At 55.8% G+C, this 115,343-nt stretch carries 107 protein-coding genes, 3 tRNA genes, 1 pseudogene, 1 riboswitch and 1 other annotated feature (2 of these 113 cut by a window edge); of the genes and pseudogenes, 63 read left to right on the forward strand and 48 right to left on the reverse strand.

Annotation, left to right across the window (positions count from 1 at the left end):
- The 6 genes from dnaT to ACB496_RS02975 all read right to left on the reverse strand — a co-directional run.
- A protein-coding gene (gene dnaT, locus ACB496_RS02950; RefSeq protein ID WP_100777756.1) for a primosomal protein DnaT crosses the window boundary here: on the reverse strand, positions 1-163 show its start. 377 nt of this gene lie to the left of the window's left edge; 163 of the gene's 540 nt are visible here — the first part of the coding sequence; its start codon is at positions 161-163; its stop codon lies beyond the left edge, outside the window.
- 124 nt (positions 164-287) lie between these two features.
- The gene (locus tag ACB496_RS02955; RefSeq protein WP_100777755.1) at positions 288-716 is read right to left on the reverse strand and encodes an organic hydroperoxide resistance protein; all 429 of its coding nucleotides are present in this window, start codon (positions 714-716) and stop codon (positions 288-290) included.
- Between the two features lie 84 nt (positions 717-800).
- Positions 801-1,253 (reverse strand): MarR family transcriptional regulator, encoded by a 453-nt coding sequence (locus ACB496_RS02960; RefSeq protein WP_312069877.1) that lies wholly within the window; start codon positions 1,251-1,253, stop codon positions 801-803.
- 41 nt (positions 1,254-1,294) lie between these two features.
- A complete protein-coding gene (locus ACB496_RS02965; RefSeq protein WP_107702312.1) occupies positions 1,295-1,936 on the reverse strand; it encodes a TetR family transcriptional regulator in 642 nt (213 codons plus the stop codon).
- Positions 1,937-2,001: 65 nt separating this feature from the next.
- Positions 2,002-2,475 carry a threonine/serine exporter gene (locus ACB496_RS02970; RefSeq protein WP_100777752.1) on the reverse strand — a complete coding sequence of 158 codons (474 nt, stop codon included), beginning with the start codon at positions 2,473-2,475 and terminating at the stop codon, positions 2,002-2,004.
- Complete coding sequence (locus tag ACB496_RS02975) at positions 2,466-3,242, reverse strand: threonine/serine exporter ThrE family protein (RefSeq protein ID WP_100777751.1); 777 nt, start codon at positions 3,240-3,242, stop codon at positions 2,466-2,468. The genes ACB496_RS02970 and ACB496_RS02975 overlap by 10 nt, the downstream gene beginning before the upstream one ends.
- A gap of 400 nt (positions 3,243-3,642) precedes the next feature.
- Here ACB496_RS02975 and ACB496_RS02980 point away from each other — a divergent pair, with 400 nt between their 5' ends.
- Both ACB496_RS02980 and bglJ read left to right on the forward strand, forming a co-directional pair.
- Entirely contained in the window at positions 3,643-4,365 is a 723-nt protein-coding gene (locus ACB496_RS02980) for a response regulator transcription factor (RefSeq protein WP_100777750.1), read from the forward strand.
- A gap of 11 nt (positions 4,366-4,376) precedes the next feature.
- Positions 4,377-5,000, forward strand: coding sequence for a DNA-binding transcriptional activator BglJ (gene bglJ / locus ACB496_RS02985; RefSeq protein WP_102104536.1), 624 nt, complete (start codon positions 4,377-4,379; stop codon positions 4,998-5,000).
- A 46-nt stretch (positions 5,001-5,046) separates the two neighbouring features.
- On the opposite strand, the gene ACB496_RS02990 is transcribed toward bglJ, so the two are convergent.
- Positions 5,047-5,505, reverse strand: a complete 459-nt coding sequence (locus ACB496_RS02990; protein ID WP_100777748.1) for a YbaK/EbsC family protein — start codon at positions 5,503-5,505, stop codon at positions 5,047-5,049.
- A 328-nt stretch (positions 5,506-5,833) separates the two neighbouring features.
- Here ACB496_RS02990 and ACB496_RS02995 point away from each other — a divergent pair, with 328 nt between their 5' ends.
- Positions 5,834-7,177: a PTS sugar transporter subunit IIC gene (locus tag ACB496_RS02995; RefSeq protein WP_100777747.1), complete on the forward strand. Its 1,344-nt coding sequence runs from the start codon at positions 5,834-5,836 to the stop codon at positions 7,175-7,177.
- Between the two features lie 82 nt (positions 7,178-7,259).
- Here the strand turns inward: ACB496_RS02995 and fhuF are convergent, their stop codons facing one another.
- Positions 7,260-8,048 carry a siderophore-iron reductase FhuF gene (fhuF, locus tag ACB496_RS03000; protein ID WP_371974309.1) on the reverse strand — a complete coding sequence of 263 codons (789 nt, stop codon included), beginning with the start codon at positions 8,046-8,048 and terminating at the stop codon, positions 7,260-7,262.
- A gap of 98 nt (positions 8,049-8,146) precedes the next feature.
- Entirely contained in the window at positions 8,147-9,211 is a 1,065-nt protein-coding gene (locus ACB496_RS03005) for a GGDEF domain-containing protein (RefSeq protein WP_102104538.1), read from the reverse strand.
- A gap of 216 nt (positions 9,212-9,427) precedes the next feature.
- Between ACB496_RS03005 and ACB496_RS03010 the strand changes: the two genes are divergently transcribed.
- Positions 9,428-9,697 carry a DUF1435 domain-containing protein gene (locus ACB496_RS03010; RefSeq protein WP_100780767.1) on the forward strand — a complete coding sequence of 90 codons (270 nt, stop codon included), beginning with the start codon at positions 9,428-9,430 and terminating at the stop codon, positions 9,695-9,697.
- Between the two features lie 42 nt (positions 9,698-9,739).
- On the opposite strand, the gene ACB496_RS03015 is transcribed toward ACB496_RS03010, so the two are convergent.
- The 4 genes from ACB496_RS03015 to rsmC form a co-directional block, all read right to left on the reverse strand.
- Positions 9,740-9,826 (reverse strand) — tRNA-Leu (locus tag ACB496_RS03015).
- 33 nt (positions 9,827-9,859) lie between these two features.
- Positions 9,860-9,946, reverse strand: a tRNA-Leu gene (locus ACB496_RS03020).
- Positions 9,947-9,975: 29 nt separating this feature from the next.
- Positions 9,976-10,062 (reverse strand) — tRNA-Leu (locus tag ACB496_RS03025).
- Between the two features lie 156 nt (positions 10,063-10,218).
- A complete protein-coding gene (gene rsmC / locus ACB496_RS03030; protein WP_100777744.1) occupies positions 10,219-11,247 on the reverse strand; it encodes a 16S rRNA (guanine(1207)-N(2))-methyltransferase RsmC in 1,029 nt (342 codons plus the stop codon).
- A gap of 102 nt (positions 11,248-11,349) precedes the next feature.
- Here rsmC and ACB496_RS03035 point away from each other — a divergent pair, with 102 nt between their 5' ends.
- From ACB496_RS03035 to ACB496_RS03070, 8 genes are all read left to right on the forward strand, one after another.
- Entirely contained in the window at positions 11,350-11,763 is a 414-nt protein-coding gene (locus tag ACB496_RS03035) for a DNA polymerase III subunit psi (RefSeq protein ID WP_100777743.1), read from the forward strand.
- Positions 11,732-12,175, forward strand: coding sequence for a ribosomal protein S18-alanine N-acetyltransferase (gene rimI / locus ACB496_RS03040; protein ID WP_314521896.1), 444 nt, complete (start codon positions 11,732-11,734; stop codon positions 12,173-12,175). Before ACB496_RS03035 ends, rimI begins: the two co-directional genes overlap by 32 nt.
- Positions 12,176-12,192: 17 nt before the next feature.
- Positions 12,193-12,870: a pyrimidine 5'-nucleotidase gene (yjjG, locus tag ACB496_RS03045; RefSeq protein ID WP_371974310.1), complete on the forward strand. Its 678-nt coding sequence runs from the start codon at positions 12,193-12,195 to the stop codon at positions 12,868-12,870.
- A gap of 91 nt (positions 12,871-12,961) precedes the next feature.
- Positions 12,962-14,551: a peptide chain release factor 3 gene (gene prfC, locus ACB496_RS03050; protein ID WP_102104542.1), complete on the forward strand. Its 1,590-nt coding sequence runs from the start codon at positions 12,962-12,964 to the stop codon at positions 14,549-14,551.
- 305 nt (positions 14,552-14,856) lie between these two features.
- On the forward strand, positions 14,857-15,474 hold the full coding sequence (gene osmY, locus ACB496_RS03055; RefSeq protein WP_102104543.1) for a molecular chaperone OsmY: 618 nt from the start codon (positions 14,857-14,859) through the stop codon (positions 15,472-15,474).
- An 83-nt stretch (positions 15,475-15,557) separates the two neighbouring features.
- Positions 15,558-15,719: a DUF1328 domain-containing protein gene (locus tag ACB496_RS03060; protein WP_002887716.1), complete on the forward strand. Its 162-nt coding sequence runs from the start codon at positions 15,558-15,560 to the stop codon at positions 15,717-15,719.
- A 143-nt stretch (positions 15,720-15,862) separates the two neighbouring features.
- Positions 15,863-16,915, forward strand: a complete 1,053-nt coding sequence (locus tag ACB496_RS03065; protein WP_100777737.1) for a patatin family protein — start codon at positions 15,863-15,865, stop codon at positions 16,913-16,915.
- Positions 16,912-17,694: a TatD family hydrolase gene (locus tag ACB496_RS03070; RefSeq protein ID WP_371974393.1), complete on the forward strand. Its 783-nt coding sequence runs from the start codon at positions 16,912-16,914 to the stop codon at positions 17,692-17,694. Before ACB496_RS03065 ends, ACB496_RS03070 begins: the two co-directional genes overlap by 4 nt.
- On the opposite strand, the gene ACB496_RS03075 is transcribed toward ACB496_RS03070, so the two are convergent.
- Positions 17,689-18,549: a YjjW family glycine radical enzyme activase gene (locus ACB496_RS03075; RefSeq protein ID WP_371974394.1), complete on the reverse strand. Its 861-nt coding sequence runs from the start codon at positions 18,547-18,549 to the stop codon at positions 17,689-17,691. The genes ACB496_RS03070 and ACB496_RS03075 overlap by 6 nt on opposite strands.
- Positions 18,524-20,071 (reverse strand): YjjI family glycine radical enzyme, encoded by a 1,548-nt coding sequence (locus tag ACB496_RS03080; RefSeq protein WP_371974395.1) that lies wholly within the window; start codon positions 20,069-20,071, stop codon positions 18,524-18,526. The genes ACB496_RS03075 and ACB496_RS03080 overlap by 26 nt, the downstream gene beginning before the upstream one ends.
- A gap of 261 nt (positions 20,072-20,332) precedes the next feature.
- On the opposite strand from ACB496_RS03080, the gene deoC reads away from it, so the two are divergent.
- The 4 genes from deoC (at position 20,333) to deoD (ending at position 24,707) form a co-directional block, all read left to right on the forward strand.
- Positions 20,333-21,112 carry a deoxyribose-phosphate aldolase gene (gene deoC, locus ACB496_RS03085; protein WP_103947176.1) on the forward strand — a complete coding sequence of 260 codons (780 nt, stop codon included), beginning with the start codon at positions 20,333-20,335 and terminating at the stop codon, positions 21,110-21,112.
- 162 nt (positions 21,113-21,274) lie between these two features.
- Positions 21,275-22,597, forward strand: coding sequence for a thymidine phosphorylase (deoA, locus tag ACB496_RS03090; RefSeq protein WP_102104548.1), 1,323 nt, complete (start codon positions 21,275-21,277; stop codon positions 22,595-22,597).
- Positions 22,598-22,657: 60 nt separating this feature from the next.
- Positions 22,658-23,881 (forward strand): phosphopentomutase, encoded by a 1,224-nt coding sequence (gene deoB, locus ACB496_RS03095; RefSeq protein WP_100777731.1) that lies wholly within the window; start codon positions 22,658-22,660, stop codon positions 23,879-23,881.
- Between the two features lie 103 nt (positions 23,882-23,984).
- Positions 23,985-24,707, forward strand: a complete 723-nt coding sequence (gene deoD / locus ACB496_RS03100) for a purine-nucleoside phosphorylase (protein ID WP_100777730.1) — start codon at positions 23,985-23,987, stop codon at positions 24,705-24,707.
- Positions 24,708-24,777: 70 nt separating this feature from the next.
- Here deoD and lplA read toward each other — a convergent pair whose 3' ends face one another.
- On the reverse strand, positions 24,778-25,794 hold the full coding sequence (lplA, locus tag ACB496_RS03105; protein WP_100777729.1) for a lipoate--protein ligase LplA: 1,017 nt from the start codon (positions 25,792-25,794) through the stop codon (positions 24,778-24,780).
- Between the two features lie 38 nt (positions 25,795-25,832).
- On the reverse strand, positions 25,833-26,477 hold the full coding sequence (locus ACB496_RS03110) for a YtjB family periplasmic protein (RefSeq protein WP_100777728.1): 645 nt from the start codon (positions 26,475-26,477) through the stop codon (positions 25,833-25,835).
- 117 nt (positions 26,478-26,594) lie between these two features.
- Here ACB496_RS03110 and serB point away from each other — a divergent pair, with 117 nt between their 5' ends.
- The 3 genes from serB (at position 26,595) to nadR (ending at position 30,257) form a co-directional block, all read left to right on the forward strand.
- Entirely contained in the window at positions 26,595-27,563 is a 969-nt protein-coding gene (gene serB / locus ACB496_RS03115) for a phosphoserine phosphatase (protein WP_371974398.1), read from the forward strand.
- An 11-nt stretch (positions 27,564-27,574) separates the two neighbouring features.
- Complete coding sequence (gene radA / locus ACB496_RS03120) at positions 27,575-28,957, forward strand: DNA repair protein RadA (protein WP_100777726.1); 1,383 nt, start codon at positions 27,575-27,577, stop codon at positions 28,955-28,957.
- Between the two features lie 67 nt (positions 28,958-29,024).
- Positions 29,025-30,257 (forward strand): multifunctional transcriptional regulator/nicotinamide-nucleotide adenylyltransferase/ribosylnicotinamide kinase NadR, encoded by a 1,233-nt coding sequence (nadR, locus tag ACB496_RS03125; protein WP_100777725.1) that lies wholly within the window; start codon positions 29,025-29,027, stop codon positions 30,255-30,257.
- Positions 30,258-30,318: 61 nt separating this feature from the next.
- On the opposite strand, the gene ACB496_RS03130 is transcribed toward nadR, so the two are convergent.
- Positions 30,319-31,320, reverse strand: a complete 1,002-nt coding sequence (locus tag ACB496_RS03130; RefSeq protein ID WP_371974400.1) for a zinc-binding alcohol dehydrogenase family protein — start codon at positions 31,318-31,320, stop codon at positions 30,319-30,321.
- A gap of 106 nt (positions 31,321-31,426) precedes the next feature.
- Here ACB496_RS03130 and ACB496_RS03135 point away from each other — a divergent pair, with 106 nt between their 5' ends.
- Positions 31,427-32,326 carry a LysR family transcriptional regulator gene (locus tag ACB496_RS03135; protein WP_194512674.1) on the forward strand — a complete coding sequence of 300 codons (900 nt, stop codon included), beginning with the start codon at positions 31,427-31,429 and terminating at the stop codon, positions 32,324-32,326.
- 83 nt (positions 32,327-32,409) lie between these two features.
- Here the strand turns inward: ACB496_RS03135 and ettA are convergent, their stop codons facing one another.
- Positions 32,410-34,077 carry an energy-dependent translational throttle protein EttA gene (ettA, locus tag ACB496_RS03140; RefSeq protein WP_100777722.1) on the reverse strand — a complete coding sequence of 556 codons (1,668 nt, stop codon included), beginning with the start codon at positions 34,075-34,077 and terminating at the stop codon, positions 32,410-32,412.
- 226 nt (positions 34,078-34,303) lie between these two features.
- On the opposite strand from ettA, the gene sltY reads away from it, so the two are divergent.
- Both sltY and trpR read left to right on the forward strand, forming a co-directional pair.
- Positions 34,304-36,241, forward strand: coding sequence for a murein transglycosylase (gene sltY, locus ACB496_RS03145; protein WP_102104552.1), 1,938 nt, complete (start codon positions 34,304-34,306; stop codon positions 36,239-36,241).
- Positions 36,242-36,297: 56 nt separating this feature from the next.
- Complete coding sequence (gene trpR / locus ACB496_RS03150; protein ID WP_371974403.1) at positions 36,298-36,624, forward strand: trp operon repressor; 327 nt, start codon at positions 36,298-36,300, stop codon at positions 36,622-36,624.
- Positions 36,625-36,709: 85 nt separating this feature from the next.
- Here the strand turns inward: trpR and yjjX are convergent, their stop codons facing one another.
- Complete coding sequence (gene yjjX / locus ACB496_RS03155) at positions 36,710-37,225, reverse strand: inosine/xanthosine triphosphatase (protein ID WP_100777719.1); 516 nt, start codon at positions 37,223-37,225, stop codon at positions 36,710-36,712.
- A gap of 50 nt (positions 37,226-37,275) precedes the next feature.
- Here yjjX and gpmB point away from each other — a divergent pair, with 50 nt between their 5' ends.
- Positions 37,276-37,923: a 2,3-diphosphoglycerate-dependent phosphoglycerate mutase GpmB gene (gpmB, locus tag ACB496_RS03160; protein ID WP_100777718.1), complete on the forward strand. Its 648-nt coding sequence runs from the start codon at positions 37,276-37,278 to the stop codon at positions 37,921-37,923.
- Here gpmB and robA read toward each other — a convergent pair.
- Positions 37,920-38,789 carry an MDR efflux pump AcrAB transcriptional activator RobA gene (robA, locus tag ACB496_RS03165; RefSeq protein ID WP_100777717.1) on the reverse strand — a complete coding sequence of 290 codons (870 nt, stop codon included), beginning with the start codon at positions 38,787-38,789 and terminating at the stop codon, positions 37,920-37,922. The two genes, gpmB and robA, sit on opposite strands and share 4 nt — an antisense overlap.
- 211 nt (positions 38,790-39,000) lie before the next feature.
- Here robA and creA point away from each other — a divergent pair, with 211 nt between their 5' ends.
- The 4 genes from creA to creD are packed head-to-tail and all read left to right on the forward strand — an operon-like array spanning position 39,001 to position 43,009.
- On the forward strand, positions 39,001-39,471 hold the full coding sequence (creA, locus tag ACB496_RS03170; RefSeq protein ID WP_100777716.1) for a protein CreA: 471 nt from the start codon (positions 39,001-39,003) through the stop codon (positions 39,469-39,471).
- A 14-nt stretch (positions 39,472-39,485) separates the two neighbouring features.
- Positions 39,486-40,175 carry a two-component system response regulator CreB gene (gene creB / locus ACB496_RS03175; protein WP_231276743.1) on the forward strand — a complete coding sequence of 230 codons (690 nt, stop codon included), beginning with the start codon at positions 39,486-39,488 and terminating at the stop codon, positions 40,173-40,175.
- Entirely contained in the window at positions 40,175-41,599 is a 1,425-nt protein-coding gene (gene creC / locus ACB496_RS03180; protein ID WP_371974407.1) for a two-component system sensor histidine kinase CreC, read from the forward strand. Before creB ends, creC begins: the two co-directional genes overlap by 1 nt.
- Before the next feature lie 57 nt (positions 41,600-41,656).
- Positions 41,657-43,009, forward strand: a complete 1,353-nt coding sequence (gene creD, locus ACB496_RS03185) for a cell envelope integrity protein CreD (protein WP_371974409.1) — start codon at positions 41,657-41,659, stop codon at positions 43,007-43,009.
- 45 nt (positions 43,010-43,054) lie between these two features.
- Here creD and arcA read toward each other — a convergent pair whose 3' ends face one another.
- Positions 43,055-43,771 carry a two-component system response regulator ArcA gene (arcA, locus tag ACB496_RS03190; RefSeq protein ID WP_006174002.1) on the reverse strand — a complete coding sequence of 239 codons (717 nt, stop codon included), beginning with the start codon at positions 43,769-43,771 and terminating at the stop codon, positions 43,055-43,057.
- Between the two features lie 95 nt (positions 43,772-43,866).
- Here arcA and yjjY point away from each other — a divergent pair, with 95 nt between their 5' ends.
- From yjjY to ACB496_RS03225, 7 genes are all read left to right on the forward strand, one after another.
- Positions 43,867-44,007, forward strand: coding sequence for a protein YjjY (yjjY, locus tag ACB496_RS03195; protein WP_001303782.1), 141 nt, complete (start codon positions 43,867-43,869; stop codon positions 44,005-44,007).
- Between the two features lie 399 nt (positions 44,008-44,406).
- Complete coding sequence (locus tag ACB496_RS03200) at positions 44,407-45,093, forward strand: tRNA/rRNA methyltransferase (protein ID WP_371974412.1); 687 nt, start codon at positions 44,407-44,409, stop codon at positions 45,091-45,093.
- 211 nt (positions 45,094-45,304) lie between these two features.
- Positions 45,305-45,373: a thr operon leader peptide gene (gene thrL, locus ACB496_RS03205; RefSeq protein ID WP_107704209.1), complete on the forward strand. Its 69-nt coding sequence runs from the start codon at positions 45,305-45,307 to the stop codon at positions 45,371-45,373.
- Positions 45,312-45,430, forward strand: a sequence feature (Thr leader region). (Overlaps the previous gene by 62 nt.)
- A gap of 23 nt (positions 45,431-45,453) precedes the next feature.
- Positions 45,454-47,916, forward strand: coding sequence for a bifunctional aspartate kinase/homoserine dehydrogenase I (thrA, locus tag ACB496_RS03210; RefSeq protein WP_102104556.1), 2,463 nt, complete (start codon positions 45,454-45,456; stop codon positions 47,914-47,916).
- A gap of 1 nt (position 47,917) precedes the next feature.
- Entirely contained in the window at positions 47,918-48,847 is a 930-nt protein-coding gene (gene thrB / locus ACB496_RS03215) for a homoserine kinase (RefSeq protein ID WP_100777710.1), read from the forward strand.
- Between the two features lie 3 nt (positions 48,848-48,850).
- Positions 48,851-50,137 (forward strand): threonine synthase, encoded by a 1,287-nt coding sequence (thrC, locus tag ACB496_RS03220; RefSeq protein ID WP_371974415.1) that lies wholly within the window; start codon positions 48,851-48,853, stop codon positions 50,135-50,137.
- A 239-nt stretch (positions 50,138-50,376) separates the two neighbouring features.
- Positions 50,377-50,673, forward strand: coding sequence for a DUF2502 domain-containing protein (locus tag ACB496_RS03225; RefSeq protein WP_100777708.1), 297 nt, complete (start codon positions 50,377-50,379; stop codon positions 50,671-50,673).
- 67 nt (positions 50,674-50,740) lie between these two features.
- On the opposite strand, the gene yaaA is transcribed toward ACB496_RS03225, so the two are convergent.
- Positions 50,741-51,514: a peroxide stress protein YaaA gene (yaaA, locus tag ACB496_RS03230; RefSeq protein ID WP_371974417.1), complete on the reverse strand. Its 774-nt coding sequence runs from the start codon at positions 51,512-51,514 to the stop codon at positions 50,741-50,743.
- A gap of 66 nt (positions 51,515-51,580) precedes the next feature.
- Positions 51,581-53,011, reverse strand: coding sequence for a sodium:alanine symporter family protein (locus tag ACB496_RS03235; protein WP_102104561.1), 1,431 nt, complete (start codon positions 53,009-53,011; stop codon positions 51,581-51,583).
- Positions 53,012-53,387: 376 nt separating this feature from the next.
- Between ACB496_RS03235 and tal the strand changes: the two genes are divergently transcribed.
- The 3 genes from tal to ACB496_RS03250 all read left to right on the forward strand — a co-directional run bounded on the left by tal (position 53,388) and on the right by ACB496_RS03250 (position 56,467).
- The gene (gene tal / locus ACB496_RS03240; RefSeq protein ID WP_100777705.1) at positions 53,388-54,341 is read left to right on the forward strand and encodes a transaldolase; all 954 of its coding nucleotides are present in this window, start codon (positions 53,388-53,390) and stop codon (positions 54,339-54,341) included.
- A gap of 116 nt (positions 54,342-54,457) precedes the next feature.
- Entirely contained in the window at positions 54,458-55,045 is a 588-nt protein-coding gene (mog, locus tag ACB496_RS03245) for a molybdopterin adenylyltransferase (protein WP_100777704.1), read from the forward strand.
- Positions 55,046-55,165: 120 nt separating this feature from the next.
- Positions 55,166-56,467: an MFS transporter gene (locus tag ACB496_RS03250; RefSeq protein WP_100777703.1), complete on the forward strand. Its 1,302-nt coding sequence runs from the start codon at positions 55,166-55,168 to the stop codon at positions 56,465-56,467.
- Here ACB496_RS03250 and ACB496_RS03255 read toward each other — a convergent pair.
- From ACB496_RS03255 to satP, 5 genes are all read right to left on the reverse strand, one after another.
- Complete coding sequence (locus ACB496_RS03255; RefSeq protein ID WP_371974420.1) at positions 56,454-57,572, reverse strand: ABC transporter substrate-binding protein; 1,119 nt, start codon at positions 57,570-57,572, stop codon at positions 56,454-56,456. The genes ACB496_RS03250 and ACB496_RS03255 overlap by 14 nt on opposite strands.
- Positions 57,573-57,601: 29 nt before the next feature.
- The gene (locus ACB496_RS03260) at positions 57,602-58,375 is read right to left on the reverse strand and encodes an ABC transporter ATP-binding protein (RefSeq protein ID WP_102104562.1); all 774 of its coding nucleotides are present in this window, start codon (positions 58,373-58,375) and stop codon (positions 57,602-57,604) included.
- Positions 58,375-59,376 (reverse strand): FecCD family ABC transporter permease, encoded by a 1,002-nt coding sequence (locus tag ACB496_RS03265; protein ID WP_369804796.1) that lies wholly within the window; start codon positions 59,374-59,376, stop codon positions 58,375-58,377. Before ACB496_RS03265 ends, ACB496_RS03260 begins: the two co-directional genes overlap by 1 nt.
- Positions 59,377-59,632: 256 nt before the next feature.
- A complete protein-coding gene (locus tag ACB496_RS03270; RefSeq protein WP_371974422.1) occupies positions 59,633-60,883 on the reverse strand; it encodes a chloride channel protein in 1,251 nt (416 codons plus the stop codon).
- Between the two features lie 117 nt (positions 60,884-61,000).
- Entirely contained in the window at positions 61,001-61,564 is a 564-nt protein-coding gene (gene satP, locus ACB496_RS03275) for an acetate uptake transporter (protein ID WP_100777698.1), read from the reverse strand.
- A 294-nt stretch (positions 61,565-61,858) separates the two neighbouring features.
- Here satP and dnaK point away from each other — a divergent pair, with 294 nt between their 5' ends.
- From dnaK to nhaR, 4 genes are all read left to right on the forward strand, one after another.
- Positions 61,859-63,778 (forward strand): molecular chaperone DnaK, encoded by a 1,920-nt coding sequence (gene dnaK, locus ACB496_RS03280; RefSeq protein WP_107702285.1) that lies wholly within the window; start codon positions 61,859-61,861, stop codon positions 63,776-63,778.
- Positions 63,779-63,864: 86 nt separating this feature from the next.
- On the forward strand, positions 63,865-65,010 hold the full coding sequence (dnaJ, locus tag ACB496_RS03285; protein ID WP_102104565.1) for a molecular chaperone DnaJ: 1,146 nt from the start codon (positions 63,865-63,867) through the stop codon (positions 65,008-65,010).
- Between the two features lie 172 nt (positions 65,011-65,182).
- Positions 65,183-66,361, forward strand: coding sequence for a Na+/H+ antiporter NhaA (gene nhaA, locus ACB496_RS03290; protein WP_371974423.1), 1,179 nt, complete (start codon positions 65,183-65,185; stop codon positions 66,359-66,361).
- A gap of 60 nt (positions 66,362-66,421) precedes the next feature.
- Positions 66,422-67,324: a transcriptional activator NhaR gene (gene nhaR / locus ACB496_RS03295; RefSeq protein WP_371974425.1), complete on the forward strand. Its 903-nt coding sequence runs from the start codon at positions 66,422-66,424 to the stop codon at positions 67,322-67,324.
- A 58-nt stretch (positions 67,325-67,382) separates the two neighbouring features.
- Here nhaR and rpsT read toward each other — a convergent pair whose 3' ends face one another.
- On the reverse strand, positions 67,383-67,646 hold the full coding sequence (gene rpsT, locus ACB496_RS03300) for a 30S ribosomal protein S20 (RefSeq protein ID WP_100777693.1): 264 nt from the start codon (positions 67,644-67,646) through the stop codon (positions 67,383-67,385).
- Positions 67,647-67,744: 98 nt separating this feature from the next.
- Between rpsT and ACB496_RS03305 the strand changes: the two are divergent.
- The 17 genes and pseudogenes from ACB496_RS03305 (at position 67,745) to folA (ending at position 88,010) form a co-directional block, all read left to right on the forward strand.
- Positions 67,745-67,966: pseudogene (locus tag ACB496_RS03305) on the forward strand (DUF2575 domain-containing protein).
- A 7-nt stretch (positions 67,967-67,973) separates the two neighbouring features.
- Complete coding sequence (ribF, locus tag ACB496_RS03310; protein WP_102104566.1) at positions 67,974-68,912, forward strand: bifunctional riboflavin kinase/FAD synthetase; 939 nt, start codon at positions 67,974-67,976, stop codon at positions 68,910-68,912.
- A 37-nt stretch (positions 68,913-68,949) separates the two neighbouring features.
- Positions 68,950-71,766, forward strand: coding sequence for an isoleucine--tRNA ligase (gene ileS / locus ACB496_RS03315; protein WP_371974426.1), 2,817 nt, complete (start codon positions 68,950-68,952; stop codon positions 71,764-71,766).
- Positions 71,766-72,266: a signal peptidase II gene (gene lspA / locus ACB496_RS03320; protein WP_371974427.1), complete on the forward strand. Its 501-nt coding sequence runs from the start codon at positions 71,766-71,768 to the stop codon at positions 72,264-72,266. The genes ileS and lspA overlap by 1 nt, the downstream gene beginning before the upstream one ends.
- A gap of 108 nt (positions 72,267-72,374) precedes the next feature.
- On the forward strand, positions 72,375-72,845 hold the full coding sequence (gene fkpB / locus ACB496_RS03325; RefSeq protein WP_095280714.1) for an FKBP-type peptidyl-prolyl cis-trans isomerase: 471 nt from the start codon (positions 72,375-72,377) through the stop codon (positions 72,843-72,845).
- Positions 72,826-73,776 (forward strand): 4-hydroxy-3-methylbut-2-enyl diphosphate reductase, encoded by a 951-nt coding sequence (ispH, locus tag ACB496_RS03330; protein WP_100777688.1) that lies wholly within the window; start codon positions 72,826-72,828, stop codon positions 73,774-73,776. The genes fkpB and ispH overlap by 20 nt, the downstream gene beginning before the upstream one ends.
- Positions 73,777-74,021: 245 nt before the next feature.
- Positions 74,022-74,843, forward strand: a complete 822-nt coding sequence (gene dapB / locus ACB496_RS03335) for a 4-hydroxy-tetrahydrodipicolinate reductase (RefSeq protein WP_107702281.1) — start codon at positions 74,022-74,024, stop codon at positions 74,841-74,843.
- Between the two features lie 454 nt (positions 74,844-75,297).
- Entirely contained in the window at positions 75,298-76,446 is a 1,149-nt protein-coding gene (gene carA / locus ACB496_RS03340; RefSeq protein ID WP_371974428.1) for a glutamine-hydrolyzing carbamoyl-phosphate synthase small subunit, read from the forward strand.
- A gap of 18 nt (positions 76,447-76,464) precedes the next feature.
- Positions 76,465-79,689, forward strand: coding sequence for a carbamoyl-phosphate synthase large subunit (gene carB, locus ACB496_RS03345; protein WP_371974429.1), 3,225 nt, complete (start codon positions 76,465-76,467; stop codon positions 79,687-79,689).
- A 208-nt stretch (positions 79,690-79,897) separates the two neighbouring features.
- Positions 79,898-80,131, forward strand: a complete 234-nt coding sequence (locus tag ACB496_RS03350) for a YgdI/YgdR family lipoprotein (protein ID WP_100777684.1) — start codon at positions 79,898-79,900, stop codon at positions 80,129-80,131.
- A gap of 119 nt (positions 80,132-80,250) precedes the next feature.
- Positions 80,251-82,647 carry a DMSO/selenate family reductase complex A subunit gene (locus tag ACB496_RS03355; protein WP_371974431.1) on the forward strand — a complete coding sequence of 799 codons (2,397 nt, stop codon included), beginning with the start codon at positions 80,251-80,253 and terminating at the stop codon, positions 82,645-82,647.
- Positions 82,634-83,263, forward strand: coding sequence for a DMSO/selenate family reductase complex B subunit (locus tag ACB496_RS03360; protein ID WP_371974432.1), 630 nt, complete (start codon positions 82,634-82,636; stop codon positions 83,261-83,263). The genes ACB496_RS03355 and ACB496_RS03360 overlap by 14 nt, the downstream gene beginning before the upstream one ends.
- A complete protein-coding gene (locus ACB496_RS03365; protein WP_371974433.1) occupies positions 83,256-84,080 on the forward strand; it encodes a dimethyl sulfoxide reductase anchor subunit family protein in 825 nt (274 codons plus the stop codon). The genes ACB496_RS03360 and ACB496_RS03365 overlap by 8 nt, the downstream gene beginning before the upstream one ends.
- Positions 84,080-84,931: a 4Fe-4S binding protein gene (locus ACB496_RS03370; RefSeq protein ID WP_371974435.1), complete on the forward strand. Its 852-nt coding sequence runs from the start codon at positions 84,080-84,082 to the stop codon at positions 84,929-84,931. The genes ACB496_RS03365 and ACB496_RS03370 overlap by 1 nt, the downstream gene beginning before the upstream one ends.
- A 96-nt stretch (positions 84,932-85,027) precedes the next feature.
- Entirely contained in the window at positions 85,028-85,558 is a 531-nt protein-coding gene (gene kefF / locus ACB496_RS03375; RefSeq protein ID WP_100777679.1) for a glutathione-regulated potassium-efflux system oxidoreductase KefF, read from the forward strand.
- Positions 85,551-87,416 carry a glutathione-regulated potassium-efflux system protein KefC gene (kefC, locus tag ACB496_RS03380; RefSeq protein ID WP_100777678.1) on the forward strand — a complete coding sequence of 622 codons (1,866 nt, stop codon included), beginning with the start codon at positions 85,551-85,553 and terminating at the stop codon, positions 87,414-87,416. The genes kefF and kefC overlap by 8 nt, the downstream gene beginning before the upstream one ends.
- Before the next feature lie 114 nt (positions 87,417-87,530).
- Positions 87,531-88,010 (forward strand): type 3 dihydrofolate reductase, encoded by a 480-nt coding sequence (gene folA / locus ACB496_RS03385; RefSeq protein ID WP_100777676.1) that lies wholly within the window; start codon positions 87,531-87,533, stop codon positions 88,008-88,010.
- A gap of 91 nt (positions 88,011-88,101) precedes the next feature.
- Here the strand turns inward: folA and apaH are convergent, their stop codons facing one another.
- From apaH to lptD, 6 genes are read right to left on the reverse strand one after another with little or no spacing between them, the layout of a single operon-like run.
- Positions 88,102-88,950 (reverse strand): bis(5'-nucleosyl)-tetraphosphatase (symmetrical) ApaH, encoded by an 849-nt coding sequence (apaH, locus tag ACB496_RS03390; protein ID WP_100777675.1) that lies wholly within the window; start codon positions 88,948-88,950, stop codon positions 88,102-88,104.
- A gap of 4 nt (positions 88,951-88,954) precedes the next feature.
- A complete protein-coding gene (gene apaG, locus ACB496_RS03395) occupies positions 88,955-89,332 on the reverse strand; it encodes a Co2+/Mg2+ efflux protein ApaG (protein WP_100777674.1) in 378 nt (125 codons plus the stop codon).
- A 3-nt stretch (positions 89,333-89,335) separates the two neighbouring features.
- Positions 89,336-90,157, reverse strand: a complete 822-nt coding sequence (gene rsmA, locus ACB496_RS03400) for a 16S rRNA (adenine(1518)-N(6)/adenine(1519)-N(6))-dimethyltransferase RsmA (RefSeq protein WP_100777673.1) — start codon at positions 90,155-90,157, stop codon at positions 89,336-89,338.
- Positions 90,154-91,140 carry a 4-hydroxythreonine-4-phosphate dehydrogenase PdxA gene (gene pdxA / locus ACB496_RS03405; protein WP_107702273.1) on the reverse strand — a complete coding sequence of 329 codons (987 nt, stop codon included), beginning with the start codon at positions 91,138-91,140 and terminating at the stop codon, positions 90,154-90,156. The genes rsmA and pdxA overlap by 4 nt, the downstream gene beginning before the upstream one ends.
- Positions 91,140-92,426: a peptidylprolyl isomerase SurA gene (surA, locus tag ACB496_RS03410; protein WP_371974438.1), complete on the reverse strand. Its 1,287-nt coding sequence runs from the start codon at positions 92,424-92,426 to the stop codon at positions 91,140-91,142. Before surA ends, pdxA begins: the two co-directional genes overlap by 1 nt.
- A gap of 53 nt (positions 92,427-92,479) precedes the next feature.
- Positions 92,480-94,828, reverse strand: coding sequence for an LPS assembly protein LptD (lptD, locus tag ACB496_RS03415; RefSeq protein ID WP_231276725.1), 2,349 nt, complete (start codon positions 94,826-94,828; stop codon positions 92,480-92,482).
- Positions 94,829-95,067: 239 nt separating this feature from the next.
- Here lptD and djlA point away from each other — a divergent pair, with 239 nt between their 5' ends.
- On the forward strand, positions 95,068-95,889 hold the full coding sequence (gene djlA, locus ACB496_RS03420; protein WP_100777669.1) for a co-chaperone DjlA: 822 nt from the start codon (positions 95,068-95,070) through the stop codon (positions 95,887-95,889).
- 30 nt (positions 95,890-95,919) lie between these two features.
- On the opposite strand, the gene rluA is transcribed toward djlA, so the two are convergent.
- The 8 genes from rluA to araB all read right to left on the reverse strand — a co-directional run bounded on the left by rluA (position 95,920) and on the right by araB (position 107,477).
- Positions 95,920-96,579 (reverse strand): bifunctional tRNA pseudouridine(32) synthase/23S rRNA pseudouridine(746) synthase RluA, encoded by a 660-nt coding sequence (gene rluA, locus ACB496_RS03425; RefSeq protein WP_371974440.1) that lies wholly within the window; start codon positions 96,577-96,579, stop codon positions 95,920-95,922.
- A 12-nt stretch (positions 96,580-96,591) separates the two neighbouring features.
- Positions 96,592-99,498 carry an RNA polymerase-associated protein RapA gene (rapA, locus tag ACB496_RS03430; RefSeq protein WP_107702271.1) on the reverse strand — a complete coding sequence of 969 codons (2,907 nt, stop codon included), beginning with the start codon at positions 99,496-99,498 and terminating at the stop codon, positions 96,592-96,594.
- A gap of 129 nt (positions 99,499-99,627) precedes the next feature.
- Positions 99,628-101,985 carry a DNA polymerase II gene (gene polB, locus ACB496_RS03435; RefSeq protein WP_371974442.1) on the reverse strand — a complete coding sequence of 786 codons (2,358 nt, stop codon included), beginning with the start codon at positions 101,983-101,985 and terminating at the stop codon, positions 99,628-99,630.
- An 80-nt stretch (positions 101,986-102,065) separates the two neighbouring features.
- On the reverse strand, positions 102,066-102,488 hold the full coding sequence (locus tag ACB496_RS03440) for a hypothetical protein (protein WP_371974444.1): 423 nt from the start codon (positions 102,486-102,488) through the stop codon (positions 102,066-102,068).
- Positions 102,485-103,342 (reverse strand): hypothetical protein, encoded by an 858-nt coding sequence (locus ACB496_RS03445; protein WP_371974446.1) that lies wholly within the window; start codon positions 103,340-103,342, stop codon positions 102,485-102,487. Before ACB496_RS03445 ends, ACB496_RS03440 begins: the two co-directional genes overlap by 4 nt.
- 134 nt (positions 103,343-103,476) lie before the next feature.
- A complete protein-coding gene (gene araD, locus ACB496_RS03450) occupies positions 103,477-104,172 on the reverse strand; it encodes an L-ribulose-5-phosphate 4-epimerase (RefSeq protein WP_371974448.1) in 696 nt (231 codons plus the stop codon).
- A gap of 82 nt (positions 104,173-104,254) precedes the next feature.
- Positions 104,255-105,757 (reverse strand): L-arabinose isomerase, encoded by a 1,503-nt coding sequence (gene araA / locus ACB496_RS03455; protein WP_100777664.1) that lies wholly within the window; start codon positions 105,755-105,757, stop codon positions 104,255-104,257.
- A gap of 10 nt (positions 105,758-105,767) precedes the next feature.
- Positions 105,768-107,477 (reverse strand): ribulokinase, encoded by a 1,710-nt coding sequence (gene araB, locus ACB496_RS03460; protein ID WP_371974450.1) that lies wholly within the window; start codon positions 107,475-107,477, stop codon positions 105,768-105,770.
- A gap of 337 nt (positions 107,478-107,814) precedes the next feature.
- On the opposite strand from araB, the gene araC reads away from it, so the two are divergent.
- Together araC and ACB496_RS03470 are read left to right on the forward strand one after the other, a co-directional pair.
- Positions 107,815-108,657, forward strand: a complete 843-nt coding sequence (gene araC / locus ACB496_RS03465) for an arabinose operon transcriptional regulator AraC (RefSeq protein WP_100777662.1) — start codon at positions 107,815-107,817, stop codon at positions 108,655-108,657.
- 128 nt (positions 108,658-108,785) lie between these two features.
- Positions 108,786-109,553, forward strand: a complete 768-nt coding sequence (locus ACB496_RS03470; protein ID WP_102104584.1) for a DedA family protein — start codon at positions 108,786-108,788, stop codon at positions 109,551-109,553.
- 57 nt (positions 109,554-109,610) lie between these two features.
- Here ACB496_RS03470 and thiQ read toward each other — a convergent pair whose 3' ends face one another.
- The 4 genes from thiQ to sgrR all read right to left on the reverse strand — a co-directional run bounded on the left by thiQ (position 109,611) and on the right by sgrR (position 114,692).
- Positions 109,611-110,315, reverse strand: a complete 705-nt coding sequence (thiQ, locus tag ACB496_RS03475) for a thiamine ABC transporter ATP-binding protein ThiQ (protein WP_371974453.1) — start codon at positions 110,313-110,315, stop codon at positions 109,611-109,613.
- Positions 110,299-111,909: a thiamine/thiamine pyrophosphate ABC transporter permease ThiP gene (gene thiP, locus ACB496_RS03480; RefSeq protein WP_371974455.1), complete on the reverse strand. Its 1,611-nt coding sequence runs from the start codon at positions 111,907-111,909 to the stop codon at positions 110,299-110,301. Before thiP ends, thiQ begins: the two co-directional genes overlap by 17 nt.
- Positions 111,885-112,868, reverse strand: a complete 984-nt coding sequence (gene thiB, locus ACB496_RS03485) for a thiamine ABC transporter substrate binding subunit (RefSeq protein WP_371974457.1) — start codon at positions 112,866-112,868, stop codon at positions 111,885-111,887. Before thiB ends, thiP begins: the two co-directional genes overlap by 25 nt.
- Before the next feature lie 31 nt (positions 112,869-112,899).
- Positions 112,900-113,000, reverse strand: a riboswitch (TPP riboswitch).
- Positions 113,001-113,036: 36 nt separating this feature from the next.
- Positions 113,037-114,692 (reverse strand): HTH-type transcriptional regulator SgrR, encoded by a 1,656-nt coding sequence (gene sgrR / locus ACB496_RS03490; RefSeq protein ID WP_129035432.1) that lies wholly within the window; start codon positions 114,690-114,692, stop codon positions 113,037-113,039.
- Between the two features lie 87 nt (positions 114,693-114,779).
- On the opposite strand from sgrR, the gene sgrT reads away from it, so the two are divergent.
- Both sgrT and ACB496_RS03500 read left to right on the forward strand, forming a co-directional pair.
- Positions 114,780-114,932 carry a glucose uptake inhibitor SgrT gene (sgrT, locus tag ACB496_RS03495; RefSeq protein ID WP_100777656.1) on the forward strand — a complete coding sequence of 51 codons (153 nt, stop codon included), beginning with the start codon at positions 114,780-114,782 and terminating at the stop codon, positions 114,930-114,932.
- A 120-nt stretch (positions 114,933-115,052) separates the two neighbouring features.
- Positions 115,053-115,343, forward strand: the 5' portion of a protein-coding gene (locus tag ACB496_RS03500; RefSeq protein WP_102104589.1) for a sugar efflux transporter. The gene runs 888 nt beyond the window's last position; only the first 291 of its 1,179 coding nucleotides appear in the window; its start codon is at positions 115,053-115,055; its stop codon lies beyond the right edge, outside the window.

Raw genomic sequence — 115,343 nt, forward strand, 5'->3', positions numbered from 1 at the left:
CCAAAAGCTGTGCCAGGCGTTCAGGCGTGATGGCGTAAAACGCGGGCGCGTTGTCGGCAAACACGGCGAGAGTACCGCCATCGGCTTTGGTTAAGATGCCACGGGGATCGCGCACAAAGGCATCGATTCCGGCGACGCTGGTGGTCAGAAGTCTGGATGACATAACACTTTCTCTACTGGGATACGACGTCGTGATATGGGGTCATAGTAGCACAGAGAGAAGGGGGGACGGAGGGGGATTTCCCCGGTGGCACTGCGCGCACCGGGGCTGCATACGACGGGGCTTATCAGGCGATGATATTCAGCGTCACATCAATATTGCCGCGGGTTGCGTTAGAGTACGGGCAAACGATATGCGCCGCGTCGACCAGCTTTTTGGCTTCGGCTTCGTCCATACCTGGCACGTGGATATTCAGTTTGGCTTCGATACCAAAACCGGTTGGCAGTGGACCAATGCCAACTTCGCCTTCGATAAACGCATCTTTCGGCAGCGCGATTTTGTCACGGGCAGAGACAAATTTCATCGCGCCCAGGAAGCAGGCAGAGTAGCCCGCCGCAAACAGCTGCTCTGGGTTGGTGACTTCGCCGCCCATACCGCCCATCTCTTTCGGTACGCCCAGTTTGACATCCAGAACGCCATCGGAAGAGGTCGCACGGCCATCACGGCCTCCGGTGGCTTTGGCTTTGGCGGTATAAACAACTTTTTCTAAAGACATGGCAGGTTCCTCATCTTACGGTTATGTGCGCTATTAAATAGTGCGCGATATATATGGGTAAACAAAATCTTATTAACTATAGCCTCAGGCGCGATGAAGCTGCTGGCGCAGTTGCTCAAGCTGCTGCTTGAGAGCGAGCATGGAATCCGCATCGCATTGTGCGGCACAGCCCACGGCCTGGGGAATACTTTTCGCCTGCTGCTGGAGGGCGCGGCCTTTATCACTTAAGGTGACGGCGACCTGGCGTTCGTCCTGGCGCGAGCGCTGACGGACAAGCAGACCAGCGCTTTCCAGACGCTTCAGCAGCGGGGTGAGGGTGGCGGAATCCAGGAACAGACGTTCGCCAATCTCTGACACCGTAATGTCATCCTGCTCCCACAAAATCAGCATCACCAGATACTGTGGGTAGGTCAGGTTAAGCGGTGCCAGCAGTTGCCGGTACAGCTTATTGAGCGCCAGATTTGCCGAGTAGAGGGCAAAACAGAGCTGGTTATCCAGCATCAGCGCAGCGGTGGTGTCGTTCGTTTTCGCGTTCATGAAATAAATATAGATAGTGCGCGATTTAATTGCAAGCGATTTTATGGGCAGGTATAGCGAAGGGCCACCTGAACGGCCATTTTGCGATAGTGCTGGCGCTGGGCCTGCTCATCGGCGCCGTCTTCAAACAGCAGCGTGAAGGTATAGCTGTTGGCGACGTAATGAAAACTGAAGCTGCTGATCAAACGGTGCAGGTCGCGCGCATCAACGGTCTGATTAAACAGCTGCTTCTCTTTGCCACGCTGCAGGATCGCTTCCAGCAGTTCGAGCGCGCTGCGATTAACCTGACGCAGATAGCTGGACTGCTGCATAAAGCGGCCACGCTGCATGTTCTCCATGCAGATAATGCGAATGTAATCCGGGTGATCGGCGTGGTAATCAAAGGTCGCTTCCACCAGATGGACCAGCGCTTCAACGGGCGGCAGTCCTGACAGGCTGAGCTGTTTTTCGCTGGCGCGGATCTCGGTGTAAACGTACTCCAGCGCCTGAAGATAGAGGTTCTCTTTGTTTTTATAGTGATAAACCACCATGCGTTTGGTGGTGCCGGCTTTTTCGGCAATCTGCTCCATTCGCGCGCCGTTCAGACCGTATTCGGCAAACAGGGTAATCGCGCTCTGAAAAATTTTGTCCTTCAGGCTGGAATCATCATGGTGGTCGGGGAATTCGCTGCCAGGGTTAGCCACTTCCACTCCTTACATCGCCAAACAGAATGCAGGGATTATCGCCATGGCAGAGGGAGAACACAAATTCAAACGCGTGGGCGCTTTCTGTAGAGCCACAAACCGGGAATCGACAGACCGATGGAGAGCGCGCCGACGATGGACGAGGCTTTGAGGAAATTGCTCAACAGCAGGATCATTTGCGGCTCGCTGTAGCCGAAGTGGCTGATCTTCACCGCCGAGATCATTGCTGTGTAGGCAGATATGCCGGGGAACATCGGGATTACCGCCGCCACGGTGAACACTTTCGGGTGCGCCAGATACCAGCGCGACCACTGAATGCCGATACAGCCGACCAGCATCGAGGCCATAAACGTTGACCATTCGATGTTAAACCCGGCGGTCATCATCACCATTCGCGAACCATGACCGATAGCACCTAACAGGGCGCACCAGGGCAGGGCGCGCTGCGGCACGTTAAAGACCATCGCAAAGCCCACGGCAGGAATGGCAGCCAACGCCATGTCTTGTGCCAGAGCGAATAAAAAGTCGATTATGCCCATCCGCGCAGCCCCCAGAGTGTCATGGCCATGACCACGCCGATGCAGGTCGCGAGGGTTAACAGGCTCGCAATCGCCCAGCGTGCCAGACCCGTATTGATGTGCCCTTTAAACATATCAGCGACGGCGTTGATCAGCGGAAAACCCGGTACCAGCAGCAGGACGCTGGCCGCCATGGCGACGCTCGGTGTGCTGACAAACACAGGCAGGCGCAGCAGCAGACCGGAGACGGTTGTTGCGACAAACGCGGTGAGACAAAAGTTAATCTGCGGATGCATATGGCGCTGCGTCAGGAGCTGGCGCACGTACATGGCGATGGCGCTGGCGAAAAAGGTCACCACCGCGCCGTCCCATCCGCCGTTATTCAGTTTGCAGAAGCAGGCGCAGGACAGCCCCACCATCAGCACCACTAACCAGCGCGGATAGCGCAGCGGCTTAATCTGGTTGAACCGTTTTTCAACGCCGGGCAAGTCCAGAAGCTTGTGTTCAGCCATGATGACGATGTGCTGCACTTCGGTGACCACGTGCATATTGATGCCGCGATCCTGGTTTTTGCGCGTTGACGTCAGACACTGGCCCTCTTTTATGGTGGTCAGCACGATGGCGTTAGATGAGATAGAGCTTTCTACGCTGTCCATCCCCAGCGCCAGACCCAGGCGGGTCGACAGCTCTTCGACCAATGCGCTCTCTGCGCCGTGTTGTAATAAGAAAAGACCGCACTGTATGCATAGTCGCGTGGCGGCGCGTTGTGACGACTGATCTGCCTGCATTGGTTGCCCTGAAAATGAGAACTGCCAGAGTGTCTGGAATGTTTACTTTTAGCACAAACGGCAGCCTGTCTGGCTCTGGGTCAGATCAACATTTGTGCAATCAGTGACAGGATGCAACGGCAGGCGCAGAGCGGACTGGGGTGTTTGTTATTTATTTCGTGAATACTAATTGATGATATATATAATTTATTAATTTAGTTTGATGCGTTTAATATTTTGTGCAAGGACTATTATGTTATTCTGATTTTTGTATTATATTATCCTCGGATTTAACAATGTCAGGATTATATTTGTTATCGTTAATATAACCTGTACTAATAACTTAGGGTCAGGATAATGCCCATGTCTGAGCCGTGATTTTAATATCATTAATTAGATGAAGAAAGGATTCGGAGAATCTATGTCACCAGTGAAGGGAAAATCAGTAATCGTTATCAGTAAAATCCCGGTGATGCAAACCGGTCTGGGCGGCATCATGGCCAGCCATTTTCCAGAATATGACGTGTCTTTTTGCCGCACACATGACGATCTGACTTTACAGAATTTAAATCGTGCATCTGTCGTGGTTGCTGATATTTCAGGTGATTACGTCAACCCTCGCGGCGCGCTTGAACACTATTATCTGTTATTAAGTCAATACCGGGATATCCACTGGATTTTTCTGGTCTCACGTCCTCTTTACCCTCTCGCTGTTGAGTTGCTCATACGCCCCGAAAGCACACTGCTTTCGGATATGGAACCTATCGAAGGCGTCATCAACGCGATCCGCGCGGGGAGCGAGTATTCTGATCGGATAAGTCAGACGCTGTTATCACCTGAGCCGCGAGTTGATGATAATGAGTATAAAGTCCCTGTAATACTGACCCTCTCAGAACGTAAAGTATTACGTCTGCTTGGAAAAGGCTGGGGAATAAACCAAATCGCCACGTTACTGAAAAAAAGCAATAAAACCGTCAGTGCGCAAAAAAATAGTGCGATGCGTCGTTTATCTCTGCACGGAAATGCAGAAATGTACGCATGGATCAATAGTACACAGGGAATGAGAGAGCTGAACTTAATCTCAGCCTATGGAGAGCAAAAGGAATGGAAACAAATGCCTCAGGAAGAGATATTGCTGTCATAGACCAATGCACGATGAGTGCCGTGGGGCTTGAACATCTCTTTGCCATCGCGCCATTTAGCGAATATCGCCTTCATCTGTTTAAAAACTTTAGCAGTTTCAAGGCCGCGCTTTCACAGACTCCTTTTTTCTCGGTGATCTATTCGCTTTCAGATGTGCGAGAAGAACGAAGAAATTGTCTGGTGTCACTGCGAGAACTGGCCCTAACCCACAGTGGTATACAGCGCATTATTCTGGCGGCAGACGACGTTGAGGCAAGATTGATCGGTCAACTGACGCCTTCCCGTCTTCACGGAATAATCAGTAAGTCGGCCTCACTGGCTGAGCTGCAAAAACTGCTGATCATTCTGTTAAGCGAAACCGAGCGAGTCAATAACAACGCCTTTGCCCACTGGCAAGGAAGCTTGTCCAGAATGTTAAGCCCAATGGAGCGGGCGATTATGCGCCATCTTTCGGCGGGCCTTTCCATTCCCGAAATTGCGGAGCAGCTTAAACGCAATATCAAAACCGTTCGCGCGCATAAATATAATGTGATGGTGAAGCTGGGGGTGAGTTCCGATGTGGGGCTGCTGCATGCGGCAGATATTCTGGGGCAGTTGCCCATACGTGAGCTGAAACTGACTGTTAAGGCGGCGTAGTGCTTTTCATTGTGCATCATTGCGCCAGAGGAACCTGGCGCAGCGATCAGATGCAGACATCAATCCATTTAGCCGAAGTAAGCTCAGCCATTCGCTCAGGCGCGATACGCACTGCGCTGTGAATTGACCCGGCCGCAGGAAGCACTTCCTCATATTGTTTAAGGGAAACGTCGCAGTAAACGGCCAGCGGAGTCTCCAGGCCAAAGGGGCAAACTCCACCAACGGGATGCCCGGTTAGCGTCACCACTTCATCACTGCACAGCATTCGCGCTTTCGCGCCAAATGCATTTTTCAGTTTTTTGTTATCCAGGCGTGCATCGCCTTTTGCGACCACCAGAATCACCTCGTTTTTAACCTTCAGTGATAAGGTTTTCGCTATCTGTCCCGGCTCGACATGATGGGCGGCTGCGGCCAGTGCAACCGTTGCGGTGCTTTGGCTAAGCTCGATGACATCAATATCCGGGGCATTGTCAGCAAAAAATTGCCGTACGGACTGCAAACTCATTGTTATCTCCTGACAAATATCCTGCGTAATCTGTCATAAGAAATTATGCTCTGTAAATATCTCTTAGGTAACAAATATTCTGTTCACTCGTTTTCTGGATCGCCTTCACATTCACGGAAACCGGTTACAGTAACCGGTTGCAGAGTGTGATGGAGAGATTAATACTGACGATGTAACTTCCCCTGTATCCAATAATAAGAGTCGAATATGAAACCAATTTGTCCGAGCGGTACCGCTGGTACACGAACCAGCAAGGTGGTGACAATGATGTATGGATCACCGTGTGGCGCGTCTGCGTCCAAACTGAACGTCTGACAGGAGCCTCACTATGTCTGCCAACCATGCTGCGTTTAATCTTATTTTCCGGTTCGTTGAAAACTATGTCAGCCCCGTCGCCGGGCGTATCTCCTCCCAGCGCCACGTGATGGCGATTCGTGACGGATTTATTTCCGCGATGCCCTTTATGATTGTCGGCTCCTTCTTGCTGGTGTTTGCTTACCCGCCTTTCTCACCGGACACCACATGGGGCTTTGCCCGTGCGTGGCTGGATATGGCGAAACAGTTCGAAGGGCAGATCCTGACTCCGTTCGATATGACCATGGGAATCATGTCGATCTACATCTGTGCGGCTATCGCCTACAACCTGGGTAAGCACTATGTTAAGTCGCATCAGCTCGACCCGTTCATGTGCGCGATGCTGTCGCTGATGGCATTTTTACTGGTTGCTGCACCGAAAACCAAAGGGGCGATGCCGGTCGATAGCCTGGGCGGGACCGGGATCTTTACTGCGATTCTGGTGGCCGTGTACTGCGTGGAAATGATGCGTTTCCTGAAGGCACACAATATTGGCATTCGTCTGCCGGACCAGGTGCCACCGATGATCAAAAACTCATTTGATCTGCTGATCCCGGTGCTGGTCGTGGTACTTACGCTTTATCCCCTGAGCCTGTTTATTCAGTCTCAGTTCGACATGCTGATCCCTCAGGCGATTATGTCGATCTTTAAACCGCTGGTGTCGGCGGCGGATTCTCTGCCTGCAATTCTGCTGGCTGTGTTAATTGGTCACCTGCTGTGGTTTGCCGGGATCCACGGCGCTGCGATTGTGTCAGGCATGCTGCAGATGTTCTGGCTGACCAACCTGGGCATGAACCAGACCGCGCTGGCTCAGGGTGCGCCACTGCCGCATATCTTTATGGAAGCCTTCTGGACCTTCTTTATCGTCATCGGTGGCTCGGGCGCCACGATGGGGCTGGTGATCTGCTATCTGCGCAGCCGTTCCGCACACCTGCGCTCCATTGGCCGTTTAAGCGTTGTACCAAGCTTCTTTAACATTAACGAACCGGTGATTTTCGGTACGCCAATCGTGATGAACCCTGTGTTCTTCATTCCATTCCTGCTGGCACCGATGGTGAACGCGGTGCTCGCATGGGCCGCCATGAAGCTGGATCTGATTGGACGTGTGATTTCTGTGGTGCCATGGACCGCTCCGGCCCCGGTGGGTGCTGCGTGGGCTTTGGGCTGGGACTTCCGTGCGGCGGTGCTGGTCATCCTGCTGGCGCTGGTCTCTGCCATCATCTACTACCCGTTCTTTAAAGTGTACGAGAAGCAGTTGCTGGAGCAGGAAGCCGAAGAAGCACAGCGTGCTGAAGAGGATAGCCAGCAGGTGGCTTAATCAAAAAGCAAAACGGCAACTCCGGTTGCCGTTTTTGTATTTGCATTTTCCCCTCGCTGAAAGAGGGCAGCCTGTATAGGTATTATTTCAGCGTACAATCACCACACTGCTGAACATCCGGCAGGCGATAGCGCTGGCAGCAGGTCCGACGAACCAGTAATCCGTCACGCGGCACCACGGTGCGGAATAACGGATTATCCTGGCCATCTGAAAGCTGTTTGGCAAAAAAACAGGACTGACGCAGCGCCTCGACGGTCTCATCGCCCAGCACCGCTTTCATCTCTGTCAGATACCAGTGAATGAGATACCCGGTATTACTCCAGATAAGCTTCCCGTTGATATCGCCAGTCTCTTCCAGCGCATTTACCACTGGAATGAGCGCCTGTTTCACTAACGTTTCCATACGCTCCTGCGCGGACAGCATCGTCGTATTCCGATCCTCATGGACGTCAATCCAGAAGCAGGCGGCGCGGCCGGTTTCATGAAACTCGACGAAGAAATGCTCTGGGGAAAGGTCCAGCGCGGCGTCCTGCGTTAACAGGGCTATCATCAGCGGAGGCACCATCAGCCCGATGTACCATTGCGCCCACAGGGAGAGTAACGGTTTATTTTCTCGCGCAAGATTAGGCTGGTTTCGATAGATATGATCGGAGTAGACCGCGAGCAAAGAGTGCATCTCTGCCGGGCGACACCACTGCGCCAGCGTCATGGCCTGGTGCGGATGGGGTTCATCCAGCTTGATGAAATCGAGCAGGTAAGCGCGATGCTCGGCGATGGTTTCCCGTACGGAATCCGCAAGCGTTGAACGCCCGGCGCCAGGAGGGGCTAGCCAGATGACAGGATCAACGATTTGTGCGGAACGAGTAGCCATAGGAGAATAGGATACAAATCTAAATGATAATGATTGCCAATCCTAGCTATAGAGCAAACCGATCGCAAGCCTTTTGTCGGTAAAGCGGGAGGTGGGGCTTATCCTGCCTGGAGTTCAGGGCTTAAGAGGATGTTGTTGCGGCCCATGTGCTTGGCTTCGTAGAGCGCTTTATCCGCTTTTTCGAGCGCCGCTTCGATATCCTCTGACTCATAAATCGCAATGCCAATACTGATGGTGACGTTGGTCGCCACGCTCTCATTAAACATATGCGGGATCTTCAGGTCGTAGACCTTCTGGCGAATACGTTCGGCGGTCTGGCGCGCCTGATCGAGCGTGACGCTGGTCAGCAGCACCATAAACTCTTCCCCGCCAAAACGGGCGACGATATCGCGTGAGCGCACGGCGTCACGGATTGCAGCCGAAACCCGAATCAGCGCCTGATCGCCCATCATATGGCCGTAGTGGTCGTTATAGGCTTTGAAATGATCGATATCCAGCAGCAGAACGAAATGCTCTCCCTGCTCAAGCGTAGGCAGATTCTCCAGGCGGCTTTGCAGGCCACGGCGGTTATACAGGCCGGTCAGCGGATCCATCATGCTCAGATCGTTAAGCGTTTCCCGCTCCTCAAGCAGTCGGTACAGCAAGTCCTGAGCAAAACGGTCGTTACGTCTTTGAATTACGTGATGGATTGCAATCCCAATCATCGGCAGCGCGAGGGAGTAAACGATGCGTGGCCAGTACTCGGGAGGGCAAAACCACAGACAGACCAGAAATGTCGGCAGCGAGTGGATAGTAAACGCTTTGATATCACTGGCAAACGCCAGCGAGCCGATAAACAGGACGCTTAACAGGGCCAGCAGCAGGAAGGTATAAGGATCCTGCGTGACCAGCATAAACTTCCAGGCGATGTGCCAGGCCCAAATTCCACCAAAGATGAATGAAATCAGCGGAATATTGATCTGCCGGGTTTTATTCTTCCAGTGCCAGACCAGCAGCGACAGGCTGAGCGTGAAAATAAGCGCGACAGGCAGGGTCAGCGTATGCACGCTGTACAAGGGATTGAACACAGTAAAAAGTGCTGACACGGCGTTCAGGAATAAAAATAAACGTAAAGATAACTGATATTTCTTGTGACGTAATGAACGCCAGGATTGTGCTGTCATGTCGGTATGTTTTTAGTAATTCTGAATTAAATCAAACTAATGGCTGCCGATGTGAATGAAATACTGCGCAATAATCAGGGACTAAAATATCAGAAATTTATTATAAATAGTTAACAGGTGTGCAATTTATCACCTTACTCATTTCCTGTCATTACGGGAAAGGTAAAGGTTGCCGGATTGTATCGGCCAGTGCTGACAAATGAGAAAACCTATCATATGATATTGGTTATCATTATCGCATTGAGAGAGAAAAACATGTTGAGCAAGGCGCTGGGAAGTGGATGGGGTGTGTTGCTGCCGGGGATCGTCATCGCTGGGCTGACATTTGCCGATCTCTCATTGGACGTCTGGAAAGCGATTATCGTGTCGGGTCTGCTGGTGACATCAGGAATGATTTGGCATAAGCAGTTGCGTCATTTCGTTCTGCTGCCGTCTTGCGTCGCGCTGATCAGTGGAATGCTGGTAATAATGATGAGTTTGAAATAAAGGGAAATGACAGGGAGTTAATCAGGGAGGAGATAAGATAAGTGGTGCGAAGAGGGGGACTTGAACCCCCACGTCCGTAAGAACACTAACACCTGAAGCTAGCGCGTCTACCAATTCCGCCACCTTCGCACTGTTATCTTATTCTTTTTGATATTGCCTCGTTGGTGCGAGGGGGGGGACTTGAACCCCCACGTCCGTTAAGACACTAACACCTGAAGCTAGCGCGTCTACCAATTCCGCCACCGTCGCCCGGTGAGAACAATATCAAACATGGTTTGTGGTGCGAGGGGAGGGACTTGAACCCTCACGTCCGTAAAGACACTAACACCTGAAGCTAGCGCGTCTACCAATTCCGCCACCGTCGCATACCATCAATACTTAAAAAGTATCGCAACCACGGAGGCGCATTCTAGATGTTTTCAGCTTTCCGTCAACAGATAATTGCCCAGGATGTTTTGATTGCTGCAAAAATCGGCATTTGTATAGCCCGGAGCGCGATGCGCAGCCGGGCTGGCGGCAAATTACTTCTTCGCCTGACGTGTCATAACCGTACGGTAAACTTTAAAGCGACCGGTCTGCGCCAGCACTTCATGGAAGCCGAAAATCTCATCCAGAAGGTTAGGATAAGGCAGGAAGGCGTTGGCCACGATGCGCAGCTCACCGCCGCTGTTGAGGTGACGTACCGCACCGCGAATCAGCGTTTGTGCCGCTTCAAGGCTGGTTTCCATGCCGTCGTGGAATGGCGGGTTGGAGATAATCATATCGAAACGCCCTGTCACCTCTGAGAACACGTTGCTGGCGAAAACGTCGCCTTCGAGTTCATTGGCGGCAAGGGTGGCACGGCTGGCTTCGACGGCCGGCGCGCTCACGTCGCACAGGGTAAGACGCACTTTTGGGGAGTGGGTGGCGAGCACGGCAGACAACACGCCTGCGCCACAGCCAACATCCAGCACTTTGCCTTTGGTGTGCGGCGTAAAGGTGGAGAGCAGCAGCTGGCTGCCCACGTCCAGACCGTCGCGGCTAAAGACGCCCGGCAGCGTTTTGATTGTCAGCCCTTCGAGCTGATATTCGCCCCAGGCTTTTTCGGCATCAAACTCAGGCTGTTTTTCCAGACGACCGTGGTACAAACCGCAGCGACGCGCGCTGTCGATTTTGTTCAGCGTCGCGTATTCCGCCAGCATCTGCTCGGCGCTACGCACGCCGCTGCGGTTCTCGCCAACGACGAAAATGTCGCTGCCAACCGGCAGCATGGAGAGCAGGTTCATCAGCTGGAACTGCGCTTCAGGTTTGTTCTTTGGCCAGTAGTAGATCAGCGTATCGCAGTCGGCGATATCGCTTTGCTCCGCCACCAGGCTGAAGCGCACGCGATCTTCCATCTGACGGCTTAACACCTGCCAGTGATGGAATTGCTGGGTATGGGCGCGGCTTTCGGCGCATTCGAAACGGGCAGGCAGATCGTCCTGCATATCTCCGGCAAACAGAATACGGCTTTCTTCGAAATCATCACTGTGACGCAGCAAGACTTCACTTGCCGGGGTAAATGCAGACATGAATTGTTCCTCAATAAACTCAGCCGGGGATTATAGTAGTTTGTTGGCGGATATACGACGAATTTGCTATATTTGCGCGCCTGACAGACAGGAGTTTTCCCTATGACATCCCGACGTGACTGGCAGTTACAGCAACTGGGCATCACCCAGTGGTCTCTGCGTCGCCCGACGGCGTTGCAGGGTGAAATCGCTATCTCCATTCCGGCACACGTTCGTCTGGTCATGGTGGCTGAAGAGCTGCCCTCGCTCACTGAGACGCTGGTCAGCGACGTTCTGCGTACGCTGAAAGTGAGCGCCGATCAGGTGTTACAGCTGACGCCCGAGCGCGTGGCGATGCTTCCGCCGGAGAGCCGCTGCAACAGCTGGCGGCTTGGCGTTGCGGATGAGACTCCCCTTGAGGGCGGTCAGCTGCTTACGCCGCCACTGGAAGAATTGAAAGCAAACCCAAAGGCGCGAAGCGCGCTATGGCAACAAATCTGTGAATATGAACACGATTTCTTCCCTCACGACGTCTGATCTGGCATCAGCGTTCGCGATCGAGACGCGCGCCCATGCCTTTCCGTGGAGCGAAAAAACATTCGCCAGCAATCAGGGCGAGCGCTATCTGAATTTCCATCTGGATGTCGATGGCGAAATGGCGGCATTTGCTATTACGCAGGTCGTGCTGGATGAAGCGACGCTGTTTAATATTGCCGTCGATCCTGCATACCAGCGCCGTGGCCTGGCCCGGGAACTGCTGGAATATGTAATACGCGAGCTGGAGACACGTGATGTCTTCACGCTGTGGCTGGAGGTTCGCGCCTCCAATGCGGCCGCTATCGCACTCTACGAAAGCTTAGGCTTTAACGAGGCGACGATTCGCCGTAATTATTACCCGACTGCCGAGGGACGCGAAGACGCCATCATCATGGCGCTGCCGCTTGGATAACAAATAAGGTTGTAACGATGAAATGGGACTGGATTTTCTTTGACGCCGACGAAACGCTGTTTACGTTTGATTCGTTTGGCGGCCTACAGCGGATGTTTTTAGACTATAGCGTCACCTTTACCGCAGAAGATTTTCAGGACTATCAGGCGGTGAACAAACCGCTTTGGGTGGATTACCAGAACGGTGCCATCTCGGCGTTACAGCTCCAGCATCAGCGTTTTCAGGGCTGGTCCGAGCGTTTGAATGTCTCTCCCGGCGCGCTGAACGAGGCTTTTCTCAACGCGATGGCGGAGATTTGCGCACCGCTGCCTGGGGCGATTTCCCTGCTTAATGCCCTTAAAAGCAAAGTGAAGCTCGGGATCATCACCAATGGCTTTACCGCCCTGCAGCAGATCCGCCTTGAACGCACAGGCCTGCGCGATCATTTCGACGCGCTGGTGATCTCTGAACAGGTGGGCGTGCCAAAACCCGATCCGCGTATTTTTGACTATGCGCTGGAAAAAGCCGGCCATCCCGCACGTGAGCGCGTGTTGATGGTCGGAGACACCGCCGAGTCGGATATTCTGGGCGGGATGAAGTCCGGGCTGGCAACCTGCTGGCTGAACGCACACGGTCGCGCGCTGCCTGAAGGTATCGAACCGACCTGGACCGTATCGTCATTGAACGAACTGGAGCAACTCCTGTGTAAACAATGATTGCCTGCCCCCCATTGATGGGTAAAATAGCCGCAATTTCGTATTCCATGATGCGTGGCCTGCTGCCGCGCTTATATAAGAAGATTTGATTATGACGTTGTCTCCTTATCTGCAAGAGGTGGCGAAGCGCCGTACTTTTGCCATTATTTCTCACCCGGATGCCGGTAAAACGACCATCACCGAAAAGGTACTGCTGTTCGGACAGGCGATTCAGACCGCCGGTACGGTAAAAGGCCGTGGCTCCAGCCAGCACGCCAAATCGGACTGGATGGAGATGGAAAAGCAGCGTGGTATTTCCATTACCACCTCCGTAATGCAGTTCCCGTATCACGACTGCCTGGTGAATCTGCTCGACACCCCAGGCCACGAAGACTTCTCCGAAGATACCTACCGTACGCTGACGGCGGTGGACTGCTGTCTGATGGTCATCGACGCTGCGAAAGGGGTAGAAGATCGTACCCGTAAGCTGATGGAAGTCACCCGTCTGCGCGATACGCCGATCCTGACCTTCATGAACAAACTCGACCGTGACATCCGCGATCCGATGGAAGTGATGGACGAAGTGGAGCGCGAGCTGAAAATCGCCTGCGCGCCAATTACCTGGCCGATCGGCTGCGGTAAGCTGTTCAAGGGCGTTTACCACCTCTATAAAGATGAAGTGTATCTGTACCAGACCGGTAAAGGTCACACCATCCAGGACGTGCGTATCGTAAAAGGTCTGGATAACCCGGATCTGGACGTCGCCGTGGGCGAAGAGCTGGCCTCTCAGCTGCGCGATGAGCTGGAGCTGGTCAAAGGCGCTTCTCACGAGTTTGACAAAGAGCTGTTCCTGGCCGGGGAAATCACGCCAGTGTTCTTCGGTACCGCACTGGGTAACTTTGGTGTGGACCATATGCTCGACGGTCTGGTGGAGTGGGCGCCGCAGCCGATGCCGCGCAAAACTGACTCCCGTCTGGTCGAAGCCGCAGAAGAGAAATTCACCGGCTTCGTCTTTAAGATTCAGGCCAACATGGACCCGAAACACCGCGACCGCGTGGCTTTCCTGCGTGTGGTTTCCGGTAAGTATGAAAAGGGCATGAAGCTGCGCCAGGTACGTATCGGGAAAGACGTTGTGATTTCCGACGCGCTGACCTTTATGGCGGGCGATCGTTCACACGTTGAAGAAGCCTATCCGGGCGACATCATCGGCCTGCATAACCACGGCACCATTCAGATCGGCGACACCTTCACCCAGGGTGAAATGATGAAGTTCACCGGTATCCCGAACTTCGCGCCGGAACTGTTCCGTCGTATCCGTCTGAAAGATCCGCTGAAGCAAAAGCAGCTGCTCAAAGGTCTGGTCCAGCTCTCCGAAGAGGGCGCGGTGCAGGTCTTCCGTCCAATTGCCAACAACGATCTGATCGTGGGCGCGGTCGGTGTGCTGCAGTTCGACGTGGTCGTTGCGCGTCTGAAGAGCGAGTACAACGTGGAAGCGATCTACGAATCGGTGAACGTGGCGACGGCGCGCTGGGTCGAATGTGCTGACGTGAAGAAATTCGAAGAGTTCAAACGTAAGAACGAAATCCAGCTGGCACTGGATGGCGGCGATAACCTGACGTACATCGCTCCAACCATGGTTAACCTGAATCTGACCCAGGAACGCTATCCTGACGTTCAGTTCCGCAAAACCCGCGAGCACTAATCCTTTCTCAGAGCACGGCGCCCGCCGTGCTCTTCTTAAACTCCAGCCTTATTAATCCCTTGCGGAATGTTCTTAATTCAACGCAATTTTAGCGTTATTGCTCGTTTTTTGCCCGATTCTGAAAGCGGCTTTGTCAATGTGATCTATATTTAACTCAGTGTTTAACACCGGGCGCGGATGATAGTCCTGTTCAATGCGTGTTCATGAGTCTCTCATCCCGGCCGTGTGTTTATTCGCAAGATTAAAAACTAGTATGAAGGGATGTTTTGACGCTCAACTTCCGAGCAAACTACAGGAATACATCGATGAATATGACAAGACTTAAGATTTCTAAAACTCTGCTGGCAGTCACTCTGGGTGGCCTCCTGGTAAGTGGTTCTGCCCTGGCAGAAAGCACTACTACGGATAAGGCGCAATCCACCGCGGACAGCGCAGGGCAAAAAATCGATAGCTCTATGAATAAAGTCGGTAATTTCATGGATGACAGCTCTATCACAGCAAAAGTGAAAGCGGCTCTGGTGGATGATGAAAACATCAAGAGCACCGACATTTCCGTAAAAACTGACAAAAAAGTGGTCACCCTGAGTGGCTTCGTGGAAAGCCAGGCGCAGGCTGAACAAGCCGTCACCGTGGCGAAAGGCGTTGAAGGCGTCACCTCCGTCAGCGACAAACTGCACGTGCGTGATGCTAAAGACGCGTCTGTGAAAGGCTATGCAGGCGACACCGCAACCACCAGCGAAATCAAAGCTAAACTATTAGCAGATGACATCGTACCGTCTCGTAAAGTGAAAGTTGAAACCACCGACGGTGTGGTCCAGCTCTCCGGTACGGTTGATTCCCAGGCGCAGGTGGAACGCGCCGAAACTATCGCTAAAGCCGTCGATGGCGTTAAAAGCGTCAAAAACGATCTGAAAGCGAAATAAGAACGACTTTTGGACACAACGCTTGTGAGCACCTGAGCGCTCACATATAGCGGCTGATATTAACTATGGTAAAGGAGAGTTTTATGTTTCGTTGGGGCATTATATTTCTGGTTATCGCGTTAATTGCCGCCGCTCTGGGCTTTGGTGGTCTGGCGGGTACAGCGGCCGGCGCGGCGAAAATTGTTTTCGTTGTCGGTATTATCCTGTTCCTGGTCAGCCTGTTTACCGGACGCCGTCGTCCCTAGATAAGCGTAATCAGCCCGTCGGAAAACACAGCCGACAACACCACACTAAAAGCCAGTCCTTGCGACTGGCTTTTTCTGGTTTGAGTCATAGGGCCAGTTTGCGCTACTGTGTAATAACAGAAGAATGAAAAACAGGTGTAGCAGTGGGGCAGAGAATTCCGGTTACGCTCGGCAATATCGCGCCGTTGGCGTTAAAACCCTTTCGCGTCGGCCGGCTGGCGCTGGTATGCGAAGGCGGTGGGCAGCGAGGCATCTTCACGGCCGGGGTGCTGGATGAATTCATGCGCGCGCAATTTAACCCCTTCGATCTCTTCTTTGGCACGTCCGCCGGGGCGCAAAACCTTTCTGCCTACGTCTGTAACCAGCCCGGTTACGCCCGCAAAGTGATTATGCGCTACACCACTTCTCGCGATTTCTTCAATCCGCTGCGCTTTGTACGCGGCGGAAATCTCATCGATCTGGACTGGCTCTTAGACTCCACTTCCAGCCAAATGCCGCTGGCGATGGACACCGCTTCTCGCCTTTTTGATACGGGAAAAGAGTTCTGGATGTGCGCCAGCCGGGGCGATGACTACACGCCGGGCTACTTCTCACCGCAAAAAGAGAACTGGCTGGATATTCTGCGTGCATCCAGCGCGATTCCTGGCTTCTACCGGACCGCAGCGGCCCTCGACGGCATCAACTATCTGGATGGTGGAATCAGCGACGCCGTCCCCGTTCAGGAAGCTGCCCGCCGTGGCGCGCAAACTATCGTGGTGATCCGCACCGTGCCGTCGCAAATGTACTACACCCCGCAGTGGTTTAAGCGCATGGAAAAATGGCTGGGGGACAGTAGCCTGCAGCCGCTGGTGAACATCGCCCATCAGCATGAAGCCAGCTACAGCGCAATGCAGCGGTTTATCGAAAAGCCGCCGGGCAAGCTGAAAATCTTTGAAATCTACCCGCCGAAACCCCTTAACAGCATGGCGCTGGGCAGTCGCATACCTGCGCTGCGCGATGACTACAAAACCGGGCGTCTGTGCGCTCGCTATTTCCTGGCAACGGTGGGGAAACTGCTGGCCGAAAGTCCGCCTATTTATCGGCATAAGCGTATCATCACGCCACCGGCGATTGTGGCAAACGACGCCCTGACGATGCCGCTGGTGGATGCCCCGCAGGCGAACGATACGACCTTTGATAACGAGGATCTGGCGTGACTTTTCGCTTTGTCGACACCCATTGCCACTTTGATTTTCCGCCATTTACTGGCAACGAAGCGCAAAGTATCGCGCAGGCCGCGAAGGCGGGTGTGCAGGCGATTATCGTCCCTGCCATTGAAGCGGCAAATTTTGAACGGGTGCTCGATTTGGCCCGCAGCCACACGGCACTCTACGCCGCGCTGGGCCTGCATCCCATTGTGGTGGAAACGCATCAGGATGCGCATCTTGACCAGCTGGAAGCCTCTATTCTCACCGCCGGAAACAAGCTGGTGGCGATCGGTGAGATCGGTCTCGATCTCTATCGTGACGATCCGCAATTCGAACGCCAGCAGGCGCTTTTGGATGCGCAGCTAAAACTGGCTAAACGCCACGAACTGCCGGTGATCCTCCACTCGAGACGCACTCACGACAAACTGGCGATGCACCTCAAACGCGCCGATCTGCCGCGAACCGGCGTGGTGCACGGTTTTTCCGGAAGCCTTCAACAGGCGCAACGTTTTATCGAGCTGGGCTACAAAATTGGCGTCGGCGGCACGATTACCTATCCGCGCGCCAATAAAACCCGCGACGTGATGGCGCAGTTGCCCCTGTCATCCCTGCTGCTGGAAACTGACGCGCCGGACATGCCACTGAACGGTTTTCAGGGCCAGCCGAATCGCCCGGAGCAGGCGGCACGCGTCTTTACGACGCTGTGTGAATTACGTGCTGAGCCGGCAGAAACCCTCGCCGATGCGCTGCTGCAAAACACGGAAGATCTGTTTGGCATCACCCTATAAATAGAGCGCCGGGCGGATCACCGCGATCCTCTGTTTCTCCAGCGCGCAGGCCAGAGGTTCTACATCCTCCGCCGTGGCGCTGCGCCAGCTGGCCGCCTCGCCGTACACCCCGTGGGCGTGAAAAGCGTTGATCCTGACAGGCACATCGCCGAGAGCGTGAATAAAGGCGATCAGCGACTCCAGATGTTTCAGATAATCACAATGATCCGGGATCACCAGCAGCCTCAGTTCCGTTAAACGCTGATGGTGCGCCAGCCAGCGAATGCTGTCTTTAATCTGCGGGTTTTCGCGCCCGGTCAGGAAACGGTGATGCTCGTTGTTCCAGGCTTTCAGATCCAGCATGGCGCCATCAAAAAACGGCAGCAGCTTTTGCCAGCCGGTTTCACTCAGCAGCCCGTTGCTGTCTACCAGACAGGTTAAATGTTTCAGGGAGGCGTCCGCTTTGATGGCGCGAAACAGCGCCACCACAAACGGCAGCTGGGTAGTGGCTTCGCCGCCGCTGACGGTTATCCCTTCAATAAAAGGCGCGACGGTGCGAATCTGCCCGAGGATTTCCTCTACGCTGAAACGCTGTGCCATCGGGGTGGCCTGTTGCGGGCAGACGTGCAAGCAGGTGTCGCATTTTTGACAGATACTCTCCTGCCACCAGACACGCCCGGCCTGAATGTTCAGGGCATCGTGCGGGCAGTGAAGCACGCAGTCGCCGCAATCGTTGCAGCGGCCAATGGTCCACGGATTGTGGCAGGTTTTGCAGCGCAGGTTACACCCCTGCAGGAACAGCGCCAGGCGGCTGCCCGGCCCGTCCACGCAGGAGAAGGGGATAACCTGACTAACTAAAGCGCATCTGCTGTTCATGGCTTATCACGCGCGGCTGACGTTCAAGGATACGTGTATTGCGTGCGGCCTCTTCGCCAAGCCAGGTGGTGTTGGTACGAGAGCCTTCCGCGCGGTATTTCTCCAGGTCCGACAGGCGCACCATGTACCCGGTCACACGCACCAGATCGTTCCCGGCCACGTTGGCCGTGAATTCGCGCATCCCGGCGTTAAACGCCCCAAGACACAGCTGAACCACGGCCTGCGGGTTACGCTTGATGGTTTCGTCCAGCGTCAGAATGTCACTGATGCCCGAATGATAATGTTTGTGATGCGGCGCGACGGCCAGCAGATGGCTAATCGGATCCGGCTCATCGCCATACGGCAGACGCGCACCCGGCGTAGTACCCGCGTCAGAGCTGATTCCGGACTGGGCATGCAGCATGGCGCGCTGCTTCCAGCCGTGTTTCACCGGCGTATTTTCGACAAATTCCGCAAGCTGTTCGCTAATGCGGTAGCCCAGCGCATTGGCCTGCTCATCCTTGCCGTAACGCGCGTTCAGCCCGGCTTTCTCGCACAGGGTATTGACCGCTTCGGCCAGACCGTACATGCCAAACATCGGCACAAAACGATCCGCATCAATCAGCCCCTCTTTTACCAGGAAGCTATTCTCAAAGAAGCCGGATTGCTCATACAGGAAATCACAGCGTGCATCGATAATCGCGATCTGCTGCTGGCAGTAGTGCGGTAGCGTGCGGGTAAAGAAATCGTCCACTGATTCACTGCTCTCGGCAATAGCCTTGAGATTGAGGCGAACCAGGGTGCTGCCACCGCCCGCCAGCGGCAGGGAGTTGTAACAACTCACCACGCCATAACGGCCTTTTGTGAAAATTTTATCATTCACCGGACCGTTGGAAATATGCGGTTTACTGCATTCGCAAATATTTTTTGCCACGCTTAGCAGCAAATCATCAGGGGTAATTTCCGGGTCGTAAATAAAGGTGAGATTCGGTGAGACCTGCATCAGCTCTGCGTCAGCGCGTAAAATTGCGCGGGTGACTGGGGTATCCGCAGGGCCGATGTTGGCGTGCATAAACGCGTCTGGCAGGGTTCTGTCGAGATAACGCCAGAAACGTTTTATTCGGCTATCAATTTCTTCTTGTGTTAGAATTCTAACATAGGGTTGCAGCAACGCGTCGAGATGGCCGAGAAACACCGGCATCGATGTAACGGATGGAACATGGTGGTAGAGGATGGTGAGTAACGACAGGGCGTCATCGAGATCTTTCGCCCCTTCCAGCTCTAACCACTCTGAGCCGTTTGCCAGGAATTTAGCGTAGTCCGGCAGAACGTAGCGCGGTTTGAAGGGCGCATGGCCTTCAAACATATCGCAGATGAAACCCTCGTCCAGTGCCGCTCGCGCGGCCCGTGGCAGCGCGGGGTAGGGCAGATTGTTTTCCGCTTCCAGCGCCAGGAAATGACGTTTTTGCTCGGCTGTCAGTACCGGGCTTGTCACAATTTGCTGGCAACGTTGTTGCAAAGCATCGAGACCAGAGGTGGACATGTTCGCTTCCTTTTATTCTGCGGTTGATGGGCAGATTGTAGGAACTCATCATGCGAAGCCATTTGATCCGACGCGGGTGATTGCTGTTTTAGCCAGCAGCCTGAGGACTAAAGTTTGAAGTTGATCTCATTACAGTAATGCAAATTTGTACGCAGTTTTCATTAACTGTGATGAATGTCGAAGTGTGAATGCGGGTGAATGTTAGAATACTCACAGACCCGCACGGTGAAAATTTATACGGCGAAGCCGTTGGAGAATGTTATGACCGATTTAACCGCAAGCAGCCTGCGCGCGTTGAAACTGATGGACCTGACCACCTTGAACGATGACGACACCAATGAAAAAGTGATCGCATTGTGCCATCAGGCGAAAACGCCAGTGGGCAATACCGCTGCCATCTGCATCTATCCGCGTTTTATCCCGATTGCACGTAAGACGCTGAACGCGCAGGGCACGCCTGACGTGCGTATCGCTACCGTCACCAACTTCCCGCACGGCAATGACGACATCGACATTGCGCTGGCTGAAACCCGCGCGGCGATTGCCTACGGTGCTGATGAAGTTGACGTGGTGTTCCCGTACCGTGCGCTGATCGCCGGCAACGAGCAGGTCGGTTTTGACCTGGTGAAAGCCTGTAAAGACGCTTGTGCGGCGGCTAACGTGCTGCTGAAAGTGATTATCGAAACGGGCGAGCTGAAAGAAGAAGCGCTGATTCGTAAAGCATCTGAAATCTCCATCAAAGCGGGTGCAGATTTCATTAAAACCTCTACCGGTAAAGTGCCGGTCAATGCAACGCCAGAAAGCGCTCGCATCATGATGGAAGTGATTCGCGACATGGGCGTGTCTAAAACCGTTGGTTTCAAACCTGCGGGCGGCGTGCGTACTGCAGAGGACGCGCAGCAGTTCCTGGCCATCGCTGACGACCTGTTTGGTGCCGACTGGGCGGATTCCCGTCACTACCGCTTCGGCGCATCCAGCCTGCTGGCAAGCCTGCTGAAAGCGCTGGGTCACGGTGACGGTAAGAGCGCCAGCAGCTACTAATTACTCGTCATAGTCAGGCTGCACTTTCACCCCAGTCTCTTACTTGTGTAGGCGCCTGGGGGGCACTTTCTTGCCGCCCTCCGGCAGCTCGAATTATGTAGAGTAATATTATTATCGCGGCGGGTTTACCGCCGCATTTAACCTGATTCCCCGGGGGTTACCGTGTTTCTCGCACAAGAAATTATTCGTAAAAAACGTGATGGTCATGCATTAAGCGACGAAGAGATCCGCTTCTTTATCAACGGTATTCGTGACAACACCATCTCTGAAGGGCAGATTGCCGCCCTGGCGATGACCATTTTCTTCCACGATATGGCGATGCCGGAACGTGTCTCGCTGACCATGGCGATGCGGGATTCAGGAACCGTTCTGGACTGGAAAAGCCTTAACCTCAACGGCCCGATTGTGGATAAACACTCCACGGGCGGCGTGGGCGATGTCACTTCCCTGATGCTTGGCCCAATGGTCGCCGCATGTGGGGGTTATATCCCGATGATCTCCGGGCGCGGCCTGGGGCATACGGGCGGTACGCTCGACAAACTGGAAGCCATTCCGGGCTTCGATATCTTCCCGGATGACCAGCGCTTCCGCGAAATTATTAAAGACGTTGGTGTGGCGATTATCGGCCAGACCAGCTCACTCGCGCCGGCGGATAAACGTTTTTACGCCACCCGCGATATCACCGCGACAGTGGATTCCATTCCGCTGATCACCGCCTCGATCCTCGCCAAAAAGCTGGCTGAAGGTCTGGATGCCCTGGTGATGGATGTGAAAGTGGGTAGCGGCGCGTTTATGCCGACCTATGAACTCTCTGCGGCATTGGCCGAAGCGATCGTTGGCGTCTCCAACGGTGCGGGCGTGCGCACGACAGCGCTGCTCACCGACATGAACCAGGTGCTGGCCTCCAGCGCGGGTAACGCCGTCGAAGTGCGCGAAGCCGTGCAGTTCCTGACCGGCGAATACCGCAATCCGCGTCTGTTCGACGTCACGATGGCGCTGTGCGTTGAGATGCTGATCTCCGGTAAGCTCGCCAAAGACGACGCCGACGCGCGCGCGAAACTGCAGGCAGTGCTGGATAACGGCAAAGCGGCAGAGATCTTCGGTCGCATGGTGGCTGCGCAAAAAGGCCCAACCGATTTCGTCGAAAACTACGCGAAATACCTGCCGACCGCGACGCTCAGCAAGGCGGTTTACGCCGACGCGGAAGGTTTTGTCTCCGCCATGGACACTCGTGCGCTGGGCATGGCCGTGGTATCGATGGGCGGCGGACGCCGTCAGGCATCGGACACGATTGATTACAGCGTCGGCTTTACCGATATGACCCGTCTGGGTGACAGCGTTGACGGGCAGCGTCCGCTGGCGGTCATCCATGCCAAAGACGAAGCCAGCTGGCAGGAAGCGGCGAAAGCGGTGAAAGCGGCCATTAAACTTGACGACACAGCTCCCGAAACCACACCAACCGTCTATCGTCGTATCACCGAATAGCGGTATACTGATCTGATCGGTTTTTTATGAATTTTTGAAGCACATAAGTACGGAGAACATATGAAACGTGCATTTATTATGGTGCTGGACTCATTCGGCATCGGCGCTACAGAAGATGCAGACCGCTTTGGTGATGTCGGTTCCGACACCATGGGCCATATCGCAGAAGCGTGTGCGAAAGGCGAAGCGAACAATGGCCGTCAGGGCCCACTGACTCTGCCAAACCTGACCCGCCTGGGTCTGGTGAAAGCGCATGAAGGTTCGACTGGTAAAGTGGCGGCCGGTATGGACGCTAACGCAGAAGTGATCGGCGCATATGCATGGGCGCACGAGCTTTCCTCGGGTAAAGATACCCCGTCTGGTCACTGGGAAATTGCCGGTGTACCGGTTCTGTTCGACTGGGGCTACTTCTCCGATCACGAAAACAGCTTCCCGCAGAAGCTGCTGGACAAGCTGGTTGAGCGCGGCAATCTGCCGGGTTACCTCGGTAACTGCCACTCCTCTGGTACGGTGATTCTGGATCAGCTCGGCGAAGAGCACATGAAAACCGGCAAGCCGATTTTCTACACCTCCGCTGACTCCGTGTTCCAGATTGCCTGCCACGAAGAGACCTTCGGCCTGGATCGTCTGTACGAGCTGTGCGAAATCGCGCGTGAAGAGCTGACCGAAGGCGGCTACAACATTGGCCGCGTAATTGCTCGTCCGTTTATCGGCGACAAACCGGGCAACTTCCAGCGTACCGGCAACCGTCACGATCTGGCCGTAGAACCGCCAGCACCGACCGTGTTGCAGAAACTGGTTGATGAGAAAGCGGGCGAAGTGGTTTCTGTCGGTAAAATCGCAGACATCTACGCCAACTGCGGCATCACCAAAAAAGTGAAAGCCACCGGTCTGGACGCGCTGTTCGACGCCACCATCAAAGAGATGAAAGAAGCGGGCGACAAGACTATCGTCTTCACCAACTTCGTAGACTTCGACTCCTCCTGGGGCCACCGTCGCGACGTCGCCGGTTATGCTGCCGGTCTGGAACTGTTTGACCGCCGTCTGCCGGAGCTGCTGGAGCTGGTGGGGGAAGATGACATTATCATCCTCACCGCTGACCACGGCTGCGACCCAACCTGGACCGGTACCGACCACACCCGCGAGCACATTCCTGTGCTGGTGTACGGACCGAAAGTGAAACCAGGATCGCTGGGCCACCGCGAAACCTTCGCGGATATCGGCCAGACCATTGCGAGCTACTTCGGTACGTCGCCAATGGACTACGGCAAAAACATGCTGTGATGCGCATGCCCGGCAGCACTGCGCTCGCCGGGCCTACGATTTAGTAGGTCGGGTCAGGCGCAGCCGCCACCCGACAAAACGACAATTTTAAAAGGATCTGAAGATGGCTACCCCACACATTAATGCAGAAATGGGCGATTTCGCGGACGTAGTGTTGATGCCGGGTGACCCGCTGCGCGCGAAGCACATTGCGGAAACCTTCCTCGAAGACGTGCGTGAAGTGAACAACGTGCGCGGCATGCTGGGCTTCACAGGTACTTACAAAGGCCGCAAAATCTCTGTGATGGGTCACGGTATGGGTATCCCGTCCTGCTCCATCTACACCAAAGAGCTGATCACCGATTTCGGCGTGAAGAAAATCATCCGCGTAGGCTCTTGCGGTGCAGTGCGTATGGACGTGAAACTGCGTGACGTCGTCATCGGTATGGGTGCTTGCACCGATTCCAAAGTCAACCGTATGCGTTTCAAAGACCACGACTTTGCAGCCATCGCTGACTTCGGCATGGTGCGTAACGCGGTTGACGCGGCGAAAGCGCTGGGCGTTGATGCGCGCGTCGGTAACATCTTCTCTGCTGACCTGTTCTATGCACCGGACGGCGGCGAAATGTTCGACGTGATGGAAAAATACGGCATCCTGGGCGTGGAAATGGAAGCGGCGGGCATCTACGGCGTAGCGGCTGAGTTTGGTGCGAAAGCGCTGACCATCTGCACCGTGTCTGACCACATCCGTACGCACGAGCAGACCACTGCCGCTGAGCGTCAGACCACCTTCAACGACATGATCAAAATCGCGCTGGAATCCGTTCTGCTGGGCGATAAAGAGTAAGTCTGTTTGCCGGGTGGCTTCTCTGCCTTACCCGGCCTGCAATGTTAAAGCCCGCTTGCGGGCTTTTCTGTCACCGCACCGCTTTCGCTATCCACGCCGACAGCTCCCGCAACTCTTTTTCCTGCTCCGGGAACTCGCCTAACAGCGCGTCACACGCTTGCTGCAGACTCTCCGCGCGATACAAACATCCCTGCAAACGGGCCGCCAGCGCTTCCAGCGGGGCCGGATTGAGGCTATCGGTAAACACCTGCGTGCGCGTGATAATGCCCCGTTCAACGTCGAAATGCAGCTCTACGCCGCCCCAGGTGAAACGCTCGTCCAGCAGATGCGAAAACGCCGGTGCCTGACCGAAATTCCACTCCCAGCTGCTTTGCCGGGCAAAGGTTTCGGCGAAGTTGGGCAAATCGGGCGTTTTGTCCGGGGAGATCACTTCCGCCTCGACGCGCTCGCCATAATGTTCGAAAAACGCCTCACGAATTGCCGCGCAGACTTGCTCATGGGTAATGCCTGGCAGCAGCTCCACCAGATTCGCCACGCGACCGCGCACCGAGGTAATCCCCTTGGCCTGCAGCTTTTTCTTGTCGGGATTGAGATAGTTCGCCAGACGGCTCAAGTCAGCGTTAAGCAGTAAAGTGCCGTGGTGAAAACCGCGATCTTTGGTTTCGCGATAGGCCGAGCCGGAAACTTTACGGTCGCCTTCTGGGGTTTTGACCACCAGATCGTTTCGCCCGGAGGCTTCTGCCGTCACGCCGAGGGCGTTCAGGGCATTGAGCACAATCGCGGTGGAGATGGTTTTATCGTACTCCGGTTTCCCGGCCATAAAGGTGAAGCAGGTATTGCCGAGGTCATGGAATACCGCGCCGCCGCCGCTGCTGCGACGGGCCAGACGCACGTTATCCTCTTCCATGCGCCGGGTGTTGCACTCTTTCCACGGGTTCTGCGCGCGGCCAATGACCACCGTATCGGCGTTGCGCCAGAGAAACAGGACGCGCTGTGTGGCAGGCATCTGGCGGAAGATGCACTCTTCCACCGCTAGGTTGAACCAGGGATCGTAAGAGTCAGAGATAAGCAGGCGTAGTGTCGTCATGGCAGATTTCCTTTCCGAATCGTCCACCCACTTTACCATTAATCCTTCTTCTCGCTCTCTTCCTCTTCCGGCACCGATTTACTGGCCGTCAGCAGGAAAGGCGACTGCTGCCAGCGCGTGCGTTTGCCCTGCAAAAGCGTGCGCGTTAACACGACGCCAATCGCCAGCGAAAGGAGTAACATCAGGCGTAGAATATTGGTGGTGTTATCCACCTGTTTGGCTTCGGTCGGCAGGGTGTGGGTGTCGAGGGTCAGACGCAGGTAGCCCAGCGGGCCATTCTTGCCCTGAATCGGCTCGATAATTTGCTGATTGAAATAGCCGCCAGCCTTTTTGCCGTCGAGCGCCAGACGGTCGCGCACGTCAACGTGCTCACCGGCGCGGGCAATCAGATCGCCCTGTTCGTCGTAGACCCCTGCATCCAGAATACGGCTGTTTTCCGTAATCTGACGCAGTATTTGGGCGATGCGTTTATCGTCCGGCGTCTCGGTGCGCATTGCGGGCGCAACGCTCAGGGTGACCTGACGCGCCAGGGTTCGCGCCAGCTCTTCGAACTGCGGATTACGTTGTCGTTGATGATTCTGGCTAAACCAGGATGCCCCTTGCATCAGCGCCACCAGAAGCGCGAGGCAGGACAGGACAATCACTGCACGATGAAGCCGGAATTTCAGTTTTGCGCGAGCCATATTCCACCTGCTGAAAATTTACGGCTTAATGTTGCCAGAAGTGATGGTTACAGGGTAGCCTCATGCGTTATTTTCCCCCTGGAACCTTCCGGCGCGAACCAATTTACAGGAGCTTCAATGCCGAACATTACCTGGTGCGACCTGACCGATGACGTCTCTTTATGGCCAGGATTGCCGCTCTCATTAAGTGGCGACGAGGTCATGCCTCTGGACTACCATGCGGGGCGTAGCGGCTGGCTGCTGTATGGCCGTGGCCTGGATAAGCAACGCCTGACGCAATACCAAACCAAGCTCGGCGCGGCGATGGTGATTGTGGCGGCCTGGTGCGTGGAAGATTATCAGGTGCTGCGTCTGGCCGGATCTCTGACACAACGCGCAACCCGCCTGGCCCACGAAGCCGGGCTGGATGTGGCGCCACTGGGTAAAATCCCGCATCTGAAAACGCCAGGACTACTGGTGATGGATATGGATTCGACCGCCATTCAGATCGAGTGCATCGACGAACTCGCGAAACTGGCCGGTAGCGGCGAGATGGTGGCGGAAGTAACCGAACGCGCCATGCGCGGCGAACTCGATTTTGCCGCCAGCCTGAAGCAGCGCGTCGCCACGTTGAAAGGGGCCGATGCCAACATCCTGCGTCAGGTGCGTGATGAACTCCCGTTGATGCCGGGCCTCACTCAACTGGTACTGAAGCTGGAAACCCTCGGCTGGAAAGTGGCGATTGCCTCCGGCGGCTTCACCTTCTTCGCGGACTACCTGCGCGACAAACTGCGACTGACCACCGTTGTGGCGAACGAACTGGAGATCCGCGACGGTAAACTGACCGGCGAAGTGATCGGCGATATCGTGGATGCCCAGTACAAAGCCAACACCCTGACGCGTCTGGCGGAAAAATATGAAATTCCGGTCACGCAGACCGTCGCCATCGGTGACGGCGCGAACGATCTGCCAATGATCAAAGTGGCCGGGCTGGGCATTGCCTATCATGCCAAGCCAAAAGTAAACGAAAAGACGGAAGTCATCATTCGTCACGCCGATCTGATGGGGGTGTTCTGTATCCTCTCCGGTAGCGTGAATCAGAAATAAAGAGGTAAACCGTGGCGAAAGCTCCAAAACGCGCATTTGTCTGTAATGAATGTGGTGCGGATTATCCGCGCTGGCAGGGGCAGTGCAGCGCCTGTCATGCCTGGAACACCATCACCGAAGTGCGTGTGGCCGCTTCGCCAACCGTGGCCCGTAACGAGCGTCTGAGCGGCTATGCGGGTAACGCTGGCGTCTCGAAGGTACAAAAACTTTCCGAGATCAGCCTCGATGAAGTGCCGCGTTTTTCCACCGGTTTTAAAGAGTTTGACCGCGTACTGGGCGGCGGCGTGGTGCCGGGCAGCGCGATTCTGATCGGCGGTAACCCCGGCGCCGGTAAATCGACGCTGCTGCTGCAAACGCTGTGCAAACTCGCCGAACAGATGAAAACCCTGTACGTGACCGGTGAAGAGTCTTTGCAGCAGGTCGCGATGCGCGCGCACCGTCTCGGTCTGCCGACCGGCAATCTGAATATGCTGTCGGAAACCAGCATCGAGCAAATCTGTATGATTGCTGACGAAGAGCAGCCGAAGCTGATGGTCATCGACTCCATCCAGGTCATGCACATGGCGGATATTCAGTCTTCGCCGGGCAGCGTGGCGCAGGTGCGTGAAACCGCCGCCTATCTGACGCGCTTTGCTAAGACGCGCGGCGTGGCTATCGTGATGGTCGGCCACGTCACCAAAGACGGCTCTCTGGCCGGTCCGAAAGTGCTTGAGCACTGTATCGACTGCTCCGTGATGCTCGACGGCGATGCGGATTCCCGTTTCCGCACCCTGCGCAGCCATAAAAACCGTTTTGGTGCGGTGAATGAGCTGGGCGTTTTCGCCATGACTGAACAGGGTCTGCGTGAAGTGAGCAACCCATCGGCCATCTTCCTGAGCCGCGGCGACGAAGAGACTGCCGGCAGCTCGGTGATGGTGCTCTGGGAAGGGACGCGGCCGCTATTGGTTGAGATACAGGCGCTGGTGGATCAATCCATGATGGGCAACCCTCGTCGCGTGGCGGTCGGGCTTGAGCAAAACCGTTTGGCGATTCTGCTGGCGGTGCTGCACCGTCACGGCGGCCTGCAAATGGCGGATCAGGATGTGTTCGTTAACGTGGTGGGCGGCGTGAAAGTGACAGAAACCAGTGCCGATCTGGCCCTGCTGCTGGCGATGGTCTCCAGCCTGCGCAACCGACCGCTCCCGCAGGATCTGGTGGTGTTTGGCGAAGTGGGGCTGGCCGGAGAAATTCGCCCGGTCCCGAGCGGCCAGGAGCGTATCTCCGAAGCGGCGAAACACGGTTTCCGTCGTGCCATTGTCCCTGCTGCCAACGTACCGAAAAAAGTGCCGGAAGGGATGAAAATTTTCCCGGTGAAAAAACTGTCGGATGCGTTAAGCGTCTTTGACGACTTATAATATTAACGTGCGTATCTTTTTTGGCGGGAGCGTTTTGCTGACCCGCCTCACTTAGCAGGAGGCTCTTGTGTCAACATTTGACTATCTTAAAACCGCGATCCGCCAGAAAGGCTGTACTTTGCAGCAGGTGGCGGAAGCCAGCGGGATGACCAAGGGCTATTTAAGCCAGCTTCTGAATGCCAAAATCAAAAGCCCGAGCGCGCAAAAACTTGAGGCGCTGCACCGCTTTCTGGGCCTCGAATTTCCGCGCATGCAAAAGAATATCGGCGTGGTATTTGGCAAGTTTTATCCGCTGCATACCGGCCATATCTATCTGATTCAGCGCGCCTGTAGCCAGGTGGATGAGCTGCATATCATCATGGGTTACGATGACACGCGTGACCGCGCGTTGTTCGAAGACAGCGCCATGTCCCAGCAGCCGACTGTCTCAGACCGTCTGCGCTGGCTGCTGCAGACGTTCAAATACCAAAAAAACATTCGTATTCATGCCTTTAACGAAGAGGGCATGGAGCCGTATCCGCACGGCTGGGATGTGTGGAGTAACGGCATCAAAGCCTTTATGGAAGAGAAGGGGATAGCCCCGAACTGGATCTATACCTCTGAAGAGTCCGATGCGCCGCAGTTCCGCGAACATCTCGGAACGGAAACAGTGCTGATCGATCCTAAGCGCACCTTCATGAACATCAGCGGCGCTCAAATCCGCGAAAACCCCTTCCGCTACTGGGATTACATCCCAACGGAAGTGAAGCCGTTCTTTGTGCGCACGGTGGCGATTCTGGGCGGTGAATCGAGCGGTAAATCCACGCTGGTTAACAAGCTGGCGAATATCTTCAACACCACCAGTGCCTGGGAGTATGGGCGCGATTACGTCTTCTCACATCTGGGCGGCGACGAAATGGCGCTCCAGTATTCCGATTACGACAAAATCGCGCTGGGCCATGCGCAGTACATTGATTTCGCGGTGAAATACGCGAACAAAGTGGCGTTTGTGGATACGGATTTCGTGACCACTCAGGCGTTCTGTAAAAAGTACGAGGGCCGTGAGCATCCGTTTGTTCAGGCGCTGATCGATGAATATCGCTTCGATCTGGTGATTTTGCTGGAAAACAATACGCCGTGGGTCGCCGATGGGATGCGCAGCCTGGGCAGCTCCGTCGACCGCAAAGAGTTCCAGACCATGCTGGTGGATATGCTGCGTGAGAATAACGTGGAGTTTGTCCATGTGGAGGAGTCGGACTACGATGGCCGCTTCCTGCGCTGCGTGGAGCTGGTGAAGACGTTGATGGGGGAGCAGGCGTAAAGCGCTGCTCCGAACGATCCCCTCTCCCTTTCGGGAGAGGGTCAGAAAGAGGTTAATGACCTCAGAACTGCACTACCACCTTCCCGCGCATATGCCCGTCCAGCACTTTGCGGTGCGCTTCGCTAATGCTCTCCACGCTTAATCCCTGCAGCGTCTCGCTCAGCGAACTCTCCACCACACCGTTTTCGACCAGCTTCGCGACCTCATTCAGAATCTCACCCTGACGCGCCATGTCCGCAGTCTGATACATGCTTCGGGTATACATGAACTCCCAGTGCAGCGCAGCAGATTTAGACTTCAGCTTGTTTTGATCCAGCGGATGGTCGTTCTCAACGATGGTGCAAATATGCCCCTGCGGCGCAATCAGCTCGCTGACCGCCGCCCAGTGCCCGTCGGTATCGTTAAGAATGAAAATGTAATCCACGAAGGTAATGTCGTGCTTCGCCAGTTCACCTTGCAGGTCGCGATAATTCACCACCAGATCCGCACCGCGATCCCGGCACCACTGAGCCGAATCCTCCCGGGACGCCGTGGCGATCACCTTGATCTGGCTGTTGTGTTTGGCAAAGGGGATCGCCAGCGATCCGACGCCGCCCGCGCCCCCGATGATCAGCAGCGTTTTGTCCGATCCGGCGTCCTGGATATTCAGCCGTTCAAACAATCCTTCCCACGCCGTCAGGGCGGTTAAGGGCAGCGCCGCTGCGGCAGCCCAGTCGAGGTTTTGCGGTTTGTGGCCGACGATGCGCGCATCGATCAGCTGGTGCGTGGCATTGCTGCCCGGACGGGTGATATCCCCTGCGTACCACACTTCGTCACCGGCTTTGAATTGCGTAACGCCCGCACCGACCGCCTTCACAATTCCGCTGGCGTCCCAGCCCAGAATACGCGGCGCTTGCAGACCGTTTTTGCTCAGGCTGGCATGAACTTTAGTATCGACCGGGTTTACAGAAACGGCTTTCACCTCAACCAGCAAATCATGCTCGCCGGGCTGCGGCATGGGCTGCGTGATCTCAATAAAAGCAGAAGGCTGGTCTGGATTAACGGCAATGGCTTTAACGGACATGGTGAACTCCTTATGGAATGCGTTTGTTGAGGCTAGTCTATTAAGTCACCAGTTGCGTGATAAGATGGACAATCAATAACAAAGTGTTCGCTTGAGATGAACAATCATGTTTAAACAGCTACAGGATATGGCCCTGTTTGCGCTGGTGGCCGAGATGGGGAGTTTTACCGCGGCGGCGCAAAAAGCGAGTCTGCCGAAATCGAGCGTCAGCCAGCGAATCAGCCAACTTGAGCAGCAGGTCGGTATCCGCCTGCTGAACCGCACCACCCGCAAACTCAATTTAACCTATGCCGGAGAGCACTATCTGGTGCACTGCCGCGAGATGCTGGCGGCGAGCGAGCGCGCGGAATACGCCATTCAGCGTCTGCGCGATAATCCCGGCGGTCGGCTGCGGATCACAAGCCCGGCGGGGATTGGTGCCACGCTGCTGGCGCATCTGAATGCGGAGTTTCAGCGCCGTTATCCGGATGTGTCACTCGATGTCTGTATTTCAGATGATGTGCAGGATTTGGTGGAGTCTGGCTATGACGTCGCGCTGCGCACCGGCAAGCCGCAGGACTCTTCATTGATTGGCCGTATGATTGGCAACTGCCCGCGCTATATGCTGGCCTCGCCGGATTATCTGGCGCGCTTTGCTCCTCTGGAACATCCACGGCAGTTGGTGGATCACCGCTGTATCACTCACAAAGCCTGGCCGGAGTGGCTGTTGCGTCGTAACGACGAGGATTATCGGCATCTGCCTGACAACGCCCATGTCACGGATAACCTGGTTTACGCCAGGGAGAGTGCCATTGCGGGGGCGGGAATCACGCTGCTGCCCGCGTTTTTGCTGGAAGATAAAATCGAGAAGGGGGCGTTGGTGCCCGTGCTGCCAGAATGGCGCGTGGAGGGGAATGAGCTATGGCTGGTCTACCCGAGCCGGAAGCTGAATTCGCCTGCGTTGATGAGCTATATCCAGTTTGCGATGCAGTTTGATGAGGTGAAGCGGTTTTACGTTGGGGTGTGAATGCCGGGAGGCAGTGACGCCTTACCCGGCTTGCTTTCTTTCGTTTGCCCGGCAGGCAAAACGCCGCCGGGCAAATCAGGCACTTATTTGGAGATACGCTTGTACTTGATACGTTTTGGCTCCAGCGCATCGGCGCCGAGCGTGCGTTTCTTGTACTCTTCGTATTCGGTAAAGTTACCTTCGAAGAACTCCACTTTACCCTCGTCCTGGTAATCCAGAATGTGGGTGGCGATACGGTCCAGGAACCAACGGTCGTGCGAGATCACCATCGCACAGCCCGGGAACTCCAGCATGGCGTTTTCCAGCGCGCGCAGGGTTTCGATATCCAGGTCGTTGGTCGGTTCATCGAGCAGCAGTACGTTACCGCCAACCTGCAGCAGTTTCGCCAGATGCAGACGGCCACGCTCACCGCCGGACAGCTCGCCGACGCGTTTACCCTGATCCACACCTTTGAAGTTGAAGCGGCCAACGTAGGCGCGGCTCGGCATCTCGGTGTTACCGATACGCATGATATCCTGCCCGCCGGAGACTTCTTCCCACACGGTTTTGCTGTTGTCCATTGCGTCACGGAACTGGTCAACGGAGGCCAGTTTCACGGTATCACCCAGCGTAATGGTGCCGCTGTCAGGCTGTTCCTGACCAGACATCATGCGGAAAAGGGTTGATTTACCGGCGCCGTTCGGACCGATGATCCCGACAATCGCCCCTTTCGGCACGGAGAAGCTCAGGTCGTCGATCAGCAGGCGATCGCCGTAGGATTTACGCAGATTGCTCACTTCAACGACTTTATCACCCAGACGCGCGCCTGGTGGAATAAACAGTTCGTTGGTTTCGTTACGTTTCTGGTATTCGGAGTTGTTCAGCTCTTCAAAGCGTGCCAGACGGGCTTTGCCCTTAGACTGACGGCCTTTAGCACCCTGACGAACCCACTCCAGCTCTTTCTCAATCGATTTACGACGAGCAGCTTCCTGAGACGCTTCCTGCGCCAGACGCTGATCTTTCTGCTCCAGCCAGGAGGAGTAGTTGCCTTCCCACGGAATACCTTCGCCGCGGTCCAGCTCCAGGATCCAGCCTGCCACGTTATCAAGGAAGTAACGGTCGTGGGTAATCGCCACAACGGTCCCTTCGAAGTCGTGCAGGAAGCGTTCCAGCCAGGCAACGGATTCGGCATCCAGGTGGTTCGTTGGTTCGTCGAGCAGCAGCATGTCTGGCTTTTCCAGCAGCAGACGGCACAGCGCGACGCGGCGGCGTTCACCACCGGACAGTTTTTCGATTTTCGCGTCCCAGTCTGGCAGGCGCAGCGCATCGGCCGCACGCTCCAGCTGGACATTCAGGTTGTGACCGTCGTGCGCCTGGATAATTTCTTCAAATTTACCCTGTTGCGCCGCCAGTTTGTCGAAGTCAGCGTCCGGTTCAGCGTACTTCGCGTACACCTCGTCCAGGCCTTTCAGTGCGTTAACAACTTCAGAAACGGCTTCTTCGATGGATTCGCGAACGGTGTGTTCCGGGTTCAGCTTCGGTTCCTGCGGCAGGTAACCGATTTTGAGACCAGGCTGCGGGCGAGCCTCACCTTCGATGTCTGTATCGATGCCGGCCATAATGCGCAGCAGGGTGGACTTACCGGCACCGTTGAGACCCAGAACACCAATTTTTGCGCCCGGGAAGAAGCTCAGCGAGATATTTTTCAGAATATGACGTTTCGGCGGAACGACCTTGCCGACACGATGCATGGTATAAACGAATTGAGCCACGTGGACTTCGCCTCTTTTATCGTGAAGAAAATAGAATTCAGCTGCGAAGTGTAGCCTTTTTCAGTGCCTAATCCCAGCCAGGAACGTCGGGAGTGTTAAAGCACGCAAGAAAGGTAAAAAAGTGTCCATAACGTGGCGTGTTGCGGTATGCCTGGTTAGCATAGATCCATTACATTTTTATGTGGCACGACGCCGCAACGGTATTCAACAAAATGAGGAAGAGCTTGTGGAAAAAGCCAAACAGGTGGTCTGGCGTCTGCTGGCTGCCAGCGTATGCGTGATGACGATAAGCCACGCAGCGCATGCCGATTCACTGGATGAACAGCGCAACCGCTATGCGCAAATTAAGCAGGCGTGGGACAGTAAGCAGATGGATACCGTGCAGGCACTGATGCCGACGCTGAAAGAGTATCCGCTCTATCCGTATCTGGAATACCGCCAGATCACCGACGATCTCATGAACCAGCCGACCCTCACCGTCGCGAATTTTATCCAGGCGAATCCGACGCTACCGCCCGCCCGCACTCTGCAATCGCGCTTTGTGAACGAGCTGGCGCGTCGTGAAGACTGGCGCGGTCTGCTGGCATTCAGCCCGGAAAAACCGGGCACCACCGAAGCGCAGTGTAATTTCTATTACGCTAAATGGGCGACCGGGCAGCAGCAGGAAGCCTGGAGCGGAGCGAAAGATCTGTGGCTGACGGGCAAAAATCTGCCAAACGCCTGTGACTCGCTGTTTGGCGCCTGGCGCGCATCGGGTCAGCAAGATCCGCTGGCCTATCTCGAACGTATTCGCCTGGCGATGAAAGCGGGCAACACGCGTCTCGTGACCACGCTGGCCGGGCAGATGCCCTCCGATTACCAGACCATTTCCACAGCGGTTCTTCAGCTCGCCAACGATCCCAATTCTGTGCTGACGTTTGCTCGCTCGACGGGCGCGACCGATTTCACCCGCCAAATGGCGGCGGTGGCCTTTACCAGCGTGGCGCGTGACGATGTGGAAAACGCAAGGCTGATGATTCCGCAGCTGGTGCAGGCGCAGCAGCTCAACGACGATCAAACCCAGGAGCTGCGCGATATCGTCGCGTGGCGTCTGATGGGCACCGATGTGACCGACGAGCAGGCGCGCTGGCGCGACGATGCGATCATGCGCTCAAACTCGACGTCGCTGGTTGAACGCCGCGTGCGTATGGCGCTCGGCACCGGCGATCGCCGTGGTTTAAACACCTGGCTCTCCCGCCTGCCGATGGATGCGAAAGAAAAGGACGAGTGGCGTTACTGGCAGGCCGATTTACTGATGGAGCGCGGGCGTGATGACGAAGCGAAAGAGATCCTTCACTCCCTGATGCAGCAGCGCGGTTTCTATCCGATGGCGGCGGCGCAGCGTCTTGGCGAGGAGTACACGCTGAAGATCGACAAAGCTCCGACAAATGCCAATCCAGCCCTGACGCAGGGACCAGAAATGGCGCGCGTGCGCGAGCTGATGTACTGGAGCATGGATAACACCGCGCGCAGCGAGTGGGCCAACCTGGTGACCAGCCGCACGACTGACGAAAAAGCCCAGCTGGCGCGTTATGCGTTCGATAACCGCTGGTGGGATCTGAGCGTGCAGGCGACGATCGCCGGAAAACTGTGGGATCATCTGGAAGAGCGTTTCCCGCTGGCCTACAACGATCTGTTTGATCGCTACACCAGCGGCAAAGATATCCCGCAGAGCTATGCGATGGCGATTGCCCGTCAGGAGAGTGCCTGGAACCCGAAAGTGCGCTCGCCGGTGGGGGCCAGCGGCCTGATGCAAATTATGCCGGGGACCGCCACGCATACGGTGAAGATGTTTAATATTCCAGGCTACAGCAGCCCGTCACAGCTGCTGGATCCGGATACCAACATCAACATCGGCACCAGCTATTTGCAGTATGTGTATCAGCAGTTCGGCAATAACCGCATCTTCTCTTCGGCGGCGTATAACGCAGGGCCTGGACGTGTGCGCACCTGGCTTGGCAACAGCGCCGGGCGCATCGACGCGGTGGCGTTTATCGAGAGCATTCCGTTCTCCGAAACGCGCGGTTATGTGAAGAATGTGCTGGCCTATGACGCCTACTACCGCTACTTCATGGGGCAGAAAGACACCCTGATGAGCGACGCGGAGTGGCAGAGAAAGTATTAATCCGGATGGGTTGTGTTATGCTTGTACTCGTCTAAGAGTACAAACGGCGGCATAACATGACCCAGCATTCCCCTTATTCATCGGCGATGGCCGAACAGCGCAACCAGGAGTGGCTTCGTTTTGTGGAGCTGCTTCGCCAGTCCTACGAGAAAGATCTGCACCTGCCTCTGATGCAACTGATCCTGACGCCCGACGAGCGCGAAGCGCTGGGGACGCGCGTGCGCATTATTGAAGAGTTGCTGCGGGGTGACATGAGCCAGCGTGAGCTTAAGAATGAGCTGGGGGCGGGGATTGCTACGATTACCCGTGGATCGAACAGCCTGAAATCAGCCCCGGTAGAGCTGCGCCAGTGGCTTGAGGAAGTGCTGCTGAAAAATGCCTGAGTTGCCATCTCGAAAGAGTGCAATTGCAGGCCTGATGGCGTTGCGCTTATCAGACCTGCAAAAGATCCGCTCTCATCGTGGCGTTTCAACGGTACACCGCGTTATGAAACGGGCTTAACGCCAGCACCACTGCCTGATGGTAAACGCTCGAACGCGTCAGCGTCCCGGCGGTAAACACGCCGATGGCACCCTCTTTGCGGCCAATCTCGTCGATGCCGGTGTAGTGCGACATCACCGGCCCGAGTGCTTCTCCGGCCCGCACTTTTTCCAGAATGGTAGCCGGTAAAGGCAACGTCGCTGAACGGGATTCTCCGCGCTGCTCGCGGCTCTCAATCACCACCCAGCTAAAGGTTGCCCCTTCGTCAATTCCCGCTTCAATCGCGACCCAAAAATCGGCCTGCGGGCGCAGAGCTTTCGCATTCACGACGCGATTTCGTGCGCCAGCGCGCGTTTCCTCGCTTCCGAAAGGTTGTTCAGGGACGCCGCTCTCGACGCCGACGGCGTCGATATGGCAGGATCCTTCGCCGAAGATCTCTTCAAATGCCCTTAGAATTGCCTGAATTTTGGCAGGATTAGTGGTAGCAGAGACAACATGGTGCATAATTAAGCTCGATTCGAAAAAAAACTCATCGCAGTATAACGGAAAAAAACATGTTACAGGTTTACCTTGTTCGCCACGGTGAAACGCAGTGGAACGCCGAGCGACGTATTCAAGGCCAGTCAGACAGTCCTCTCACCGCCAAAGGTGAGCAACAAGCATGGCAGGTTGCGGAGCGCGCCAGAACCCTGGGCATCACGCACATTATCGCCAGCGATTTAGGGCGCACGCAGCAAACGGCGCGCATTATCGCTGAGGCCTGCGGGTGCGACATTATCCTCGATCCTCGCCTGCGTGAGCTCGACATGGGCGTGCTGGAAAAACGTCATGTGGATTCTCTGACGGAGCAGGAAGAGGGCTGGCGTCGTACGCTGGTCAACGGCACCGAAGATGGCCGTATTCCTGAGGGGGAGTCCATGCAGGAGCTGAGCGTGCGCGTTCAGGCGGCACTGGCAGATTGCCTCAAGCTACCGGCAGGTAGCCGACCGCTGCTGGTGAGCCACGGTATCGCCCTGGGCTGCCTGGTGAGCACCATTCTTGGGCTGCCGGCCTATGCCGAGCGCCGTTTGCGTCTGCGCAACTGCTCTATTTCCCGTATCGACTATCAGGAAAGCCCGTGGCTGGCGTCTGGTTGGGTGGTGGAAATGGCAGGGGACATCTCGCATCTGGACGCCCCTGCGCTGGATGAATTGCAGCGTTAGCGGCGAATAGGAATTAAGAATTCCATACGCAGATTGATTGGGCCTTCATCCGGTTTAGCATCGCTGGCCGGATAGTAGCGCTCAATGTCCTGACCTTTACGGCGGTTCAGATTCAGCATCGGCATGCAGGTACCGTAAACAGTCAGGATAAACTCCTGAACGCCCGTTCCCAGCCCTTCATAGTTGAACATCACGTATTCACCGCCTTCCAGCACGACCGGCTTCGAGCCCTGAATATAGCCGTTGGCCATCTCAGGCGTGAGCGCGGTGGTGTAGAACACCTCCTGCTCGTCGTCCTTTTCCTGGCTTGGGTGCGTTTCGTTCAGGCCATACAGCAACGGCGGGATAGCCGGGGCATGGCTCAGGAAATCGCGCCAGAACTGGGTGCGCATCTGATGACGGAATTCAGAAATCTGTTCCAGCGAACAGGAGTAGCTTTGCGTCGTGCCAATCAGGTGCGTCTCTGGTAGGGTGACGAATTCATATTTTGGCATCGCAAATTCGCCCAGACGCAGCGGCGGGCGCATGCCAAACGAACTCCAGTCGGGTGAACGACGATAGAGCGCAGGCGTCAGCGAGAACTGTTTTTTGAAAGCGCGAGTAAAGGTCTGCTGCGAGTCAAAACGGTATTGCAGCGCAATATCCAGAATCGGACGCGCTGTCAGGCGCAAGGCCACCGCCGATTTTGAGAGACGACGTGCACGAATATAGGCACCGATAGCATGACCGGTGACATCCTTGAACATCCTTTGCAAATGCCACTTGGAATAACCTGCTTTTGCCGCCACATTATCCAGTGACAAAGGCTGGTCCAGATGACCTTCTAGCCAGGTAAGCAGATCGCGAATAATTCCAGCCTGATCCATATACTATCCTCATCCTTAAAACAGCAGGTGCCTGATAACAGGGTAGCGGATAATAGCATTTTTTGATGTTTTAGCATTCAGTGTTTTTTTTGCGCATTAATGCTTTTTGCCGCACATTATGGGCATCAAATTGCTAATCCTGTGATCTTGCTACATTTTTATCCTGTTTGTTGAATAATCGCTCAATGCAATTTTAAAGAATGGTAACAATATGAAATACAAGACATTGATCTTCACCGCTCTGATGCTGTTAGTGGGTCGTAACGCGCTGGCCGAAGAAGTTGGCTCCGTCGATACCGTGTTTAAAATCTTTGGCCCGGACCATAAAATCGTGGTCGAAGCCTTTGACGATCCCGATGTGAAGAACGTCACCTGCTATATCAGCCGCGCGAAAACGGGCGGGATCAAAGGGGGGCTGGGGCTGGCTGAAGATACGGCCGATGCGGCGATCTCTTGCCAGCAGGTGGGGCCGGTGGAGCTGAGCGACAAAATTAAAAACGGCAAAGCGCAGGGCGATGTGGTGTTCCAGAAACGCACTTCGCTGGTGTTCAAAAAACTGCAGGTCGTACGTTTCTATGATGCTAAACGGAACACGCTGGCGTACCTCGCTTACTCCGATAAAGTGGTTGAGGGATCGCCGAAAAACGCACTGAGCGCCGTGCCGATCATGCCGTGGCGCTAACTCAGGGGCACAGGATGCAGCAACCGTTGATTTGGCTGGTGGAAGACGAAATTAGCATCGCCGAGACGCTAATCTACATGCTTTCGCAGGAAGGCTTCGCGGTGAAGTCCTTCGAACGCGGGCTGCCTGCGCTCGAAGAGGCGCGGCGTCAGGCGCCTGCGCTCGCGATTCTGGATGTGGGTCTGCCGGATATCAGCGGTTTCGAGCTGTGTCGTCAGCTGCTGGCGCAACATCCGTCGCTGCCGGTGCTGTTCCTCACGGCCCGCAGCGATGAGGTGGATAAACTGCTGGGCCTCGAAATGGGGGCCGATGATTACGTCGCCAAACCTTTCTCGCCGCGCGAAGTGTGCGCCCGGGTGCGGACCATTTTGCGACGGATGCAGAAATCGGCGTTGCCTTCGGAGATCTTGCGCATCGGGCAGTTTGAACTCAACGAACCCGCCGCGCAGATCAGCTGGTGCGGCGAAGCATTACTTTTAACGCGCTACGAATTTTTGCTGCTTAAAACCTTGCTCCACGCGCCTGGCCGGGTGTTTTCCCGCCAGCAGCTGATGGACAAAGTCTGGGGCGAGGATGGCGACAGCTTCGATCGCACCGTGGATACCCATATCAAAACCCTGCGCGCCAAACTGCGCGCCGTGAATGCGGAACTTTCGCCCATCAGCACCCATCGTGGCATGGGCTACAGCCTGGGGCTGTCGTAATGCGCATCGGCATGCGGCTGCTGCTGGGCTATTTCCTGATTGTCGCAATCGCCGCCTGGTTTGTGCTGTCGATCTTTGTGCAGGAGGTGAAACCCGGCGTACGCAGGGCCACCGAGGGGACACTGATTGATACCGCCACGCTGCTGGCGGAAGTGGGGCGCGACGATCTGCTGGCGAATGATCCCCAAAACGGCAGAGTTGCGCAGGCTTTCTCGCAGCTGCATCAACGCCCGTTTCGCGCCAATATTGGCGGCATCTACAAAGTGCGCAACGAATATCACGTCTACATGACCGACGCGCAGGGCAAAGTGGTGTTTGATTCCACCGGCAAAGGGCTGGGCGAGGATTATTCGCGCTGGAATGATGTCTGGCGCACCCTGCGCGGACAGTACGGCGCGCGCAGTACCCAGGACGATCCCAACGACCCTGAGAGCACCGTGATGTACGTGGCGGCACCCATTGTTGATCGGGGAAAAATCATCGGCGTGCTGTCGGTGGGGAAACCGAACAGCGCTATGGCGCCGGTGATCCACCGCAGCGAGCGGCGCATTCTCTGGGCGGGCGGCGCGCTGCTGGGGATTGCCCTGCTGATAGGGCTGATTGTGGCGTGGTGGATCAACCGTTCCATCAGTTCCCTGTCGCGCTACGCGGATTCTGTGACCCACGACACGCCGCTGCCGTTGCCCGATCCGGGCAGCAGCGAGCTGCGCAAGCTGGCGCAGGCGCTGGAAAACATGCGTATCCGCCTCGAAGGCAAAAATTATATTGAGCATTACGTTCACGCCCTGACCCATGAGCTGAAAAGCCCGCTGGCGGCGATTCGCGGCGCGGCGGAGATCTTGTCAGAGCAGCCGCCAGCGCCTGTGGCCGCGCGGTTTATCGACAATATTCTGGTGCAGAACGCGCGGATGCAGTCGCTGGTCGAAAAGCTGCTGGAGCAGGCGAAGCTGGAAAACCGCGTGGAGATTATCCCCGGCACCGTCAATATTACTGCGCTGTTCACGCGCATCAGCGACGCGCGCGCAACGCTGCTGGCGGCAAAAAATATCCACCTGAGTTGCCAGGTCGACGTGCAGACGGTCGAGGGTGACGCGGATTTGCTGGAGCAGGCGCTGGGCAACCTGCTGGATAACGCCATCGACTTTACGCCGCACGGCGGGAGTATCGCGCTCGCCGCTGAAGCAGTGCAGAAGCAGATCCTGCTGAAAGTGACCGACAGCGGCAGCGGTATTCCGGATTACGCCCTGGCCCGCATCTTTGAGCGCTTTTACTCACTTCCGCGCGAAACGGGCCTGAAGAGCAGCGGCCTTGGGCTGGCGTTTGTGCAGGAGGTGGCGCGTCTGCATCACGGCGATATTCAACTTTGCAATCGCGAAGCAGGCGGCGTTGAGGCTATTTTGGCACTTCACCGTCCCTTCACATAACTTCAAATTCCGCGCACATAGCCACGTTACGCTCTCTCCATCACTAAGGAGAAGGCAATGAAAAAATCCCCACTGTTCTGGAAAGTTAGCACCCTGATGGGGTGCATCCTGCTGCTGTTAGTTCCGCTGTTTATGGTAAGCAACCTGATTTCGGAGCGTGCCAGCTATCGCGATGACGTCGAAGATACGCTGCGTCAAAGCACCAGCGGGCCGCAGCAGCTCACCGGCCCGTTAATCGCGATTCCGGTAACGGAAATTTATTACACGATTGAAGATAAGGTTCAGGTTGAGCACAAGCGCAGTTTCCTGCACTTTTTGCTGCCGGAATCGCTGGTGATTGACGGCAATCAGCAGGTCGAATCCCGAAGCATCGGCATCTACGACGGGCAGATCTGGAGCACTGATCTGAAACTGAAAGCGCAATTTAATACGGATAAGCTGGACCAGCTCAAAGGGGAAACCATCACGCTGGGCCAGCCGTTTGTGGCCGTTGGCGTCGGTGATGCGCGTGGGATCGGCGCGGTGAACGTGTCGAAAGTGAACGGCGAAACCATGACCGTAGAGCCGGGTTCCGGCATCCTGGGGGAGCAGGCGGGGATTCACATTCCGCTGACGTGGGAGACGCTCAATGCAAAAAACATCGAACTGGAGATGGCGTTGAATCTCAACGGGACGGGCAGTTTCTCCGTCGTGCCGGTCGGGCGTAACAGCGAGCTGACACTGCGCAGCAACTGGCCGCACCCTGGTTTTATGGGGGATTACTTACCGTCGAAGCGCGAAATCAGCGCCTCAGGATTTCAGGCCCACTGGCAAAGCAGCTGGTTTGCGAACAATCTTGCAAGCGTGTTCAGCGCGAGTGAAACGCCTTCGTTTCGTGACGTTCCAGCCTTTAGCGTGACGGTGGCGACGCCTGCCGATCAGTATCAGTTAACTGACCGCGCGATTAAGTATGCCATTTTGTTGATTGCGCTGACGTTTATGGCTTTCTTTGTCTACGAAACGCTCTCTCACCTTCGTCTGCACCCGATGCAGTATCTGCTGGTGGGGCTGTCGCTGGTGCTGTTCTACCTGGTGCTGCTGGCGTTGTCAGAACATGTGGGCTTTACCCCTGCCTGGATTATCGCAAGCCTGGTCGGGGCACTGATGAACGGGGTATATCTGCAGGCGGTGCTGAAGGGCTGGAAGCGAAGCGCGGTGTTTGTCGTGGCGCTGTTAGGCCTGGACGGTGTGATGTGGTTCCTGCTGCGTTCGGAAGACAGCGCGCTGCTGCTGGGGTCGGGCGTGCTGGCGTTAGCGCTGTTTGCGGTGATGTATCTGACGCGGCACTTTGACTGGTACTCGCTCACACAGGTGAAGCGCAGTATGCCGAAAAGTGAAGAGAACCCGGATTCGTTACGGATCTGGAAATAAAAAAACGGCGCGTTAAGCGCCGTTTTTACTGCGTTGAGAGCGGGATTATTCCTGCAAGTCGCCGCAGAAACGATAGCCTTCGCCATGGATAGTGGCGATGATTTCTGGCGTATCCGGCGTAGACTCGAAGTGTTTACGAATGCGACGGATCGTCACGTCAACAGTACGGTCGTGCGGCTTCAGCTCGCGGCCCGTCATCTTCTTCAGCAACTCTGCACGGGACTGAATTTTGCCCGGGTTTTCGCAGAAGTGCAGCATGGCGCGGAATTCACTGCGCGGCAGTTTGTACTGTTCACCGTTCGGGCTAACCAGCGAACGGCTGTTGATATCAAGTTCCCAGCCGTTGAATTTGTAGCTGTCTACGCTACGACGCTCTTCACTCACCGTACCCAGATTCATGGTGCGGGACAGCAGGTTGCGTGCACGAATGGTTAACTCGCGAGGATTAAACGGCTTGGTGATGTAGTCATCAGCGCCGATTTCCAGGCCAAGAATTTTATCAACTTCGTTATCACGGCCTGTCAGGAACATTAACGCCACGTTCGCCTGTTCACGCAGCTCGCGTGCCAGAAGAAGGCCGTTTTTCCCGGGCAGGTTGATATCCATGATGACCAGGTTGATATCATTTTCAGAAAGGATCTGATGCATCTCTGCGCCATCGGTCGCTTCAAAGACATCGTAGCCTTCTGCTTCGAAAATGCTCTTTAACGTGTTGCGTGTTACCAACTCGTCTTCAACGATAAGAATGTGCGGGGTCTGCATGTTTGCTACCTAAATTGCCAACTAAATCGAAACAGGAAGTACAAAAGTCCCTGACCTGCCTGATACATGTCGCAAATTAACATGATCGGCCTAACGTGACTAAAGTACGTAATTGCGTTCTTGATGCACTTTCCATCAACGTCAACAACATCATTAGCTTGGTCGTGGGCACTTTCCCTCAGGACCCGACAGTGTCAAAAACGGCTGTCATCCTAACCATTTTAACAGCAACATAACAGGCTAAGTGACACCGGACACCCAATAAAACTACGCTTCGTTGACATATATCAAGTTCAATTGTAGCACGTTAACAGTTTGATGAAATCATCGTATCTGATTGCTAGCCTTTGTCACAATTTTTCAATAAACCAACTAGTTGCAGATATTGATTAATAAACAACGCGAATCCAATTCGAAAAACCAATCAATACGAGTATTATCATTATTAAACATACGGATAACTAATGTCTGTTAACATTTGAATCACTAGTTCCGTTACGGAACAGTTTAGCGCTTTTAATTCATGGTGAAACGCTATTTCGGTGATTTGTGTTGCAATTTTGTAAATTCGCGCTGCGTAATATGTTGAGCTGCGTCACACTTTTACCGGCTAACTGATTAAAAAGAGAGCAAAAATGCACTTATCGATAGTGCTGGTTTCGCCAGCAAGAGCAGAAAATATTGGCGCTGCCGCCCGGGCAATGAAGACCATGGGATTCACCGATTTGCGCATCGTAGACAGCGAGGCGCACCTCGAGCCAGCCGCCCGTTGGGTTGCACATGGATCGGGTGAAATCCTCGATAACATAACCACTTACGCGACACTCGCCGACGCGCTGCACGACATTTCTTTCACCGTCGCGACCACCGCCCGCAGCCGGGCGAAGTATCATTATTACGCGACGCCAACCGAACTGGTGCCGCTGCTGGAAGAAAAAAGCGCGTGGCTAACCAAAGCGGCACTGGTTTTTGGCCGCGAAGACTCGGGCCTGACCAATGAAGAGCTGGAGCTGGCAGACGTGCTGACCGGTGTGCCGATGGTGGCAGATTATCCGTCCCTTAATCTCGGCCAGGCGGTGATGGTCTATTGCTATCAATTAGCATCTTTAATGCAAATTTCCGCGCCCGACGTGAACGGCGGGGATGAAAACCAGCTGCGGGCGTTGCGCGCGCGAACGCACTCGCTCTTAACCCAGCTTGGCGTGGCGGACGATCAGAAAATGGTGGACTGGCTTCATCAGCGACTAGGGTTGCTTGAGCAGCGCGACACGGCAATGTTGCACCGATTGCTGCACGATATCGAAAAAAAATTGGCAGAATAAAAACCTGACATTTGTTTTTCGTATGGATTAACCGTCTGTCGATAAGGGTTGCAACTGGTTGTATCCGGATAAAAATAAAACCGCAAGCAGCGGGTCGTGAAAGGGTTACAAATTGTGATCAAATTAAAAATTCATTGACTTAAGGTGCCGGATACTTTAACCCTAAAAGAATACAGGACAGACAGAAAACAACACAGAGCACACAACATCCATGAATCGCGTTAGCACCACCACCATTACAACAACCATCATCATTACCACAGGTAACGATGCGGGCTGACGCGTAACAGGAAAAACAGAAAAAAGCCCGCACCTGAACAGTGCGGGCTTTTTTTTCGACCAAAGATCACGAGGTAAACCATGCGAGTCTTGAAGTTCGGCGGTACATCAGTGGCAAACGCAGAACGTTTTCTGCGCGTTGCCGATATCCTGGAAAGCAACGCCAGGCAGGGGCAGGTGGCAACCGTGCTCTCTGCCCCGGCGAAAATTACTAACCACCTGGTGGCGATGATTGAAAAAACCATCGGTGGCCAGGATGCTCTCCCGAACATCAGCGATGCCGAGCGCATTTTTACCGAGCTGCTTCAGGGGCTGGCAGATATCCAGCCAGGCTTCCCGCTCGCCCGGCTGAAAGCCTTAGTGGAACAAGAGTTCGCACAGATCAAACATGTCCTGCACGGCATCAGCCTGCTGGGACAATGCCCGGATGGCATCAACGCGGCGCTGATTTGCCGCGGTGAAAAACTCTCAATCGCTATCATGGCGGGCCTGCTGGAAGCGCGTGGTCACCATGTCACGGTGATCGACCCGGTCGAAAAACTGCTGGCGGTGGGCCATTACCTCGAATCCACCGTCGATATCGCCGAATCTACCCGTCGCATCGCTGCCAGTAAAATCCCGGCTGACCATATGATTCTGATGGCGGGCTTCACTGCCGGTAACGAGAAGGGCGAACTCGTGGTGCTGGGCCGTAACGGCTCCGACTACTCTGCCGCCGTGCTGGCTGCTTGTTTGCGCGCCGATTGCTGCGAAATCTGGACGGACGTTGACGGCGTCTATACCTGCGATCCGCGCCAGGTGCCGGACGCAAGGCTGCTGAAATCGATGTCGTATCAGGAAGCGATGGAGCTGTCGTATTTCGGCGCAAAAGTCCTCCATCCACGCACCATCTCCCCGATTGCCCAGTTCCAGATCCCTTGCCTCATTAAAAATACCGGTAACCCGCAGGCGCCAGGAACGCTGATTGGCGCGAGCCATGATGAAGACGATTTGCCGGTCAAAGGCATCTCTAACCTCAATAACATGGCGATGTTCAGCGTCTCCGGTCCGGGGATGAAAGGCATGGTCGGCATGGCCGCACGTGTGTTTGCCGCGATGTCGCGCAACGGTATCTCCGTTGTGCTCATCACGCAGTCCTCCTCTGAATACAGCATCAGCTTCTGCGTGCCGCAGGCGGATTGTGGCCGTGCGCGTCGTGCGCTGGAAGATGAGTTTTATCTGGAGCTGAAAGAAGAGCTGCTGGAACCGCTGTCGATCCAGGAACGCCTGGCGATTATCTCGGTCGTCGGCGACGGAATGCGCACCCTGCGCGGGATCTCCGCCAAATTCTTTGCCGCGCTGGCACGCGCCAACATCAATATTGTGGCCATTGCCCAGGGCTCTTCCGAGCGCTCGATTTCGGTGGTGGTGAGCAATGATGACGCGACCACCGGGGTGCGTGTCACGCACCAGATGCTGTTCAACACCGATCAGGTGATCGAAGTGTTCGTCATTGGCGTCGGCGGTGTGGGCGGCGCGTTGCTGGAGCAGGTGAAGCGTCAGCAGGGCTGGCTGAAGAACAAGCATATCGATCTGCGCGTCTGCGGCGTGGCGAATTCCCGAGCGCTGCTGACCAACGTCCACGGGCTGAATCTGGAAAGCTGGCAGGATGAACTGGCGCAGGCGAAAGAGCCGTTTAATCTTGGCCGTCTGATTCGTCTGGTGAAAGAGTATCACCTGCTTAATCCGGTGATTGTGGACTGTACCTCAAACCAGGCCGTCGCCGATCAGTATGCTGACTTCCTGCGCGAAGGTTTCCACGTGGTGACGCCGAACAAAAAGGCCAACACCTCGTCGATGGATTACTACCATCAGCTGCGCACCGCGGCCAGCAAGTCTCGCCGTAAGTTCCTCTACGACACCAACGTCGGCGCGGGGCTGCCGGTCATTGAGAACCTGCAAAACTTGCTGAACGCGGGTGATGAACTGCAGCGCTTCTCCGGCATTCTCTCCGGTTCTCTGTCGTTCATTTTCGGCAAGCTGGATGAAGGGATGAGCCTCTCGGAAGCCACCCGTGAAGCGCGTGAGCTGGGCTATACCGAGCCAGACCCGCGTGACGATCTCTCGGGCATGGATGTCGCGCGTAAGCTGCTGATCCTCGCCCGTGAAACCGGCCGTGAGCTGGAGCTGTCGGATATCGTCATCGAGCCGGTGCTGCCTGCAAGTTTTGATGACAGCGGCGATGTCGCTACTTTTATGGATCGCTTAGCGCAGCTGGATGACGACTTTGCGGCACGTATCGCAAAAGCCCGTGATGAAGGCAAAGTATTGCGCTATGTTGGCAACATCGAAGACGACGGCGTGTGCCGCGTGAAGATTGCTGAAGTGGACGGGAACGATCCGCTCTTTAAAGTGAAAAACGGCGAAAACGCCCTGGCGTTTTACAGCCACTATTATCAGCCATTACCGTTGGTACTTCGCGGTTATGGCGCAGGGAATGATGTGACGGCGGCGGGCGTGTTTGCCGATCTGCTGCGTACCCTGTCATGGAAGTTAGGAGTTTAACATGGTCAAAGTTTATGCCCCGGCTTCCAGCGCTAATATGAGCGTCGGATTTGATGTGCTGGGTGCGGCGGTAACGCCCCTCGACGGTTCGCTGCTGGGTGATACCGTCACCGTCGAAGCGGCGGACAGTTTCAGCCTCAATAACATTGGCCGCTTCGCCAACAAGCTGCCGCCAGAGCCGCGCGAGAATATTGTCTACCAGTGCTGGGAGCGCTTCTGTCAGGAGATCGGTAAAAACGTGCCGGTCGCCATGACCCTTGAAAAAAGTATGCCGATTGGCTCCGGGCTAGGTTCCAGCGCCTGTTCCGTCGTCGCCGCGCTGGTGGCGATGAACGAACACTGCGGCAAACCGCTTAACAACACCCGCCTGCTGTCACTGATGGGCGAACTGGAAGGGCGCATCTCTGGCAGCATTCACTATGATAACGTCGCGCCGTGCTTCCTTGGTGGGATGCAGCTGATGATCGAAGAGAACGGCATTATCAGCCAGCAGGTGCCAGGCTTTGATGAGTGGCTGTGGGTGCTGGCCTATCCGGGGATTAAAGTTTCGACCGCCGAAGCGCGTGCAATTCTGCCTGCGCAGTATCGTCGTCAGGACTGTATCGCGCACGGTCGTCATCTGGCGGGCTTTATTCACGCCTGCTATACCCGTCAGCCAGCCCTCGCCGCGAAGCTGATGAAAGATGTGATTGCCGAGCCGTACCGCACCAAACTGCTGCCGGGCTTCAATGAAGCGCGTGAGGCGTCACTGGATATCGGCGCGCAGGCGTGCGGTATTTCGGGCTCAGGCCCGACGCTGTTCGCCCTTTGTGATAAGCCGGACACCGCGCAGCGCGTGGCAGACTGGCTGGCGAAAAATTACCTGCAAAATCAGGAAGGCTTTGTTCATATTTGCCGTCTGGACACGGCAGGCGCACGAGTACTGGGATAAACGATGAAACTCTACAATCTTAAAGATCATAACGAGCAGGTGAGCTTCGCGCAGGCGGTGACTCAGGGGCTGGGCAAAAATCAGGGGCTGTTTTTTCCGCATGATTTGCCGGAGTTTAGCCTGACGGAAGTCGATGAAATGCTGAAGCAGGATTTCGTCAGCCGCAGCGCGAAAATCCTCTCTGCCTTTATTGGCGATGAAATTCCTCACGAACTGCTGGAAGCGCGCGTGCGCAATGCGTTTGCCTTCCCGGCGCCGGTGAAATCCGTTGAGCCGGACATCGGCTGTCTGGAGCTGTTCCACGGCCCGACGCTGGCGTTTAAAGATTTCGGCGGGCGCTTTATGGCGCAGATGCTGACGCACATCAGCGGCGACAAACCGGTCACCATTCTGACGGCGACGTCTGGTGATACCGGTGCAGCGGTGGCTCACGCGTTTTACGGCCTGAAAAACGTGCGCGTGGTGATCCTCTATCCGCAGGGCAAAATCAGCCCGCTGCAGGAAAAACTGTTCTGTACCCTCGGCGGCAATATTGAAACCGTCGCCATCGACGGCGATTTCGATGCCTGTCAGGCGCTGGTGAAACAGGCCTTCGACGACGAAGAGCTGAAAGTGGCGCTGGGGCTGAACTCGGCGAACTCAATCAACATCAGCCGTCTGCTGGCGCAGATTTGCTACTACTTCGAGGCGGTGGCGCAACTGCCGCAGGAAGCCCGCAATCAGCTGGTGATTTCTGTCCCAAGCGGCAACTTTGGCGATCTGACCGCCGGGCTGCTGGCCAAATCCCTGGGCCTGCCGGTGAAGCGTTTTATCGCGGCGACCAACGCCAATGACACCGTTCCACGCTTCCTGAAGGATGGCAAGTGGACGCCAAACGCGACGCAGGCGACGCTCTCTAACGCGATGGACGTGAGCCAGCCGAACAACTGGCCGCGCGTGGAAGAGCTGTTTCGCCGTAAGATCTGGCGTCTGGGCGATCTCGGCTATGCGGCGGTGAGTGATGACACTACCAAAGCGACGATGCGTGAGCTGAAAGCGGTGGGGTATACCTCCGAGCCGCATGCGGCGATTGCCTATCGTGCGCTGCGCGACCAGCTTAATCCGGGCGAGTATGGCCTGTTCCTCGGAACGGCGCACCCGGCGAAGTTCAAAGAGAGCGTGGATGAGATCCTGGGTGAATCGCTGCCGTTGCCGAAAGAGCTGGCCGATCGCGCCGATCTGCCGCTGCTCTCCCACACTCTGCCAGCAGATTTTGCGGCGCTGCGTCAGCTGATGATGACGCGCGAGTGAGGGTTGTGCCGGGTGGCGGCTTCGCCTAACCGGCTAACAGAACGCACATAGCCAGCTAAACCGGGTTCGCCCGGTTTTTTTATGGAGAAAATAAGGAGAAAAAATGCAGGGAAAAAGCAGAAATTCCCAATAAATGCGCTCACTTAGAGATTAGGATTGCAGAGAATAACATCCCCGACTTCCCTCACGTAATCTCCTTACATCGGCCCACGTTGGGCAAGAATATGAAGGAGTCACCTATGTCTAAACTGAAACCTGCAATGCTCGCACTTTCGCTGATGCTGGTCGCTCCCGCAGTGGTACAGGCCGGAGAGATCACGCTGATCCCGGCGGTTAAATTACAGATTGGCGATCAGGATAAAAGCGGACACTACTGGGATGGCGGCCGCTGGCGCGACCATGACTGGTGGAAATCGCATTACGAATGGCGCGACAACCGCTGGCATCCGCATGACGAGCATCGCGAGCCTCACGATAATCGTCATGGCGATAAGCATGATAACCACGGCAAGGGACCGGACTGGAAACATCATTAACACTGCCTGATGGCGCTGCGCTTAGCAGAGCGACGAGTCGCTCCGGGAAGCGTAGCGCCACGGGGAATTACTGCTCGTGACGCTTAAACACCAGTTCGCCTTTCCCTGACGCTTCGCCGTCAAAGAAATACCCTTCGCTGTTAAAGTGAGTCAGCTGTTCTGGCTTCGTCAGGCGGTTTTCGATGATGTAGCGGCTCATCAGCCCGCGCGCTTTCTTGGCGTAGAAGCTGATCACTTTGAACTTACCGTTCTTCTCATCCAAAAATACCGGCTTGATGATCTCGGCGTTCAGCTTTTTCGGCTTCACGGATTTGTAGTATTCGTCAGATGCCAGGTTGATCACGATGTTATCGCCCTGAGCGCTCAGCGCGTCGTTTAGCTTCTCGGTGATGATATCGCCCCAGAAGTTGTACAGATCTTTGCCTTTGGCGTTTTCCAGACGAATGCCCATCTCCAGGCGGTACGGCTGCATCAGATCCAGCGGGCGCAGCACGCCGTAAAGACCCGAGAGCATACGCAGGTGCTGCTGGGCAAAATCGAAATCGGCTTCGCTGAACGTTTCCGCTTGCAAGCCGGTATACACATCACCTTTAAAGGCGAGGATCGCCTGGCGGGCGTTTTTCGGCGTAAAGTCCGGCTGCCAGTCGTGGAAGCGGGTGGCGTTGAGATCGGCGAGTTTGTCGCTGATGCTCATCAGCTTGCCAATCTGCGGGGCGGAAAGTTTGCGCGCCTCGCGGATCAGCTGCTGGGAATGATCCAGCAGTTCGGGCTGGGTATAGCGCTCGGTGGCGAGCGGGCTCTGGTAATCGAGCGTTTTTGCAGGTGAAATCAGAATCAGCATATCCAGTCCTTGCAGGAAATTTAGTGCGACTTTAGCAAAAAAACGGCCTGATTTGATCGATGACTGTTATTGCCGTGGCAAATCATCCCAGCTGCCCGGGGCAATTTGTGACTCGATTTCGGGATAGCGGGTGGCGTCAAACACCGGCCTCACGCCCAGTTTCCGCTGGCGTAGATAATCACTGGCAATCAGCGTCACCACCGGCGACAGTAGCAGAATGGCTGTCAGATTCGTGATTGCCATCAGCGCCATAATCACATCCGCCAGCTGCCAGACCAGCGGCAGGCTCATCACCGAACCTGTCAACACCATACCGACGAGCGCGACGCGCAGACACCACAGGGTGTTGCGTGAATCGATGCGCAGGAATATCAGGTTATTCTCGGCATAAATGTAATTGGCGACGATAGAGCTGAAGCTGAAGAGAATCACAATCAGCGAGACAAATCCGGCGCCCCAACTGCCTGAGAGATTCACCAGCGCCTGCTGGATTATCTGAATTCCAACGGCATCTGCGGAATGAGGTACCGGCCCCGCCAGCAGCACAATCATCGCGCTGGCTGAACAGATGATAATGGTGTCAGTAAACACACCGATCATCTGCACGATCCCTTGAGCCGCCGGGTGAGGGGGCCATGACGCTGCCGCCGCGGCCGCATTTGGCGTCGAACCCATACCGGCTTCGTTTGAGAACATACCGCGCTGGAACCCCGCGGTCAGCGCCTGGCTGAGGGTGTATCCCAGTGCGCCAGCGGCGGCTTCTCGCCAGCCAAATGCGGCTTTGAAAATGGTGGCGATCACCCCTGGAACCTGTTCGAGATGCGCGGCGGTGACCACCAGACTTGCGATCACCCACAGCAGGGCCATGGCCGGAACCAGCCACTGCATGAGGCGCGCAACACCTTTGATACCGGTCACGATCACCAGCAGCGTCAGTACCGCCAGGACGACACCCGTTATCCATTCCGGGAAGTCGAAGGCATAGCGCACAGCATGGGCCACGGAGTTGGCCTGAACGGTGTTAAAAATAAGACCGTAGGCGACGAGAAGGAAAAGGGAAAACAGAACGCCCATCCAGCGCATACCCAGCCCTCGGGCCATGTACCAGGCCGGGCCGCCGCGAAACTGACCGTGCTTGTCCCGCTCTTTGTAGAGCTGCGCCAGCGAGCACTCTGCAAAGGAGGTCGCCATTCCGATAATGGCTGTGACCCACATCCAGAACACGGCGCCAGGGCCGCCCGCGCTGATGGCGAGTGCCACACCGGCGAGATTCCCGCTTCCGACGCGTGCCGCAAGACTGGTGCAGAGCGCCTGGAAGGACGTTAATCCACCGGGCTGGGGGCTGACGCTGTTTTTAAGACTTTTGCCAAACTGGCGAATGTAGCGAAACTGAATAAAACCGCTGCGAACGGTAAACCAAATCCCGGCCCCCAGTAACAGATAAATCATTACTGAGCCCCACAGGACTTCATTGATAAACGAGAAATAGTCCGGCATTAACGTCCCTCTTGTTGATGCCACCTTCTTACCCCTCCTGCTTCGGGCCACAGGTGCGTTGGCTGTGCTCGTTCACCTCAGTCACGGACGTATCGCTTCCGGGGATTTGCTCGCCTGCCGCCTGTCTGCAACGCGAATGTTTTAGGGTAAGGTTAGATTGTTGAGTAAGCCTGCTGTTAATTAGCACGCTGTTAATATTCAGAGTTTACCATACTATCCGTAAGCGCACTGTCTGCGGTTGCGCTGTCATTCCGTCGTGTTATCATCATGGCAGACCGGTTACATCCCCCTAACAAGTAAACCTGTCATTTTTCCGCTGCTGGCAGGCTGTCGGTAGCGTGAATTATCCAGGGCACGTTAAAAGAGAAACACTATCATGACGGATAAATTGACCTCCCTTCGTCAGTTCACCACTGTCGTAGCTGACACCGGAGATATCGCGGCAATGAAGTTGTACCAGCCGCAGGATGCCACAACTAACCCTTCTCTGATTCTTAACGCCGCGCAGATCCCTGAGTACCGCAAACTGATCGACGAAGCTGTCACCTGGGCGAAAGGCCAGAGCAACGATCGTGCGCAGCAGGTTGTGGATGCAACTGACAAACTGGCTGTGAACATCGGTCTGGAAATCCTGAAACTGGTTCCGGGTCGTATCTCTACCGAAGTTGACGCGCGTCTGTCCTACGACACCGAAGCGTCTATCGCGAAAGCCAAACACCTGATCAAACTGTATAACGATGCGGGCATCAGCAACGATCGTATCCTGATTAAACTGGCTTCTACCTGGCAGGGCATCCGCGCTGCAGAGCAGCTGGAAAAAGAAGGTATCAACTGTAACCTGACTCTGCTCTTCTCCTTCGCTCAGGCACGTGCTTGTGCAGAAGCGGGCGTGTACCTGATTTCTCCGTTCGTGGGCCGTATTCTGGACTGGTACAAAGCCAACACCGACAAGAAAGAGTACGCAGCATCTGAAGATCCAGGCGTGGTTTCCGTCACTGAAATCTACGAATATTACAAACAGCACGGTTATGAGACTGTCGTGATGGGCGCAAGCTTCCGTAACGTCGGTGAAATCATCGAGCTGGCTGGTTGCGACCGTCTGACCATCGCCCCTGCGCTGCTGAAAGAGCTGGCAGAGAGCGAAGGCGCACTGGAGCGTAAACTGAGCTACACCGGCGAAGTGAAAGCGCGTCCAGAGCGTATCACCGAGTCCGAGTTCCTGTGGCAGCACAACCAGGATCCAATGGCAGTAGACAAACTGGCGGACGGTATCCGTAAGTTTGCTGTTGACCAGGAAAAACTGGAAAAAATGATCGGCGATCTGCTGTAATCATTTTTCATGGCCGGGAGCTTCTCCCGGCCACGTTACTTCTTTCGTCCCCTGTCTGATTTTCCCCTCTGCGTGTATCATTCCCCTTAATCAGTATTGTTATGAAGGGAATGGATATGAATACCTTACGCATCGGCTTAGTGTCGATTTCTGACCGCGCCTCCAGCGGCGTTTATGCCGATAAAGGCATCCCGGCGTTAGAAGAGTGGCTGGCTGCCGCACTGACCACCCCATTTGAAGTGCAAACCCGCTTAATCCCGGATGAACAGCCGATCATCGAGCAAACCCTGTGCGAGCTGGTGGACGAAATGAGCTGCCATCTGGTGCTGACCACCGGCGGTACCGGGCCTGCGCGCCGCGATGTGACGCCGGATGCGACCCTGGCGGTGGCCGACCGCGAGATGCCCGGTTTCGGTGAACAGATGCGCCAGATCAGCCTGCACTTTGTGCCAACGGCGATTCTTTCGCGCCAGGTAGGGGTGATCCGCAAACAGGCGCTGATTCTCAATCTGCCGGGCCAGCCGAAGTCGATCAAAGAGACGCTTGAGGGTGTGAAAGCCGAAGACGGGAAAGTGGCGGTGGCGGGGATTTTCGCCAGTGTACCGTATTGTATACAGTTGCTGGACGGCCCCTACGTTGAGACCGATCCGCAAGTGGTAGCAGCTTTTCGTCCGAAAAGCGCGCGGCGCGAAACAATCTCCTGAAATTAGTGTGTTTGTGACATAAGCTGCAGCCTCAATGGCGTGGTGATACATTTACGGTATAGTCATTTTTTCTTTACGATTACTGTAAAATTAAATCAACACTGCCAGTAAAGGTTTGCTATGTCACATTACACCCGGCCTCTGAATCGTCAGGACTACAAAACGCTCACGCTCGCGGCCCTCGGCGGCGCGCTGGAGTTTTACGATTTCATCATCTTCGTCTTCTTTGCCGCCGTCGTGGGCGAACTCTTCTTCCCGGCGGATATCCCGGAATGGCTGCGCCAGGTACAGACTTTCGGCATTTTTGCCGCAGGCTATCTCGCGCGCCCGCTGGGCGGCATCATTATGGCCCACTTTGGCGATCTGGTCGGACGTAAAAAGATGTTTACCCTCAGCATTTTGCTGATGGCGGTGCCGACGCTGGCCATCGGTCTGCTGCCGACCTATGCCTCAATGGGCATTGTGGCGCCAGTTCTGCTGCTGTTGATGCGCATTTTGCAGGGGGCGGCAATCGGCGGGGAAGTGCCGGGGGCGTGGGTGTTTGTCGCTGAACACGTTCCGGCGCGGCGCATCGGGATTGCCTGCGGAACCTTAACTGCCGGGCTGACGGTCGGGATTCTGCTCGGCTCGGTGGTGGCGACCCTGATCAACACCAGCATGACCACCCAGGCCGTACATGAGTGGGGCTGGCGTATTCCGTTCCTGCTGGGCGGCGCGTTTGGCCTGGTGGCGATGTACCTGCGCCGCTGGTTGCAGGAGACGCCAATTTTCCTCGAAATGCAGCAGCGTAAAGCGCTGGCGCAGGAACTGCCGGTGAAATCAGTTGTGGTGCGCCATCAGAAAGCGGTGGTGATTTCCATGCTGCTCACCTGGCTGCTGTCTGCCGGGATTGTGGTGGTGATTTTGATGTCGCCGGTCTGGCTGCAAAAACAGTACGGCTTTGCCCCGGCGGTGACGCTGCAGGCCAACAGCATTGCAACCATCATGCTCTGCTTTGGCTGTCTGATTGCCGGTCTGGCGGCTGACCGCTTTGGCGCCAGCCGGACGTTCATCGTCGGCAGCCTGCTGCTCGCCGGGTCGAGCTGGGCGTTCTATCATCTGGCGGGCGCACATCCGGAACAGCTGTTCCTGCTCTACGGCGTCGTGGGGCTGTGCGTCGGCGTGGTTGGTGCGGTGCCATATGTGATGGTCCGTGCCTTCCCGGCAGAAGTGCGTTTCACCGGGATTTCGTTCTCGTACAACGTCTCGTACGCCATTTTCGGCGGCCTGACGCCGATTGCCGTCACGCTGCTGATGGGTGTGTCGCCGATGGCGCCTGCCTGGTACGTGCTGGCGCTGGCGTTGATGGGAATGGGGCTTGGGATCTGGCTTCGCGGTGAGCGCCATCAGCTGATGGCGCACGCGCAGACTAACGAGGGGTAAAACTCAGGATGATGTTGTCATCCGGAATGTGGGTGAAGCTTTTGATCAGCTCGTGATAATCCGCCAGCGGATCAACATCATTGAACAGCGTTGGGTAGAAGCGTTTACTCAACGCTTCAATGGCGATGATGTTGTACGGATTATTGTAGAAGTGATGGTACAGCGCGCCGGTTCGGCCCTCCGCGACGGCCGGAATGCTGCTCACGCCCTGGCGCGACACCAGCGCCTTAAACGCGGCGGCGACATCGTTTTCCGGCACGTTGTAGCCAAACGGTATAATCGCTGTTCCTTTCCCCGAGCGTTTGGAACCAGTCATCAGGTAGTAATCCGGGTTCAGGGAGATAATTTTCTCCACCGAGATATTTCCGGTTGCGCCCGGCAGCAGCTGCGAGCCAATGTTCACGCCGCCTGCGGCCTCTACCAGCCCGCCCCAGCCGTTGTGCGCGTGGGTAAAGCAACAGCCGTTATCCAGGCCAGCCACGCCGGCGATCGGTTCGATAAACACCAGCGGCTTTTTCTCTGCTGTAGCCAGGCGCTGATGAATCCGATCCAGACGCTGCTGGTAGAAATCGATGTAGGCCTGCGCGCGCTCCGTCTGACCTAACACCTTGCCTAACAGATCAATACTCGGCAGCGTGTTCTCCACCGGATGCAGTTCGTAATCGACGAAAACCACCGGAATGTGCAGGGCTTCCAGCTGAGTCAGCACGCCGCTTTGCGTCAGCGAAGGTTTCGCGCGCAGCTGGGCGATCATCAGATCCGGATGGCGCGAAATCACCGTCTCCAGATCGACGTTCCCCTGATCCGAGAATTGCATATCAAGGATCTTCTCGGCTTCCGGCCATTTACGCTTCAGCACGTTCCAGGTTTCAGTGTCCTGTTTCTTCGGCAGGTTGTTCCACGCCACGACTTTGGCGAAGGGATCGTCCCGCTCGAGAATCGCCAGCGCCAGGATATCGCGGCCATCCTGCAAAATAATGCGCTGCGGCTCCTTTGGAATGGTGACCGTGCGGTTATCCCTGTCTTTTACGGTCACCGGCCAGTTCTGGGCCATCGCCAGCAGCGGCGCGAGCAGCAGTACCGCGGCGAATATCATCTTCTTCATCGTCTTACTTCCCCGTCTCATGATGCTTGTTATGCGGTTAAACCATCGACCACCACGTGCGGCAGTCCTTGCGAACAATATTCCACCCGGCCCCTCACTCCGTAGACCGTTGCCAGATTTGCGGGGGTGACCACTTCACCCGGAATTCCGCTGGCGACCAGGGCACCCTCTTTGAGCATCACGGCGTATTCGGCGTGGCGCAGGGCGATGTTGATGTCGTGGATAACCACCACCGTCACGATATTGCGCAGCCGCGTTTCGCGGGCGACGATATCCATGACGTGAAACTGGTAGTTGAGATCGAGGGCGCTCAGCGGTTCATCCAAAAGCAGGAGGTCGGGCTGGCGGATCAGCGACTGCGCAAGGCCAATGAGCTGTTTCTGCCCGCCGGAGAGCTGGTCGAGATAGCTCATTGCCAGATGGGCGACGCCGAGTTTTTGCAGGATATCGAACGCTTCCTGCTCTGCGTTGCCGTCGGCGTAAAAGCCGCTAGCGCGTCGCGCGACGATCACTGACTCCAGCGCATGCAGATGCACTCCCGCCGGGAGCGACTGCGGCAGATAGACCACTTTCTGTGCCCGCTGGGCGGAAGGTAATGTCATCAGATCTTCGCCGTTCAGCTCCAGCGTGCCTTGCGCCGGGTTCAGATCGGCCAGTGCCCGCAACAGCGTCGATTTCCCCGAACCGTTTGGTCCAAGCAGCGCGGTAATTTTCCCGCGCGGCAGCAGGGGCGTATTCAGCCCGTCGATGATTTTCTTTTTGCGATAGCCGGTGTGCAGGTCGGTGACGATCAAGCCATCCATTACAGCGTCCCCCGATGGCGAATAATAATGCTCAGGAAGAAGGGCACGCCGACCAGCGAGGTGACGATGCCGACCGGAATAATGACGCCGGGAACGATATTTTTGGAGAGCACCGAGGCGAGGGAGAGCACCAGCGCGCCGATCAGCATACTTCCCGGCAGATAAAAGCGGTGGTCTTCGCCAAACATCATGCGTGAGATATGCGGCGCGACCAGGCCGATAAAACCGACCGGCCCGACAAAGGCCACCGTCAGCGCCGAAATAATGCTGATGCGCAGGAGCGTCGCCAGCCGCAGTTTGCGCACGTTAATGCCAAAACTGACGGCCCTGTCTTCCCCAAGGCGCAGAGCTGTGAGCTTCCAGGCATTTTTCAGCGACAGGGGAACGACAACCAGCAGCACTACCACCAGAATCGCGAGCTTATCCCAGGACGCGCGGGCCAGGCTGCCCATCGTCCAGAACACCAGCCCCTGGAGCGTATCTTCGCTGGCGACAAATTGCAGAATGGAGATCAGCGCGTTAAAGGTGAAGACCAGCGCGATGCCAAACAGCACCACGCCGGAGGTGGCGACGCGCGTCCAGCGGCTGATGCCGTCGAGCACGAAGCAGGCCATTAGCGCAAAGACAAAGGCGTTGGCGGAGATAAACCATTGATCGGGAATACCGGGGATTCCCAGCCCGAGAATAATTGCCAGCGCCGCGCCAAAAGAGGCGGCGGAAGAGACACCCAGCGTAAACGGGCTGGCGAGGGGGTTGTTCAGGATGGTTTGCATCTCTGCGCCCGCGAGCCCCAGCGCCATGCCGACCACCACCGCCATCAGCGCGAAGGGCAGGCGTAAATCCCAGACAATCACCCGTGTGCCCGCGTCGGCGGAGGCGGCATCAAACAGCGTGTGCCACAGGGTTGAGACGGAAATCCCGGAAGGGCCGAGGGTAAAATCGAGCAGCAGCGAGAAGATGATCATGAGCAGGATTACACCCGCAACGATAAAGCGGCGCATCACGACTTTTCGGTACTGTGACGCCACCGCTGACCCGTCAGGCTTCACGCTGGCGACAAGAGGGGAACTCATTGGCTTACCTTATGCAACAAAAGCAGAATCGTAGTTTATCCCGAAACGTTCCTGTCCTTGATGCTGCCTGATATCCAATATCCGGGATGCTCCCGGTGACAATATTCGGGATGATAATGCTTATCAATTAAAATGATGTGAATAGCGCAACTTGTTTAGCCGCGGTTTCTGTTGTGCGCAAAAATCAACCGTCCAGACGGCGGCAGGTTATGTACGCGCCTGTCACGCAGAGGGCTACCGGCACCAGGAAGCTGTGGTCCATGCGGGTGGATTCCATGATCAGCACGATGGCGGTCAGTGGCATTTGCAGGGAGGCCGCGAGAAAACCGGCCGCACCCGTCAGAGCAAAACTCGCCATATCGGTGCCGGGAAACCAGCGCCCCATCAGGATAAACAGCACTGAACCGAGCAGACCCCCGACGGCGAGGCCCGGCGTCAGTAACCCGCCCTGAGCACCGGCGCGCAGTACCGCCCAGATCACCACCACTTTAAGAGCGAGGATCGCGGTAGCGAGCTGTAGCGTGATAGCGCCGTTGAGGGCAAGCTGCGTCGGGCCTTTACCATTGCCGGGCAACTGCGGGAACCAGACGGATAACGCGCCGAGGGCCGTAAAGGCGATCAGGCTGAAGACCGGCATTTGCCAGTTACTGCGTACCCTACTGCGTGCGTGCTGCGTCACACGACGAAACAGAAACGCCGCCGCACCAAACAGCGGGCCAGAAAGCGCGCCCCAGAAAACAAGCGAGGTGGCGGCGATTTCGGTGGTGAAATGGTACTGATGCTCATCGCCAAGACCTAATGTGGCGATCCACGCCGCCAGCGCTGAGGTTACCAGCGCGGCGATGGCTTTCTCCCAGCTGAAGCTGACCAGCAGCACTTCCAGAGTAAATATGGCCCCAGCCAGAGGAACGTTATAGACCGCCGCCAGCCCGGCTCCGGCACCGCAGGCAATCATCAGCTGGATATCCGCAGAACTCAGGTGTAAACGACGGGCGACGCCGCTTGCAAACAGGGCGCCCACTTCGCGCGGTGCGACTTCGCGGCCAAGCGGCGAGCCCATCGAGACGGTGATAATTTGCAGCAGAGCGTTAATGAGCGTCGTGACGGCTGGCATTGGTTTGTCGGGATTTTTTATCGCCTCGCCAATGCTGATGCGTTTTTTGGCGTAGCGCGCAAGCGACCACCAGCCGATACCCGCTACCAGACCCGCAGCGGTGAGGGCGAGAAAACGTCGCTGTGCGCTGGCATCCGTCACGCCCTCTAAAAATGACTGCGGGCTGATGAGGATGGTCTGGCTGTAGCCGTAAACGAGGTGCTGAACTTTATGCAGCAGCATGGCGAGCAGCATGCCGCCCAGCCCGGCCAGAATCCCGGTGAGGAGTAGCGCGGCCCAGTATTGCAGCCAGTCAGTACGAGACGGATCGTAAGCCATCATAGCGAGCGTCTTGATAAAAAGAGGGAGCCACAGTGTCCCATAAAGCGCATGAACGAGGTATCAATCAGAAGAATTAAGGCAGGAGATTCGTGCCCGCGAGGCGGGCACGAAGGGGGATTAGTGTTTTTCACCAATCGGCAGAACGGTGCGACCAAACTGCTCGTTCAGCACTTCACCCATTGCCAGGTAAATAGCGCTTGCGCCACAGACCAGACCTACCCAGCCAGCAACGTGAACGATGCTTTCGTTTTCCGCCAGATGGCCAATCGCCAGCAGGGCGAACAGCACGGTCAGGCTCAGGAAGACGAACTGCAGAACGCGGTTAGCAACCAGCGTACCGAAGAACATGAACAGGGTGAACACGCCCCACAGACCCAGGTACACGCCCAGGAAGTGGCCGTTTGATGCATCAAAGCCCATTTGCGGCATAACCAGAATGGCGACCAGCGTCAGCCAGAAAGAACCGTAAGAGGTGAATGCGGTTAAACCGAAGGTGTTGCCTTTTTTATACTCCAGCAGGCCCGCGAAGATTTGCGCGATACCGCCGTAAAAAATGCCCATCGCCAGGATAACATTGTCCATCGGGAATAAGCCGATGTTATGCAGGTTCAGCAGAATAGTGGTCATGCCGAAACCCATCAGGCCCAGCGGAGCCGGATTAGCCAACTTAGTGTTGCCCATAAGTCCTCAAAAAATCATCATTAGTATGGTGAAATGGTTTTACCACGCCCACTCTCCCAGGCGTGGCGCGGCATAATAATCACCGCGACTCTCGGCGTCTATGATCTGAGCAGGGTGAAATTAAAAAATTTTTTATCCTTCCCCCTTGATGGATGCCGTTACGACCCCATCTTGTAGTCAACCGCAGTGAGTGAAGCTGAAAAAAATCAAATCTGGGCAGTTGAAACCGCACGTTTCGCCCTTATTACAGATTCACAACCACATGATGAACAAATTTTTAGTGGAGACGTTTAGATGGGTAAAATTATTGGTATCGACCTGGGTACTACCAACTCTTGTGTAGCGATTATGGACGGCACTACTGCACGTGTGCTGGAGAACGCCGAGGGCGATCGCACCACGCCTTCTATCATTGCTTATACCCAGGATGGTGAAACTCTGGTTGGCCAGCCGGCTAAACGTCAGGCCGTGACTAACCCGCAAAACACTCTGTTTGCGATTAAACGCCTGATTGGCCGTCGCTTCCAGGACGAAGAAGTTCAGCGTGATGAAGCCATCATGCCGTACAAAATTATCGGTGCTGACAACGGTGATGCATGGATCGACGTGAAGGGCCAGAAAATGGCACCACCGCAGATCTCTGCTGAAGTGCTGAAGAAAATGAAGAAAACGGCTGAAGATTACCTGGGTGAACCGGTAACTGAAGCGGTTATCACTGTACCTGCTTACTTCAACGATGCTCAGCGTCAGGCAACCAAAGATGCCGGTCGTATCGCAGGTCTGGAAGTCAAACGTATCATCAACGAACCAACCGCAGCTGCACTGGCTTACGGTCTGGATAAAGAAGTCGGCAACCGTACTATCGCGGTTTACGACCTCGGTGGTGGTACTTTCGATATCTCTATTATCGAAATCGACGAAGTTGACGGCGAAAAAACCTTCGAAGTTCTGGCAACCAACGGTGATACCCACCTGGGTGGTGAAGACTTCGACAGCCGTATGATCAACTACCTCGTTGACGAATTTAAGAAAGATCAGGGCATTGACCTGCGTAACGATCCGCTGGCCATGCAGCGCCTGAAAGAAGCCGCAGAAAAAGCCAAAATTGAGCTGTCTTCTGCGCAGCAGACCGACGTGAACCTGCCGTACATCACTGCAGATGCGTCTGGTCCAAAACACATGAACATCAAAGTGACTCGCGCGAAACTGGAAAGCCTGGTCGAAGACCTGGTCAACCGTTCCATCGAGCCGCTGAAAGTTGCTCTGCAGGATGCTGGTCTGTCTGTCTCTGACATTCAGGACGTTATCCTGGTAGGTGGTCAGACTCGTATGCCAATGGTTCAGAAGAAAGTTGCTGAATTCTTTGGTAAAGAGCCGCGTAAAGACGTTAACCCGGACGAAGCTGTGGCAATCGGTGCAGCGGTTCAGGGTGGCGTACTGACCGGCGAAGTGAAAGACGTTCTGCTGCTGGACGTTACCCCGCTGTCGCTGGGTATCGAAACCATGGGCGGCGTAATGACTGCGCTGATCAGCAAAAACACCACTATCCCGACCAAGCACAGCCAGGTGTTCTCTACCGCTGAAGACAACCAGTCTGCGGTAACCATCCATGTGCTGCAGGGTGAGCGTAAACGTGCTGCGGATAACAAAGATCTTGGCCAGTTTAACCTCGACGGTATCAGCCCGGCACCGCGCGGTATGCCACAGATCGAAGTCACCTTCGACATCGATGCTGACGGTATCCTGCACGTTTCCGCGAAAGACAAAAACAGCGGTAAAGAGCAGAAGATCACTATCAAGGCTTCTTCTGGTCTGAACGAAGAAGAGATCGAAAAAATGGTTCGTGAAGCAGAAGCAAATGCTGAATCTGACCGAAAATTCGAAGAGCTGGTTCAGACCCGTAACCAGGGTGACCATCTGCTGCACAGCACTCGTAAGCAGGTTGAAGAAGCAGGCGAACAGCTGCCAGCTGACGACAAAACCGCTATCGAAGCTGCACTGAGCGCGCTGGAAACTTCCCTGAAAGGTGAAGACAAAGCGGACATCGAAGCGAAAATGCAGGAGCTGGCACAGGCGTCCCAGAAGCTGATGGAAATTGCTCAGCAACAGCACGCACAGCAGCAGGCTGGCGCTGAAGCTGGTGCTTCCGCGAACAACGCGAAAGACGACGACGTTGTCGACGCTGAGTTCGAAGAAGTAAAAGACAAAAAATAATCGCCCTGATGCAGGGTAATTAATCGGCACGGGCGTAGAGGTTTCCTCTCCGCCCGTGCTCGCATGTTAAGGGGCTGAAAAAACCAATGGCAAAGCAAGACTACTACGAGATTTTAGGCGTTCCGAAAACCGCGGAAGAGCGTGAAATCAAAAAGGCGTACAAGCGCCTGGCCATGAAATTTCACCCGGACCGTAACCAGGGTGACAAAGAGGCCGAAGCCAAATTTAAAGAGATCAAAGAAGCGTATGAAATCCTGACCGACGCTCAGAAACGTGCAGCCTACGATCAGTACGGTCATGCGGCGTTTGAACAAGGCGGCATGGGCGGCGGCGGATACGGCGGTGGCTTTGGTGGCGGTGGTGCTGATTTCGGCGACATCTTTGGCGATGTTTTCGGTGATATCTTCGGCGGTGGCCGTGGTCGTCAGCGCGCAGCGCGCGGCGCGGATCTGCGCTACAACATGGATCTGACGCTGGAAGAGGCCGTACGCGGTGTCACGAAAGAGATTCGCATTCCGACGCTGGAAGAGTGTGATATCTGCCACGGCAGTGGCGCGAAAGCGGGCACCAAGCCGCAGACCTGTCCAACCTGTCACGGCTCCGGTCAGGTACAGATTCGCCAGGGCTTCTTCGCGGTGCAGCAAGCCTGTCCGCACTGTCATGGTCGCGGTACGCTGATTAAAGATCCGTGCAACAAATGTCACGGTCACGGTCGCGTTGAGAAGACCAAAACCCTGTCCGTCAAAATTCCGGCAGGCGTGGATACGGGCGATCGTATTCGTCTGTCCGGTGAAGGCGAAGCAGGCGAGCACGGCGCACCAGCGGGCGATCTGTACGTTCAGGTTCAGGTGAAGCAGCACGCCATCTTTGAGCGTGAAGGCAACAACCTGTACTGTGAAGTGCCGATCAACTTCGCGATGGCGGCGCTGGGCGGTGAGATCGAAGTGCCTACGCTCGACGGGCGCGTGAACCTGAAGGTTCCGGGCGAAACCCAGACTGGCAAGCTGTTCCGCATGCGCGGCAAAGGCGTGAAATCCGTTCGCGGCGGTGCGCAGGGTGACCTGCTGTGTCGCGTGGTCGTCGAAACGCCGGTCGGTCTGAACGACAAACAGAAACAGCTGTTGAAAGAGTTGCAGGAAAGCTTCGGCGGTCCAACGGGCGAGAATAACAGCCCGCGTTCCAAAAGCTTCTTCGATGGCGTGAAAAAATTCTTCGATGATTTGACCCGCTAATCCCTTAGCGAGTATGAATTTTTCAAAGCCCGGAAGCGATTCCGGGCTTTTTCTTTTTGTGGCGAATGACTCGGCAAAACCGAGTATATCCGCAACATTAATCTGATTTTTTCGAGCTGTTTGCCTTGGTATTATGGTTTTATCGAGGTATGGTCTTAGAGAGAGAACTAAAGTGAAACTTTTACAACGATTCTTCAGCAATGAGGCGTCCGGCGGCGTGATTTTGATTATCGCTGCACTTGCCGCCATGGTGTTGGCGAATTTGGATGCGACTCAGGGCCTGTATCGTGCATTTCTGGACACGCCCGTTGAGCTGCGCGTGGGTGCATTAGAGATCAACAAGAACATGCTGCTGTGGATTAACGACGCACTGATGGCTGTGTTCTTCCTGCTGGTGGGCCTGGAGGTTAAGCGTGAGCTGGTTCTTGGGTCGCTTAACAGCCGTCAGCGGGCAGCTTTCCCGGTTATTGCCGCGCTGGGCGGTATGGTGGTGCCTGCGCTGCTCTATCTGGTGTTTAACTACCATGACCCGGTCGCTCGCCATGGTTGGGCGATTCCGGCGGCAACAGATATTGCTTTTGCGCTGGGCGTGCTGGCGCTGCTGGGCAGTCGCGTGCCGGTGGCGTTAAAGATTTTCCTGATGGCGCTGGCGATTATCGACGACCTGGGCGCGATCGTGATTATCGCTCTGTTCTATACCAGCGAGCTGTCGGTGTTATCTCTGAGCGTGGCGGCGGGCGCTATCGCTGTGCTGGCGCTGCTGAATTTGTTTAACGTGCGCCGAACCGGGATCTACATTCTGGTGGGTGTGGTGCTATGGACCGCGGTACTGAAATCGGGCGTTCATGCGACGCTGGCGGGCGTCATCATCGGCTTCTTTGTGCCGCTGAAAGGGGATGAGAAGGGCAAATCCCCGGCCAAACAGCTGGAGCATGTCCTGCATCCCTGGGTCGCCTTTATGATCCTGCCGCTGTTTGCATTCGCGAATGCGGGCGTGTCGCTGCAGGGCGTCACCCTGAGCGGCCTGACGTCTATGCTGCCGATGGGCATCGTCGCTGGCCTGTTTATCGGTAAGCCGCTGGGGATCGGCCTGTTCTGCTGGCTGGCTCTTAAGCTGAAGTTCGCGTCATTGCCGCAGGGGACGACCTTCCGGCAAATCGCGGCGGTCGGCGTGCTGTGCGGAATTGGCTTCACGATGTCGATTTTCATCTCGACCCTGGCCTTTGCGTCATATGACCCTCAGCTCATCGTGTGGGCAAAACTCGGGATCTTGATCGGCTCGTTACTGGCCGCGTTCACGGGATACACACTGTTGAAAGTGAAGCTGTCCGGACAGGTGCAACCGGTCTAACAGTTAAAAGGGGGAGGGCAGAGGCCCTCTCCTGACAATACTCTCAGGGAGCGAAATGCTATGTCTTACATCAATTACAACCATCTGTACTATTTCTGGCATGTCTACAAAGAAGGCTCAGTGGTCGGCGCAGCAGAGGCGCTCTATCTGACGCCCCAGACCATTACCGGTCAGATAAAGGCACTCGAAGAACGCCTGCAGGGGAAGCTGTTTAAGCGTAAGGGTCGTGGTATTGAGCCGAGCGAACTGGGTGAACTGGTTTTTCGCTACGCGGATAAGATGTTCACCCTAAGCCAGGAGATGCTCGATATTGTGAACTACCGCAAAGAGTCAAACCTGTTGTTTGATGTGGGCGTTGCGGATGCGCTGTCTAAACGGCTGGTGAGCGGCGTGCTGGACGCGGCGGTGGTGGAAGATGAGCAGATCCATTTGCGCTGCTTTGAATCGACGCACGAGATGCTGCTGGAACAGCTGAGCCAGCATAAGCTGGACATCATCATCTCGGACTGCCCGATAGACTCTACTCAACAGGAAGGGCTGTTCTCGGTCAAGATTGGTGAATGCGGCGTGAGCTTCTGGTGCATCAATCCGCCGCCAGATAAACCGTTTCCCGCCTGCCTTGAGGAGCGACGCCTGCTCGTGCCGGGACGACGTTCGATGTTAGGCCGCAAGCTGCTGAACTGGTTTAACTCGCAGGGTCTGAAGATAGAGATTCTGGGAGAGTTTGATGATGCGGCGCTCATGAAAGCCTTTGGCGAAGCGCATAACGCGATCTTCGTCGCCCCAACGCTTTACGCACACGATCTGTACACCGATGACAGGGTCACAGAGATTGGGCGGGTGGACAACGTGATGGAAGAGTATCACGCGATTTTTGCCGAAAGGATGATTCAGCATCCGGCGGTGCAGCGTATCTGTAACCGCGACTACTCGGCGCTCTTTATGCCGCCAGCGTCAAAATGAGCCAATAAAAAAACCCGCATTAAGCGGGTTCTTTATAACAAGCAACAACAAGTGGCGATTAAGCCAGTTTGCTGATCTGCGCGGTCAGGTTTGCTTTATGACGCGCTGCTTTGTTTTTGTGGATCAGACCTTTAGCAGCCTGACGATCCACGATTGGTTGCATTTCGTTAAATGCGTTCTGCGCTGCAGCTTTGTCGCCAGCTTCGATTGCTGCGTATACTTTCTTGATGAAAGTACGCATCATAGAGCGACGGCTTGCATTGTGCTTACGAGCCTTTTCAGACTGAATAGCACGTTTCTTAGCTGATTTGATATTAGCCAAGTCCAACTCCCAAATATGATCTATGTGGACAATTCAAAGGCCGAGGAATATGCCCTCTATACCTTCTTTTGTCAATGGATTTGTGCAAATAAGCGCCGTTGAATGGCGACGCTACGTTACGTAGTGATGGCGCAGGATTCTACCAGCTTGTCTCAGCTGAATACAGTCTTTCGATGTAAAAAAACGCAGTAACGGGCAGATTTTTTCCCTCCGAAAGCTAAGCATCATGAAATCATTACGGCTTTCTGATTTGAGGCAACAATCGCCGGTTAACCTTAACCGCTGTACAAGGTATACTCGGGCGATTTTCACTGTTTTGAGCCTGTCATGAAGCTGATACGCGGCATACATAATCTCAGTCACGCCCCGCACGGGTGCGTACTGACCATTGGTAATTTCGACGGCGTGCATCGTGGGCATCAGGCGCTGTTGCAGGGATTGCGTAAAGAGGGCGAGGCCCGTGGGCTGCCGGTCGTGGTGATGATTTTCGAACCGCAGCCGCTGGAGCTGTTTGCCGGTGATAAAGCGCCCGCGCGTTTAACTCGCCTGCGTGAAAAATTGCGCTATCTGGCGGAATGCGGCGTGGACTACGTACTTTGCGTGCGCTTCGACCGACGTTTTGCGGCACTGACGGCGCAAAATTTTGTCGGCGATCTGCTGGTAAAACGTCTGGGCGTGCAGTTTCTCGCCGTGGGCGATGATTTCCGCTTCGGCGCTGGTCGTCAGGGCGATTTCTTGTTATTACAGAAGGCGGGTCTGGAGTATGGCTTTGATGTCACCAGCACCATGACCTTCTGCGAAGGTGGCGTGCGCGTGAGCAGCACGGCAGTGCGTATGGCCTTAGCCGACGATCAACTGGACGTGGCGGAGAACCTGTTAGGGCATCCGTTTGCCATTTCCGGGCGGGTCGTCCATGGCGATGAACTCGGTCGCACAATAGGTTTCCCGACGGCGAACGTCCCGCTGCGTCGTCAGGTTTCCCCGGTAAAAGGGGTGTATGCGGTAGAAGTCACCGGACTGGGTGATAAACCGTTGCCGGGCGTGGCCAATATCGGCACCCGTCCAACGGTAGCAGGTGTGCGTCAGCAGCTCGAAGTGCATCTGCTTGACGTTGTAATGGACCTTTACGGTCGCCATATAGATGTAATCCTGCGTAAAAAAATACGCAATGAGCAGCGATTTGCTTCGCTCGATGAGCTGAAAGCACAAATTGCGCGTGATGAGTTAACGGCCCGCGAATTTTTTGGGCTATCGAACCCGGCTTAATGCCTGAACGAGTTTTAAATACGGAACCGAGAATCTGATGAGTGACTATAAATCAACCCTGAATTTGCCGGAAACAGGGTTCCCGATGCGCGGCGATCTCGCCAAGCGTGAACCGGGAATGCTGGCGCGTTGGACCGATGATGACCTGTACGGCATCATCCGTGCAGCCAAAAAAGGCAAAAAAACCTTCATTCTGCATGATGGCCCTCCATATGCGAATGGCAGCATTCATATTGGTCACTCTGTAAACAAGATTCTGAAAGACATTATCGTGAAGTCCAAAGGACTCACCGGTTTTGACTCGCCTTACGTTCCGGGCTGGGACTGCCACGGTCTGCCGATCGAGCTGAAAGTGGAGCAGGAATACGGCAAGCCGGGTGAGAAATTCACCGCTGCCGAGTTCCGTGCAAAATGCCGCGAATACGCGGCCGCGCAGGTTGATGGCCAGCGTAAAGACTTTATCCGTCTGGGCGTGCTGGGCGACTGGTCTCGTCCATACCTGACGATGGACTTCAAAACTGAAGCCAACATCATTCGCGCTCTGGGCAAAATCATCGGTAACGGCCATCTGCATAAAGGCGCGAAGCCTGTGCATTGGTGCGTTGACTGCCGTTCTGCGCTGGCAGAGGCGGAAGTGGAATATTACGACAAAACCTCTCCGTCTATCGACGTGGCGTTCCACGCGGTAGATCAGGACGCGGTGAAAGCGAAATTCGGCGTGACCTCCGTCAACGGCCCAATTTCCCTGGTTATCTGGACCACTACCCCGTGGACCCTGCCTGCGAACCGCGCAATCTCCCTGTCTGCGGACTTCGATTACGCGCTGGTACAGGTTGAAGGCCAGGCGGTGATTCTGGCTAAAGATCTGGTTGAGAGCGTCCTGAAACGCGCAAACATCAGCGAATACACCGTGCTGGGCACCGTGAACGGCGCTGAGCTTGAGCTGATGCGCTTCAAACACCCGTTCCTCGATTTCGACGTGCCGGCCATTCTTGGCGATCACGTTACGCTGGACGCTGGTACCGGTGCGGTACACACCGCCGGTGGCCATGGCCCGGATGACTACAACATCAGCCTGAAATACGGTCTGGAAATCGCCAACCCGGTTGGGCCAGACGGCACATACCTGCCAGGCACCTACCCGGCGCTGGACGGTATCAACGTCTTTAAAGCGAACGACATCATTGTCGACATGCTGCGCACCAGCGGTGCCCTGCTGCACGTTGAGAAGATGCAGCACAGCTATCCGTGCTGCTGGCGTCACAAGTCGCCAATCATCTTCCGTGCGACCCCGCAGTGGTTCATCAGCATGGATCAGAAAGGCCTGCGCGAGCAGTCTCTGAAAGAGATCAAAGGCGTGCAGTGGATCCCGGACTGGGGCCAGGCGCGTATCGAATCCATGGTCGCTAACCGTCCTGACTGGTGTATCTCCCGTCAGCGTACCTGGGGCGTGCCGATGTCCCTGTTCGTTCACAAAGAGACGCAGGAGCTGCACCCTCGCTCGCTGGAGCTGATGGAAGAAGTCGCCAAACGCGTTGAAGTGGATGGCATCCAGGCGTGGTGGGATCTGGACTCGAAAGAGATCCTGGGCGACGACGCGGCCAACTACGAGAAAGTACCAGACACCCTCGACGTATGGTTCGACTCCGGCTCTACCCACTCTTCTGTAGTGGATGTGCGTCCTGAGTTCTATGGCCATGCGGCGGATATGTACCTGGAAGGTTCTGACCAACACCGCGGCTGGTTCATGTCATCTCTGATGATCTCCACCGCGATGAAAGGTAAAGCGCCATACCGTCAGGTTCTGACGCACGGCTTTACCGTGGATGGCCAGGGACGCAAGATGTCCAAATCCATCGGTAACACCGTTTCTCCGCAGGATGTGATGAACAAACTGGGCGCGGACATTCTGCGTCTGTGGGTGGCCTCTACGGACTACACCGGCGAAATGGCGGTTTCCGATGAGATCCTCAAACGTGCTGCCGACAGCTATCGTCGTATCCGTAACACCGCGCGCTTCCTGCTCGCTAACCTGAACGGTTTCGACCCGGTCAAAGACATGGTGAAACCGGAAGAGATGGTCGTGCTGGATCGTTGGGCTGTGGGCTGCGCGCAAGCGGCGCAGGACGACATCCTGAAAGCCTACGAGTCTTACGACTTCCACGAAGTGGTGCAGCGCCTGATGCGTTTCTGCTCCATCGAGATGGGCTCGTTCTATCTCGACATCATTAAAGACCGTCAGTACACCGCGAAAGCAGACAGCGTGGCGCGTCGCAGCTGCCAGACTGCGCTGTATCACATCGCAGAAGCACTGGTTCGCTGGATGGCACCGATCATGTCCTTCACCGCAGACGAAATCTGGGGCTACCTGCCAGGCGACCGCGAGAAGTACGTCTTCACCGGCGAATGGTACACCGGCCTGTTTGGTCTGGCTGAGACTGAAGCCATGAACGATACCTTCTGGGACGAGCTGCTGAAAGTGCGTGGCGAAGTGAACAAGGTTATCGAACAGGCGCGTGCTGACAAGAAAGTCGGTGGCTCTCTGGAAGCGGCAGTGACCCTGTACGCTGAACCTGAGCTGGCGGCGAAACTGACGGCGCTGGGCGATGAATTGCGATTTGTCCTGTTGACCTCAGGTGCCAGCGTTGCCGATTATGCACAGGCGACTGCCGATGCCCAGCAGAGCGAGCTGCTCAAAGGGCTGAAAGTGGCGCTGAGCAAAGCCGAAGGTGAGAAATGTCCGCGCTGCTGGCATTACACCAACGATATTGGCCAGGTGGCGGAACACGCAGATATCTGTGGACGCTGTGTCAGCAACATCGCCGGTGATGGCGAAAAACGTAAGTTTGCCTGATGAGTAAATGTCTCTGTGCAACAGGACTGCGCTGGCTGTGGCTGGTCGTCGTCGTACTGATTATTGATCTGGGCAGCAAGTTCCTGATCCTCCAGAACTTTGCTCTGGGGGATACGGTTCCGCTGTTCTCGTCACTTAATCTGCATTACGCGCGCAACTACGGCGCGGCGTTCAGCTTCCTCGCCGACAGCGGCGGTTGGCAGCGCTGGTTCTTCGCAGGTATCGCTATCGGTATCTGCGTGATCCTCGCGGTGCTAATGTATCGTTCAAAAGCGACGCAGAAGCTGACCAACATCGCCTACGCGCTGATCATTGGCGGTGCGCTGGGTAACCTGTTTGACCGTCTGTGGCACGGCTTTGTGGTCGATATGATCGACTTCTACGTCGGTGACTGGCACTTCGCTACTTTCAACCTGGCCGATAGCGCAATTTGCATCGGCGCCGCGTTGATTGTGCTGGAAGGTTTCTTGCCTAAACCCGCAGCGAAAGAGCAGGCGTAAATGTAAAGGCCGGGTGTGACCCGGCCTACAGAATATGTGCCTCACGTAAGCCCGGAAGCCAGGCGCCACCGGGCAAACCGTTGAGGCAAAACAAGCGAGCAAATCGGCATGTCAAAATCCATACAGAGCAATAGCGCGGTGCTGGTCCATTTCACGCTGAAACTGGACGACGGTTCCACTGCGGAATCGACCCGCAATAACGGCAAACCTGCGCTGTTCCGCCTGGGTGACACCTCTCTTTCGGAAGGTCTGGAGCAGCAGTTGCTTGGGCTGAAAGAGGGGGAGAAAAAAGCCTTCTCTCTCGAGCCTGATGCGGCGTTTGGCGTGCCAACCCCGGATCTGATCCAGTATTTCTCGCGCCGTGAATTCATGGACGCGGGCGAGCCGGAAATCGGCGCGATTATGCTCTTTACCGCTATGGACGGCAGTGAAATGCCTGGCGTGATCCGCGAAATTAATGGCGATTCCATCACCGTTGATTTCAACCATCCGCTGGCCGGGCGTACCGTCCATTTTGATGTTGAAGTGCTGGAGATCGACCCGGCGCTGGAGGAAGTAAATGCAGATCCTGTTGGCTAACCCGCGCGGTTTTTGTGCCGGAGTAGACCGCGCTATCAGCATTGTTGAAAACGCGCTGGAAATTTACGGCGCGCCGATTTATGTCCGTCACGAAGTGGTCCACAACCGCTATGTGGTAGACAGCCTGCGCGAGCGCGGCGCAATCTTTATCGAGCAGATCAGTGAAGTGCCTGACGGCGCGATCCTGATCTTCTCGGCGCACGGCGTCTCGCAGGCGGTGCGTAACGAAGCGAAAAGTCGTGACCTGACGGTCTTCGACGCCACCTGTCCGTTGGTGACCAAAGTGCATATGGAAGTCGCCCGCGCCAGCCGTCGTGGTGAAGAGTCGATTCTGATTGGCCACGCCGGCCACCCGGAAGTGGAAGGCACGATGGGCCAGTACAGCAACCCGGAAGGGGGAATGTACCTGGTTGAGTCGCCGGACGATGTGCTGTCGCTGGAAGTGAAAAACGAAGCGCGCCTGTCGTTCATGACCCAGACGACGCTCTCGGTAGACGACACCTCTGATGTGATCGACGCCCTGCGCAGTCGGTTCCCGAAAATCGTAGGGCCGCGCAAAGATGACATCTGCTACGCCACCACCAATCGTCAGGAAGCGGTGCGCGCGCTGGCCGAGCAGGCGGATGTGGTGCTGGTGGTCGGTTCCAAAAACTCTTCCAACTCCAACCGTCTGGCCGAACTGGCGCAGCGTATGGGGAAAACCGCGTTTCTGATTGACGACGCCACGGACATTCAGGAAGCGTGGGTCAAAAACGCAGCCTGTGTCGGCGTGACCGCCGGTGCCTCCGCGCCGGACATTCTGGTGCAAAACGTGATTAAGCGTTTGCAGGAGCTGGGCGGCGGCGAAGCGGTGCCGCTGGAAGGTCGCGAAGAGAATATCGTCTTTGAAGTGCCGAAAGAGCTGCGCATCGACGCGAAAGAAGTCGAATAATCCTCTCTGTTTTGAAAATGCCGGTCCCGAAAGAGACCGGCATTTTTTTGTCTGATTCCCTGTGATGAACCGACAGTTCCTCTCCTGGCGTGAATCATGCGGTTTTCGCTGATCCTCATGTCTTTTACTGATACTGCCGCCTGTTTATCATAAAATTCTAATTATCGGCGTTTTAAGATAGCGGCTTCGTCACAGGCTGGTTAATCTGAAAACGATTTACATACTTTTAACGTAAGAGAATAACTATGCATGATGCACAGGTGCGTGTCGCGATAGCGGGCGCGGGTGGCCGTATGGGCCGTCAGCTAATTCAGGCAGCGCTGCAGTTAGACGGCGTTGCGCTTGGCGCGGCGCTGGAGCGCGACGGCTCCTCGCTTCTTGGAACGGATGCGGGTGAACTGGCGGGTGTGGGCAAGACGGGCGTAACCGTGCAAAGCAGTCTGGATGCGGTGAAAGACGATTTTGACGTGTTCATCGATTTCACGCGCCCGGAAGGGACGCTGCACCATCTGGCCTTTTGCCGTCAGCACGGTAAAGGAATGGTCATCGGCACCACCGGTTTTGACGACGCGGGCAAACAGGCGATCAAAGACGCTTCTCAGGAGATTGCGATTGTCTTCGCCGCTAACTTTAGCGTGGGTGTCAACGTCATGCTCAAGCTGCTGGAGAAAGCCGCGAAAGTGATGGGCGACTACACGGATATCGAAATTATCGAAGCGCACCACCGCCACAAAGTGGATGCCCCATCCGGTACGGCGCTGGCGATGGGCGAAGCGATTGCTTATGCACTTGATAAGGATTTAAAGGACTGCGCGGTCTATTCTCGCGAAGGGCATACGGGCGAGCGTGTTCCGGGCACGATTGGGTTTGCTACGGTGCGAGCGGGGGATATCGTCGGCGAACATACGGCAATCTTCGCCGATATCGGTGAGCGCGTGGAGATTACTCATAAAGCATCCAGCCGCATGACCTTTGCCAACGGTGCCGTGCGCTCGGCATTGTGGCTCAAAAATTTAGATAATGGTCTTTTTGACATGCGAGATGTGCTTAATCTTAACGATTTATAAGTGTTATTACCCATCGTGATGTGGTTATTGCAGTCTTAATTGATTGATTGCACAGGGCAATATTTTATTGCCCTTTTATTTTTCCTGTTTGAAGTGGATTTCGTAATATTGTTGAGTAAAGTTACAGTTATCTCGCTTTTTTGTGTTATCGCACTGTAAATTTTGACCATTTGGTCTGGTTTTTGTTGTGCTCCTCCATCAAATCTCACTAAACTCAGCGTACAAACGTTTTCTAACGTGATTTTGTTGATCTTTTTATGGCTTAAACTCCGTTAAGCGCCAAAGCTGCGTAAAATAATAAACAAAAAAGCCATTTTGAGTTGACTTTACCCCTCTAAATCCCCAGAATGCCGCCGTTTGCCGAAAATCCGCGGGAAACAAATTTGCATTGATTCATAGCGCCGTTGTGAATTAATATGCAGATAAAGTGAGTGAATATTCTCTGGAGGGTGTTTTGATTAAGTCAGCGCTATTGGTTCTGGAAGACGGAACCCAGTTTATCGGTCGGGCCATAGGGGCAACAGGTTCGGCGGTTGGGGAAGTCGTTTTCAATACTTCAATGACCGGTTATCAAGAAATCCTCACTGATCCTTCCTATTCCCGCCAAATCGTCACCCTTACTTATCCTCATATTGGTAATGTCGGCACCAACGAAGCCGATGCAGAATCCTCTCAGGTTCACGCGCAAGGTCTGATTATTCGCGACCTGCCGCTGATTGCCAGCAACTACCGCAATACTGAAGACCTCTCTTCTTACCTGAAGCGTCACAACATCGTGGCGATTGCCGATATCGATACCCGTAAGCTGACCCGTTTGCTGCGCGAGAAGGGCGCACAGAACGGCTGCATCATCGCAGGCGACAACCTGGATGCGGCACTGGCGCAGGAAAAAGCGAAAGCCTTCCCTGGCCTGAACGGAATGGATCTGGCGAAAGAAGTGACCACAGCGGAACCCTACAGCTGGACCCAGGGGAGCTGGACGCTGGCAGGTGAACTGCCAGAAGCGAAAAAAGAAGACGAGCTGCCGTTCCACGTGGTGGCTTACGACTACGGCGCGAAGCGCAACATCCTGCGCATGCTGGTGGATCGCGGCTGCCGCCTGACAGTCGTTCCGGCGAAAACCCCGGCCGAAGACGTGCTGGCGATGAACCCGGATGGCATCTTCCTCTCCAACGGCCCGGGTGACCCGGCACCGTGTGATTACGCGATTGAAGCGATTAAACGCTTTCTCGAAACCGATATTCCGGTATTTGGCATCTGCCTCGGCCATCAGCTGCTGGCGCTGGCGAGCGGTGCGAAAACCATCAAGATGAAGTTTGGCCACCACGGTGGAAACCACCCGGTGAAAGATATCGACAACAACACGGTGATGATTACCGCGCAAAACCACGGTTTTGCGGTGGATGAGGCGTCAATGCCTGCCAACCTGCGCGTCACCCACAAGTCGCTGTTCGACCATACCCTGCAGGGTATCCATCGCACCGACAAACCGGCGTTCAGCTTCCAGGGTCACCCGGAAGCCAGCCCAGGCCCGCACGATGCCGCGCCGCTGTTCGATCACTTCATCGAACTTATCGAGCAATACCGTCAGACCGCTAAATAATCAGGAGCCGAGAACACCATGCCAAAACGTACAGATATAAAAAGCATCCTGATCCTTGGCGCTGGCCCGATTGTCATCGGCCAGGCCTGCGAATTCGACTACTCCGGCGCACAGGCGTGTAAAGCCCTGCGCGAAGAGGGTTACCGCGTAATCCTGGTGAACTCTAACCCAGCCACCATCATGACCGACCCGGAAATGGCCGATGCGACCTACATCGAGCCGATTCACTGGGAAGTGGTGCGCAAAATCATCGAAAAAGAGCGTCCGGACGCCGTACTGCCAACCATGGGCGGCCAGACCGCCCTGAACTGTGCGCTGGAACTGGAACGTCAGGGCGTGCTGACGGAATTCGGTGTGACCATGATTGGTGCCACCGCCGACGCGATTGATAAAGCTGAAGACCGCCGCCGTTTCGACGTGGCGATGAAAAAAATCGGCCTCGACACCGCGCGCTCCGGCATCGCACACACCATGGAAGAAGCGCTGGCGGTTGCCGCTGACGTGGGCTATCCGTGCATCATCCGTCCGTCCTTCACCATGGGCGGCACCGGCGGCGGTATCGCTTACAACCGCGAAGAGTTTGAAGAGATTTGCGAACGCGGTCTGGATCTGTCCCCAACCAAAGAGCTGCTGATTGATGAGTCGCTGATTGGCTGGAAAGAGTACGAGATGGAAGTGGTGCGTGATAAAAACGACAACTGCATCATCGTCTGCTCAATCGAAAACTTCGATGCGATGGGCATCCACACCGGTGACTCCATCACCGTTGCGCCAGCCCAGACGCTGACCGACAAAGAGTATCAAATCATGCGTAACGCCTCGATGGCGGTACTGCGTGAAATCGGCGTCGAAACCGGCGGTTCTAACGTGCAGTTCTCCGTGAACCCGAAAAACGGTCGCCTGATTGTTATCGAAATGAACCCGCGCGTTTCACGCTCCTCGGCGCTGGCATCGAAAGCGACCGGCTTCCCGATTGCGAAAGTGGCGGCGAAACTGGCGGTAGGTTACACCCTCGACGAGCTGATGAACGACATCACCGGTGGCCGCACTCCTGCGTCGTTTGAGCCGTCTATCGACTATGTTGTGACCAAAATTCCTCGCTTTAACTTCGAGAAATTCGCGGGCGCAAACGACCGTCTGACGACCCAGATGAAATCCGTCGGCGAAGTGATGGCGATTGGCCGCACTCAGCAGGAATCTCTGCAGAAAGCGCTGCGTGGCCTGGAAGTGGGCGCAATGGGCTTCGACCCGAAAGTGAGCCTCGATGACCCGGAAGCGCTGACCAAAATTCGTCGCGAACTGAAAGACGCAGGCGCTGAGCGTATCTGGTACATCGCCGATGCGTTCCGCGCGGGCCTCTCCGTGGATGGCGTCTTCAACCTGACCAACATCGACCGCTGGTTCCTGGTGCAAATTGAAGAGCTGGTGCGACTGGAAGAGAAAGTGGCTGAGATGGGCATCACCGGTCTTGACGCGGACTTCCTGCGTATGCTGAAGCGTAAAGGCTTTGCCGATGCGCGTCTGGCTAAACTGGCGGGCGTGCGTGAATCCGAAATCCGCAAGCTGCGTGACCAGTACAACCTGCACCCGGTCTACAAACGCGTGGACACCTGCGCCGCTGAGTTCGCAACTGACACCGCCTACATGTACTCCACTTATGAAGATGAGTGCGAAGCGAATCCGTCCGTAGACCGCGACAAAATCATGGTGCTGGGCGGCGGTCCAAACCGTATCGGCCAGGGCATCGAGTTTGACTACTGCTGCGTACACGCCTCTCTGGCGCTGCGTGAAGACGGTTACGAGACCATCATGGTCAACTGTAACCCGGAAACGGTATCGACCGACTACGACACCTCTGACCGCCTCTATTTCGAGCCGGTGACCCTGGAAGACGTGCTGGAAATCGTGCGCATCGAGAAGCCGAAGGGCGTAATCGTGCAGTACGGCGGCCAGACCCCGTTGAAACTGGCGCGCGCGCTGGAAGCGGCAGGCGTACCGGTTATCGGCACCAGCCCGGATGCGATTGACCGCGCAGAAGACCGCGAGCGTTTCCAGCAGGCGGTTGACCGTCTGAAGCTGAAACAACCGGCCAACGCCACCGTCACTGCGATTGAGATGGCCGTTGAGAAAGCGAAAGAGATTGGTTATCCGCTGGTGGTGCGCCCGTCCTACGTGCTGGGTGGCCGTGCGATGGAAATCGTCTACGACGAAGCCGACCTGCGTCGCTACTTCCAGACGGCGGTGAGCGTCTCTAACGATGCACCAGTGCTGCTCGACCGTTTCCTCGACGACGCGGTAGAAGTGGACGTGGATGCCATCTGCGACGGCGAAATGGTGCTGATTGGTGGCATCATGGAGCACATCGAACAGGCAGGCGTACACTCCGGTGACTCCGCATGTTCCCTGCCAGCCTACACCCTGAGCCAGGAAATTCAGGATGTGATGCGCCAGCAGGTGCAGAAACTGGCCTTCGAGCTGCAGGTGCGCGGTTTGATGAACGTCCAGTTCGCGGTGAAAGATAACGAAGTTTACCTGATTGAAGTTAACCCGCGTGCGGCACGTACCGTACCGTTCGTCTCCAAAGCCACCGGTATCCCGCTGGCGAAAGTGGCGGCGCGCGTGATGGCGGGCCAGACGCTGACCCAGCAGGGCGTGACCAAAGAGATCATCCCACCGTACTACTCGGTGAAAGAGGTAGTGCTGCCGTTCAACAAATTCCCGGGCGTTGACCCGCTGTTAGGGCCAGAAATGCGCTCCACCGGTGAAGTTATGGGTGTGGGGCGTACCTTCGCAGAAGCCTTCGCTAAGGCGCAGCTGGGCAGCAGCTCAACCATGAGAAAGCAGGGCCGCGCGCTGCTCTCCGTGCGTGAAGGGGATAAAGAACGTGTAGTAGACCTGGCCGCGAAACTGCTGAAACAGGGCTTTGAACTGGATGCCACCCACGGTACGGCTATCGTACTGGGGGAGGCCGGTATCAACCCGCGTCTGGTCAACAAGGTGCATGAAGGTCGTCCGCACATTCAGGACCGTATCAAGAATGGCGAGTACACCTACATCATCAACACCACCGCAGGTCGTCAGGCGATTGAAGACTCCAAGCTGATTCGCCGCAGCGCACTGCAGTACAAAGTGCATTACGACACCACCCTGAACGGCGGTTTCGCGACAGCCATGGCGCTGAACGCGGATGCCACCGAGAAAGTGATTTCGGTGCAGGAAATGCACGCGCAGATTAATAAGTAACGGTGTTGCAGGCCGGGTAAGGCGAAGCTGCCACCCGGCACGTTTTTGTTCGCGCAAGCCTCTGGCGGGTGGCGTTTCGCTTACCCGCCTACAACAAACGCCTCTTCGTTCCACTTCAGAGTCTTCTGGTTTTCCATCTCTCTTCAGTCAGTTAGCCTAAAATGGTTAGGTCGATAATTAAATTCAACTGAAAAGCAGGGAGAACACCATGCGAAATAAACTTCTGGCCACCTCAATTTTTGCTGCCGCAGCTCTCTTCACCGTTGCTGGTTGTTCATCTAACCAGGCAGTGGAAACCACGGATGGCAGAACCATCGTCACCGACGGTAAACCACAGGTCGATGACGATACCGGTCTGGTTTCCTATAAAAATGCACAAACCGGAAAAACCGAGCAAATTAACCGCGATCAGGTGAAGAACATGAGTGAATTAGATAACTAATTCTCATTCATTTTTTTTCTTACAGCGGCGCCTCGCCGCTGTATCTAATCCTTGACGAATATCAACCGTAATCCTTAGGAGGTAAGCGAGAATCACGCTCTGAAAAATGGAGAGTGATTATGGAAGAACATCAAAAAGCACCAGATAAGCAAGGTTTAGAAATTTCACGGCGTAACGTCCTCAAATCGGGTTCTTTACTCCTGACCCTTCCTTTTGTATCCCGCACTGCACGTTCCGCTGATGTCGCAGACACGACTGCCGTCATGCCGGACTCACCGTCGATGGAAAAAGTGGTCGCAACCTGCAGCACCTTCGACTGCGGCGGAAAATGTGATATTCGCGCTCATGTTTCAGAGGGCGTTGTCACACGAATCACCACTCGCCCCGATAACGAACTCGATCCTGATATGCCGATTATGCGCGCCTGCGTGCGTGGCCGTGGATACCGTAAATTCGTCTATCATCCCGACCGTCTCAAATACCCGATGAAGCGCGTGGGCAAGCGCGGGGAAGGGAAGTTCGAACGCATCTCCTGGGATGAAGCCACGACGATGATTGCGGATAACCTCACGCGGATCACGGCGAAATATGGCCCGGCGTCGCGGTTTATGCATAACAATACCGCCACCAGCGGCGGGGCGTTTTCCGGCGACGGGATGATGAAACGCCTGCTGAATCTGACCGGCGGGTATCTCTCGTACTACCACTCCGTCAGCCTCGGAAATACCGTGGCGGCCACGCCGTACACTTACGGCATCGCGGCCAGCGGAAACTCCCTCGATACCCTGAAAGACACCCCGCTGGTGATCCTCTGGGGGCACAATCCTACCGAGACGATTTTTGGTCACACCAACCACTATTTCCAACAGATGAAGCAAAACGGCACCCGCTTCATCGTGGTTGATCCGCGGTATTCTGACACCACGTCGTCGCTGGCGGATGAGTGGATCCCACTGTTGCCGACGACCGACAATGCGCTGATGGATGCGATGATGTACGTCATTATCAGCGAGGATCTGCACGACAAAAACTTTATCGCCCGTCACACGCTCGGCTTTGACGAGGATTCGATGCCAGAGGGCGTTCCGGCGAATGAGTCGCTGATGGCTTATCTGATGGGGAAAAAAGACGGCGTGGTGAAGACCCCCGAATGGGCCGAGAAAATCACCCACGTTCCCGCGCAGACGATTCGCCAGCTGGCGCGCGATTACGCCACCACCAAACCCGCTGCGCTGATTCAGGGCTGGGGTCCGCAACGACATAACTGCGGTGAACGTACCGCCAGAGGCTCCACGCTGCTAGCCACGCTGACCGGCAATGTCGGCGTAATGGGCGGCTGGGCCGCGGGCTACGGCGGATGTGCCAACCGAAAATTCACTACCGGAACCGAAACGCTGGAGAACCCTGTTAAAGCGAGTATCTCCATCATGAACTGGGTCCAGGCGGCAGAAGATGCCAGTAAAGTCAGCCCGGACGATGGCCTGAAAGGGGCCGAGAAACTCAGCAGCAACATCCGCATCCTGTTCTCGCTGGCAGGTAACTATCTGGCGAACCAAAACCCGGACGTTAACCAGACGGTGAAAGTGCTTGAGGACGAATCGAAAATCGAGTTTATCGTCGTCAGCGATCTCTACATGAGCCCCAGCGCGAAATATGCCGACCTGCTTTTGCCAGAAACCAGCTTTATGGAGCGCTGGAATATCGGTGAAACCTGGGGGACGGCAAATTATCTGGTGCTATCAGAAAAGCTCATCGATCCGGAGTTTGAGCGCCGTAGCGACTATGAGTGGCAGCGCGAAGTAGCGGCAAAACTTGGCGTGGAAGCGGAGTTCAGTCAGGGCCGGGATGAAAAACAGTGGATCGAGCACATCTGGGAAAACACCCGGCTGTCGATGCCGGATGAACATCTTCCGACCTTTGAACAACTGCAGGTCCAGCGCCGTCATCTGTTTAAGAGCGCCCCATGGGTGGCCTTTGAGGAGAATATCCGCGATCCGGATAACCATCCTTTCCCGACGCCGTCCGGCAAGATCGAAATTTTTTCGAAGCGGTTGTATGACATGCAGCATCCGGAAATTCCGGCGCTTTCCCACTATGTGCCCGCGCACGAAGGGCCGGAAGATCCTTTAGCGAAGCAGTTCCCTTTGCAGCTCATTACCTGGAAAGGCAAAAACCGGGCGAACTCAACTCAGTACGCTAACCCCTGGCTGCAGGAGGTGCAGACACAAAAACTGTGGATTAACCCACGGGATGCTGAGTCGCGCGGGATCGTGCATGGCGACAAGGTGCGCATTCATAACGCACGCGGCGTGAGCCTGGTAGAGGCGGAAGTGACGCCGCGTATTATCCCAGGCGTCGTCGCTATGCAGGCAGGCGCCTGGTGGCAGCCCGATGCGCAAGGGATCGATCATGGCGGATGTGCCAACGTACTTAGCTCGTCGCGAATTACGGCGCTGGCGAAAGGGAATTCTCATCAAACCATGCTGGTGGAGGTAGCGAAGCATGAGTCAGTTTAAGGACTTTGCGCCCGTGAGCGATAAGCAGCTCGGGTTCTTTATCGATTCTTCACGCTGTTCCGGCTGCAAGGCCTGCCAGGTCGCGTGCAAAGATAAAAATAATCTGGACGTGGGGCGCCGTTTTCGCCGGGTTTACGAAGTGACTGGCGGCGGTTTTATGCCTACGGGGCAGGGAGGCATGCAGAATAATGTCTTCGCGTACACGCTCTCTATCTCCTGCAATCATTGCGCAGATCCTGTCTGTACGAAAAATTGCCCAACCACCGCGATGCACAAACGGCCTGGCGACGGCATTGTCAGGGTGAACACGGATAAATGCGTGGGCTGCGGATACTGCGCATGGTCCTGTCCTTACGGCGCGCCGCAGCTGAATGAGCAGACCGGACAAATGTCGAAGTGCGATTTTTGTGTGGATCTGCAGGCGCAGGGCGAGCAGCCGATCTGCGTTGCAACCTGCCCGCTGGGGGCAATTCAGTTTGGCCCGATTGAGGAATTACGCAAAAAATATGGCGACCTTTGCGATGTGAAGGGATTGCCTGATTCGGCGATCACGCAGCCAAACCTGGTGATCAAAGCGCATCAGGGTGCGGAGAAAAAGGAGAATCCTCATGCATGAGTGGCCGCTATTAATGTTTACCCTGCTGCTGCAGGGGGCCGTCGGGCTGACGCTGTTTGTGAGCTTAAACCTGTGCACTGGCACAACGCAGAGCTATTCCGCACGAATGCCAACGGAACGCACGCGTATGCCGGTCTTTATCGTCTGCGTAATGGCCGGACTTGGCCTGCTGGCATCGGTATTCCATCTGGGGTATCCGCTTAACGCCTTCAATGCGCTGCGCCATTTCAGTAGTTCGTGGCTAAGCCGGGAAATCGTGTTTGCCAGCCTGTTCCTGGCCGTCGCCGGATTGGGTTTTTTGGCCTCGCTGATGAACGGTGCGCTGTGGAAAGTGCTGATGCCGTTGGCGCTGCTGGCAGGGCTGGTTGATGTGTTTTGCATGAGCCAAATCTACATGCATACCTCGGTGATCACCTGGATGCATGCCAACACCCTGGTCATGTTCTATGGCTCGGTCGTTATTGTCGGTGCGGTGGTGGCGAGTGTGGTGCTGCCTTTACGTAATAGCTCCCTGACACGCTGGATGATGGGGTTGGTCGTGGCCGCCGTGCTGGTTCGGTTGCTGACGCAAATGCCTTACCTGTCGTGGCTGGCCAGAGCCAGTCTGACTGACGCGCTGACGTTCCCGCATCAGCCGCTGGAGGCGTTTCAGGCAACCGCACAGCTGCGTTTATGGGGCTGGAGCCTTTCTGTCGTCGGCATGCTGGCCTTTGCATATGGCGCACTTGGCCGTCGCCAGGTGTGGCTGTATGTGGGGGGCGTGTTACTGCTGGTAGCAGAAGTCCTGCTGCGCTTTGCGTTCTTTAGCATTCACTGATGTTTCGTTTTGCTTTCGCTGACTCCCCACCGCCTCCTGCGGTGGGCGAGTCATGTTTACGCCGCTCGCTTCGACGTGCAACCTGCCGTGCCTGCGTTGACACCTGTCCCGCAGGTGCGCTGAGTATCACCCGTGAGGGCGCGGCGCTGAACCAAGATCTTTGCCTTGGCTGTGGGCGCTGTCTGTTTGTCTGCCCCGTGGAGGCCATTGCGCACCTGGAGCCGCCCCGAAGACACCTCAGCGCGCAACGCTTAATCGCACCTTTCACATCCATTGCACCGGAAATCAATGAACTGTTGCTGTGGCATGTCCAGCATCATATTCGTGGCGTCGAAATCGATCTGGATGAACATCCTCACTGGGGCGTTGCTATCGCGGCGCTCAATTTAAAACTGCGCGAGCTGGATGAGCCAACCTGGCAAATTTATCCGCCGGAGCACGCGTCGCTCAATCGTGGACGCCGCCGTTTGTCTGGTCTGGAGAAGGGCGTTTCGGTTGCGTTGGAGCCGCTTTCAAAGGCATTTCCGCAGTATCATCAGTTTGCGCTGCACCTCGACACTGAAACGTGTGTGGCCTGCGCGGCGTGCAGCCGGGTCTGTTCCCCAAAAGCCGTCGTGCTCAAGGCGGGTTCCTTTACCCTCGATGCCCGGCAGTGTCACGGCTGTAAAGCGTGCGAGGCGGTCTGTCCTGTCGAAGCCATTTCCATCGCGCCTGCGACGGGGAGGGCGGATCCTGTCGTTCACGCTCTGTTTGAGACGTCATGCCCGGCGTGCTCCCGCCCATTTTATGCCTGGCACCCGCAGGCGTCGCTGTGTCCGATTTGCCGCAAGCATCATCACGGAATGCGGTGACGCCCCTGTCATATTAACCGGGCTTATGTATCTCGTTTTTGTTTTACCGCCAATGGGATATGCTTGATCAGATGTTCCTCTCGTTAAGAGCTCCGAATGATTCTGATAATTTATGCGCATCCTTATCCGCAGCACTCGCACGCGAATAAGCGGATGCTTGAACAAGCCAGGGAAATCGACGGCGTTGAGATACGCTCCCTCTATCAACTCTACCCCGACTTCAACATCGATATCGCCGCCGAACAGGAGGCCATCTCCCGCGCGGATCTTATCGTCTGGCAGCATCCCATGCAGTGGTACAGCACGCCGCCGCTGCTCAAACTGTGGATCGACAAAGTCTTCTCCCACGGCTGGGCGTACGGGCACAACGGCCACGCGCTAAAAGGTAAAAGCCTGATGTGGGCCGTTACCACTGGCGGCGGTGAAAGCCATTTCGAAATCGGCGAACATCCAGGGTTTGAGGTGCTGTCTCAGCCGCTGCAGGCGACGGCAATCTACTGCGGATTGCAGTGGCTGCCGCCTTTCGCTATGCACTGCACTTTTGTCTGTGACGACGAAACACTACAGGCGCAGGCGCGTCACTATAAACAACGTTTACTCGACTGGCAGGAGCACCACCATGGATAGCCACACGCTAATACAGGCGCTGATCTACCTGGGGGCCGCTGCGCTGATTGTTCCGGTTGCCGTGCGTCTGGGGCTGGGATCGGTTCTCGGCTATTTGATTGCCGGTTGCGCCATCGGCCCGTGGGGGCTGGGGCTGGTCACGGACGCTGAGTCCATTTTGCACTTCGCTGAGATCGGCGTAGTGCTGATGTTGTTTGTCATTGGCCTGGAACTCGATCCGCAGCGTCTGTGGAAACTGCGCGCCTCGGTATTTGGCGGCGGCGCGCTGCAGATGGTGGCCTGCGGCGCACTATTGGGCGGCTTCTGTATTCTGCTCGGAATGGACTGGAAGGTGGCCGAGCTTATCGGCATGACGCTCGCGCTCTCCTCGACGGCGATTGCCATGCAGGCGATGAATGAGCGCAACCTGACGGTTTCCCAGATGGGGCGCAGCACGTTTTCCGTTTTACTGTTCCAGGATATTGCCGCCATTCCGCTGGTGGCGATGATCCCACTGCTGGCGGCGAGCGGCTCGTCCACCACGCTGGGGGCTTTTGCCCTGTCGGCGCTAAAGGTGGCTGGCGCGCTGGCGCTGGTGATTTTGTTAGGGCGCTACGTGACCCGTCCGCTGCTGCGCTTTGTGGCTCGCTCCGGCCTGCGCGAAGTGTTCAGCGCCGTGGCGCTGTTTCTGGTCTTCGGCTTTGGTTTGCTGCTCGAGGAGGCCGGTCTGTCGATGGCGATGGGCGCTTTCCTGGCGGGTGTGCTGCTAGCCAGCTCCGAATACCGACATGCGCTTGAAAGCGATATCGAACCCTTCAAGGGCCTGCTGCTGGGGCTGTTTTTCATCGGCGTCGGGATGTCTATCGACTTTGGGACGCTGGTGACGCACCCGCTGCGCATTCTCATTCTGCTGGCCGGTTTCCTGGTGATCAAAATGGGGATGTTGTGGCTGATCGCCCGTCCGCTGAATGTGCCGAATAAACAGCGCCGCTGGTTTGCCGTGCTGCTGGGGCAGGGGAGCGAGTTCGCCTTCGTGGTGTTTGGCGCGGCGCAGATGGCGAACGTGCTGGATACGGAGTGGGCGAAAGCGCTGACCCTGGCGGTGGCGCTGTCGATGGCCGCCACGCCGATTCTGCTGGTGCTCCTGACGCGTCTTGAACAATCAGGCAGCGGGCAGGATCGCGAAGCCGATGAGATTGACGAAGAGCAGCCGCGGGTGATTATCGCTGGGTTTGGCCGCTTCGGGCAGATCGCCGGCCGTTTGCTGCTCTCCAGTGGCGTGAAAATGGTCATTCTGGATCACGATCCCGACCATATCGAAACCCTGCGTAAATTCGGTATGAAGGTCTTCTACGGCGATGCGACGCGCGTCGATCTGCTGGAGTCCGCCGGAGCGGCGAAAGCCGAAGTGCTGATCAATGCCATTGACGATCCGCAGGCCAGCCTGCAGTTAGCTGAACTGGCCATGGAGCATTTCCCGAACCTGAAAATCATCTCCCGGGCGCGCGACGTGGACCATTACATCAAGCTGCGTCAGGCGGGGGTGGACGCGCCAGAGCGTGAAACATTCGAAGGGGCGCTGAAATCCGGGCGTATGGCGCTGGAAGGTTTGGGGCTTGGGGCCTATGAGGCGCGTGAGCGTGCCGATCTGTTCCGTCGTTTTAACACCGATATGGTCGAAGAGATGGTTGAGATGGCCGATGATGATTCGACGTCCCGCGCCGCCGCCGTGAAACGCACCAGCGCGATGCTGACCGAGATCATCAACGAAGACCGCAATCATCTGTCGTTGACCCAGCGTCACGGTTGGCAAGGCACGGAAGAGGGTAAACATACTGGCGATCCGAAGGATGAGCCAGAGAGTAAACCTGTCGCGTGAAGAGGAGTTGCCAGCAATATTGAAATATTTCCCGTTCTTTACTCTGCCGCCAGTCGACGAAAGATTAAGCTTTCCGTATAGTGGCGGCAATTTTTTGCATCCGGGAAATTTTCAATGATCAGTCTGATTGCAGCGCTGGCGGTAGACCGCGTTATCGGTATGGAAAACGCCATGCCGTGGAACCTGCCTGCCGATCTGGCATGGTTTAAACGCACCACGCTAAACAAGCCGGTAGTGATGGGCCGCCTGACCTGGGAGTCAATCGGTCGCCCGCTACCGGGTCGTAAAAACATCGTTATCAGTAGCCAGCCGGGCACGGACGATCGCGTTGAATGGGTAAAATCCGTCGACGACGCGATTGCCGCCTGTGGTGACGCAGAAGAGATTATGGTGATTGGTGGGGGACGTGTTTACGAGCAGTTCCTGCCAAAAGCACAGAAGCTCTACCTGACCCACATTGACGCAGAAGTGGAAGGGGATACGCATTTCCCTGACTACGATCCTGACGAGTGGGAATCTGTCTTCAGCGAATTCCACGACGCTGATGCGCAGAACTCGCACAGCTACTGCTTCGAAGTTTTAGAACGTCGTTAAGTCTTATTCCCCGGTGGCGCTTCGCTGACCGGGGTTTTACGACCTGAACATAAGCCGGATAAGGCAAAGCCGCCACTATCCGGCATTAATATCAGGAGGCAACCGCCTCGCCATCCCCTAACTCCAGATGCCGGTTCGACGGCTGCACAAAATAGTGCTTATCTTCCCAGCGCAGGCAGGTTAAATCTCCGCCCCAGCAGCATCCCGTATCCAGCCCGTAAATGTTCTCCGGCGTGCCTTTGCCTTCCAGCGATGCCCAGTGGCCAAACACAACGCTGTACTCATCCGTCACCGGGCCAGGAATGGCAAACCAGGGTTTTAGCGGCGCAGGGGCGTTTTCCGGTGTGTCTTTGCAGTACATATCCAGCTGACCGTTCGGGAAGCAGTAGCGCATGCGGGTAAAGGCATTGGTCACGAAGCGCAGGCGCGCCAGACCGCTTAACTCCGGGCTCCAGTTGTTCGGCATATCGCCATACATTGCGTCGAGGAAGAACGGATAGGAGTCGCTCGCCAGCACCGCTTCGACGTCGCGCGCGCACTCTTTGGCGGTCTGCAGATCCCACTGCGGGGTGATCCCGGCATGGGCCATAACCAGTTTTTTCTCTTCGTCGACCTGCAGCAAAGGCTGGCGACGCAGCCAGTTGAGCAGCTCGTCGGCATCGGGTGCTTCAAGCAGCGGCGTGATGCGGTCTTTAGGCTTGTTGCGGCTGATTCCGGCAAACACCGCCAGCAGATGCAGATCGTGATTGCCCAGCACCACACGCACGCTGTCGCCCAGCGATTTGACGAAGCGTAAGACATCCAGCGACCCAGGGCCGCGCGCCACTAAATCGCCCGTCAACCAGAGGGTGTCTTGTCCAGGCGTAAAATCGACCTGTTTTAGTAATGCGATCAGTTCATCGTAGCAACCGTGAACGTCGCCAATGAGATATGTAGACATTTTTTTAGTGAATGAATGTAGGAACGGCGAGACGGAAAACAGGCACGGCAATACGGAAGGTATTGCCGTCGGGATCGACCATTTCATAATGGCCTTGCATGGTGCCCATAGGTGTCTCTATGACGGCACCGCTGGTGTACTGATACTCTTCGCCAGGGGCGATGTGAGGTTGTTCTCCCACCACACCTTCACCCTGGACTTCAATTTCACGGCCATTGCCGTTGGTAATAAGCCAGTAGCGCCCGAGCAGTTGCACAGGCATCCGCCCCAGATTGCGAATGGTTACGGTGTAAGCAAAAACAAAACGCTCGTCGTCCGGAGTGGACTGAGACTCGACGTAAACGCTTTGCACCTGAACACATACGCGGGGCGAATCAATCATGGCTTAGCTCTCCTTTGGCGGTGCGTTGTCGCTGATGTAATTAGCCAACTTACAGTACTGCTCAACGGAAATATTTTCCGCACGCATCGCCGGATCGATACCTAATTCGGTCAACACCTCAACGGTAAACGAGTTACCCAGGCTGTTACGAATCGTTTTACGGCGCTGGTTAAAGGCCTCCGTGGTGATGCGGCTCAGTACGCGCAGCTCTTTGACCGGGTACGGCATCACGGCATGGGGGACCAGACGCACTACCGCAGATTCCACTTTTGGCGCCGGGGTAAAGGCGGTCGGTGGCACTTCGAGTACCGGGATAATCTGGCAATAGTATTGCGCCATTACGCTCAATCGACCATACGCTTTACTGTTCGGCCCTGCAACCAGTCGGTTGACGACCTCTTTTTGCAGCATGAAGTGCATGTCTGCAATGGCATCAGTATAGCTAAACAGATGGAACATCAGCGGCGTAGAGATGTTATACGGCAGGTTGCCGAACACGCGCAGCGGCTGGCCCAGCTTCTCGGACAGCTCGGCGAAGTTCATGGTCATGGCGTCCTGCTGGTAAATCGTCAGCTTAGGACCGAGGAATGGATGCGTTTGCAGACGGGCCGCCAGATCGCGGTCCAGCTCGATAACCGTCATTTCGTCGAGGCGTTCACCCACCGGCTCGGTCAGCGCGGCAAGGCCCGGACCGATTTCGACCATCGCCTGGCCTTTTTGTGGATTAATGGCGGAAACGATGCTTTCGATAACGAATTGATCGTTAAGGAAGTTTTGCCCGAAGCGTTTGCGGGCTAAGTGGCCCTGATGGACTCTAGTATTCATTGAGTATTAACAATCATTTTGATGGCGAGATTAAGCGCCGTAATAAAACTGCCGACATCCGCTTGGCCTTTTCCTGCCAGATCCAGCGCAGTACCATGGTCAACGGACGTTCGAATAAAGGGTAAACCGAGCGTGATGTTCACGGCGCGGCCAAATCCCTGGTATTTTAGCACGGGCAGGCCCTGATCGTGGTACATCGCGAGCACAGCATCGGCACTATCAAGATATTTAGCCTGGAAAAGGGTATCAGCCGGTAGCGGCCCGCTGAGATTCATCCCTTTGGCGCGCATCTCTTCCAGCACCGGAATGATGGTTTCGATCTCTTCCGTGCCCATATGCCCGCCTTCACCCGCGTGGGGATTCAGCCCACAAACCAGAATATGCGGCGCTTTGATACCGAATTTGGTTTGCAGATCGTGATGCAATATGGTGATGATGTCGCGCAGCAGATCAGGTGTGATCGCCTCTGCAATGGCTTTCAGCGGCAAATGGGTCGTCACCAGTGCGACGCGCAACTCCTCCGTCGCCAGCATCATGACCACATTGTCGCTGTGGGAGCGCGCTTCAAAGAATTCCGTGTGGCCAGTAAACGGCACACCCGCATCGTTAATCACGCCCTTATGTACCGGACCGGTAATCAACGCGGCAAATTCACCGCTCAGGCAACCATCACAGGCGCGCGCCAGCGTATCGACAACGTAGTGACCGTTTTCGGTGTTGAGCAGGCCTGGCTGCGCTGGGGCACGAAGATCAATAGGGAGAAGTGTTAAAGTACCCGCCTGTTGTGGAACAGGCGTTTGGCTGGCGTCGTAAGGCAGGAGCGTTAAAGGCAGACCGAGCCATTCAGCCCGGTCTTTTAACAGTGTTGCATCAGCACAGACGACCAGTTCCACCGGCCAGCTCTGTTGTGCAAGCTGGACGACGAGGTCAGGACCAATCCCGGCGGGTTCGCCGGGAGTGATAACAACACGATGTTGTTTCATTAGTTGCTCAGTATTTTCACGTAAGCGCTGGCGCGTTGTTCCTGCATCCAGGTCGCCGCTTCTTCAGAGAATTTACGGTTGAACAGCATACGGTAGGCTCTGTCTTTCTGGGCCGCGTCGGTTTTATCCACGTTGCGGGTATCCATCAGTTCGATTAAGTGCCAGCCGAAGGAGGAGTGAACCGGGGCGCTCATCTGGCCTTTGTTCAGCTTCATCAGCGCATCGCGGAAGGCAGGATCGTAGATATCCGCAGCCGCCCAGCCCAGATCGCCGCCCTGATTCGCAGAACCGGGATCCTGAGAAAACTCTTTCGCCGCATTGGCGAAGGAGGTTTTACCGCTCTTAATATCGGCAGCAATCTGCTCCAGTTTCACGCGCGCCTGGTCGTCGGTCATAATCGGTGACGGTTTAACCAGGATGTGGCGAGCATGCACTTCCGTGACGGAAATACTCTGGCTCTGACCGCGCATATCGTTCACTTTCAGAATGTGGAAGCCGACTCCGGAACGGATAGGTCCGATGACATCGCCTTTCTTCGCGGTGCTCAGCGCCTGCGCAAAGATAGACGGCAGCTCCTGAATACGACCCCAGCCCATCTGGCCGCCTTTCAGCGCCTGCTGGTCAGCAGAGTAGCTGATCGCCAGTTTGCCGAAGTCACCGCCGTTACGCGCCTGATCCACGATAGAACGTGCCTGGCTTTCCGCTTCAGCAGCCTGATCGGAAGTCGGGTTTTCCGGCAGTGGAATCAGGATGTGGCTCAGGTTCAGTTCGGTGCTGGCATCGTTCTGGTTGCCCACCTGCTTCGCCAGTTGATCCACTTCCTGCGGCAGGATCGATACGCGGCGACGCACTTCGTTGTTGCGCACTTCAGAGATCAGCATCTCTTTGCGGATCTGGTTGCGGTAGGTCGCATAGCTGATCCCATCGTAGGCCAGACGGCTGCGCATCTGATCGAGGGTCATGTTGTTTTGCTTAGAAATATTGGCGATCGCTTCATCAAGCTGCTGATCGGTCACCTTCACACCCATTTTCTGACCCATCTGCAGCACGATCTGATCCATGATCAAACGCTCGAGGATCTGATGACGCAGCGTCGCGTCATCTGGAAGTTGCTGACCTGCTTCACCCGAATTGAGCTTCACAGATTGCATCAAGCCATTTACGTCGCTTTCAAGTACTACACCGTTGTTCACCACGGCGGCGACTTTATCAACAACCTGTGGCGCGGCAAAGCTGGTGTTCGCAACCATAGCGATACCGAGCAGCAGCGTTTTCCAGTTCTTCATACTTTTTCCATTTCAATTAACCGCAAAGCGGATGGCGTTGTAAATCAAGCACATTACAAGGAACTACGATATGGCAGAATGTTCGAGCGCAGCATCTGCTGCGTGCCCAGGCCGTAGTTGGAACTCAGGCCGCGCAATTCGACATTGAAGCCAATGACGTTATCGTATTTGCTCTGATTATTGTCGGTATTCCAGCCGTTAAGTTTGCGCTCGTAGCCTACGCGAAGCGCATAACAGCAGGAGTTATATTGCAAGCCAACCATCTGATCCGCAGGCTTGCTGGTGTTCGTGTCAAAGTAGTAGGCGCCCACAATGGACCAGCGATCGGCTATCGGCCAACTTGCGGCCCCACCCACCTGGGAAATACCGTCTTTATACTGCTCGACGTTGGCGTAGTTTGGCAGTGTCGCCTGAATATATTCCGGGCTGGCGTAACGGTAAGTCAACTGCACCATCCGGTCTTCATCACGACGATACTCAACGCTTGCGCTGCTGGTGGCGACGTTATCCAGACGTGTATCGTACTGCAGGCCACCGCGCAGACCCCAACGATCGGTCATGCGCCAGTAGGTATCACCGGCCCACACCAGGGCACCCGTTTTATTGTCTTTCTCCCAGTTAATGTCGTCATCACCGGTACGTGCTTCAGTGAAGTAGTAGATTTGACCAACAGAAACGTTAAAACGTTCAACCGCAGCGTCATCATATACGCGAGTCGTGACGCCGGTCGTTACCTGGTTCGCGGAAGCAATACGGTCAAGTCCGCCATAGGTACGATCGCGGAACAGGCCGCTGTAGTCGGACTGGAGGAAAGAGGAGTCGTAGTTCTGGATTTTGCTCTGATCGCGATACGGCACATACAGGTACTGCATGCGCGGTTCCAGCGTTTGGGTATAGCCGCTCGCCAGGTTCATATCACGTTCGAAAATCAGCTTACCGTCCATTTTAAACTGTGGCAGCACACGGTTAACGGACTCTTCGAGATCGGTATTGTAGCGATTGTTGTACCAGTCCAGATTCTTCTGCTGATAGTGGGTAGCCATCATCTTGGCTTCGGTATTGAGGCTAGCCCAGTCGTTAGAGAGCGGCAGATTAATGGTCGGCTCAAGGTGGACGCGCGTCGCTTCCGGCATATCGGAATTGGTGTTCACGAAGTGGACGGCCTGAGCATAAACGCGGGTATCAAACGGACCGACGTCATTCTGCGTCCAGTTCACGTCCAGCTGTGGCTCAGCGCCATAGGTACTGGCTGTCTGAGAGCTAAAGACCTGGAACTTCTTGGTAGAAACCGTGGCGTTGAAGTTCTGATTCGCGTAACCGACGCTGAATTTCTGCGTCGCGTAGCCATCGGTACTTGAGCCGTACTTGGAATCGAAATCGTTAAAGTAATAAGGATCGCTGACTTTGGTGTAGTCGACGTTGAAACGCCAGACCTGATCCATCACACCGGCATGCTGCCAGTAGTATAACCAGCGGTGACGATCGCCCTCTGTCGGGTGCTCATCGTTAAACACTTTATCCGATGGCAAGTAATCCAGCTCCATCAGACCTGTACCCGCTTTAGTCAGGTAACGGAACTCGTTTTCCCACATGATATTGCCGCGCTTATGGATATAGTGCGGCGTAATCGTGGCGTCCATGTTCGGCGCGATGTTCCAGTAATACGGCAGGTAGAACTCAAAATAGTTCGTGGTGCTGTACTTCGCGTTCGGGATCAGGAAGCCTGAACGACGCTTATCGCCGACCGGCAACTGCAAGTAGGGGCTATAAAACACCGGTACCGGGCCGAGTTTAAAGCGCGCATTCCAGATTTCCGCCACTTGCTCTTCGCGGTCGTGGATCACTTCGCTACCGACGACGCTCCAGGTGTCAGAACCCGGCAGACAAGAGGTAAAGGAGCCATTCTCCAGAATGGTATAGCGGTTTTCACCGCGCTGTTTCATCAGATCTGCTTTACCGCGTCCCTGGCGACCCACCATCTGGTAATCACCTTCCCAGACGTTGGTATCTTTGGTATTCAGGTTTGCCCAGCCTTTCGGACCTTTCAGGATGACCTGATTGTCGTCATAGTGCACATTGCCCAGAGCATCGACTGTGCGAACCGGCTCTGCCGCGCCCTCAGGCTGCTTTTGATGCAGCTGGACTTCGTCCGCCCGCAGACGGCTGTTGCCCTGATTAATATCGACATTGCCCGTAAATGTCGCGTTATCCGGATAATTGCCACCGGCATGGTCGGCATTAATCGTGACGGGCAAGCTATTGGTATCACCCTGCACCAATGGGCGATCATAGCTTGGGATGCCAAGCTTACACTGTGAGGCGAGATCGGCAGCCATGCCCTGTTGACTGTACAGAGCGGCGGCGATCATGGTGGCCAGGAGGGTGGGGATACGTTTTTTCATACGTTATATTTAGTGTTCCGTCATCAGTGGCTACGGCTTACAAACGCTCAGAGACTATCTTACTCATCTGCGCAGTGCCAGCGTTAATCCTGCCCGTTTACGAGTCAGAGTGTTAGGCTCGCTATCGAATGACGAGTATGATAATGCAAATTATAGGCGATGTCCCTCAATTGACCGTGGCTCGACCACTGAGATGATGGAGTTGCGTCGAATCAGGACTATGACCATACGGGGAGTCTATGCAGTATTGGGGTAAAATTATTGGCGTCGCATTCGCTTTGTTGATGGGCGCAGGGTTTTGGGGCATCGTTTTGGGCCTGATTATCGGGCATATGTTCGATAAGGCGCGCAGTCGTAAAATGGCCTGGTTTGCCAACCAGCGCGAGCGTCAGGCGCTCTTTTTTGCGACCACCTTTGAGGTGATGGGGCATTTAACCAAATCGAAGGGACGCGTCACCGAAGCAGACATTCAAATTGCCAGCGTATTTATGGATCGCATGAGCCTGCACGGCGAGTCCCGCGTGGCGGCACAAAATGCGTTTCGCATCGGTAAAGCGGATAACTATCCGCTGCGCGAGAAAATGCGCCAGTTCCGCAGCATCTGTTTCGGACGCTTTGATTTAATTCGGATGTTTCTGGAAATCCAGATTCAGGCGGCGTTTGCGGATGGGTCACTGCACCCTAACGAACGCGACGTGTTGTACGTGATTGCCGAAGAGCTGGGTATCTCCCGCATGCAGTTCGACCAGTTCCTGCGCATGATGCAGGGCGGCGCGCAATTTGGTGGCGGCTATCAACACCAGCAGCAGTCTGCTGGCGGTGGCTGGCAGCAGGCACAGCGCGGCCCGACGCTGGAAGATGCGTGTAACGTACTGGGCGTGAAAGCCACCGACGATGCGACCACCATTAAACGCGCCTATCGCAAGCTGATGAGCGAACATCATCCGGATAAACTGGTGGCGAAAGGGTTACCGCCGGAGATGATGGAAATGGCGAAGCAGAAAGCGCAGGAAATTCAGAAAGCGTACGAGCTCATTAAAGAGCAGAAGGGCTTTAAATAAGCGTAAGCCCGGCACCCGCCGGGCACTACGTTAAAAATCGGCAGGGGCTTTAAACGTCATCAAATTGCCGAATTCCGGATGCGTTATCGTCAGCATCTGAGCGTGTAATTGCAGACGCGGCGCCATCGCGAGCGCTTCCGGGGTGGCGTAAAAACGGTCTCCCAGAATCGGATGGCCCAGCGCCAGCATATGCACGCGCAGCTGATGCGAACGGCCAGTAATCGGTTTGAGCAGAATACGCGCGGTGTTATCCGCAGCGTATTCCAGCACCTCATACTCGGTCTGCGCCGCCTTGCCGGTTTCAAAACAGACTTTTTGCTTAGGCCGGTTCGGCCAGTCGCAAATCAGCGGTAAATCCACCAGACCTTCCGCCTTTTCCGGGTGTCCCCAGATGCGCGCGACATACTGTTTCTTCGGTTCACGATCGCGGAACTGGCGCTTTAACTCGCGCTCAGCCGCTTTCGTCAGAGCCACCACAATCACGCCGCTGGTCGCCATATCCAGGCGATGCACGGATTCTGCCTGCGGATAATCGCGCTGTACGCGCGTCATCACGCTGTCTTTGTGCTCCTCCAGACGTCCCGGCACGGACAACAGGCCGCTGGGCTTGTTGACCACCATAATGTGGTCATCCTGATACAGAATGACCAGCCATGGGTCCATCGGCGGATTGTAGGTCTCCATGATCATGTCGCGCTCCGTTTACTGATGCGTCACAACGATCAGACGCAGCGCATCCAGTCGCCAGCTCGCCTGATCCAGGCTTTCCAGCACCTGCTCACGGTTGCTCTCAATCGCAGCAAGCTCGTCGTCACGGATGTTTGGATTCACCGCGCGTAACGCTTCCAGACGCGACAGCTCGGCAGAGAGTTTTTCGTCTGCTTCGCTGCGAGCCGCATCAATCAGTGCGCGCGCGGCTTTCTCAATCTGCGCTTCACCCTGCTGCAAAATGGCATGCACATCCTGCTGGACCGCATTCACCAGTTTGCTGCCCGTGTGGCGGTTAACGGCGCTTAGCTGGCGGTTAAAGCTCTCAAACTCGACCTGCGCGGCGAGGTTAGTGCCATTTTTGTCGAGCATCAGACGCACCGGAGTGGCGGGCAGGAAACGGTTGAGCTGCAGCTGTTTCGGCGCTTGCGCCTCAACCACGTAGATCAGCTCAAGCAGCAGCGTCCCAACGGGCAGCGCTTTGTTTTTCAACAGGGAAATGGTGCTGCTGCCGGTATCGCCGGACAGAATCAAATCCAGACCGTTGCGGATAAGCGGGTGTTCCCAGGTAATGAACTGCGCATCTTCGCGGGAAAGGGCTACGTCACGCTCAAAGGTGATGGTGCAGCCATCTTCCGGCAGGCCAGGGAAATCCGGGACCAGCATATGATCGGACGGCGTCAGCACAATCATGTTCTCGCCGCGATCGTCCTGGTTGATACCAACGATATCAAACAGGTTCATCGCGAAGCTGATCAGGCTGGTGTCGTCGTCCTGCTCTTCGATGCTTTCGGCAAGCTGCTGCGCTTTCTCGCCACCGTTGGAGTGGATCTCCAGCAGACGGTCACGCCCCTGCTCCAGCTGCAGTTTCAGCGCATCGTGCTTTTCGCGACAGGATTTGATCAGATCGTCAAAGCCCTCGGTCTCTTCCGGTGCCGCCAGATAACCGATCAGATCGCTGTGCACCTGATCGTAAATGGTGCGACCGGTCGGGCAGGTGTGTTCAAACGCGTCCAGACCTTCGTGGAACCAACGCACCAGCACCGACTGGGCAGTTTTTTCCAGGAACGGAACGTGGATCTGAATATCATGAGCCTGGCCGATACGGTCCAGACGGCCAATACGCTGCTCCAGCAGGTCCGGGTTAAACGGCAGATCGAACATCACCAGATGGCTGGCGAACTGGAAGTTACGGCCCTCGGAGCCGATTTCGGAGCAGAGCAGCACCTGCGCGCCGCTGTCCTCTTCACCAAACCAGGCCGCCGCGCGGTCGCGTTCGATGATCGACATCCCTTCGTGGAACACGGCAGCGCGGATACCTTCGCGCTCGCGCAGGACTTGCTCCAGCTGCAGCGCGGTGGCCGCTTTGGCGCAAATCACCAGCACTTTCTGCGAGCGGTGAGCGGTCAGATAGCCCATCAGCCATTCGACGCGTGGATCGAAGTTCCACCAGGTGCCGGTATCGCCTTCAAATTCCTGATAAATCTGTTCCGGATAGAGCATATCGCGCGCGCGCTCTTCAGCACTTTTGCGCGCCCCCATGATGCCAGAGACTTTAATCGCGGTTTGATACTGTGTCGGCAGCGGCAGCTTAATGGTGTGCAGCTCGCGTTTCGGGAAACCTTTCACGCCGTTACGGGTGTTACGGAATAGCACGCGGCTGGTGCCGTGGCGGTCCATTAACATGGAAACGAGTTCCTGACGCGCGGTTTCCGCGTCGTCGCGGTCGCTGTTGGCGGCGTGCAGCAGCGGTTCAATATCCTGCTCGCCAATCAACTCGCTCAGGGTGTTGAGTTCATCGTTGGACAGGTGCTTACCAGCCAGCAGCAGGGCGACCGCATCGGCAACCGGGCGGTAGTTTTGCTGCTCTTCGACAAACACAGAGAAATCGTGGAAACGGTTAGGATCGAGCAAGCGCAGACGCGCAAAGTGGCTTTCCAGCCCCAGCTGCTCCGGCGTAGCGGTCAGCAGCAGGATACCCGGCACGCGTTCGGCCAGCTGTTCGATCGCCATATATTCACGGCTGGGCGCATCTTCGCTCCAGACCAGGTGGTGGGCTTCATCGACGACCATCAGATCCCACTCGGCATCGCACAGATGCTCAAGGCGCTGCTTGCTGCGGCGCACGAAGTCCAGAGAGCAGATCACCAGCTGTTCCGTTTCGAACGGATTATCGGCGTCATGCTGGGCTTCCGCGTAGCGCTCGTCGTCAAACAGGGAGAAGCGTAAGTTGAAGCGGCGCAACATCTCGACCAGCCACTGGTGTTGCAGGGTTTCAGGCACCACGATCAGCACGCGCTCGGCAGCGCCGGAGAGCAGCTGTTGATGCAGGATCATCCCTGCTTCGATGGTTTTACCGAGGCCGACTTCATCAGCCAGCAGCACGCGCGGCGCATGGCGACGGCCGACGTCGTGGGCGATGTTCAGCTGGTGCGGGATCAGGCTGGTACGCTGACCACGCAGGCCGCTCCACGGCATGCGGTACTGTTCACTCTGGAATTTACGCGCGCGATAGCGCAGGGCAAAACGGTCCATGCGGTCAATCTGACCGGCAAACAGACGGTCCTGCGGCTTGCTGAAGACCAGTCGGCTGTCGAGCAGCACTTCGCGCAGGATGACATTTGTTTCTTCCGTGTCGACTCGCGTACCGATGTAGGCGAGGATCCCGTTCTCTTCTTTTACGTCTTCAATCTTCAGCTGCCAGCCTTCATGGCTGGTAACGGTGTCACCCGGGTTAAACATGACGCGGGTAACAGGGGAGTCATTGCGTGCATACAGACGGTTTTCACCCGTTGCCGGGAAAAGGATAGTGACCATGCGCGCATCCAGCGCAACCACAGTTCCTAATCCAAGCTCGCTTTCTGTATCGCTGATCCAGCGTTGACCAAGTGTAAAAGGCATAGTTGTTTGGCTCTAATCTTTAATTGCAGGCAATAGTTCGACCACCGTCGCAAAGTGACGGCCATCGAAAAATGGGTCCGGGAATGGAAAGGGCGCTATGGTACTGGATGGCGGCGTTTTCGTCACGCGTCAAAATAGCCCCAGTTGCCCTGTCATGAGTGTAGCAAAATCATCGTCGACAAAAGGTAAAATTCCATCGGCGACAGGCATAAGCTGTCGCGTCAGATAGTGATCGTAGTCCAGCGGCGAGTGCTGATAATCCACCGGTTCCGGGCCGCTGGTGGTCCAGACGTATTTAATGGTGCCGCGATTTTGATACTGCGGCGCGCGGCCGCGACGTACGTTCTCTTCATCGGCCAGCCGCGCGGCGCGAACATGCGGCGGCACATTGCGCTGATACTCCGCCAGCGGGCGGCGCAGGCGCTTGCGGTAGACCAGCTGGCTGTCCAGCTCACCGGCCAGCAGGCTGGCGATAGTCTCGCGGACATAATCCTGATACGGCTCGTTGCGGAACACCCGCAGATAGAGCGTTTGCTGGAACTGTTGCGCCAGTGGCGTCCAGTCGGTTCGCACCGTTTCCAGCCCTTTAAACACCATGCGCTGGCTCTCGCCCTCCTGAATCAAACCGGCGTAACGCTTCTTGCTGCCCTGCTCGGTACCGCGAATTGTCGGCATCAAAAAGCGGCTGAAATGGGTTTCAAATTCCAGCTCTAACGCGCTGGTTAGCCGCTCTTTTTGCAAATGATTGCGCCACCAGTCGTTGACGAACGCCACCAGATTTTGGCCGATTTGCGCGGCGTCCTCTTCGCTGTGGGCGCCTTTCAGCCAGACGAACGTTGAGTCCGTGTCGCCGTAAATCACGTCATAGCCCTGGGATTCCACCAGCGCTTTGGTCTGGCGCATGATTTCATGCCCGCGTATGGTGATCGACGAGGCGAGACGGGGGTCGAAGAACCGGCAGGCGCTGGTGCCGAGCACGCCATAAAAGGCGTTCATGATGATCTTCAGCGCCTGAGAGAGCGGTTTATTGTGCTGACGCTTAGCTTCCTCGCGCCCGTGCCAGATTTGGCCGACGATTTCAGGCAGGCAGTGCTTTTCCCGCGAGAAACGCGCGCCGAGAAATCCTTCGGTGCTGTGCGCCTCATCCGGCTGGGCCATCCCCTCGACCAGGCCAACGGGATCGATCAGAAAGGTGCGAATGATCGACGGATAGAGGCTTTTATAATCCAGCACCAGGACCGAGTCATACAGGCCAGGCCTGGAGTCCATCACATAGCCGCCAGGGCTGGCCTGAGGCGGGACCTCGCCAAGATTTGGCGCGACATAGCCCGCGCGGTGCATGCGCGGAATATACAGATGGCCGAACGCAGCGACGGAACCGCCGTGACGATCGATCGCCAGGCCGTTGACGGTCGCGCGCTCCAGCAGGAACGGCATGATCTCCGTTTTGTGGAAAATCCGCGTCACCAGCTCGCAGTCCTTCAGGTTGTAGGTGGCGAGCGCCGGTTTGTCTTCATTGAAGCGCCGGTCAATCTCATCCATCCGATCCCAGGGATTGTCGATGGATTTCCCTTCACCGAGCAGCTCCTGAGAGACGGCTTCCAGTGAAAACGAGGAGAAACTCCAGAAGGCGGATTTGAGCGCGTCGATACCGTCGATAATCACCCGCCCGTTAGCCTGCGCGAAGAACACGCCATTCTTAAAACCGTGCTCGCGCCACTCAAGCTCGCTGTTGCCGCGGCCCAGCATCAGCGGAATACGGTAACGCTCGGCATGCTTTTGCAGCACGCGCAGGTCAAACTGCACCACATTCCAGCCAATCAGGACATCAGGATCGTGAATGGCAAACCACTGGTTTAGCTTTTCAATCAGCTGTGGGCGGCTGGTGACATACTCCAGCTCAAAATCGAGGGCTGACGCATCACCGTTTGGCGGCCCGAGCATATAGACAATTCGCTGCCCGCAGCCTTCAAGGCCGATGCAATACAGTTCGCCGTGGCGCGTGGTTTCGATATCCAGCGACACCCATTTCAGAGGCGGACGGTAGTGGGGATTGGGTTTGAGGCGGGCGTTGAGCAGTTTGTCGCCCTGCGGCGTGCCGTCGACCCAGACGGGAGCGGTAATAAAACGCTCCATAAGAAAACGCTCCGGCGGGCGAATATCCGCTTCGTACAGCGTTACCCCGGCTTCTCGCAGCAGCTTTTCAAATCGCATCAGCTGGCGATGGGCGCGGCAGTAAAGCCCGTAAACGGGCTGGCGGTGGAAATCGTTCAGCTCAAGCGGCGTGATGCGCCAGCCGTTTTCCCCGCGTAACACCTCGCGCGTTTTTTCGACGTGCTGTTCCGGGATAAACGCCACGGACTCCTGTGGCGGCAGCGTGACGTTCAGCGGGCCCTCGTCCGTCGCTAGCCAGAATTCCACTTCAGTACCCTGCGGCGTATCCCGCCAGTGTCGGGTCAGTAAAAAGCCTTCTCGCGCCTGCGTCACACCGTCATCCCAAAAAACAAAACCAGGCGTGATTATAGCCTGGTTTTGTTTGGGGTGCTGTGATTTTATACAGGTGTTTGTTAGTGTACTGTCTCAAAAAATTGCAGTTCAAGGGTATTTCCCTTTTGAAAAATACAATATCGTTTGTAGTTGTCGGAGTAATCATCTTTATTATTATATTTCCATCCACAGTTATCCTTTTTGTAATCAGTAAGTTGTTGAACAAAATTATATAACAGTCTCTTTTGCTCTGCGATATCACGGATATTAGTCCAGTGAATAATGACACTTGTCTGTTCGTTGTCAGGATCGTATTCGTAATCATACAAGGCAATGTCTGATATTTTGGGTGTATCCTTTAATTCAGTTGGGGTGTAGAGCCAGAAAGAGAGAATATCTGTTTCTGCATATTGGTGCTCTCCAGAGGTGAGGGCAAACCAGCCATAAATAAACAAGGGGGGGAATAAAATAACAGCCATCATTACTAATGTTAATTTTTTCATTTTACCCAACTCGACAAAGGTTTATGTGGGTTCAATAAAAATAACACAGGACGTTTAAAGGGATCATCTGAAAAATTTTTAGCATTTGATGATTGGATTGAGCCATAAAGGTCATGATTGATTCTTGAGCGATCTCTGAAAAAATGGCTTTCGGGTCTATCTCTAAATTTATTAAGGAAGAAATTGCTGTATTCATGTTTAAAAGGCTTTATATAATTCAGCCATTCCGGTAAGTCTTTTTTTATCGGGTTTCCATACCGCCTGGGTGGAGAGGTTGAGAAAAGAAGAGGTGAAAAGTCCGTATTTTTATAATGTCCGATAGGATCATGAGCGTCCCATATCTGTATTGCTGTTTCATACGACACGGGTTTCGCAAGCCAAAGAGGGTCTGGCCCTTTGCTAAAAACCCGATAGAATCCAAGCAAATCAGAGACTAAATCTTCACCACTAAATCCACTACCGGTGAACCAATTGAAAAGTGCGGAGTTTTGCCATGCTTCAAACCTTTTTGCTGTTCCGTACATTATAGTCAGTGCGACTCTTGCTTTTATCTCCGGGGACAAACACGCTTTAACCATTACTTGCGTATTTACACCCGTGTGAAAAGTTAACTCTCTTCCAAAAACGCTACCTTTTTTGCCCATTTCTTGATGGTACGATACCGGAAAGTACCATTCATTATATTCCTCAAAATAACGGGGGAATGATTCGCGGTCTAATTGTTCTTTTAAAAATCTCGCATCATTACCCTGAGCATGACCGAGGTCTATCCACCCTAATCTTTCAGTGTAAACTAATCCACGTTTACGTGTGGTTGCTAATGTACCATCCGTGATTTCACTACGTTTGCTCATATCTATCTCCTTTGCTCTATTTTTTATAGCAAAGGAGATAGAGTGAAACAAATGTGATATTTTTATTGTTTTAACTAAGTCATTGACAATTTATATTAATGCAAGGCACCTAAACCGCAGATGCCTTGTATTAGTTACTGCCCGTAATACGCTTTCGCACCGTGCTTGCGCAGATAGTGTTTATCCAGCAGGGTTTGCTGCATATCCGGAAGCTGTGGCGCCAGCTGGCGGCAGAAGATCCCCATATAGGCGACCTCTTCCAGCACGATGGCGTTATGCACCGCATCTTCGGCGTTTTTGCCCCACGCAAACGGCCCGTGAGAGTGCACCAGCACGCCCGGCATTTGCGCCGCATCGATTCCCGCTTTTTCAAAGGTTTCGACGATCACGTTGCCCGTTTCCCACTCATACTCGCCGTTAATTTCCGCATCGGTCATTTTACGGGTGCAGGGGATGGTGCCGTAAAAATAGTCGGCATGGGTCGTGCCCGTCGCCGGAATGGATTGTCCGGCCTGCGCCCAGATGGTGGCGTGGCGCGAGTGGGTATGCACGATACCGCCAATCGACGGGAATGACTGATAGAGCAGGCGATGGGTTGGCGTATCGGAAGAGGGCTTTTTCTTCCCTTCGACCACTTCTCCGGTCGCGATGCTCACCACCACCATATCCTCGGCGGTCATCACGCTGTAATTCACGCCGGACGGCTTAATCACAAACACCCCTTTCTCCCGATCGACAGCGCTGACGTTGCCCCAGGTGAGGGTGACGAGATGGTGTTTCGGCAGGGCCAGGTTGGCTTCCAGCACCTGCTGCTTTAATGCTTCAAGCATTCTGTTCTCCTTGCCGGATGGCACTTCGCTTATCCGGCCTGGGTTTATAAGCCCGGCAGACGACGTGCCGCCGGGCACGTGCTCAACGTTTTGAACCGTAATAGACTTCGTTCCAGCGCAGCGCGTCTTTAAACGCTGGCAGACGGGTGTCGTTATCGATGACGGTCAGCTCGATGTCGTGCAGCTCCGCGAACTGGCGCATATCGTTCAGATCCAGCGAGTGGCTGAAGACCGTGTGGTGCGCGCCACCGGCCACGATCCAGGCTTCAGACGCGGTCGGCAGATCCGGCTGCGCTTTCCACAGGGCGTTCGCGACGGGCAGTTTCGGCAATGAATGCGGGGTCTCCACGGCATCCACGCAGTTCACCAGCAGGCGGAAACGATCGCCCAGATCGATCAGGCTGGCATTTATCGCCGGGCCGGTGCGGGTGTTGAAGATTAGTCGGGCCGGATCGGCTTTGCCGCCAATGCCCAGGTACTGCACGTCGAGGATCGGTTTCTCTTCGACGGCGATGGATGGACACACTTCCAGCATGTGCGAGCCGAGCACCAGATCGTTGCCGTTCTCGAAGTGGTAGGTGTAATCCTCCATAAATGAGGTGCCGCCCTGTAGACCGGTCGACATCACCTTCATGATGCGAAGCAGGGCGGCGGTTTTCCAGTCGCCTTCGCCCGCAAAGCCGTAGCCCTGCTGCATCAGACGTTGTACCGCCAGGCCTGGCAGTTGTTTCAGGCCGTGCAGGTCTTCAAATGTGGTGGTAAAGGCGTGGAAGCCGCCCTGTTCCAGGAAGCGTTTCATCCCCAGTTCGATGCGCGCCGCATCGATGACGTTCTGGCGTTTATCGCCGTTGATCTGCGCCGCAGCGGTCAGGCGGTAGCTGCTTTCGTATTCGTCCACCAGCGCGCTGATATCGCCGTCGCTGATTTCGTTCACCACCTGCACCAGATCGCCCACGGCCCAGGTGTTAACGGAGAAACCAAATTTAATCTGTGCAGCGACTTTATCGCCGTCCGTCACTGCCACTTCACGCATGTTGTCGCCAAAACGCACCACTTTCAGATGACGAGTATCCTGTTTGGAGACCGCCTGGCGCATCCACGAGCCGATGCGCTGCTGCGCGTGTTGATCCTGCCAGTGTCCGGTTACCACCCCGTGCTGCTGACGCATACGCGCGCCGATAAAGCCGAACTCGCGGCCGCCGTGCGCGGTCTGGTTCAGGTTCATAAAGTCCATATCGATGCTGTCCCACGGCAGGGAAGCGTTGAACTGGGTATGGAACTGCAGCAGCGGTTTGTTGAGGATAGTCAGGCCGTTGATCCACATTTTGGCCGGGGAGAAGGTGTGCAGCCACACCACCATCCCGGCGCATTTGTCGTCGTAGTTCGCGTCGCGGCAGATGTGGGTGATTTCGTCTGGCGTGGTTCCGAGCGGTTTCAGCACCAGTTTGCACGGCAGTTTGGCCTCCGCATTGAGGGCGTTAACCACATGCTCCGCGTGTTTCGTCACCTGTTGCAGCGCTTCCGGGCCGTATAAATGCTGGCTGCCAATGACAAACCACACTTCATAATTGTTAAAAATGCTCATTATCGTGTCCTTAATGTGTCAGGGTTGCCGGTTTTTCCGCGGTGTTTTTGGCCGGGGCGGCGACAGGGAGATAGTGTTGTTCGGCGCTTTTCGACCATTGCAGGTAGCGCTGATAAAGCTGCTCGAAGCGTTGGGCCTGCTGAGGGCGCGGCTGGAGCGTGCTCTCGACGGCGCTCGCCATGTGCTGTTGAGCGGTCGGGATATCTGCGTGAACACCCGCCGCGACTGCCGCGAAAATGGCGGCCCCGAGGGCACAGCACTGATCGGAGGCGACGATCTGCAGCGGACGGTTCAGCACGTCGCAGCAGGCCTGCATGATCACCGGGTTTTTACGCGCGATGCCGCCGAGCGCCATCACCTCGTTCACGGCGATGCCCTGCTCGGTGAAACACTCCATGATGGCGCGCGCGCCAAAGGCGGTGGCCGCAATCAGACCGCCGAACAGCGCAGGGGCGTCGGTTGCCAGGTTGAGATCGGTAATCACGCCTTTAAGACGCTGGTTGGCAAACGGCGTGCGACGACCGTTGAACCAGTCGAGCACCACCGGGAGATGATCAAGGGACGGGTTTTTCGCCCAGGCTTCCGTCAGCTGCGGGAGAAGCTGTTTTTTGCTGGCCGCGATCTGCGCTTTCAGCTCCGGATGTGTTTCCGCCAGCTGATCCAGCGGCCAGCCGAGCACGCGGCCAAACCAGGCGTAGATATCGCCGAAGGCGGATTGCCCGGCCTCCAGCCCGATAAAATCAGGGACCACGCTACCGTCCACCTGGCCGCAAATACCTTTCACGGCGCGGTCGCCTACGCTGGCTTTATCAGCGGTGAGGATGTCGCAGGTAGAGGTACCAATCACTTTCACCAGCGTATTAGGCTGTGCGCCCGCGCCGACGGCACCCATATGGCAGTCGAACGCGCCGCCGGAAATCGCCACGTTTTGTGGCAAGCCCAGACGCTGCGCCCACTCTGCGCTCAGGGTTCCGACCGGAATGTCGGCGGTATAAGTGTCGGTAAACAGCGGATATTTCAGGCTTTGATTGATAATCGGATCAAGTTCATCGAAGAACGCGGCAGGAGGCAGCCCGCCCCAGCTCTCATGCCACAGGGATTTATGCCCGGCGCTGCAGCGTCCACGGCGAATATCCTGCGGGCGGGTGGTGCCCGACAGCAGGGCCGGTACCCAGTCGCACAGCTCAATCCATGACACGGCGGCCTGCGCCACGTCACGGTCGGCACGGGTGACGTGCAAAATCTTGGCCCAGAACCATTCGCTGGAATAAATGCCGCCAATGTAACGGGAGTAGTCGGTTTTTCCAGGCTGATGGCACAAACGGGTGATGGCTTCGGCTTCTTCAACCGCAGTATGGTCTTTCCACAGCACGAACATAGCGTTCGGGTTGTCGGCAAACTCAGGGCGCAGCGCCAGCACGCGGCCTTCGGCATCGACGGGGGCAGGCGTTGAGCCGGTGCTGTCTACGCCAATACCGACGATCTGTGCGCGCTGATCTTCGCTCAATTCGGCCAGAACGGTTTTGATCGCCGCTTCCATCGATTCGATGTAATCGCGCGGATGATGGCGGAACTGATTATTTGGCGCATCGCAATAACGCCCCTCTTGCCAGCGCGGATACCACTCCACGCTGGTCGCTATCTCCTGGCCCGTACGACACTCCACCGCCAGGGCGCGTACTGAGTCACTGCCAAAATCGAGGCCAATCGCAATTGCCATTTATGTTGCTCCATCAAAAAACGGGTATGGATCAACATTAGAGATTGAGGGAGAAAATCGTCAGGCAGGATCCGCTAATCTTATGGATTAAATTGCTGTTGAGGTGGAAAGTGTGACGTTGTGCAAATATTCAATGTGGACATTTCTGCCGCAGTTATAGACACTTTTGTTACTGCTGATTTGCACGAGATCGTGGATGAATCTGGGGTAAAGGCCGAGACAAAGCGGAGTTAAAAGAGAGGGCAGGCGATGTGATTCTCTTAACGACCCGTTTTTATACCGCTTTTATAGATATGGACAATTTGTTTCCTTATTGACCGTCGGGAGTGACCTGTTTATGGCCGAAACACAAAACGATCCCCTGTTGCCGGGGTACTCCTTCAACGCCCATCTGGTGGCGGGGCTGACCCCTATTGAAGCCGAGGGTTACCTCGACTTTTTCGTCGATCGCCCGCTGGGCATGAAAGGCTATATCCTGAATATCACCGTGCGCGGTGAGGGGGTGATCAAAAATAACGATCGGCAATTTGTCTGTCGGCCTGGCGATATTTTGCTGTTCCCGCCGGGAGAAATTCACCACTACGGCCGCCATCCCGATGCAAAAGAGTGGTATCACCAGTGGGTCTATTTCCGCCCGCGCGCTTACTGGCAGGAGTGGCTGGCCTGGCCGTCGATTTTCGCCCACACCGGTTTTTACCGGCCCGACGAAGCGCATCAGGCGCAGTTCCGCGAGCTTTTTGCCCAGATCATCGAAGCCCAGGCGGGCGGGCGCTACGCCGAGCTGCTGGCGATTAATCTGCTTGAACAGCTGTTGCTGCGGCGCATGGAGGCGATTAACGCCTCCCTTAATCCGCCGCTGGACAATCGCGTGCGCGACGCCTGCCAGTACATCAGCGATCATCTGTCGGACAGCCAGTTTGATATTGCGGGGGTCGCGCAGCACGTCTGCCTGTCGCCGTCGCGCCTGTCGCACCTTTTCCGGCAGCAGTTGGGGGTGAGCGTTCTGAGCTGGCGCGAGGATCAGCGCATCAGCCAGGCCAAACTGCTTCTCAGCACCACGCGTATGCCGATTGCCACCGTGGGGCGTAACGTCGGCTTTGAGGATCAGCTCTATTTTTCCCGCGTCTTCAAGAAATGCACCGGTGCCAGCCCGAGCGAATTCCGCGCCGGATGTGAGTAAAACGTAAATGAAACGAAACAAACAGGTGAAGTCTGGCGGCACCCGGTAAACTATTCAGACAATTGTTGTCTTGACGAGGCAGGAAGCACTTCGCAGAATCCCTGCTCTGTTATCTGACCGGAATCGTTATGCAGGCATTGCTGGAACATTTTATTACGCAGTCCGTGGCCTACTCGCTGATCGCTGTCGCGCTGGTCGCCTTTCTGGAATCGCTGGCGCTGGTGGGGCTGATTTTACCTGGCACTGTCATGATGGCGGGCCTCGGTGCGCTGATTGGCAGCGGCGAGGTGAACTTCTGGCAGGCGTGGATGGCCGGTATCGTTGGCTGTCTGCTGGGCGACTGGATCTCTTTCTGGTTAGGCTGGCGCTTCAAAAAGCCGTTGCACCGCTGGTCGTTCATGAAAAAGAACAAAGCGCTGCTCGACAAAACCGAGCATGCCCTCCATCAGCACAGTATGTTTACCATTCTGGTCGGGCGTTTTGTCGGCCCGACGCGTCCGCTGGTGCCGATGGTTGCCGGGATGCTGGATCTGCCCGTTTCAAAATTTATTCTGCCCAATATCATTGGCTGCGTCTTCTGGCCGCCGTTCTATTTCCTGCCGGGCATTCTGGCCGGTGCGGCGATTGATATCCCCGCCGATGCGCAAAGCGGCCATTTTAAATGGCTGCTGTTAGCCACCGCGCTGCTGCTGTGGGTCGCGGTGTGGCTGTGCTGGCGCCTGTGGCGCAGTGCGAAAGCCGGTACGGATCGCCTCACCCAGTATCTGCCGCGTGGCCGCCTGTTGTGGCTGGCGCCCTTGACGCTCGGGGTTGCCGTGGTGGCGCTGGTGGCGTTGATTCGTCATCCGCTGATGCCGGTGTATGGCGAGATTTTGTTGAAGGTGGTGAGCCGATAGGCGATTTTCAGCCGCCACCAGGCCTGAGATTGCCCGGTGGCGCATTGTTTGCCGGGCTTACTGCGGCTGCATTATTCCCAACAACGCTGAGGCACTTGCCTTCCCGCTTATCAGCTCCTGCGTTTCCCCATCCCAGGCGATGCGCCCGTCGGCAATCACGACGGAGCGCGCCGCGATTCTGGCGGCGTCTTCCACGCTGTGCGAGACCATCAGCATGGTGAGATTTTTTTGCTGACACACCTCTTTTACCAGCAACAGCATCTCCTGACGCAGAGCCGGGTCGAGGGCCGAGAACGGCTCGTCGAGGAGCAAAATTGGCTGTTCCCGCACCAGACAGCGAGCCAGCGCGACGCGCTGACGCTGCCCGCCAGAAAGCTCGCCAGGCAGGCGATCGAGAAATTCATTCAGCCCCATCTGCTGGGCAATCGCTTCGAGTTTCTCACGCTGAAGCGCCGTCAGCTTGAGGCCGGGGTCCATTCCAAGGCCGATATTCTGTCGCACCGTCAGATGGGTAAACAGATTATTTTCCTGGAACAGCATCGACACCGGGCGCTGGGACGGCGGCGTATGGGTGTGCGTTTGCCCGTCGATCAACATTTCGCCACGCGCCGGAGGCAGGAAACCGGCAATCAGATTGAGCAGCGTGCTTTTCCCGGCACCGCTTGGGCCGAGAATGGCAATCATCTCTCCGCGTTCGACGGAGAGCGTAAAGCGCATTGGCAGGTGCTGATAAAGCCAGGTTACATCAGTCAGTTTTAGCATCGCGCCCCGGAAGTTTTTCGATAACGGTGAAGAGGGTAAAGCACAGCAGCAGCAGGAGCAGGGCCGTCACGGCACCATCCTGACTGCGATACGAGCCGATTTGCTGATACAACCAGAACGGCAGCGTGCGGAAATCGTCATTACCAAATAGCGCCACTACGCCGAAATCGCCAATCGACAGCACGCTGGCAAAGGCCAGCGCCTGTGCCAGAGGGCGTTTCAGGGCGCGGAGTTCAACGACCCTCACTCGCTGCCAGCCGCGCATCCCCAGCGACTGACAGAGCAGAGTGTAGCGGGCGCTCAGGTCGCGCATCGGGTTTTCCAGCACTTTCAGGGCATAGGGAATCGCCATCAGCGCGTTGGTGAAAATGACGATTCCGTCGGCGTGCTCGGGTAATCCGATGGTGCTGCTGAACAGCAAAAAGAACCCGGTCGCCAGCACGATGCCCGGCATCGCCAGAATCAACATCCCGCTCAGCTCCAGCGCTTGCCCGGCGATTCGGGAGTGGCGGGCGTAAAGCTCGCGGCTGCTCCAGAGCAGCATCATGGTCAGCAGGACGCACAGCAGCCCGGCGCCGAGGGCAATTCGCAGCGACGTCCACAGCGCCTGCCACAGAACCGGCTGTTGCAGCACCGAGATCAGATTCAGATTGAGACCATCCACCATCACGGCCAGCAGCGGCGGGAGGAGTAACAGCAGCGCAAGTACGATAAGCAGGAGATCGCTCAGGCGGCTGCGCAGGCTGTCCTGCGGATCGCGCCAGCCGTTTACCTGATGGCTCCCCACTGCAATGGCTTTACTGAGTCGCTGGCTGAGCAGGACCAGCCCCAGGCAGCAGAACATCTGGATCATCGCCAGCAGCGCCGCACGACCCGGATCGTAGTCGTAACTCAGGGCCTGATAGATCGCCAGCTCAATGGTGGTGGCCTGCGGGCCGCCGCCCAGCGACAGCACTGTGGCGAAACTGGCGAAGCAGAGCATAAAAATTAATGCTGCAACGGGCGGGATCTGCCGCCGCAGCCACGGCCACTCAACAAAGCGAAAGAAGGCAAATCCGCGCATTCCGAGCTGGGCGGCCAGCTGTCGCTGTTCGCCAGGGATATTTTCCAGCGCCTGTAAGAACAGTCGCGTCGCCATGGGCATATTGAAAAAAACGTGGGCCAGCAGGATGCCCTGCAGGCCGTAAGGCGAAAATGTCCATTCGATGCCAAACACACTCAACAGCGTGGCGATCCACCCCTGGCGCCCATACACGCTCAGAATACCGAAGACGGCGACCAGTACGGGCAGGATCAGCGTCATCGCGCACAGGCGCAGCAGCGCTTGTCTTCCGGGAAAACGGCGGCGATACAGCGCCCGTGCCAAAAAGATCGCCGGGACGACCGAGAGCAGGGCTGAGAGAAATGCCTGCCAGAAGGAGAATCGCACCACGTGCCAGAGATAGCTATCGTGCCACAGCGCGGCGAGATCGCTTTGCGGTGCGTTCAGCCACAGGGCAAGAAAAGCCCCCAGGCTCACCACCACCATCAGCGTGGCGGCAGTCAGCCCAGGGAGCAGCCAGCCGGGAATTAGCGGCTGACGGCGCGTTGCCATTCACTGATCCAGGCGGCGCGTTGAGTGGAAACCTGCTGCGGGGTGAACTCCAGCGTGGTTTGCGGTTTGCTCAACTGATCGAAGCCCGCAGGCAGTTTCACGTCGGTCACCGGATACATCCAGTTGCCCGTCGGGACGGCGTTCTGGAACGCAGGCGAGACCATAAATTTCAGGAACTTCTCGGCCAGTTCCGGCTCTTTGCTGGCCGCGGTGCGGGCGGCGACTTCCACCTGCAGATAGTGGCCTTCGGCAAAGTTAGCGGCGGCGTAGTTGTCTTTTTTCTCTTCGATAATGTGGTAGGCCGGCGAGGTGGTGTAGCTCAGGACCAGATCGCTTTCGCCTTTCAGGAACAGGCCGTAGGCTTCGCTCCAGCCTTTGGTGACGGTGACGGTTTTCGCCGCCAGTTTTTGCCAGGCTTCCGGCGCTTTGTCGCCGTACACTTTTTGCATCCACAGCAGCAGGCCAAGGCCCGGTGTGCTGGTGCGGGGGTCCTGATAAATCACGCGCCATTTCTGGTTGCTCTCGACCAGCTCTTTCAGGCTTTTCGGCGGATTCTTCAACTTGTTTTTATCGTAGACAAAGGCAAAGTAACCGTAATCGAAGGGGACAAAGGTGTCGTTTTTCCAGCCGCCCGGAACGTTCACCGCATCGGCGGCGATACCGCTTTTGGCAAAGAGTTTGGTTTGCGAGGCCGCTTCCAGCAGGTTGTTATCCAGGCCCAGCACCACGTCGGCCTTGCTGTTTTTGCCCTCCATCCGCAGACGGTTGAGCAGCGAAACGCCATCTTCCAGCGCCACGAATTTCAGTTCGCAGTGACAGTCGGCTTCAAAAGCTTTTTTGACCACCGGGCCTGGGCCCCAGTCGGCTGCAAAGGAGTCGTAGGTGTAGACCGTTAAAACGGGCTTGGCAAACGCAGGCAGCGCGAAGAGCGCCAGCAGGGGGAGAACTTTTTTTAACACTTTGCACCTCAAAGTTGAGTGGCAAAGGATTTTGAGCGACAGCCTCAAATCCCTTCGCCGGCGTTATCCGGATCAGGTTCGACGGGTATTATCTCAGCGCACATCATCGATGCAGCACCCCGTTGAGAACGGCGGTATTGTAATGATTTGGTGAATATTACGAAAGTGTTATGGTTCCGGCGGCGCAAACCAGGCGGATTTAAAGTCAAACCAGCCGAGCGTGTTCATGCGTAAGCCGCGCATACTGCGCTGTCCCTGAATCATCAGCCAGTGGTGGATCAGCGGTACCATCGCCTGCTGGGACAGCAACTGCTGGCACCAGACCGCCAGATTCATCTCTCCGGCGCGCCACTGAGCGGCGTCCTGCTGCCAGTCGCGGGCAATGCAGTGCTGGATCAGCGGGATCTCATACAGGTGCGAGAAGAGCGAGAAATCGAGCGGCAGAGTGAAGTTCGCGCTGTTGAGCCAGATATCGCTCACCGCTTCGCCGCGATGCCATTCATCGTAATCCACCTCCTGAATTTCCAGCGTCACGCCTTCCGCGGCCAGCAGTTTGCTCATGATGCGCGCAATAAAGCGGTGCTCAACGTGTTCGCGATAATAGGTGAGGGTAATGGTTTCCAGCCCGGCGGGCTTTTCGCCGCGCCCAGGACGGGCGTGGTGCCAGCGAGGCAGCAGCCCGTAGGCCGGGAACCAGTAGGTCTGGTGCTGGTCTTCCGCCTGATAGATCAGATTGGCGGGGGCGAGGATCTGGCTTATCCACTGGCGCACCTCGCTGCTGGCACCCCGGTGGGTGCGGGCGTCAAACAGTAGATAGTAGCAACCCTCTTCGAGGCGGCTTTCGACGGCTTTTTCGCCTTCGGTCGGGCCTTCCAGCGTCAGGCCGGGGCTGAACTCTTCGCTGATGTCCGGCAGCACCCAGACATTCACCTCGTCAATCAGCGCGCGGTAGCCAAAGTAGTCATCGAAGGCGCGGATTTTCAACTGGTTACTGTTATTGCGCATCACGGCGTAAGGGCCGGTGCCGACGGGCTGACTGGCGAAACTGGGCATGCTCTCCCATTCATGAGGCAAAATCATCGACGGGACATAGCCCATCAGCCACGGCAGCCACTGATCAGGCTCGGAAAGCTCGATATCCAGCGTCCAGGCGGTAGGAGAGTGAATGTGTGCGATGTGGGAGTAGAGCGGCAGCCCGCGAGCGCGCTGCAGAGAAGCGATCACATCGTTCATCTCCAGCTCGCGGCCATGATGAAAATGGATGCCGGGACGCAAAAAAAAGCGCCAGTGCAGCGGAGAAAGTTGCTGCCAGTGGTGCGCGATGTCGGCTTCCAGTTCCCCGTTTTCCTCATTTATGCGCGTCAGGCCGCTAAAGATTTGTCGCGCCATGTGCGTTTCGGAGCGGCGTAGCGCCGTGCCCGGCAGCAGGTTTTTCATCGGACGATAGTAGAGCACGCGCAGGATGTGCTTTCCCTGGCGGAAACTGCGACCCAGATGGGAGACCAGCATCTGGCGCACGGCGGCTTTGTCGCCCACCAACTGCACCAGCTGATCGATGCGGTCTTGCTCCAGCAGGTCTTCAGCGCGCTGCTGTTGTAAGGCCAGACCGGTATACAGGAAGGTTAAGCGCGAACGCTTTCCGCGCCCTGCTTCCGCCTCCCAGTTCAGCCAGCCCTGCTGCTGCATGGTGTTCAGCAGCGTGCGCATGTGGCGGCGCGAGCAGTTCAGCAGTTCCGCCAGTTCGTTCAGCGTGGTCTCTTTTGACTGGCCTTCGCAGCACTGCCAGAGGCGGATGAATTGTTGTTGCAGACGACCAGACGGCATAAAAGGGGAACTCCTGACAAAAAATCAGCAATTTATTAATCCTCATATTAAGCCAATAATCCTCCTTGTTGAAGTGAGGAGGTAAATATGAAGAGGTCTACCGCACGTCAGTTTTATCAGCACTACTTTTCAGCGACAAAGGGAGTGTCCTGGCTGGCCCGCCAGTGCGCAGAACAGCGCCTGAAAATGCTTGAAGATCTGATGCAGTGGGACGTTACGAAATCGACCTCTGACCGCTGACTCGCCTCGATCATGTGTGACTGAGTATTGGTGCTTATCACCCGCCAGCAAAATGTTTTTGCTGGCTTTTTTCGTTTACACTGCCTCTCCATTTCGCTCCTCTTTGACAAGGAACTGCGCATGCTCTGGTTGATGACGATGGGCCGCCGCCTGAATGGCGTGTATGCCGCTTTTATGCTGGTGGCCTTTATGATGGGCGTCGCGGGGGCGCTACAGGCGCCGACCCTGAGCCTGTTCCTGAGTCGTGAGGTGGGCGCACAGCCTTTCTGGGTGGGCCTGTTTTACACGGTCAACGCCATTGCCGGGATCCTGGTCAGCCTGTGGCTGGCAAAACGATCCGACAGCCAGGGCGATCGCCGCAAATTAATTCTGTTCTGTTGCGCGATGGCCATCGGCAACGCTCTGCTGTTT

The organism is Lelliottia nimipressuralis, from assembly GCF_041464075.1.
Taxonomy (GTDB): Bacteria; Pseudomonadota; Gammaproteobacteria; order Enterobacterales; family Enterobacteriaceae; genus Enterobacter; species Enterobacter nimipressuralis.

Coding starts and splice junctions, on each gene's coding strand:
- lspA (WP_371974427.1), top strand. CDS start 71,766: ATGAGTAAATGTCTCTGTGCAACAGGACTGCGCTGGCTGTGGCTGGTC.
- ACB496_RS03365 (WP_371974433.1), top strand. CDS start 83,256: ATGCATGAGTGGCCGCTATTAATGTTTACCCTGCTGCTGCAGGGGGCC.
- mog (WP_100777704.1), top strand. CDS start 54,458: ATGAATACCTTACGCATCGGCTTAGTGTCGATTTCTGACCGCGCCTCC.
- fkpB (WP_095280714.1), top strand. CDS start 72,375: ATGTCAAAATCCATACAGAGCAATAGCGCGGTGCTGGTCCATTTCACG.
- ACB496_RS03445 (WP_371974446.1), bottom strand. CDS start 103,342: ATGAGCAAACGTAGTGAAATCACGGATGGTACATTAGCAACCACACGT.
- ACB496_RS03075 (WP_371974394.1), bottom strand. CDS start 18,549: ATGAACAGCAGATGCGCTTTAGTTAGTCAGGTTATCCCCTTCTCCTGC.
- deoB (WP_100777731.1), top strand. CDS start 22,658: ATGAAACGTGCATTTATTATGGTGCTGGACTCATTCGGCATCGGCGCT.
- tal (WP_100777705.1), top strand. CDS start 53,388: ATGACGGATAAATTGACCTCCCTTCGTCAGTTCACCACTGTCGTAGCT.
- ACB496_RS03255 (WP_371974420.1), bottom strand. CDS start 57,572: ATGAAGAAGATGATATTCGCCGCGGTACTGCTGCTCGCGCCGCTGCTG.
- araC (WP_100777662.1), top strand. CDS start 107,815: ATGGCCGAAACACAAAACGATCCCCTGTTGCCGGGGTACTCCTTCAAC.
- folA (WP_100777676.1), top strand. CDS start 87,531: ATGATCAGTCTGATTGCAGCGCTGGCGGTAGACCGCGTTATCGGTATG.
- thrA (WP_102104556.1), top strand. CDS start 45,454: ATGCGAGTCTTGAAGTTCGGCGGTACATCAGTGGCAAACGCAGAACGT.
- robA (WP_100777717.1), bottom strand. CDS start 38,789: ATGGATCAGGCTGGAATTATTCGCGATCTGCTTACCTGGCTAGAAGGT.
- nhaR (WP_371974425.1), top strand. CDS start 66,422: ATGTCTTACATCAATTACAACCATCTGTACTATTTCTGGCATGTCTAC.
- ACB496_RS02990 (WP_100777748.1), bottom strand. CDS start 5,505: ATGAGTTTGCAGTCCGTACGGCAATTTTTTGCTGACAATGCCCCGGAT.
- yaaA (WP_371974417.1), bottom strand. CDS start 51,514: ATGCTGATTCTGATTTCACCTGCAAAAACGCTCGATTACCAGAGCCCG.
- araB (WP_371974450.1), bottom strand. CDS start 107,477: ATGGCAATTGCGATTGGCCTCGATTTTGGCAGTGACTCAGTACGCGCC.
- dnaJ (WP_102104565.1), top strand. CDS start 63,865: ATGGCAAAGCAAGACTACTACGAGATTTTAGGCGTTCCGAAAACCGCG.
- ispH (WP_100777688.1), top strand. CDS start 72,826: ATGCAGATCCTGTTGGCTAACCCGCGCGGTTTTTGTGCCGGAGTAGAC.
- prfC (WP_102104542.1), top strand. CDS start 12,962: ATGACGTTGTCTCCTTATCTGCAAGAGGTGGCGAAGCGCCGTACTTTT.
- kefF (WP_100777679.1), top strand. CDS start 85,028: ATGATTCTGATAATTTATGCGCATCCTTATCCGCAGCACTCGCACGCG.
- surA (WP_371974438.1), bottom strand. CDS start 92,426: ATGAAGAACTGGAAAACGCTGCTGCTCGGTATCGCTATGGTTGCGAAC.
- arcA (WP_006174002.1), bottom strand. CDS start 43,771: ATGCAGACCCCGCACATTCTTATCGTTGAAGACGAGTTGGTAACACGC.
- ACB496_RS03225 (WP_100777708.1), top strand. CDS start 50,377: ATGTCTAAACTGAAACCTGCAATGCTCGCACTTTCGCTGATGCTGGTC.
- satP (WP_100777698.1), bottom strand. CDS start 61,564: ATGGGCAACACTAAGTTGGCTAATCCGGCTCCGCTGGGCCTGATGGGT.
- apaH (WP_100777675.1), bottom strand. CDS start 88,950: ATGTCTACATATCTCATTGGCGACGTTCACGGTTGCTACGATGAACTG.
- dapB (WP_107702281.1), top strand. CDS start 74,022: ATGCATGATGCACAGGTGCGTGTCGCGATAGCGGGCGCGGGTGGCCGT.
- ACB496_RS03370 (WP_371974435.1), top strand. CDS start 84,080: ATGTTTCGTTTTGCTTTCGCTGACTCCCCACCGCCTCCTGCGGTGGGC.
- gpmB (WP_100777718.1), top strand. CDS start 37,276: ATGTTACAGGTTTACCTTGTTCGCCACGGTGAAACGCAGTGGAACGCC.
- kefC (WP_100777678.1), top strand. CDS start 85,551: ATGGATAGCCACACGCTAATACAGGCGCTGATCTACCTGGGGGCCGCT.
- ACB496_RS02995 (WP_100777747.1), top strand. CDS start 5,834: ATGTCTGCCAACCATGCTGCGTTTAATCTTATTTTCCGGTTCGTTGAA.
- ACB496_RS02960 (WP_312069877.1), bottom strand. CDS start 1,253: ATGAACGCGAAAACGAACGACACCACCGCTGCGCTGATGCTGGATAAC.
- ACB496_RS02980 (WP_100777750.1), top strand. CDS start 3,643: ATGTCACCAGTGAAGGGAAAATCAGTAATCGTTATCAGTAAAATCCCG.
- rluA (WP_371974440.1), bottom strand. CDS start 96,579: ATGATCATGGAGACCTACAATCCGCCGATGGACCCATGGCTGGTCATT.
- ribF (WP_102104566.1), top strand. CDS start 67,974: ATGAAGCTGATACGCGGCATACATAATCTCAGTCACGCCCCGCACGGG.
- creB (WP_231276743.1), top strand. CDS start 39,486: ATGCAGCAACCGTTGATTTGGCTGGTGGAAGACGAAATTAGCATCGCC.
- deoD (WP_100777730.1), top strand. CDS start 23,985: ATGGCTACCCCACACATTAATGCAGAAATGGGCGATTTCGCGGACGTA.
- ACB496_RS03265 (WP_369804796.1), bottom strand. CDS start 59,376: ATGCGCCGCTTTATCGTTGCGGGTGTAATCCTGCTCATGATCATCTTC.
- lptD (WP_231276725.1), bottom strand. CDS start 94,828: ATGAAAAAACGTATCCCCACCCTCCTGGCCACCATGATCGCCGCCGCT.
- ACB496_RS03355 (WP_371974431.1), top strand. CDS start 80,251: ATGGAAGAACATCAAAAAGCACCAGATAAGCAAGGTTTAGAAATTTCA.
- sgrT (WP_100777656.1), top strand. CDS start 114,780: ATGAAGAGGTCTACCGCACGTCAGTTTTATCAGCACTACTTTTCAGCG.
- araD (WP_371974448.1), bottom strand. CDS start 104,172: ATGCTTGAAGCATTAAAGCAGCAGGTGCTGGAAGCCAACCTGGCCCTG.
- ACB496_RS03135 (WP_194512674.1), top strand. CDS start 31,427: ATGTTTAAACAGCTACAGGATATGGCCCTGTTTGCGCTGGTGGCCGAG.
- ACB496_RS03200 (WP_371974412.1), top strand. CDS start 44,407: ATGCACTTATCGATAGTGCTGGTTTCGCCAGCAAGAGCAGAAAATATT.
- yjjG (WP_371974310.1), top strand. CDS start 12,193: ATGAAATGGGACTGGATTTTCTTTGACGCCGACGAAACGCTGTTTACG.
- lplA (WP_100777729.1), bottom strand. CDS start 25,794: ATGACGACACTACGCCTGCTTATCTCTGACTCTTACGATCCCTGGTTC.
- carB (WP_371974429.1), top strand. CDS start 76,465: ATGCCAAAACGTACAGATATAAAAAGCATCCTGATCCTTGGCGCTGGC.
- thrB (WP_100777710.1), top strand. CDS start 47,918: ATGGTCAAAGTTTATGCCCCGGCTTCCAGCGCTAATATGAGCGTCGGA.
- thiP (WP_371974455.1), bottom strand. CDS start 111,909: ATGGCAACGCGCCGTCAGCCGCTAATTCCCGGCTGGCTGCTCCCTGGG.
- rsmC (WP_100777744.1), bottom strand. CDS start 11,247: ATGTCTGCATTTACCCCGGCAAGTGAAGTCTTGCTGCGTCACAGTGAT.
- ACB496_RS03440 (WP_371974444.1), bottom strand. CDS start 102,488: ATGAAAAAATTAACATTAGTAATGATGGCTGTTATTTTATTCCCCCCC.
- ACB496_RS03235 (WP_102104561.1), bottom strand. CDS start 53,011: ATGCCGGACTATTTCTCGTTTATCAATGAAGTCCTGTGGGGCTCAGTA.
- ACB496_RS03060 (WP_002887716.1), top strand. CDS start 15,558: ATGTTTCGTTGGGGCATTATATTTCTGGTTATCGCGTTAATTGCCGCC.
- ACB496_RS03260 (WP_102104562.1), bottom strand. CDS start 58,375: ATGGATGGCTTGATCGTCACCGACCTGCACACCGGCTATCGCAAAAAG.
- creD (WP_371974409.1), top strand. CDS start 41,657: ATGAAAAAATCCCCACTGTTCTGGAAAGTTAGCACCCTGATGGGGTGC.
- fhuF (WP_371974309.1), bottom strand. CDS start 8,048: ATGGCTACTCGTTCCGCACAAATCGTTGATCCTGTCATCTGGCTAGCC.
- djlA (WP_100777669.1), top strand. CDS start 95,068: ATGCAGTATTGGGGTAAAATTATTGGCGTCGCATTCGCTTTGTTGATG.
- rsmA (WP_100777673.1), bottom strand. CDS start 90,157: ATGAATACTAGAGTCCATCAGGGCCACTTAGCCCGCAAACGCTTCGGG.
- ACB496_RS03360 (WP_371974432.1), top strand. CDS start 82,634: ATGAGTCAGTTTAAGGACTTTGCGCCCGTGAGCGATAAGCAGCTCGGG.
- creC (WP_371974407.1), top strand. CDS start 40,175: ATGCGCATCGGCATGCGGCTGCTGCTGGGCTATTTCCTGATTGTCGCA.
- ACB496_RS02955 (WP_100777755.1), bottom strand. CDS start 716: ATGTCTTTAGAAAAAGTTGTTTATACCGCCAAAGCCAAAGCCACCGGA.
- pdxA (WP_107702273.1), bottom strand. CDS start 91,140: ATGAAACAACATCGTGTTGTTATCACTCCCGGCGAACCCGCCGGGATT.
- ACB496_RS02970 (WP_100777752.1), bottom strand. CDS start 2,475: ATGGGCATAATCGACTTTTTATTCGCTCTGGCACAAGACATGGCGTTG.
- ACB496_RS03250 (WP_100777703.1), top strand. CDS start 55,166: ATGTCACATTACACCCGGCCTCTGAATCGTCAGGACTACAAAACGCTC.
- ACB496_RS03035 (WP_100777743.1), top strand. CDS start 11,350: ATGACATCCCGACGTGACTGGCAGTTACAGCAACTGGGCATCACCCAG.
- bglJ (WP_102104536.1), top strand. CDS start 4,377: ATGAGTGCCGTGGGGCTTGAACATCTCTTTGCCATCGCGCCATTTAGC.
- ACB496_RS03350 (WP_100777684.1), top strand. CDS start 79,898: ATGCGAAATAAACTTCTGGCCACCTCAATTTTTGCTGCCGCAGCTCTC.
- ACB496_RS03080 (WP_371974395.1), bottom strand. CDS start 20,071: ATGTCCACCTCTGGTCTCGATGCTTTGCAACAACGTTGCCAGCAAATT.
- ACB496_RS03270 (WP_371974422.1), bottom strand. CDS start 60,883: ATGATGGCTTACGATCCGTCTCGTACTGACTGGCTGCAATACTGGGCC.
- dnaK (WP_107702285.1), top strand. CDS start 61,859: ATGGGTAAAATTATTGGTATCGACCTGGGTACTACCAACTCTTGTGTA.
- yjjX (WP_100777719.1), bottom strand. CDS start 37,225: ATGCACCATGTTGTCTCTGCTACCACTAATCCTGCCAAAATTCAGGCA.
- trpR (WP_371974403.1), top strand. CDS start 36,298: ATGACCCAGCATTCCCCTTATTCATCGGCGATGGCCGAACAGCGCAAC.
- ACB496_RS03010 (WP_100780767.1), top strand. CDS start 9,428: ATGATATTGGTTATCATTATCGCATTGAGAGAGAAAAACATGTTGAGC.
- rapA (WP_107702271.1), bottom strand. CDS start 99,498: ATGCCTTTTACACTTGGTCAACGCTGGATCAGCGATACAGAAAGCGAG.
- deoC (WP_103947176.1), top strand. CDS start 20,333: ATGACCGATTTAACCGCAAGCAGCCTGCGCGCGTTGAAACTGATGGAC.
- osmY (WP_102104543.1), top strand. CDS start 14,857: ATGAATATGACAAGACTTAAGATTTCTAAAACTCTGCTGGCAGTCACT.
- rimI (WP_314521896.1), top strand. CDS start 11,732: ATGAACACGATTTCTTCCCTCACGACGTCTGATCTGGCATCAGCGTTC.
- serB (WP_371974398.1), top strand. CDS start 26,595: ATGCCGAACATTACCTGGTGCGACCTGACCGATGACGTCTCTTTATGG.
- sgrR (WP_129035432.1), bottom strand. CDS start 114,692: ATGCCGTCTGGTCGTCTGCAACAACAATTCATCCGCCTCTGGCAGTGC.
- ACB496_RS03470 (WP_102104584.1), top strand. CDS start 108,786: ATGCAGGCATTGCTGGAACATTTTATTACGCAGTCCGTGGCCTACTCG.
- creA (WP_100777716.1), top strand. CDS start 39,001: ATGAAATACAAGACATTGATCTTCACCGCTCTGATGCTGTTAGTGGGT.
- apaG (WP_100777674.1), bottom strand. CDS start 89,332: ATGATTGATTCGCCCCGCGTATGTGTTCAGGTGCAAAGCGTTTACGTC.
- thiQ (WP_371974453.1), bottom strand. CDS start 110,315: ATGCTAAAACTGACTGATGTAACCTGGCTTTATCAGCACCTGCCAATG.
- araA (WP_100777664.1), bottom strand. CDS start 105,757: ATGAGCATTTTTAACAATTATGAAGTGTGGTTTGTCATTGGCAGCCAG.
- thrC (WP_371974415.1), top strand. CDS start 48,851: ATGAAACTCTACAATCTTAAAGATCATAACGAGCAGGTGAGCTTCGCG.
- ileS (WP_371974426.1), top strand. CDS start 68,950: ATGAGTGACTATAAATCAACCCTGAATTTGCCGGAAACAGGGTTCCCG.
- ACB496_RS03130 (WP_371974400.1), bottom strand. CDS start 31,320: ATGTCCGTTAAAGCCATTGCCGTTAATCCAGACCAGCCTTCTGCTTTT.
- ACB496_RS03110 (WP_100777728.1), bottom strand. CDS start 26,477: ATGGCTCGCGCAAAACTGAAATTCCGGCTTCATCGTGCAGTGATTGTC.
- ACB496_RS02975 (WP_100777751.1), bottom strand. CDS start 3,242: ATGCAGGCAGATCAGTCGTCACAACGCGCCGCCACGCGACTATGCATA.
- ACB496_RS03005 (WP_102104538.1), bottom strand. CDS start 9,211: ATGACAGCACAATCCTGGCGTTCATTACGTCACAAGAAATATCAGTTA.